Consider the following 115,343-nt stretch of genomic DNA (forward strand, 5'->3'; position numbering starts at 1 on the left):
ACCTTGTCAGGATTTGGCCGTGAATAAAGCGGTCATCAATTCTTGCTAACACAATGTTCATCATAATTCATCCTCTCTTGTATCTTGATTGGCTGTTTTTACTTTTTCTAAATGTTCACTGCACACTTGAAAGCTTTGCTGACTCATTGCTTTTAAGTTGTTCAGCAAATCTTTGAGAGCCAGATGTTCTCTCAGGCTTAATACCTCCAGCAGAATCGGCAGGTTTACGCCGGCAGCCATATCCATTCTTTGATCCTCAGCAATAAAGGAAGCTGCCGCGTTATATGGCGTCCCTCCAAAAATATCGACTAAAAAAAGCACTTCATGTTCTTCCGGGATATCCTTGAGCGCCTGATGATATTTTTCTTGCAGCGTTTGTATTCCTTCCCCTTTGAAAAACGGCACTGCAATCAGGTTATTTTCTTCACCGAATATCATCCCTGAAGACTCTTTTAATGCTATGGGAAAATCTCCATGACCGCTGATAATAACTGAAATCATATCTATTGCTCCTTTCCTGTTTTGTACATCCATATATAATGCAAGGATCGTGCCAACACAGTTGTGTTAAGCGTTTTCATTGTTATTTCAGCCAATAGCAATTTGTTGTTGAAACACTTAAAACGAAAAAAATAAACCTGTATTAAAATGGTGTTCCATTTAATACAGGTTCATATGAAAAAACTGTTTTTAAAACAGCTGGCCATGCACTTCTTCAGCAAATATGGCGGCTATAAATAATTTTTCATCATCACTTATGCGAAGTCCGAGCTTTTCTTCATAAGGGGCTAATGTTCGCTCTGTCACGTACACCATTTCCTTCAGCTGATCATTGATCTCTTCTTCCTCTGAGAAAGCGATCGGATTCTGCTTAATTACCCTTTCAAAGGCGAAAGCCGTGTGCATAATGACTTTGATCAAAACCGCATTATTGAAAATGACCCCCAGCTCATCCTGAACGGTTTGCAGCCACTCCAATAACATGTCGATCACATGGTGGGGATTCAAGAAGACAAGGTATTTTTTCAGGCTATCCTCGCAAAGCTCCCTGACAATAATATTTGCTTCGTTCAATCCATTGCTCAAGGAGATGCTTCCTTTTGTAATCGCCTGTTGAATCAGCTTCTCTCCCTCCCCTTCAATTAACACTTCTAAAGATACATGCGGAGCATTGATTTTAGGGTCTTTCGTTCCGACTGTCGCAAGGATTTCATACTCTTTTTCGATTTCTTTTATGCTGTTGGCCAGCTTAATCGATGATACGGTCAATATGTGAATGGGGGTATCGGAGGCCTTGTTTACGATCGTGGTTAGAATGTCTTCCAGCTTTTTGGCCGTTCCGCTACCCGTCGTGCAGATGGATACCAATGCCTTCTTTTTGCCGGATGCCGCTGGCTGACGCTCCCACAACTCGATAAAATCCTTCGTGACCGATTGATAGATCGCATGCAAATTTAAATTCAAATAGTTGACCTTTCTGACAGCATCCAGCACCATTGAAGTCGTAACATTGCTGATCGTTTTAATAGAAATGCCTGTCTTTTCCTCCAGCCTGCTTTCCAGCATTGCAAGCGACCCCATATCTACCAGCATTAAAACACCTTCACCTTCATCAACCTGTTTCATTTTTTCTGCTACGCATTCAAGAATGTCCGAAGGTGAAACAGTAAGCGGCATGTCAACTGCTGCAATCGGCGTACTCCCTAGCAGTTCTGTCGCGACTTCAACCATTGAACTCGCCGTGCTGTTTCCATGAGCTGCCACGATAATACCGACTCTTTTGTTCTCCTTTAACGATTTGATGGAATGAATTAACATCGTTAAGTAGATGACTTCTATTTCAGGAATAGCCACTTTAAAATATTCCTGAATTTTATCTTTAAAAATCATCGCCACCCGATATTCTTTCACATGGGTATCACGAATTTCATCTGTCTCCTGTGTATTCAAAACATCAATTTGCTTTCCTCGCTTTAAAAATGCGTCAATATGCATACTCAAGAAATAAATAAACTTACGGTCAAATGTGCAATCCAGCTCATGTTCAGCTATTTCTTTTAACTGTTTTGTCATTTGAATCACATCGTCTTCAACGAATGTCAGCAGGTTGTCTTTTTGAAAAGCTTGATGATGAAAAAAACTTCTGACATGCAAATGGACATCAGTCAAGATGTACTGGTTAATATCCTTTTTGGATAAACCTTCTTTCATAAGCGTTTTCACTTTTTCCTCAATCAAATGATATAAGTTAAATGAGAGGTCTTCGTCAATTTTTGTTGTTTCATCTTCTACAATCGGAGAGATAATCGTTGTAATATTGACATATTCAGAAATGGCTTTGCTTCTTTGCATGTTTTTGCTGCTGGACATCCATTCTTGCTTGATTTCATCAGGCAGATCGCGAACAGTCAGTTCAATAACTTCATTTCTGTCAAGGTTATGCAAAAATCCGTGTGCGCAAACTAACTGAACATTTGATTTCAGCTGTCCGACATTCCCAAATTTCGCAGAGTGAATAAGCGCATTATAGACATCGATATGCACACTCAGATTCTTCTTAATTCGCTCTGCTTCTTTCCCTAATAAAAACGTCGTCAGATCCACTCTTTCATTAAGCGATCGTTCTTCAAGCGAAGGAATATGAATGGTCATTGGGATTCTTCGCAAAAACGTTTTCAATAGTGCAGAACTCGGATTTTCTGTAGTCGCACAAATAAACAATACGTTCGATGTTCGTTTATGTTCAGATTCTCCAAGCCTGTTATAAGAACCGCTGTCAATAAAATAAAACAGCATTTCTTGTCCCTCGGGAGGGAGACGGTGGATTTCATCCATAAAAAGAATGCCCCCATTGGCCTGTTCGACTAAACCCGCCTTATCCTCGGCAGCACCTGTAAATGAACCTTTTTTGTGTCCGAATAATTGAGAAAGCAATAATTGAGGGTTGTTGTAGTAGTCTGCACAGTTAAATGTAATAAATGGTGCGCCGGCCTTCAATATGTCAGAGTAAATGGCAAACTGGTAAATTCGGTTCGCAAAAAGGGATTTACCGGAACCAGTCGGCCCTAGGAGGAGCATATGCAGACCGTTCGGCGGATAAAAGACAGCTGCTTTTGCCTGGGAGATCGCTTTCTTCAAACTCCCTTTTGCCCCTATCATAAGCTCTAGGGGATTCGTGGAAATGTGTTGATGATTTTGCTTTGAATTTCCGGAAAACGCCTGAAGGTCTTTCACTTCCATCATCTCTGTATCCCATTTCTTGTTGAATAATTTTTCTGCTATCTCGACTGGGATGTATCTTACAGGAAATGTTTTAATTTTGATGACCTTTTTGGACCGGACGAGATTGTTCAATTCAAAGCTGACATTGGACCGCTCCATTTTCAGCTGCTCGGCAATCTCCTTTGCTGAATTCCCTTGTATTTTTAAAAGATGATCTAAGGTTGAATCATGAAAATTATGCTTGAGCTGATGGTATATTTTATCTATTCTTCTCACGTCTATCATCCTTTGTCCTTATTAGATAAGCCATTAACAAGAATATTTCGAAACTTTATAGTCCGCGTTGAGATTTACACGTTTAAAAAGGTCTCTATAGCAGATTGACAAAGCTGGCTTTTATGCGTATATGTTTACATGTTGAATCATTTGCACCTCATATTAGTATGATAGATGCTCAGTTCTGGAGGGCCAGTCCCCTTCAAAAGTAATAATCAGTAAACAGTTTATCATTCTCGGGGAATGTAATGATGTCAAAATAATCAATGACAAAAAATGAATCTTATAGATCATGACAAATTACCCAAATATAACCCCTTAAGTTCGTTCACAACTAAAAAGACGGACACTCTATGTGACCGCCACAGTATTACAATTTGCAAAACTTCGTCATTTTTGCAATCCACATTGGAGGTTAAGGAATCTGTAAGCTTAAAAACTTTATCTCCGATCCTATCGATTTGATCCCCCTGCCGGCCTCAATCATAGTGGGTATGCAATTATACAAATCGTTACCGATTAAAACTAGCCTGTCAGATTGTCCAAATGACTTTCCTGTTTTACTCTGCTATTCAGGTAGAATCACGAGTGAAAAATAGAGCCACAAGACATGTAACAGCACTTAAAATAGTTTTAAAATTTAAAAATAAAAGTATCTATTCTTTTAAATGTTATAATATCCGATAAAACTTTACTCATCTTTTTATTACTGGAGGAAAATAAAATTGATAGGCAATTCTAGCAAAGACAATTTTGGCCAGCAACAGAAATTGTCTAGAGGCCTTAAAAACAGGCATATACAATTAATGGCGATTGGAGGTGCAATCGGTACAGGTTTATTTTTAGGTTCAGGTAAATCCATCCATTTTGCAGGACCATCCATTTTATTTGCTTACTTGATCACCGGCGTATTTTGCTTTTTCATTATGCGTTCGCTCGGAGAACTGCTCTTATCAAATGCGGGATACCACTCTTTTGTTGATTTTGTAAGGGACTATTTAGGAAACATGGCAGCATTTATCACTGGGTGGACCTACTGGTTCTGTTGGATTTCCCTCGCGATGGCTGATTTAACGGCGGTCGGCATTTATACGCAATATTGGCTTCCCGATGTGCCTCAATGGCTGCCGGGTCTTCTTGCGCTTATTATCCTGCTGATCATGAACCTTGCCACCGTTAAACTTTTCGGAGAATTAGAATTTTGGTTTGCATTGATCAAAGTCATTGCCATACTGGCTCTGATCGTAACTGGTATTCTCCTGATTGCGAAAGGTTTTTCCGCAGCTTCCGGCCCTGCCAGCCTCAACAACCTTTGGAGCCACGGCGGCATGTTCCCAAATGGATGGCATGGGTTTATCCTATCTTTCCAAATGGTCGTCTTCGCTTTCGTGGGTATTGAACTTGTTGGACTGACAGCAGGTGAAACAGAAAATCCCCAAAAAGTGATCCCTAAAGCCATCAATCAAATTCCTGTCCGGATTTTACTTTTTTATGTTGGCGCACTTTTCGTGATTATGTGTATCTATCCTTGGAATGTGTTGAATCCAAACGAAAGCCCATTTGTTCAGGTCTTCTCTGCAGTAGGCATCGTTGTGGCTGCCAGTTTGATCAATTTTGTTGTATTAACATCAGCCGCATCAGCTGCAAATAGCGCTTTATTCAGCACAAGCCGAATGGTCTATTCACTTGCAAAGGATCATCACGCACCTGGACTATTAAAGAAATTAACTTCTTCTAACGTGCCAAGCAATGCGCTGTTCTTTTCATCCATCGCCATTCTGATTGGCGTTAGTCTGAATTATTTAATGCCCGAGCAAGTCTTCACGCTGATTACAAGTGTTTCAACAATATGCTTCATTTTTATTTGGGGCATCACGGTGATTTGCCATTTGAAATATCGAAAAACAAGGCAGCATGAAGCGAAAGCAAACAAATTTAAAATGCCTTTTTACCCATTATCCAACTATTTAACACTTGCATTTCTCGCGTTCATTCTTGTCATATTGGCACTGGCGAATGATACACGTATTGCTTTGTTTGTCACCCCGGTCTGGTTTGTTTTATTGATTATTTTGTATAAGGTGCAAACCCGCAGAGGACATAAGGTGAAATAAAAAAAAGACAAGGGATACTCACTCCCTTGTCTTTTTATATGTGTCAAACACTAAATTAAACTTTGGTTTCAAATTTCATTCACTTCATTTAAGTGTTAACTCAAACCAGTTTTGATGCCGAAACCTACTAATATTATTCCGGTAATTTTTTGAAACACTTTCTGGAACTTCGAGTTTTTCATCCATTTTTTTGCGTAATCAATAATATAAACAAGAAACAGGAACCACAACACCGCTAATAAGGTTAGGATTGAAGCTAAAATGATGAGCTGCTGGTTTATATTTCCGTTCAAATTGATAAATTGGGGCATGATTGTAACATACACCAAAACAGTTTTAGGATTGAGAATGTTACTGAGTGATCCCTGCATAAAGGAAGTTTTATAATAACGTTTCGGAGAACTTGCCATATTTTTTGCTTGGGATTGCATGTCATCTAACGAAAACATACTTTTAGCAAAAAAACTTTTTACACCTAAATAAATTAAGTATGCCGCTCCCAAATATTTGATCGTTGTGAAAAGAATCACTGACTTTGCGATTACCACTGATAATCCTAAAATGGCAATCACCGTCCAAAAGGAAAGTCCTGTCGCCAATCCGAGAATGTTATAACGGCCGGCTTTCGGACCATACCTAAGCGTATTTTTCATCACAAGCATCGTATCTGCCCCCGGTATGATAACCATCATGGCAGCGATCGGTATGTATGCGAGTAAGCTGTGCATTGTTCTCTCCCCCTTTAAAAATCCCCTCAATCATATAGTGACTACAAAAGTAACTACTTATAAAAGTGTATCAATGCGTTTGGAATAAATCAATATGATTTGTTAAAATAGCGATTACTAAGGCAGCGATTGCTCTTTATATTGGAGGATATATGAAAGAAAATATGTTAGACATTTTAAAAAACCTCAATTTTACAGAATATGAATCGAAAGCGTATTTAGCATTATTGCAAGAATCACCTTTAACAGGCTATGCCGTTGCCAAAAAATCCGGAGTGCCCCGTTCTAAAATTTATGAAGTATTGGAAAGTCTTGTCATAAGGGGAGATGTTTTTGTCAGTCATGGAAATACGCCTCAGTATGTTCCAGTCCCCGCAAAAGAACTGATTAAAAACCGCCGGCTCAAAGCGGAAGAGCATTTTGATCAGGCTGAGAAATATTTTGAAAAGTTCGAGCAGACCGCAAATGACCGGGAAAACATCTGGAATATCACCGGCCGCAGTGAAATTCTTGAAAAGGTGAAGGCTTGTATCTTATCTGCCAAAAAAAGAATCCTCTTAGAAATATGGAAAGAGGATTTTAAGGAGATAGAAGCAGAGCTCAAACAGGCGGCAGAACAAGGCGTTATTGTCACCATTATTGCGTACGGAGACATCGTATCTGATTTTGCCAATGTTTACCTTCATGATATGAGCAGTGAAATTACAGAAGAGTATGACGGACGGTGGCTTGTCTATAGCGGAGATGATTCAGAAGTAGTAGCGGGCATTGTCTCACTTGGCAACGACAGCCGTGCTGCATGGACGATGCATGTAGGGTTAGTCATGCCTATTACTGAAGTGATCATTCATGATCTGTACCTCATGGAAATTCTGAAAAAGCATAGAGAGCTTTTAGAAGAGAGCTTCGGGAAAAATCTCATCCAGTTGCGCCGTAAATTTTCTATTCACTCAGATTTCAAAAAACATTATTTGGAATAATGTTTGTCATCTCTTACCCCAAAAACAAGGCTTGTACAAAACAAGCCTTGTTTTTTTATGCATAAACCCCCCATGCTGATTTACTTCTCTCTTTTAAAAAATGTGATTCTGCGCAAACTATTTTTCAGCCTGCCGCGTCTATCCTAGGTAACAGCCTACGATATACGTATATTCAAAAAGGAGCCCTTTATTGCAATGAAGAAAAAACAAACAACAAAAGCGTTGCTTGTCACATGCATAACTGACCATAAGCAAGATTTCTACAGGTTGGCTTTCAGTTATGTGAAAAATCAAGATGACGCATTAGATATTGTTCAGGAATCTATAAAAAAAGCGCTGAGCTCAGTTGAAACGGTCAGGAACCCTGAGACGATAAAAAGCTGGTTTTATAAAATTTTAGTACGGACAGCCATTGACTTTTTGCGCAAACAAAAAAAGATAAGAGTGATGGACGACGAAACGATAGAATTTTTAAGCAAAGGAAAGGAAGACCATTACAAGGATACTGATCTCCATGAAGCGCTTGACGAATTGCCGTACCGCTATAAAACCATTATTATTTTACGTTTTTTTGAAGACCTCAAATTAGAAGAAATTGCGGAAATTACAGGAGAAAACACGAATACCGTCAAAACGCGCCTATACAGAGCATTGAAGCTGATGCGCATTCAGTTGACGAAGGAGGATCTTTCTTAATGGATAAGAGATTACAGCAATTAAGAGAAGAATATAAAAATGTTCAGATTCCTAAAGAATTGGATATCATTGTTGAAAAAGCCCTTCAGCAAGAACCAAAAAAGAAAAGAATCGTTATGTGGCCGACATCAGCAGCAATCGCTGCAGCTATTTTATTCACTGCGCTTGTTAATATCAACCCGGACGCCGCTCAGGCTATGTCAAAGATCCCTGTCATCGGCAAAATCGTCAAAGCGATCACCTTTATTGAAATCAAAGAGGAAAAAGACCAATCAAGCATTGATGTCAAAACACCTGCTTTGTCCGGGCTTTCTAATAAAGAGCTTGAAAACAGCATTAACGAGAAATACTTGAAAGAAAGCCAGCAGCTGTATAAAGAGTTTATACAGTCCACATCCAAAAACAAAAAAGGGCATCTCAGCATCTACAGTGATTACGAGACGGTCACAGACACGCCAGATTTACTCTCTATCCGGCGCAATATTGAAACAACACAAGCATCTTCCTACACACAAAGCCGTTATATTACAATTGACAAAAAGAATGATATTTTACTTACATTAAAAAGCTTATTCAAAGATGAGCGCTATATCAAAGTCATCAGTCAAAACATCAAAGAACAAATGAAACAGCAAATGAAGGAAGATCCAAATAAAATATATTGGCTCACTGACGAAGATGCAGAACCGTTCAAAACGATTCTTCCTGATCAGACGTTTTACATTACTGAAGACCATAAACTTGTGATCTCATTTGACGAATATGAAGTCGCCCCCGGCTATATGGGCGTTACAGAGTTTACAATTCCAACCGGCGTCATTTCAAACTTGCTCGTGGGAGAACGTTATATTCGATAAAATAAAAACATCCATCTAAGATTATGGATGTTTTCTCTCTTCTCTATTCGAGGTCGTAACCCCGCTATCAAAAACAACGAGAATATTTGCATACTATTGGAGGAATACCCATGTATCACAAGACACAGCATCATCGATACATTCCTGGACTTGATGGCCTTCGGGCTTTCGCCGTCCTGTCAGTTATCACTTATCACCTAAATTTCAATTGGGCTAACGGTGGTTTTATCGGGGTTGATATCTTTTTTGTTTTATCCGGATATTTGATTACATCTATTCTATTACCGGCATATGGAAATGATATCAATCTTGATTTTCGGGATTTTTGGGTGCGCCGCATTCGGCGGCTTCTCCCGGCAGCGTACCTTATGATCTTTTCCACTGTTGTGTGGGTCGTATTGTTTGATCGAGAACTATTGCACACTGTACGTGGAGATGCGATCTCTTCTCTCTTTTATATGAGCAATTGGTGGTTTATTTTTCACAAGCTATCATATTTTGATAGTTTCGGTTCCCCATCACCTCTAAAAAACCTTTGGTCGCTGGCGATTGAAGAACAATTTTATATCATATGGCCGATGTTTTTAGTTGTTGGAATGTACATAATGAAAAGCCGCGCCAGATTGGCTGCGGTGATATCATTGCTTGTGCTTTGTTCAGCCGTGATGATGAGCGTACTGTATGAACCTGGCGGAGATCCGAGCCGCGTTTACTATGGCACAGACACTCGTTCGTTTGAACTTCTCATCGGATGTGCCTTGGCTTTGGTATGGCCGATGAAAAGGCTGTCTTCCAACAGGCTGCCAAGCAAACTGAAGCACACTTTGCACGCCACTGAATTTTTGGCATTTTGTATTTTAGTGTTGTGTGTCTATTTCACAGATGAATACGAGCCTTTTCTTTACAGAGGCGGAATGCTATTCATTAGCGTGACTGCCGCAATCCTTATTGCATGTGTTTGCCATCCGAGCAGCTTTTTAGGCAATCTGCTTTCATGGAGGCCGCTTCGGTGGCTTGGAACGAGGTCTTACGGAATTTATCTTTGGCACTACCCTGTTATTGTGTTAAGCACGCCAGTTCAAGAAATCGGAAACCCTGTTTTTTGGCATATCGTGCTAAAGGTCATTGTGACATGTATACTTGCCGAGCTCTCCTACCATTTTATTGAGAAGCCGATACGGACACAGGGATTTAGGTCATTTTCCCGCCGTGTTTTTATACATAGAATCAAGGAATGGAAAACGACATCTGTCATCAGCAAAATGTCAATTGGTTTCATTATTTTCGCTATACTTATTTTTGCAGGCGGGCTGTCAGGGCTAGCCGGCGAGCAAAAGCACCCTACCAAATGGACCTATAGCTCACAAGAAACAAATGCTGACACCAGCCAGGCTTCTGGGGATAAAAAGAACGCTGCAGCAGATAAAAAACACAATCCTGAACAAAAGACAACAGATTCCAATCAGGGTCAAAAGGAAAACAAAGATAGTGGGCAAGAGACTCATAAAAAGAAAGACACGCAATCCCAACAGTTGAAAAAACCAGCAGACACTGCGAAAGAAGTTTTAGCTATAGGAGATTCCGTCATGCTTGATATTTCTTCACACCTGCGTCAGTCATTTTCAAATGTGACGATTGATGGAAAGGTAGGGAGACAAATGTCTCAAGCTTTGGAACTCGCAAGGGAATACAAGTCTTTTAATCAGCCGAACAAGGCTGTCATCATTGAGCTTGGAACCAATGGCTATTTTACAAACAGCCAAATCGAACAACTGCTTCAATCTTTCTCAAAAGCTCATATTTATCTTGTCAATACACGGGTTCCCCGCCAATGGGAAAGCAAGGTAAATGAATCTTTGCAGCAACAGGCCCACGCACATCAAAATGTTACGTTAGTTGACTGGCATACAGAAGCTCTTCAGCATCCGGAATATTTTACCCCTGATGGTGTTCACTTGGTTCCTAAAGGGGCAAAAACTTTGACTGCTCTTATTGTTCAGGCGATGAAATCGTAAAAAAGAGATCCTATACAGATCACTTTTTTACTTTAGTTTCTGATCGTTGATTATGTCTTCTTTCAGCAAGGCAGCCCTTATGTTTACATGCCGTTTACGTAAGGGTAAGCCAAAATTGAATGGAGGGATGATAATGAAAGGAAATGAAGAACATGACATCCAAAAAGAGTTGAAACGATATGAGCTTTTTTTCAAAAAACGATATAAGGTTCTTTATACAGTAAACGATTTTATCATCGGTGCTATGTTTCTCGTTGGAAGTTTTTTCTTTTTTTATGACCGGTTAATGTCGGCAGGGATATGGCTGTTTGCGATCGGAAGTTTGCTGCTGTTAATCAGGCCGACCATTCGGCTGATTCATGACTTTCATTACCGTAAGCATGTGGAACAGCAATTCAAGCATCAATCTTCAACAGATGACTGATCTTAAGGAATAAGAAAGAACAAAATGCCAAAAGCCTGAGTCGAAAATCAAAAACAAGACTTTCAGACTATTTATTTTTAAAAACAAGGTAAAAAGAACTAAACTTTTGCCTCTGCATGCCGATATGAATAATAAGGCCGGCGCGATACTCCCTATAACATCCTTTTCAGTAGATTTCATTATCGTGCCGGTTTTCTCATATGCAAAGCAATCCCGCCAATCAGATTGGCGGGATTTTATATTTTACATTCCTGTCCAAACGTCTTTCACATAACGTCTTTGATCTTGCAGCTTTTGCAGCCATACAGCTGATTCTTCCTGACTTGCTGCTTTTTCAGCTTCATATGCCAATCGCAAAGTTCTCTCTACATCAGGAGCCATTTGCGATCCATCACCGCATACGTAAATATGAGCCCCTTTTTCAATGAGTGTCATCAATTTCTGCGTATCTTGCTTGAGCAAGTGCTGGACATATCCTTTTGGTTCGTTTTCGACGCGCGAGTAGCATCGGCGGATTGTGACCAAACCGTCCTGTTCCGCTTGATCCAGCTCTTCTCTGTAAAGGTCGTCATGGTCCGGGCGGCGGCAGCCGAAGTATAAAAGTGCTTCACCAAGGGTGCTTCCTTCCTTCTTCAAAACCGATCTTGCCTGAATAAAGCCTCTGAATGGCGCAATTCCTGTGCCCGGCCCGACCATAATCATAGGCGTTTCAGGATCATTCGGCATCTGAAATCCGGACTGCGGCGTACGAATGAAGCAAGCTGCTGCATCACCTGTATTCAATTCTGCTAAATAATTAGAGGCGACACCCCGGTATTCACCTCGGCCGCTCCATGCTGAGGCTTTCACAACTCCTACCGTCATGCTCACGATATTTGCATGAACTTTCGGTGAGCTTGAAATGGAATAGTATCTCGGTTTTAGTGATGGCAAAAGTGCTAAAAACCGTTCAAACGGCATTTCGCAAGCAGGATAATCCTCTAAAAAATCAAGCATGGTAAGACGTTTTGCAAGTACCTGCTCTTTGTAAATGCCATCATCTGAAACGAGCTGTTCCAGCTCTTTTTGATGCGGCGGACAAACTGTATAAGAGGCCAGCTCCCGAAGCTGAAGCCTTGATGCCGGTTCCTGCAGCTCTACATAGGACGACAATAAATCCACTACTTTGATTGGCCGATCCATCGGCAGATGAGCCATATGAGCGCTTCCGCTTACTTTTATCACATGATTGGACTGCAAACCGAATCGGCTGAGAACCCGCTGAACAAGCTCCCTGCTGTTCTTTGGCAGGATTCCGATATGATCGCCTTCTTTATATGTTTTACCAGCCGGAATTTCCAATTCAATATGGCGGGTTGAACGCGTGCTGGCAGCTGTCTGGAGTTCTCGATTCTCTAACACAATCCCTTCAAACGCGCCATATGCTTTAGCAACCGGCGTTTCCGTCGCTTCACTGAGAAAAGTAATCGATAATGAAGGCCTGTCTTCTTTCTGGGCTATTTCGTTAATATCAAATGCGTCCATCGTTTCCTTCCAGAAGCGGTTTTCCCAAGACTCGCGGTGGCTTTCAAAATCATCGGCGGCGTCACCTTCCCCAATCGCTGTTAAACGCGATGCCCCCTTTGCTTTCATCATGTCATCAATCAGGCGGGGAATCCGCTGATACGTGCTGGCCCAGCTCCGGTTTCCGCAGCCGAATACCGCATAGGAAACACCTTTCAATTGGCCTTCCTCAAGCTCTTTCAGCCACTCTACAAATCCGGCAGCATTATCAGGCGGCGCCCCATTATAAGAAGCCGTTACAATGACGACTGCCCCTTCTTCAGGGAGCTTGCCGATATAATCATCAAGCGGAGCCGTTTCAGCTGTAAAGCCCATCTGGCGGCCTTGAGCAGCCAGTTCACCGGCTATTCCCTCAGCTGTCCCAAGATTTGAACCAAAAAGAACAAGTAAAGGTGTGCCGTGTTTAGGTTTGGTTTCTTTTGGCTTTGTTTCTGCTTTGATGTCTGCCTGTTCTTTTCTCTGTACATTGATTGCCGCTGTTTTTCGCGGTTTCACAGTAATTTTAAAATCATCCGGCTTGATCGTTAATGCTTCTTTGATTTTTAGTTCGTAGCCAGTATGGTTTATCAATTCAAAATGCTTTAATACAAGACCGAGAACCATTGTCGCTTCTTGAAGAGCAAACTGCATGCCAATACAAGCGCGCTGTCCGTTTCCAAACGGCTTATACGCATGGTGAGGGATACTTGAAGGATCCTCAAACCGTTCCGGACGGAAATCTTCCGCATCCGGTCCCCAAGCGTTTTGATCCCGGTGCAGTTTTGGAATTAAAACAGTGACTGGCTGCCCTTTGCTGATCGGATATTCCCCGCCTAGAACAGTATCCTCCTTCGCATATAGAGAAAAAGCCGGAGCTGTTGGATACAGTCTGAGGGTTTCATTTAAAACCATCCGAATGTATTTGAGCTGCTGGATTTGTTTATATTCAGGCGTGTCATCCGTTAACACGCGATCCGCTTCCTCCTGAGCTTTTTTCAGTTTTTCCGGATGTGTAAGCAGACAATAAATCGCAAAGGATAGCAACCCGCTTGTTGTCTCATGTCCAGCAATTAAAAATGTGATGATTTGGTATCGAATGTTTTCGTCATCCAGCGTTTCACCCGTTACTGGATCTTTGGCATAAAGCATGAGAGACAAGAGATCCTTAATGTTTTCATCCGGATTCGCCTTTCGCTCCGCTATCATTCTATCAACCAGGGAGTTCATGACTTCTATATCCTTTTGGAACTGCAGCTTCGTTTTCACCATCATTTTATCTTGCAGGCCCAGTCTTTTCGATTGATTCATCGCCTCTTTTAAGGCACGGAGCATACTGGTGATAAACGGATGCTGTGAATCACGGTAAAAGCTGTTGAATCGATAGTTAAACCCGCATAACCCAATCGTATCAAGCGTCAGACGTGTCATATCGTCCGCTACATCAATTTCTTCATTAGGGTTTAACCGGCTCCACTTTTGAATCAGCTGGGTTGCGATATCCAGCATCATAGAATGATAGCCTTTCATCGCTTTTTGACTAAAACTCGGCAGCAAAATGCGGTGGGCTTTTTGCCAGTTCGGTTCGTGCGTCCAGCTTGTAAATAAGCCATCTCCCCCGAACTCACGCACCTTTTGCAAGCCTTTGCCAAGGTTCTTGTCAAAGCGTTTTTCATCACACACTTCAGCCACAAGATTGTGGCCGGACACAAAAACACTGGATACTCCCGGAAAATCAAAACGGAAAATCGGTCCCAATTCATCAGCTATCCGCCATAAGGATTGAGAAAGCTGTTCTTTTTCCAGATGCGGAAGATTTTTTAAAGGTCCGTATGTTTTGGGCTGAGGTATTGCGCTTGCCTGTTTCATTAACATCTCCCTTTCCTATTTTTGTGATGAATGAAGCTTAATGGCGTCCCAGCAGCATTGTTCCAATTCAGTAATTAAATCAGTGTCCATCTCTATATCACCTGTTTGAACGAGCTGATATATCTTGAGAAACGCCCCTAATACAATCGCAATTAACACATTAGAGGGCAGGCTGCGAATCACGCCTTCCGCTTTTCCCTTATTAAAATAGTCATCAAGCATTTGAGTCAGATTTTCTATCATTTTTTTGCTTGTATGATTTAAGTAATGAGCGTCTTTTTTGGTTTCAAGAAAAAAAAGCGCATAGTCGCTCTCTTTCGTAAACTGAACGAGACAGCAAAATACGTGGTGAAAGCCTTCTCTGACAGGCAATTCTGAAACGTCTTGCTTCAGTTTTTCCGTAAATCGCTGGATGCTTTCTTGAAACAGTACGTTAACGAGTGTTTCTTTGCTGTCAAAATAACGATAGATCGTTCCTGTCCCTACATGAGCACGTTCAGCTATCATAGGAATAGTGGTAGCGTCAAAACCCCTTTCCGTAAAAAGTGAGACTGACGCTTTCATAATCATGTCGTATTTACTGCTGGATGCGGATATCATGTAATCTGACAACCTCCGATTCGTTTACGGAATGAATATTCATTCCTTTTGTTCACAAAGAATGTCTGCCCTGTCTGATATCACCTCTTTGTTCTTTCTTCTGTTATAAGTTTATATGAAAAAAACTTTTTTTAATATAAAGTATATGCAAAAAATAAAAAATTAAGAAAATATACCCAAATCCTAATACGAGGATCTTGGATATATTTCCCGAGAAATTTTTTATTTAACAGCCACAATACATAGACAGGAAGCACGCCTGATAACAGAAAGATCCCTGAAATGCTGGTCTTTCAGCAGTTGAATATACGTTTTCTCTTTTTCACCGGTATTTGTGTCAATACTGATATAAAACCGGCCGTCAATTTGAAGCACCCTGTAAATTTCTCTTAATGCAAGCCTAATATCGGTGCAGCTTTGAACCGTATGTAAAGAAAAGACTTTATTAAAGGTACGGTCATCAAAGGGAATGTCCTCTGGATAGCCATGAAAAACCTCCCCGTTCCCCATGTTCTTTCGATTCGCACGTGATATCTGTCTTACCTTTCGTTTTGAAGGATCAATGCTTTTTAGGCTACCCTTTTTTAGTTTCTTGGTTATGCTTTTAAAGACAGTGCCGTTTCCAATTCCAATTTCTAAAATTCTGTCATTTTCTTGTATATCTATAGAGTCAATCATCATATGCTCAATTGTTTTGGTTAGCTTATATTTCCGAGAAAATAATTTCCAAAAATCCGATCGTTTATAGAGTCTATTTTCTAGCATTTTAAACACCTGCTTTTGGTTTCCTATGTTTATTTATTATCTTAAAAAAATAAACATCATCTTCATTTCTAAAAGTGAAGGAAGGTACCAACTAGACGGCAATGTATTGAAAAATGTTTCAATAGAACTAAACTTTTTCATTTTTTTCCGAAAAAAAAGCAGAAAACATAATGTTTTCTGCCCTCTTTCTAATGCCAATGATAAGGGAATACATACAGCCTTTGCTGCTGCATTGCCATCAGCCTCTGCTGTCGGAATGGATTTCCATAACCATGTTTGAAGGAATGCGGCATGGACGCATAACCATGGCCAATCGACGGCAGTCTTTTTTGATAATCGTTCATCATGCCATCACCTGCCTCACAATAACGTTGATTTACTATATGCAGGCGCGCATTTTCTTGACAGCTATTTCGCTAAACTTGGTCCTTCTCCATTGTATAATGCATCAATAGTTCCATTCTAAGCATATGCCATTCCCCCTTCAGTTTTTTTCGTTGCTTTTAGCGCCAGTTTGTTAAATAAAGATGCTTTAACTGAGACTCTTTCATTTCATCATAAATTTGTTCAATCTGCTGTTCTCGTTCGAATTCTTCCAGGCTTTTAAACCGTTTTTTAATCGTTAACGTTAAAAAGAATAGGTTAATCGTCATATCGCTCACCCCCTTTCAAAGTCCGCATCAAGCGAAATAACCCGCGGCACAACCCTTCTGCCGCGGGCAAATAAAAACCGCAGACAAAAGAAGACACCAATGCCTCTACTGCCTGCGGGGAGTTGCGTATGTCCGACTATTCCGAATTTAATGCGTGCGATAAGCATCGGTTAAGGAAGGACACGAACTCTTCCACAGGCTGAATAAACCATGAACTTTTACATGTGTATCACGTACAGGTTGACGTCGTTGTCTCATTGTCATTTTGGTTCAGCCTCCTTTGCTTTTTTCTTACTTTGTAAGTATATCCACCAAATTCCATTTTGTAAACATCTTTTTCTAAAAATGGACGGAAATTGTGCAAATCATCGAATGGATTTGCCCGTTGGTCATGACACCTGCTTCATTTCTTTTCTGGAGCGGTCTTTCTTATGATATGCAATAAAATAAATGAGACCGACAAATACAGCTCCGCCGATGACATTACCGATAAAAGCCGGAATGATGTTTCCGATGAACTGCCCCCACGTGAATGAGCCTGCAAAAATGGCAGCAGGAATCACAAACATGTTGGCGACAACGTGCTGAAATCCGATAGCCACAAAAGCCATGATTGGGAACCAGATGCCAAGGATTTTTCCTGCTGCGTCTTGGGCGCCGAAAGAAAGCCACACTGCAAGACATACAAGCCAGTTACAGCCGATGGCGGAAATGAGAACCTTGCCAAAGCTCATATCAAGCTTTCCTTGGGCAACGGCAATCGTTTTTTCTAAATAAGGACCTGTTTCAGTCAATCCAACCAAATGCCCGAAAAAGTAAGCAACAAACAATGCGCCGATTAAGTTCATAATTGTGACGATTCCCCAGTTAATCGCTAACTCTTTTACTGATATTTTTCTCGAAAATAACGCCATCGCAACTGACATCATATTGCCTGTGATCAGTTCAGCGCCAGCGAGAACGACAAGGATCAGGCCGACTGGAAATACTGCTGCACCAATCAAACTGGACAGGCTCCCCCATTCTTTCGGAAGATCGCCAATTACCCTGATATCAAGCAAATACCCAAGCGCGATAAATGCACCGCCTAAAAACCCCAGCACAAGCAGTGACGGCAGCGGGAGCTTTATTTTTTTCATCCCTGCTTCAATTGCTGCTTCCGCTATTTCATCCGGTTTTCGAAAAGCCATAATAAAACGCCTCCATTACTTCTTCTTTTCTCACAGTTATGCAAGAAAGGCAATAAAAAAGGCAGCACTCAAATAACCTGTGTCAAACCAGGCGTTTGAATGCTGCCTAACTTGTATGCATACCCATACAACAATATCAAGCAGTATATAAGATATTGAAAGAGAATATATACAGTTCGTGCATACATTCCATTGCTTTAGCCTTCTATAACTGTAGCAACATCATATCAAATGTGACAAATTTGTGTCAATGACAAATATACTAGCTTTGCAGAGCTTCTTTTTGCTCATCTATTTTTCGGTCAAAAACAAATACAGATACAGCGATGTTTTCCTCAATTTTAATATCAGAAAACAAATGGACTAGCTTAGCTCCCATAAGTTCCTCCATTCCTTCCGGTGTTTGTTTGGAATAAAGGTCTTGAATTAGGCTTGTCCGGGCCGCATGTACCATCTCTCTTCCTTCAGGCGTGCGGGCAATAAACTGCTCGCTTGCACTCAGATTTCCGTATAGTGTTGAAACTGCCATGTTTTCTACAAATACAGTATGAATTCTCTCAGGCCCTTTTCCGAACAATTCTTTGCGAAGTTTTCGAATAATATCATTGAATTCATGAATTTTTTTAGACATGCTGATTACCCCTTCCGATATTGCCTTATAAAGGCTTTTCCCGGTTCCCCTCAGGACATTTCACTTGGTTAAAATTTTCCTGCCATATTGTATTATAATAAATATCACATTATAATAAAAGCAGTGTTGATGGATTTGTAATAGGATCTTGTTATGAGTCTATCGTTTTATAAAAATCAAGGATTGGTCTGTTAGTAAGACTTGCTAGTGAACTATTCCGCCATGTGTGTTTACACCTTCTTAGAATTAAGGGCAGGTGTATCTATACATGGCTTTTTTTGACTTCTTGAAAGAAAGATGGAGGGGAATATGAATATGATGGACGTTAAGTCGATCAGTGTCCGTGTAGACGGAACAGAAATTCAAGCACGAGCAGGGGCCACAATTTTAGATATTTTAAATGAAAACGGAATTGAGTACCCGCAGATTTGCCACGTACCAGAGGTTGACCCGATTCAAACTTGTGATACTTGCATAGTAGAGGCAAACGGCAAGCTGGTTCGTTCATGCGCGACGGTTGCAGAAAACGGGATGTCTATTGATCTTTCAGGAAATCGAGTGAAAGAAGCGCAAACCGAAGCGATGGACCGCCTTCTTGAAAATCATTTGCTGTATTGTACAGTTTGCGATAACAACAATGGAAACTGTACGCTGCATAATACAGCGGAAATGATGGGGATCGAGCATCAAAAATACCCATACACGCCAAAAGAAGATCCTTCTTGCGCGGTTGATATGTCTCATCCTTTTTACCGCTATGATCCAAACCAATGTATTGCCTGCGGCCAGTGTGTTGAGGTCTGTCAAAACCTTCAGGTAAATGAAACACTCTCAATCGACTGGGAACGCGAACGCCCTCGCGTCATTTGGGATGAGGGAGTTCCGATCAATGAATCTTCCTGTGTCAGCTGCGGTCAGTGTGTAACAGTATGTCCATGTAATGCACTGATGGAAAAATCAATGCTCGGGCAGGCTGGTTTTATGACAGGCATTAAAGAGGACGTCATGGAACCGATGATTGATCTCGTGAAAAATGTTGAACCGGGGTATGGCAGCATTTTTGCCATTTCTGAAGTCGAAGCGGCAATGCGTGAAACGAGAACGAAAAAAACGAAAACTGTATGTACGTTCTGCGGTGTCGGATGTTCATTTGAAGTATGGACAAAAGGACGGGATATTTTAAAGATCCAGCCTGTTTCTGATGCTCCGGTTAACGCAATTTCCACATGTGTCAAAGGGAAATTCGGCTGGGATTTTGTCAATTCAAAAGAGCGGATCACAAAGCCTTTAATCCGTAAAAACGGAGCCTTTGTGGAATCTTCTTGGGAAGAAGCCCTCGATCTTGTCGCAAGCAGATTAGGATCAATTAAAGAGCAGTACGGTAAAGGCTCTGTAGGGTTTATTTCTTCTTCTAAAATTACGAATGAAGAAAACTACGTCATTCAAAAACTAGCGCGTCAGGTATTTGAAACAAACAACGTCGATAACTGCTCACGCTACTGCCAGTCTCCTGCTACAGACGGATTGTTCCGCACTGTCGGCATGGGCGGTGACGCCGGCACGATTAAAGATATTGCCAAAGCAGGCCTGGTCATCATTGTCGGTGCCAATCCGGCGGAAGGACACCCAGTGCTCGCAACACGCGTCAAACGGGCACACAAGCTCCACGGTCAAAAACTGATTGTTGCTGACCTGCGTAAAAATGAGATGGCTGAGCGATCTGATCTGTTCATCAGCCCTAAACAAGGCACAGACCAAGTTTGGCTGATGGCTGTTACGAAATATATGATCGACCAAGGCTGGCACGATCAGGCGTTTATTGATGAGAACGTCAATTACTTTGAAGATTATAAAGAAACCCTTAAAACGTATACGCTTGATTATGCAGAACGCATCACAGGCCTTTCAAAAGAAAACATCATTCAAATTGCTGAAATGATTCGTGATGCTGACGGCACTTGTGTCCTTTGGGGAATGGGTGTCACACAAAATACAGGCGGTTCTGATACATCAGCAGCCATTTCAAACCTGCTTCTCGCTACGGGCAACTATCGCCGTCCAGGTGCCGGCGCTTATCCTCTGCGCGGACACAATAACGTGCAAGGCGCATGTGATATGGGAACATTGCCTGGCTGGCTGCCGGGATATCAGCATATTACAGATGACAAAGCACGCGCTAAATTTGAAGAGGCATATGGTGTCGAGATTGATGGAAAGCCTGGTTTAGATAATATTCAAATGCTTCATGCCATTGAAGAAGGAAAAATGAAAGCTATGTATCTTGTCGGTGAGGATATGGCACTGGTCGATTCAAACGCGAACCATGTGCATGATATTTTATCAAGCCTTGATTTCTTCGTGGTACAGGACATCTTCCTGTCAAGAACAGCTCAATATGCTGATGTCGTCTTGCCGGCCACTCCTTCACTTGAAAAAGACGGAACATTTACCAACACAGAACGCCGTGTCCAGCGATTGTATCAGGCGCTTCCGACGCTTGGTGACGCAAAACCGGACTGGTGGATTATTCAAGAGGTGGCAAACCGTTTAGGAGCGAATTGGAATTACAGCCATCCAAGTGACATTTTCTCTGAAATGGCGAGTCTTTCTCCTCTGTTTGCCAAAGCAAGCTATGAGGTGCTTGAAGGCTGGAACAGCTTCCTATGGGGCAGCTTCACAGGTGAAAGCACACCGCTTCTGTATGAAGACGGATTTAATTTCCCTGACAAAAAAGCCCGCTTTGCCCTTTCTGATTGGACCGAGCCAGCGGCATTTCCGGAGGAATATGACCTTCATATCAATAACGGCCGGATGCTGGAGCATTTCCACGAAGGAAACATGACAAATAAATCGAAAGGCATCCAAGCGAAAGTGCCGAATGTATTCGTTGAGATCTCACCTGAGCTTGCACAAGAGCGAGGTGTTTGTGACGGTTCGCTTGTACGGCTCGTTTCTCCGTTCGGAGCAGTCAAATTGAACGCGCTGATCACAGACCGGGTACGGAAAAATGAACTCTATTTGCCAATGAACTCGACAGACAAGGAGTCAGCGATTAACTTCTTGACGGGCCCTGCAGCTGATAAACGGACGAACACGCCTGCTTATAAACAGACAAAGGTCCGCATGGAAGTGCTTGGCGGCTGTGAAACAGCGCCGCTTCCAAAAACAAATCCGCGCAACAAAAAACGGCATCCGCAAAACGGAGTCGAAGCAGAAAGAAAATGGAACCGCCCTGGCTATGTACATCTGACTGATTAAACGATAGGAGGAAAACGAATGGCCACTCCGATTACGACGATCAAAAAAGAAACAAAAACAGCTGAGCAAATTAAGCTTGAAAAAATAGAAGAACTGAAAGAGCTGCTGGCGGAAAATGAGGACGCCGTCTCTAAAACGATGACGTTAATGAATGAACTCAATGATCTTGGAATTTTTGATGCGGCAACAAGCATGCTCAGAGCGAAGGAAGACATTGCCAAGATTGCGCTTGGCCAAGTTTCCCGCGAGCCTGTCACCAACCTCATCAACACGATGATGGCCGCCGGAGGCGCATTGACAAAAGCCGATCCTGAGTTTACAGCAAAGCTTTTAGAAAGCGTAATGGCTGGGACTGAACAGGCACAAAGCTTTTTAAAAGAAGACAAGAAAGTCGGGATTCTCGACCTGTTAAAAGCAATGAACGATCCTGACATCAACAGAGCCGTCGGGTTCGGCCTTCAGTTTTTAAAAGGCATGGGAAAAGAACTTCGAGAACAATAACAGAAAAACAGCCATCTCTGATGATGGCTGTTTTTTTATTCGTCGGCTTCTTCCAGACGCTTCTTGTAAATAAGTGAACGGTCAGCGCAAAAGAAGGCACCGGCTAAAAATACGCAATCCGCTAAAAACATCGTCGATTTCTGGCCTAATGTTAAGCCTTGATCAGGGAGAACTGCGCCTATATATAAAAAAGTGCTGACTGCAAGCAATGTAAAAGCAAAATGCTTGTAGTCTTCTTTTAAAGATTTCATTCTATTTTTGTTCAAAAGAATCACCTGCCAGATTCATAGTATACGACTATTATAATATAATCCGGCGGCTTACAGAGAAAGTAATTCTATCCATTTGTTATATATTTTCAAGCGCTTGGCCGATATCTTCCAACAAGTCTTCCGCATCTTCAATTCCTACAGAAATTCTGATCAAGCCGTCCGTAATGCCGAGCTCAAGCCGGCGTTCTCTCGGAATAGAGGCATGTGTCATTCTTGCAGGAACAGAAATTAAGCTTTCAACCGCCCCCAGGCTTTCAGCAATGGTAAACAGTTTCAGATTTCCTAAAAACGCATCAACCCGTTCTTCACTGCCAATATCAAAGGAGATCATGCCGCCGAAGCCCGCTCCTTGCGTTTTTGCAAGCTCATGTCCGGGATGATTTGAAGAACCAGGGTAATATAACGTTTGGACAGCAGGGTGATTCTCAAGAAAGCTTGCGATTTTCCGCGCATTTTGATCGATCGCTTCCATTCTGAGTCCCAACGTTTTGATTCCTCTCATTAACAGCCAGGAATCTTGAGGGCCGAGCACGCCGCCTGTGGAGTTTTGCACAAAATGCAGCTCTTCTCCAAGCTCTTTCGAAGCTGTCACAACTAAACCTCCGACGACATCACTGTGTCCGCCAAGATATTTTGTCGCACTGTGCAGTACGATATCAGCGCCTAAAGTAAGCGGCTGTTGAAAATAAGGAGTATTAAAGGTATTGTCTACGATAAGCAGAACACCCGCTTTTTTTGCGATATCAGCCATGAGCGTCAGGTCGGTGATTTTGAGCAACGGGTTTGTCGGTGTTTCAATATAAATTGCTTTTGTATTAGGGCGAATCGCTTTTTCAACTTCTTCCCTGCTGCTCGTATCAACAAATGTTGATTCAATGCCAAGACGGTTAAGCACCTTTGTCATCACGCGATATGTTCCGCCGTACACATCATCAGTCAACACGACATGATCTCCGCTGTTAAACAGCATCATAACCGCTGTAATGGCAGCCATTCCTGAGCTGAACGCATAGCCTGCTTCCCCGCTTTCCAGTTCTGTCACAAGTGCTTCGAGAGCGGTTCGAGTCGGATTGGCCGTTCTTGAATACTCGTAGCCTGTATGCTGCCCTGCTTTCGGCTGCTTGTACGTGCTTACTTGATAAATCGGCACGGAAACTGCGCCTGTTTTCTCATCACCTGTGATTCCGCCATGTATCATCAATGTTTTTTTCTTCATATCAGATGCCTCCTTCGTATATTTGTTTGCTGATATATCGATCGCTGCTGTCAGGAAATACTGTGACAATGTTAGTTCCAGCGGATGCTTTTTTCGCTTCCTCCAATGCCGCATAAAGCGCTGCACCTGAAGAGCTTCCGATCAGCAGGCCTTCTTTTTCTGCCGCTTCTTTCACAAGTCTAAACGCATTCTCATCTGTTACGGTGTAGATCTCGTCAAAATGGCTCTTATCCATATAATCGGGGATAAACTCCATGCCGATGCCCTCTGTTTTATGAGCGTGGGGCTCTCCTCCGTTTAAAATCGAGCCCACCGGTTCAACAATCACCGTTTTGACTGCTGGATTTTTTTCTTTTAAGAAGGAAGCTGTCCCTGCGAATGTGCCTCCTGATCCTGCCCCTGCGACAAATGTATGAATATTCCCGTCAAGCGCTTCCCACATTTCAGGTCCAAGCGTCTTATAGTAAGTCGATGGATTTACTCGGTTTTTAAATTGCAAAACGCAATAAGAATTTTCAATTTCAGTCTCCAGCTGAATGGCTTTTTGAATGGCTCCCTGCATTCCGTCTTGACGCGGTGTATGAATGATTGATGCGCCAAGCGCTTGCATAATTTGCTGTTTCTCTCTGCTGAAATGTTCAGGGACACAGAAAATCGCTTTCAGCCCATATTTTCTGGCACTTAACGCAAGGCCGATCCCTGTATTGCCTGCCGTAGCTTCTATAATCACTCCGCCGGGTTTCACTTTGCCTGAATCGAGCGCGTCACGAATCAGCATATCTCCCAGTCTGTCTTTGATGCTTCCCCCTGGATTCATCATTTCAAGCTTGGCATACACCGCGACTCCTTCTGGAACATCAAAGTTCTTCAAGCGGAGAAGCGGTGTATTCCCAATCAGCTCGGTAATGTCCGTAATCACTGTCATATATGTCCTCCTCCTTAATAGAGGTTGTTTTTAGAGAAAAACGGAGGAGAACGTTCTCCCCGTTTTAATGAATTCGTTTGATCACCTTTAACACAAGCTCTGTTGAATGAACAGCCGCCTGCTCTAAAAATTGGTCAAATGAAACATGTGATTCTTTGCCTGCGATATCTGATAACGCTCTGATGACGACAAACGGCGTTTTAAATTGATGGCATACTTGAGCCACTGCCGCAGCCTCCATTTCAACCGCGTACAGATCAGAAAATCTCGCACGCACCTCTTCAACCCGCTTCGGATCGTTCATGAAAGAATCGCCTGTTGCAATCGTTCCTTTTGCAACCTGAATGCCGTCGAGTTCAGATACCGCTTCTTCAGTGATGCTGATCAGCTTTTCATCCGCCGCATAAGCAGCCGGAAGACCCGGCACTTGGCCGTATTCATAGTCAAAAGCCGTTACGTCTACATCATGGTGGCGAACGTCAGTGGAAATGACGACATCCCCTACATTCAATGTATGATGAAATCCGCCGGCTGAGCCTGTGTTAATGACATAATCAGGCTTGTAACGGTCAAGCAGAAGCGTCGTGCTGATAGCAGCATTTACTTTTCCAATTCCTGATTTTAAAAGAATCACTTCAGTTCCTTCATATTCGCCTGTTGTAAATTCACAGTGTGCGATCGTTTCTGTTTTTGCATTTTCAAGTTTGTTTCTTAAGATGGTAACTTCCTCTTCCATTGCTCCGATGACTGCTAGTCTCATCTATTCACATTCCCTTCACTTTACCGTTTGATCGCCTCCATTATCCACACGAAGTCGTTTTGCTGAGTGAATCGGACTGCAAAACCTTCAGCTGTAAACATTTCTTTCAACGCATCCAATGTAGGATAATGCTCTGTCTCTAAATCATTTGCAAGCTGATAAAAGCCTTGAGAACGGGCTTTATCGATAGCCTGTTGATACGCTTGCGCATTTTCAAAGACGGTATCGGCAAACACTATTTTATCATGCAAGTGAAGGTATTTGCCATATTGCTTTATGGCAGCCCGCTTTTCTTCGTCAGTCAAATGATGAAAAGCATATGAACTGACAATCGTATCAGCCTGAAATGGCGGCTCAGGGAATGTCAGGAAGTCTCCATCAACGATTTCCGTCCTGCCTGAGAGCTTGTCAGAAGCCAGTTTACGCATTGCTGGAGAAGGTTCGATTCCAAATACAGTTTTGCCTGCATCGAGCAGCTTAGCTGTCAAATTCCCGGTCCCCGGGCCAAATTCTAACACATGCGTTCCAGATTTTCTGACGATGGCATCAAGGATATGATCGTAGCCTCTGAACGCTTCTTTATACTGAATATCTAAACCTTGTACTGTTTGATCATAAGTTGCTGCCCAATCTTCAAAGAGAGGGATAAATTCACGGCCCATATTTGTCACACTCCATATTTAATAATTCCTATAAGTATACTATGGATTAATGATGGAACAGTTCCTATAATACCACATCTTCTGAAAAGCAGGTACTAAAACACTTTGTGTATTTTATGCCATCTCATATTGCGCATTGACCGCAAAAAAGCTTATACTTCATATGACTTGTGAAAGCTGGAGGGTCAAGACATGAATTTTCAATTAGATCTGATTAAAGACAAAGTGGAATTTTTTGAAGCGGCTTCATTGCAGGAGCTTGAAAAGAAAATCAATACACAAATTGAAAACAATAAAGCCATCATGCTCCGGGTGAAATCTGTTTCACACCAAACTGCTGTGGCAGAAGGAAGAATATTGTACAGCGCGGTGGTTCATTTCTCAGCTGAAGCCTAAAACAAAAGCAGCCGGTTTTAACCCGGCTGCTTTTGTTTATTTTAGCTTTTCTACTTTTGTCGGCTTCCAGCCTTTTTCATCGACCCATGTAATCGTGACTTGATATTTATTCCCAGTCGCCTTGTCCAAAATCTTGCCTTTGGCATCCTGAGGGCTGCCGTTATTTCCAAGCCAGAGCACCGTCATGTTATCTGTTGAGACACCAGTTGCGTACGAAATGGCTTTCAGCATCTCAGCCCAGTCTTGTGAGCTTGAATCATAAGTAGCGGCATGCTCGCCAGTCTGCTCAGTTCCGACTGCTTTCCAGTCAGGATTTTCATACGTTTTTTCCACATCGCTCGATGAGCCGCCTTCTGTTACTTTTGCATCTTTAAGCCCGTCACCGGCTGAATCTGAGCTTGAATCTGAATCAGAGTCATCTTTTTTAGAAGAAGAATCATCTTTTTTGGAATCAGAGTCAGAAGACTTCTCAGAATCCTTTTCGCTGTCAGATGTATCTTTCTTGCTGTCTTTTATATCCTCATCCGATTTCTTTTCCGTCTTTCCTGAAGCCGGAGATTCCTGTTTTTGCGCCGTTTCAGAATCCTTGCTGACATCTTTGCTAGAAGGACTGTTAATGAAGAGATTCGCTGCTACTACGACAATTAGTATGGATACGATTGCGATTAAAATGTTAAGCACTAAATTGGCTTTTCTGCGTTTATCACGATTTTCATAACGAGATTGATTATTGCTCAATAATTCTGCACTCCTTTATCCCTCTTGGCTCAGCATATATTTTAACATGTGCTGAGAAGTTGTTCTATTTCTGATTGATTTCAATTTCGTGTACTTTTTTAACAATATCATAAAACACCGAATTTGTCAGAGCCTTATCTCCCGGTGTATCCATGTGTAAAACAACTAGAGCGTATTTCGGCTTATCCGCGGGAAAATATCCGGCAAACCATTTTTCGTAGAGCGTTTCCTTCTCTTTTGAAAGCTTGCCTGTCTGGGCTGTGCCCGACTTCCCTGCTACAGTATACGGAAGATCTTGAAACCTTCTGCCCGTTCCGGAAGGAGATTCTACTACCCGCCGCAGTATTTTTTGAAGCTGCTGTGACGTATATTTGTCTATCGTTTCCCCTTTGAGCTTCTGATCTTTAAACGTAACGAGCGTTGTGCCGTTCTTATACTCAATTTGTTCGGCAATTTTCACCTGCCGTTTTTCTCCGCCGCGGGCGATTGTCGCCATCATATTGGCTACCTCCAGCGGCGTTACCTTTACATTTTTCTGCCCGATTGCTGTTTGCGCAATGGCTTTTTTGACTGATTTGTCTTTTTCATCCCCCCAAATCACGCCGCTTTTTTCGTTATACAGCTGGCGGAAATCGGTTTCGTGGTACAGTTTTCCCTCCCAGCCTGCCCGATCAGTGAGAGCCAGCTTCTCGGACATATCTTCAATAACCGAGCTGTCTTTTTTCATTAATTGTTCTGCAAGACTCGTAAATGTGTAATTACAGCTTTGGGCAAAACTTTCATCAAAAGACAAGGTGCCTTTGTCGTCCCCCGGTTCCCCGTACAGGTTTAAATTGCAATTAAAGGTTTGACTAGGCTTCACCATATTATTTTCGATTGCAGCTGCGGCAATGACTGTTTTAAAAACTGATCCGGGATAGATTGGCGTCAGCATATAATTTTGAAGTGTGTTTTGCCGGGACACGTCTGCATCTGGTTTGCTTACAATTCCCAGAACACTGCTATTTTCGATGTCCAGCAGCACAGCTCCTCCCTTTTTCAGCCCCTGTTCATCCAATACCTCCTCCATCGCTTTTTGAATGCTTTGATCGATCGTTGTTTTGATCTGGAGCGGATAAAATGTATTGGCTTCAGCTGTATATTTGACGTCCATGCCAAACAAAGGGTTTCCTTTTCCGTCCACATGATATAAAAGCTTTGTGTCTTGTTCCGGAAGCAAAAACTCGTCAAATGTCCGTTCTAAACCGGTTGTTCCGATTTCTGTTGTAATCGGAAGGCTCTCCTTGTCAGGATATTTCTTGCGAAGCAGCGCCGGATCTTGGTTCGTGCTCCCTATCGTATGTGAAGCAAGGCTGGGCTTGTCTTCATTCTCCATATATACGCCGTAAATGCCGGGATATTTCAAAGAATTGATTTTTGTGATAGATTGTTTTGAAAGTGTTTTGATTTTCTTTTGCTGCAAAATGACCGGTTTTTTTGCCTGACCTAGTGTCTGGCGCAAATCATCTTCAGACATGCCGAGGATGTCCGCAACTTTTTTGATCGGCCAATCCTGCGTCAGCAGAAAAGGGAACAAAACAACCGCAGGCTCGCTTTGTCCTGTCAGCGCCCGCCCGTTTCGATCTAAAAAAGAGCCTCTTCCATCTGAAATGAGCACTTCCTCCGTCCGCTGTTTCACACTTTCTTGAATCAAATTAATTTTCTTTTTAGAAAATGATTCTGTGAAAAACAGCTGGATTTCTGCAAGTCTCAGCAGAAGCAGAAAAAATACAATCAAAAAAGCGATGACTGCCAGCTTCATTCGTTTCGATATCTTCATAAAAAAACACCTCACCCACATTGTGGACGAGGTGTTTCGCTGCTAAACAGATATTATGAAATTTTCACAATTTTCACGAGCATTTCTCCGCCCGGTGTTTGTACTGTGACTTCTTCATCTACTTTTTTGCCCAAGAGGCTTTTTGCGATCGGTGAATCGTTTGAGATTTTCCCTTCAAACGGGTCAGCTTCCGCGCTTCCGACGATCGTATATGATTCTTCATCACCGTCAGGCAGTTCGACGAAAGTGACGGTTTTACCCAAACCGACAACGTTAGAGCCGCCGTCATCTTCAATGATTTTCGCATTGCGAATCATATTTTCAAGAGTCGTCACGCGGCCCTCTACAAATGCCTGCTCTTCTTTCGCTGAATCGTATTCAGAGTTCTCGGAAAGGTCTCCGAAGCTTCTCGCAATTTTGATTCGCTCTACTACTTCTTTTCGTTTAACCGTTTTCAAATATTCTAATTCTTGTTCAAGTTTTTGTTTTCCTTCTGCAGTCATAGGAAAAACTTTCTCTTGTGCCATGTCCCTTCACTCCTTCTGGTTGTCCCTCAACATCTTCGATTATGTATGAGAGCATAAACTAAAAAATACAAGAATGAGAACACAGGGCAGTCCTCGTTCTTCTCTCCCATATAGGTACTGTTTATCTTAAACTGAATCGTGTCGTTCTGCAAATATTTCGCGTTTATAAACAGGGAAAGAAGGGAATTCGCACATTCCCTTCCTGCCTATACATAATATGGTCAGAGTTATTTATGTCTATGCTATGGTATTACAAAATCGCGTTTTGTTCAAGAATGGTTTGAATTTTTGTGACCATCAGATCAATTGCGACGTGATTCTGACCGCCTTCCGGGATAATAATATCAGCGTATCGTTTCGTCGGCTCGACGAATTGGTTATGCATCGGACGGACCACTGACACATATTGTTCAATGACAGAATCAATAGAGCGTCCGCGCTCATTAATATCTCTCATAATCCGTCTGATGATACGCAAGTCAGCGTCCGTATCAACATAAAGCTTGATATCCATCAGATCACGAAGCCTTTTGTCTTCAAGAACAAGAATGCCTTCAAGGATAATAACATCCTTTGGCTCTACGTGAACCGTTTCTTCTGAACGTGTGTGAAGCTTATAGTCATAAATCGGCTTTTCAATCGGGCGGTAATTCAATAGATCTTGAATATGCTCGATTAAATAGTCATTATCAAACGCAAGCGGATGATCATAGTTTGTGTTCAGCCTTTCTTCAAACGGAAGATGGCTTTGGTCTTTATAATAAAGGTCCTGCTGGATCATTAAAATTGAGTGTCCTTTAAACTGTTCATAAATGGACCGTGTGACACTCGTTTTTCCTGAACCGGAACCTCCTGCGATTCCAATGACTACTGGATTCTTACCCATGGGCTGTTACTTCCCCTTTCTCATCATGTTGCTCGGATAAATCTTTTTGTCTAGTTTGAATTTGACAATTTGCAGGGGATGGCGGGCAGCATCTAGCTCATTTCCGTCTTCGTCCCAAATGGTTTCAATCGTATGTGTAAAGTTTTCGATTTCTGGACCGAAAAATTCCACTTCGTCGCCTTTTTTGAAGAAATTGCGCTGCTGAAGCGTGACCATTTGTGTATCTTCATCATAATTCAGCACTAAGCCGACAAAATCATATGTCGTTTTCTTGGCGTGTTCGCCGAACATTTGCTCTTCATAGCCTGGCGTTCCTTCAAAGAAAGCTGTCGCAGTGTCCCTGTTGGCGCACTTATCAAGCTCTTCAAGCCATTCTTTTTGAATCACAAAGTTTTCTGGATCAGCGCAATAAGCATCGATTACTTTGCGGTATACGCTGACAACAGTTGCTACATAGTGAATGGATTTCATGCGGCCTTCAATCTTTAAGCTGTCGATCCCCATTTCAATCATTTTTGGAATGGATTCAATCAGCTTCAAATCTTTCGGGCTCATCGCAAATGGTGCATCTTCTTCACCATACAAAGCAACGGCGTTGGCACCGTCTGTTTGGTAGAGATCATAATCCCAGCGGCATGACTGGCAGCAGCCTCCGCGGTTGGAATCCCGCGCTGTCATGTGATTGCTCAGCACGCAGCGGCCGGAATATGCAATACACATTGCGCCATGAATGAAGGATTCGATTTCGATATCTACCTTTTCTTTCATTTCTCTGATTTCAAGAGCGCTAGTTTCACGTGCCAGCACGACGCGGTCGAGACCTTCTTCCTTCCAGAACTGGACAGCCTTCCAGTTTGAAAGAGACTGCTGTGTGCTCAAGTGAACCTCAACATTCGGCGCCACTCTGCGGCATGTTTCAATAATAAGCGGATCTGCCACAATAATACCGGCAACGTTGGCGTCTCCAAGCGCTTTTAAATAGTCTTCAAGCCCGTCCATGTTTTCATTATGAGCGAAAATATTCGTTGTTACGTAGATCTTCGCGCCATATTTCTTTGCGAATTCAACGCCTTCTGCAATTTCTTCGATCGTAAAGTTATCGGCATTCGAGCGAAGCCCGTATTCCTGTCCCCCGATAAAGACCGCGTCCGCTCCGTAATGAACAGCGATTTTCAGCTTTTCAAGATTACCCGCAGGTGCGAGAAGCTCCGGCTTTTTCGTAATCACACGCTTTCCATTAACGATTGTGGATATTTTATCATTTACGGCAGTCATAGCTTAACCTCCTTTTGATTAATAAACCGTTTCCTTGAAGAAGAATCCGGTATCAATTTTTCTGTTTACTGGCTGGATGCTTTCAATGCGTTCGATCCAGTCTTCTTTTTTCGCTTCGTATTCGTCACGGTTTTCCACGCACAAATCAATTGCTTCTCTGTACATTTTGGTGACTTCTATTAGGTATTCAGGCATTTTCAAAACACCATCGATTTTGAAAGAATCAATTCCGGCATCTATCAATTCCTCGAGCTCATCAATGATGCACACATCGTTCGGGCTCATGATGTGAGTGCCGTTTTCATCTTCGAAAATCGGATATTTATTATCGCGTTCTTTATCGTGTAAAAACATGCCTGATTCTTTTTTCTTTCTTTCAATGTCCATGACTTTGCCCTGATATTCAAAATAGTTTCCAATCAAAGAACGCTTCGATTGGAACATGCACGTCATTCCATGCACCTGGATTTCAATTTCGACTTCAGCATTTTCTTTAATCTCAACAATGCTGTCCATGTTTAATTCTCTGGCAAGCACAGAACGCGCCGCACCCTTGCGTCCCCAGTAGTTGCATGTATAATAGTTGGTGCCTGTCGTTTCTGTGCTCCAATGAAGCTTCAGATCAGGCGCAGATTCACGGGCAGCCATCAGCACGGCAGGATCGCCGAATACCGCTGCATCGACACCGGCTTCTGCTAAGAAAGCCAGATATTCGCCAAGCTCACCCACTTTATCATTATGGAAAATTGCATTTACAGCAACGTATACTTTTGCCCCTTCTTTGTGAGCAATCTCTACGGCTTTTGTTACATCTTCACGAGAAAATTCTCCGGCTAATCTCAAGCCGTATCTCTGTTCCCCAACTAAAAACGCAGTTGCCCCAGCCTGTATGAGCGGCAAAATGTCCGCTGTACTCGTCGGCGTCACTAAGAGCTCTGGTTTTTTCATGACGTTCACCTCTTCTTTTTACTAATCGCAAGTCCGTCCCCGACAGGAATAATCGCAGTTTGATAATCCGGATGATTCATCAGCCAATGATTATATTCATCAATTTTGGCTACAAGCCTGCGCCTTCTCTTCGGTTCTATTTTGCTGTAATCCTCTGCCACCAGACCTTTAAACAGCACGTTGTCTGTTATAATCACCCCGTCCGGTGAAAGCATCGGTTCATATAAATGAAAAAAGTTTTGATACTGACCTTTTGCAGCGTCAATAAAAATGACATCGTAAGGCGCGGTTACATGAACGGCGTCGGCTAATTCAAGCGCATCTCCGTAAAAAACATGAATCCGGTCATCAAGCTGAAATTCCTTGATATTGTTTACCGCTTCTTCATGCCGTTTCTCATTGCGTTCAATTGTATATATTTCAGCAGACGGCAGTTCCAGAGCCATTCGAATGGCTGAATAACCAATGGCCGTTCCGATTTCTAGTATTTTTTTCGGCTGTTTCACAGACAAAATTTGAAGCAGCACCTCCATGCCCGCTTTTTCCATAATCGGGACATGATGTTCTTCTGCATATGCTTCAAGTCTCTTCACGTTATCCGGCCGAGGCTTTAATAATGCTTCTATATAGTCATTTATTTGTTCATACCGGTCAGTCACTACAAACAGCCTCCCGTTCTAAAAAGGAGTGCCCCAGTCTTATGCGCAGGACACTCTCTGAATACATCATGATACATCGGTAAACAACCCGATATATTTTATCATAAAACCTTGCGGAAAGCGAACAAAAGGAGAGCTTTTTGCTCTCCTTTTATTTCTCATTTTTTGAGGAAATGTATTTTTCTTTTGCTTTATTATGCTCTTTTAGCGTTTTTGTAAATACGACCTCACCATTTGATTTGGCCAAGAAATACAGATAGTCCGTTTTATCCGGATGCAGCGCTGCTTCCCATGATGACATGCCGGCATTGGCAATCGGCCCTGGCGTCAGCCCTGTGTTTTTATACGTATTGTATGGTGAATCGATTTCCAGATCCTTATAAAGAACCCGATCTTTATGCTTGCCTGCCGCGTACAGGACGGTCGGATCTGTTTGGAGCGGCATTTTCTTTTTCAGGCGGTTATAAAAGACGCTCGCAATTTTATGGCGGTCGGCTTTTTCAGTCGCTTCTTCTTCTATCAAAGAAGCCATTGTCAGCAGCTTATGCACAGAAACTTTGTTTTTCTTCATTTCTGATTTATATGTTTCCACATAAGAATTTGTCTGCTTAATCATTGCCTTGATAATGTCTTCAAGTGATGTGTCCGGATCGTTAAAAGGGTATGTAGCCGGGAATAGGTACCCTTCAAGCGGGTGCTTAATGTTTTTATTGAAAACATCATTTGTCACAGTGTCCGGGAATTCTTTCTTCAGCTGATTGATAAATGTTTCATCGTCCAGCTTCGCTATGACTTGTTTTTTAGAGTATTTTGTTTCATCAGCAATAGCAGCCGCGATTTGGGTCAGCTGTGCTCCCTCAGTCACTGTGATTTGAAAAGCGTAACCTGTAGCCCCGCTTGTCAGCTTCTGAATAATGGCATCTAAATCCATACCTTTATTCAGATGGTAGAATCCGGCCTGAAACCCGGAAGCACCTTTATATTTCACATAGTACTGAAACGCCTTCTCGCTTTTTATGACATCATTTTTCTTTAATATCGATGCGATGGCTGAAACAGACGAACCGCTCGGAATGTTAATATTAACTGTCGTTTTACTGTCTTTTTCAACAGGTTCAAGCAATGATTTCCCATATAAAAATGCCCCGCCAATGATGAGAAACAGCACAACAATGGAAGACAGTATGATTCTTTTTTTATTAAAAAACGATTTTTTTTGCTGATTGATATACATTAGGTCTCCTCCCATCAGCTCTTATACTACATGATTCATTGTATTTCGGCAATTTATTACAAAAAGAGGCCTGCATAAAGCAGAAAAAAGCCGGAGCAGTATAGCTCCGGCTTTGGTTTGGCGCGATGTTTTACTCTTCGTCTTCGTCCGCTAAGAATGTGTTTAGTGTTTCTTCGATCATATCCCATTCTTCGTCAGTTTCAATCGGGAATAGCTCACCGTTTTCACCGTCTTCGTTTGGCGTGAAGCTGGAAGCAAGAATTTCTACTTCTTCGTCATCTTTTGATTCGATTGGATAGTACAAGACATAAGATTTGCCAAACTCTTCATTTTCAAATGTAAACAGCACTTCACAAAGCTGTTCATTTCCTTGATCGTCAACAATTGTAATATTTTTTTCGCCGTGTTCCATTTTCTTCACCTCTGGCTTTAATTTAAGCTGTCAAGATATCCTTGTAAAATCATAACAGCCGCCATTTTATCAATGACTTTTTTTCGTTTTTGCCTGCTGACGTCAGCTGCAATCAGCATTTTTTCAGCCGCCATTGTGGTAAGACGCTCGTCCCACAGCACAACAGGAACATTGTACGTTGTTTCAAGCACTTTCGCAAATGTTTGGCTGGCTTCGCCTCTCGGGCCGACTGTTCCGTTCATGTTCTTAGGAAAGCCGAGCACGATTTTATCTATAGTATAGTCCTTTATCAGTTCAGATAAACGGGATAAACCATAATCGCCTTCTGCTTCATTTATCTTTATGGTCTCAATGCCTTGAGCAGTCCAGCCCATTTCATCGCTCAGAGCTACACCGAGTGTTTTGGTTCCTAAATCGAGTCCTAATATTCTCATTCTTTATTTACGCCTCTTTATGCTGTTCTAAATAAGACTTTACCAATTCCTCGATTAATTCGTCTCTTTCAAGTTTGCGAATTAAATTGCGAGCGTCACGATGCCTAGGAATATAAGCGGGATCACCTGACAGCAAGTATCCGACAATCTGGTTGATTGGATTGTAGCCCTTTTCCTGAAGCGCGTCATACACTGTAATCAGCACCTCATTTACGTTAGTCTCAGCAGAATCATCGGAGAAATTAAATTTCATCGTTTTATCAAACGAGCTCACCGTTTTGCACCTCTTTCCCAAATTCGCAGGCAAAGTTCAGCCTGGGGTCCTAATCTTACCATCATTCTACACTACATGGGCGAATTATAAAACGGATTTCACCCAATCTTCTACAGAAGCCAAAGCTTCTTCTAATTTTTCCGGCTGTTTACCGCCTGCCTGCGCCATGTCCGGACGGCCTCCGCCGCCTCCGCCGCAAACTTCCGCAGCTTGTTTAACCAGCTTGCCGGCGTGAAGTCCTTTCTCAATGAGGTCCTTTGTGACTCCGGCAGAGATATTAACTTTATCGTTTTGTACCGCACCAAGCACGATCACCGCAGAGCCAAGCTTTGCTTTGAGTTCATCGACCATAGTGCGGAGATGATTCATGTCTTTTGCATTTACTTTTGCCGCAAGCACGTTTACGCCGTCAACTTCTTTTACTTTCGACAGGATTGCTCCTGCTTCCACGTTGCCTAGTTTTGCAAGAAGAGATTCATTTTCTCTTTGTGCATCCTTCAGTTCAGCCTGCAGAGCCGCGACCCGTTTCGGCACTTCTTTGATATTTGTTTTCAGCTCGTCAGCGGTCTGCTTCAATACAGAAATCTGGCTGTTCATTTCGACGTAAGCGCCTTGTCCCGTTACAGCTTCAATCCGTCTTGTGCCTGCTCCGATTCCGGATTCAGAAACGATTTTAAACAAGCCGATTTCTGCTGTATTTCTGACGTGGCAGCCGCCGCACAGCTCTAAGCTGTAATCTCCAACTTGAACGACACGGACAATATCGCCATATTTTTCGCCGAACAGTGCCATCGCACCCATTTCTTTTGCTTCAGCGATCGGTTTCAAATCAATGCTGACCGGGATGCTCGCCCAGATCTTTTCGTTTACGATTCTTTCAATTTGTTCGAGCTCTTCTTTTGTCACTTGGCCAAAGTGCGAGAAGTCAAAACGAAGGCGGTTTTCCGTTACAAGAGAGCCCGCCTGATTGACATGAGTTCCAAGAACATCTTTTAGAGCCTGATGCAATAAATGCGTTGCCGTGTGGTTTTTAATGACGCCGCTTCTCATATGGTCTTCAACTTCAGCCGTAACATGCAGGCCTTTTTGAACAGTACCGCTCTCCACAACACCTTCATGCACATGCTGGCCGTTCGGCGCTTTTTGAACATCTTTAATTCTTACAACTGCCTGCTCGCTTCGGAGATAGCCTTTGTCGCCGATTTGGCCGCCGCTTTCTGCATAGAACGGTGTTTCATCAAGAATGATTTGAACGCTTTCTCCTTCATGAGCCTCTTCGATTAATTGGCCGTCCTGAAGAAGCACAATGATATTGGCATCAGCTTTGGTTTGAGAGTAGCCGACAAATGTGCTTTCAACTGTCACGTCGCGCAGTGCGCCGCCCTGCACCTGCATGCTGCCGACATCCTGGCGGGCGTTTCTTGCCCGTTCACGCTGCTGGTTCATTTCCTCCTCAAAGCCCTCATGGTCAACCGTCATGTTCTCGTCTTCTGCGTATTCTTCAGTCAATTCAACCGGGAATCCATACGTATCATACAGTTTAAACACATCAGCACCTGAGATAACGCTGCTGCCCTTGTCTTTTTCTTTTTTGATCATTTCTGACAGGATCGCAAGCCCTTCATTAAGGGTCTCATGGAAGCGTTCTTCCTCGGTTTTAATGACTTTTGCGATGAAATCCGCTTTCTCTTTCACTTCAGGATAGAAATCAGCCATGATTTCTGCGACAACCGGCACTAAATCAAACATGAACGGACGATGGATGTTGATCGTTTTGGCATAACGCACGGCACGGCGTAATAAGCGTCTTAATACATAGCCGCGGCCTTCATTTGACGGCAGCGCACCGTCACTGACAGCAAAGGCAACCGTTCTGATATGGTCAGCAATCACTTTAAACGCAGTGTCTTTCACATTGTCTTTGCCATATGTTTCACCAGAAATCGATTCTGTTGCTTTAATGATCGGAACAAACAAATCGGTGTCAAAGTTTGTCGGAACATTCTGGATGACAGACACCATTCTTTCAAGACCCATGCCTGTATCAATATTTTTCTTTGGAAGCGGTGTGTACGTGCCGTCAGGGTTATGGTTGAACTCTGAGAACACAAGGTTCCATACTTCCAGGTAACGGTCGTTTTCCCCGCCTGGGTAAAGCTCCGGATCTTCTGGATCATTACCGTATGCTTCACCGCGGTCGTAAAAGATTTCCGTATTCGGTCCGCTCGGCCCTTCACCGATATCCCAGAAGTTCCCTTCCAGACGGATAATTCTTTCTTCAGGAATACCGATTTTTTTCGCCCAAAACTCATATGCCTCTTCATCTTCAGGATGAACCGTAACAGAGAGAAGCTCTTTGTCGAAGCCAATCCACTTGTCGCTCGTTAAAAACTCCCAAGCCCATGTAATGGCTTCTTCTTTGAAATAATCGCCGATGGAAAAGTTTCCGAGCATTTCAAAGAAAGTGTGATGGCGCGCAGTTTTACCTACATTTTCTATATCGTTTGTTCTGATCGCTTTTTGAGCGTTTACGATTCTTGGATTTTCCGGCACGACACGGCCGTCAAAATATTTTTTCAGCGTCGCAACACCGCTGTTGATCCAAAGCAGTGAAGGATCCTCATGAGGCACTAATGACGCGCTTGGCTCTACCGCATGTCCTTTTTCTTTAAAGAAATCCAAAAACATTTGACGCACTTCCGCAGAAGTTAAGTGTTTCATTGTATTTCCTCCTCTATAAAAATCGAAATTCTCTTCAGTGACAGCAAAAAAGCCCTCCCCCTATGCAAACCAACGTTTACACAGGGACGAGAGCTGTCTCGCGGTACCACCCTGATTACGGGCATTCATGCGCCCGTCACCTTTAACCCTGTAACGCAGGATAAGCGGCAGTGATTAACTGCACTCAGGATTAGCTTCCTCCGATCTTCTGATAAAGCTCCTTTCAGCTTATGGAGCTTCTCTCTTTAACAGGGCTTCGGCGTACTCAGATCCGTCACTCGAGATTCGTATGTATTCTACGAGAAATTATAGACAAGCGGCACGCCGATGTCAATGCTCCGTCCTCATCCGCAAAAAATGGATCATCATTACTTTTAAAACAGCCGTCGCAGGAACAGCCAGAATCATCCCGACGATACCCGCAAGCTCCCCTCCGGCAAGGAGTGCAAGCATGATAACGACCGGATGCATTTTAAGGCTTCTGCCGACAATGAACGGACTGAGGATATTTCCTTCCATAAACTGCAGAATAAACACCGTAATCACCACAACAAGAACCGCCTTGACTGAGATCGTCATCGCAATTAACAACGCAGGAACAGCTCCGATGAAAGGGCCAAAATACGGGATGACATTCGTTACCCCAGAGATAAGGCCAAGTATCAGCGGATACGGAAGCCCAAATACCCAGAACGAAATGCCTGCAATCACGCCAAGAATCAAGCAGACCAAAAGCTGGCCGCGGATATAATCGCCAAGCGAATCATCCACATCCCGCAAAAAGGCGCTGCCCCGCTTTCTCCACGACTTCGGAGTCAAGTACCATACTGTCTTTTTCATTAACTCAATGTCCTTCACCATATAAAACACGAGAAAAGGGATTGTTGCAGCAATTAAGAAGTAATCAAGCACATTGCGGATCCCGCTGATCGCACCCTCGATCGTTCCCGCAAAAAACGCCTCCGTCTGGCGGATCATTTTATCTATACGGTGATGCATACCATCAGGCCAGTCATCCGTATGGTTATGCACATGAAGAAGAAGCCCGTTATACGTTTCGGCAAACATGGGTATATTTTCTGACAAATCCGTCAGCTGCACGATTAAAACAGGCACCCCTTTATACAACGCCCAGCCAATCCCGCCAAAAAAAAGAACATAAATGACCAAGATGCTCAAAGTCCTAGGCAATCCTTTGCCATGCAGCCATTCTGTGACCGGAAGCAATAAATAAGATATAAAAATAGAAATGATCAAGGGAATAAAGATCGTTTTTATGACGAGCCAAAAGGGTGACCATAACATATCAAGCATAAAAAAGACATAGACTGTTAACAGAACCAGCAAACAAATAGCCACCCACAACAAAAGCTGCACCGGTTTTTGGAGCATCTGCTTTCACCTCACCTATATCTTTTGAGGTTTACAAGGAATTATTCTTTATGTTTCTTTAGTCAGTCAGAAGTCATGGACATTTTTTCACTTTTAATTTTCAGAAAAGTTTGATCATTTACTTTTTGGTCAAATTTTCTGATAGGAGGATTGCGATGATCACATTTCAAAATGTAAACAAGCATTACGGAGATTTTCACGTGTTAAAACAAATTAATCTTCAAATCGAAAAAGGTGAAGTCGTTGTTATCATCGGCCCATCCGGTTCCGGTAAAAGCACATTGCTCAGATGCATCAACAGACTTGAGTCGATCAATGAGGGAGTGCTTACAGTAAACGGCACCGCCATTAACGACAGAAAAACTGATATCAATCAAGTGCGGCAAAATATCGGGATGGTGTTTCAGCACTTTCATTTATATCCGCATAAAACAGTGCTGCAGAACATCATGCTGGCTCCGGTAAAAGTGCTTAGACAATCACCTGAACAAGCAAAGGAAACGGCGCGGTACTATCTTGAAAAAGTCGGCATCCCAGACAAGGCTGACGCCTATCCTTCCCAGCTTTCCGGCGGGCAGCAGCAGCGTGTTGCCATCGCAAGAGGACTGGCGATGAAGCCGGAGGTCATGCTGTTTGACGAGCCGACATCAGCACTTGATCCTGAAATGATCGGTGAGGTGCTAGATGTCATGAAAACACTCGCCAAAGAAGGCATGACAATGGTTGTCGTGACACACGAAATGGGGTTTGCCAAAGAAGTTGCCGACCGGATTGTCTTCATTGACGAAGGAAAAATTTTAGAAGAAGCAGTGCCGGCTGAATTTTACGCGAACCCGAAGGAAGAACGGGCCCGCTTATTCTTAAGCCGTATTTTAAATCATTAAAACAGAAATGGGGGAGCTTGTATGAAAAAGATTTTTTCTTTAGCATTGATTTCTTTATTCGCTGTCATCTTGCTTGCCGCTTGCGGCAGCAAGGGATCAAACGGAGAAGCCTCAAAGGAGAGCAAAAAAGATACGCTAGCCGCCATTAAAGACAATGACAAAATTGTCTTCGGCGTAAAAACGGACACTCGACTGTTCGGTCTTAAAAATCCAAGCTCAGGTGAGATTGAGGGTTTTGATATTGATATTGCTAAACAAATCGCTAAAGACATTTTAGGTGATGAGAAAAAAGCTCAATTTAAAGAGGTCACCTCAAAAACAAGGATTCCTATGCTGCAAAACGGGGATATCGACGCCATTGTCGCCACAATGACGATCACTGAAGAACGAAAAAAGGAAGTTGACTTTTCTGATGTCTATTTCGAGGCCGGGCAATCGCTTCTCGTGAAAAAAGGCAGCAAAATCAAGAGTGTCGAGAATCTTGGCAAAGGCTCAAAAGTTCTTGCAGTAAAAGGCTCCACCTCCTCTCAAAACATTCGTGAAAAGGCGCCTGAAGCATCTGTTTTAGAATTTGAAAACTACGCAGAAGCCTTTACAGCCCTTAAATCGGGGCAAGGCGATGCCCTCACCACAGATAATGCAATTTTATATGGAATGGCTGATGAAAATAAAAATTATCAATTAACAGGAAAGCCTTTTACAGATGAGCCTTACGGGATCGCCGTGAAAAAAGGGCAATCTGCTCTCGCGAAAGAAATCAACGCTTCACTTAAAAAGATGAAGTCGGATGGCAGATACGATGAAATTTATAAAAAATGGATCAAAGAAGACCCAGCTGAATAACAACCATCCCGGGATGAGCAGGCGATGCTCATCCCAATTTGATAAGGAGTGAATAGGCAGATGAATGTGTCAATTCTTTTCGATAACTTCAGCATGTATATGGACGGTTTTTACCATACCTTGCTCGCAAGTGTTATCGCGCTGGCCGGCAGTTTTGTCCTCGGCGTTGCTGTAGCGGTTATGAGAATAACAGTCTTTAAGCCGCTGCAATGGCTCGGGACCGCATATGTAGAATTCATCCGCAACATCCCTCTTCTTTTAATTACCTTTGTTTTCTATTTCGGACTTCCAAACGCAGGCCTGAGGCTTGACGGTTTTCAAGCGGGAACGGTTGCTCTCACCATTTATACCTCTGCGTTTATCGCTGAAGCCATCAGAGCAGGCATCCAGTCTGTTTCAAAAGGGCAGATGGAAGCGGCACGCTCGTCAGGCTTTACCTACAGCCAAGCCATGCTCCATATCATTTTGCCGCAGGCAATCAAAATCGTCATTCCGCCTTTAGGCAATCAATTTTTAAACTTAGTCAAAAACTCTTCGATTCTTGGGGTTGTGGCCGGATTGGATCTTATGTACCAAGCCGATTTAGTTTCGTCGAGCACACTCGTTGTATTTGATGTTTATATTTTTGTGGCGCTTTTTTACTTAGTGCTGACGATTCCGCTTAGCATCGGTGTTAACTATCTGGAAAAACGGCTGGAAAAAAGCTATTGATAAGGAGTGAGTTACATTGGATTTCATCGGTGCTTATTCACAGGAGCATTTAGCGTTTTTATGGGATGGCTTTCTCGTCACCTTGTACGTTGCTTTCATCTCCATCATTCTGAGCTTTTTCTTCGGTTTAATCGCAGGCACCCTGCGTTATGCGAAAGTTCCCGTTCTTTCTCAATTGATTGCAGTTCTCGTTGAAACGATCAGAAACCTCCCCTTGCTGTTAATTATTTTCTTTACGTTTTTTGCCCTTCCGGAAATTGGGATTAAGCTTGAAATTACAGCTGCTGCAATTACAGCACTAACGATTTTTGAATCCGCTATGCTATCTGAAATTATCCGAAGCGGACTGAAATCAATTGACAAAGGACAAATTGAAGCGGCGCGCTCCTCCGGGCTGAGCTATACACAGACCCTGTTCTTTATCGTTATGCCGCAAGCGCTTCGCCGCATGGTTCCGCCCATCGTAAGCCAGTTTATTTCTTTATTAAAAGATACATCGCTCGCTGTTGTGATCGCCCTGCCTGAACTGATTCACAACGCGCAAATTATTAACGGCCAAAGCGCTGACGGCAGTTATTTTTTCCCGATCTTTTTACTTGCGGCCCTTATGTATTTCGCAGTCAACTACAGCCTTTCACTCGCAGCAAGACGCCTCGAGGTCCGGCAAACATAGAAAAGGATACTCTTTGGAGAGTATCCTTTTTGCATTAAAACATTTTCGTAATTCTTCTTCTCATCCGCTTCATGCTTCGATTATTCAGCATGTCAGATTGAGTCGCCATTCGGTACACGAGAGCTCCGGCTCCCATTGCCAAAAGAGAAGTCATCGTCCGATTCATCCTGCGCATCTCCTTTCATGATTAAAAATTGATGCTGCGTTCATCCTCAGAAAACAAATCATCCAAGCTGCTTAACGTTCCGTCTTCTTCCACCTGATGAGTTGCAATCTTCCCTTTCGCCACTGTCAGTTCAATAAAACAGCCCCAGCAATAATATTGGTTCACGCCGATTTTGCCGATATCCTTACTTTTGCAATTCGGGCATATAAGCATACCTCACACCTCTATCCGTTCAGAACGATCTCGTCTTTCCGCACCTCGACAAGCGAATCCGCTCTTTGGATCTGGCGCTTGCTTCCCGCCAGGTCAGAAAAGAAACCGTCCGAGAGTTCATATGCTACGATTATGCCCCTGTCCAAACAAAAGTATACATCTTCCAGCATCCCCAATATATCCCCCTCTTGCGATTTCACAAGCTTCATCTTCATCTGCTCGTATGTGAAGCATGATTTCGGAAGAGGCAAAAGCTGTTCTGAACTGACCGAAGCCAATATGCGGTCATCAAAAATGGAAGAGATATCACACGCCCGTAATAGCGCATGATGATGATGCAAAAAGCGTTTTTGTGCAAGAATAAACCCAAGACAATCTCCTTTCAGAGAAAAACAAATATCGGAAATTGTCCCGAGATAACTAGAAGTTCGTTCTGAGTATACTGGGAATCCTTCTACTTCATGGCATGTTCTCAAAGTGTGATCAACCACCTTTTGTTGAACAGGCTTAGGTTTTGCTTTGCGCCTTAGACTCATACGATGAAATCAATTCCACTGCAAATGAAAAAAAACTCCCGCTTGCACGGGAGCATTTTATTGCTGTTCTTCTTTCATAAAATCGAATGGTGTAATGCCTTCCATGCCAATGTTGGCGTCGTGTACGCTGAACGGGAGCTCTTTTTGCAAAGCTTCAAGCTCGGCATCCATTTCCTCAACCTGTACGGACAGCCTGTTTTTCAAGGAGGTCTGTCTGACAGTTGCATCATTATTTTTCACGCCCCACTCCAGCGCCTCCTCTTCCCCGCATAAAATGAGAAATTTCTTCGCTCTTGTAATCGCGGTATAAAGAAGGTTTCTTCTGAGCATTCTATAATAGCCTTTCACAACAGGCAAAACCACAATCGGAAATTCACTTCCCTGCGATTTATGAATAGAACAGCAATACGCATGGGTAAATTGATTAAAATCTTTTTTCGTAAATGTCATTTCATTGCCGTCAAAAGAAACGACGGCCATGTCTTCTTTTTCTGTATTTTCCTTTGCATAAAATATCGACGTGATTTCGCCAATATCTCCGTTGAACACATTGTTTTCCGGCTGATTGACAAGCTGCAAAATTTTATCTCCGGTTCTGTAGACAACATCCCCGAACTTCAATTCTCTCCGTTTTTCTTTAGGAGGATTTAAAATGTCCTGCAGCATCACATTCAATTCATTAATGCCGGCTTTTCCTCTGTACATCGGAGCGAGGACCTGAATGTCCTTTGCTGTATAGCCTTTTTTCAATGCATTGGCGACAACCTTCTCAACTACTTCTTTGATTTGCGACCCGCCGCAGCGAATAAAGGAACGGTCCTTTGTCGGGGCAGTCAAATTGTTCGGCAGCAATCCATTTTTCATCTGGTGGGCAAGCTCGACGATTGATGACCCTTCTGCCTGGCGATAGATGTCTGTCAGTCTCACAGTCGGAATCACCTGGGATGCCAGCAGGTCTCTGAGCACTTGTCCCGGACCGACGGAAGGCAGCTGGTCTTCGTCTCCGACAATGATGATTTGTATATGATCAGGGATCGCCTTGAACAAATGATTCGCCAGCCATATATCAAGCATACTGGCTTCATCGATAATTAACAGCTTCCCTTCGATCGGCTGATCCTCTGTATGAGTAAAGCCTTCAGCGCCGTTCCAGCCAAGCAGCCTGTGTATCGTAACTGCAGGGAGTCCCGTTGATTCACTCATCCGTTTTGCTGCTCTCCCTGTCGGAGCGGCCAAAACAATCGGAAAAGCTTCATCCTTTTTATAAGCTGACGGGTCTAGTGACACACCGTGAAGCTCTCCGTAGAGCTCGACAATCCCTCTGATTACCGTCGTTTTTCCTGTTCCCGGGCCGCCTGTTAAAAGAAGCATCGGCGAGGAAAGGGCTTTTTGAATCGCTTCCTTCTGGCTGGGGGCATACTGAACGTCCATCCGTTCTTCCAGTTCTCCCAACGCGAGCAAAAACTCTGATTCGGGAAACTGGTTCTCATATTCGGTTTGGCTAGCGATATGTTTCACACGCTTTGCAACGTTTTGTTCTGCGTAAAACAGCGAAGGAAAATAACAGCGGCCATCTTCTATGACAATGTCTTTATTTTCTCCAAGGGCAATAATTGCGTTAGCGGCATCCATTTCTGTAATGCGCTGCCCTTCCCTTGCTGACTGGTTTAACAGTGATTGAGTGTCGATGATCAGCTGTTCCGTTTCTATGTACGTGTGCCCCTCTGACAGACAAGTCGTTTCAAGCGTGTACAAAATAGCAGCTTTTACCCGCTCAGGATGATTACCCGAAAGACCCATTCTGCTGCCCAGCTCATCCGCTTTTCCAAACCCGATGCCTTCTACATCCTTCACAAGCTGATAAGGATTTTCCTGAATCTTTTCAAGCGTCTCGGATTCATAGGCTTGATAGATTTTCATAGACAGCTGCGGGCCAAAGCCAAACTGATTCAAGGAAATCATGATTTGCTCCAGTCCCTGATGCCGCTGCAATGCGCCAGCCAGCGTGTCTGCTTTCTTTTTTGAGAGTCTGGGAACATCATAAAGCACTGAAGCATCAGCCAATATTTTATTAATGGCGCTGTCGCCCAGCTTTTTCACAATTTCTTCAGCTGTTTTTTTGCCGATCCCCTCGAATAAATCACTCGATAAATATTGAATGATGCCTTCCTTAGTCGTTGGAATCTCCTTTTTGAAATGCTCCGCCTGAAATTGGAGCCCGAATTTTGGATGGGTTACGATCTTTCCGTAAAACGTGTAGGTCTCTTCTTCTTGAAGCGCAGGGAAGTAGCCCGTCACGGATACGGCTTTATCTTCAATGGCTTCGGAGGTCTCTGTGACTTTCACTTTCAGAACCGTATATAAATTGGTGTCATTATGATAGATGACTGTGTTGACTGTCCCTTTTAAATAGGGCTCTTCCTCCAGTTTAAGCTGATCCGGATGCTGCTGCACGAGCTGTCCCTCCTCCTGTGCCTGTTATGATGGATCAATCAGTTTTTTAGCATGAAGCGCAAGCATATGATCTGGCTGGATATCGATTGCCTTGTCCAGCATTTCCAGCGCTTTTTCTCGGTTTTCTTTATAAGCATAAGTGACACCGGCATTATAAAATGCATCTGCATGCCCCGGGTCTTGCTCTGTCACAGCTGCGAATTGGCTGAGCGCTTCGTCCAGCATGCCCTCGTTGGCTAAGCACATCCCGAATTGAAAACGCGCTTCCGTATCGTTTTCATTCAGTTCGACTGCTCTTTGTAAATATGGCAGTGCAAGCTTAGGCTGTTCGAGCTTGACAAGTACCGTTCCGAGCATGTAAAACAGGTCGCCGTTTTCCATCCCCGCACGTAGCGCTTTTTCAAACATGTCTTTCGCTTCTTTGTACATTTCTTTTACAACATAGACATTTCCTGCTCCATAATAAGCAGTGGCTGCGCTACTGTCTAATTCAAGCGCTTTATCATAAAACGCAAGCGCACGTTCCAGCTCGTTTACGGATGAAAGAAGGTTGGCAAAATTGATATACGGAATCGCGTCTTCTTTATTTTCTTCAATCGCTTTTGTAAATGCCTCTGCCGCTTTCTCGTAATCGCCTTCCTGCATCGCCTCTATACCGAGTTGATTATAATCCACCGATCATCTTCCTTTCATTAAAAAACCCCAACTCAGTGTTGAGGTTTTTCATCTTTTATACGTACCACAATTTTGTTCCGTCTTTGTACACATCATCAATTGTCCCGCCGCCAAGGCATTCTTCGCCGTCATAGAAGACAACGGCTTGTCCCGGCGTTACAGCGCGGACTTGTTCATCAAAGATGACTTCCGCTTCACCTTCGCCAGTCATGCGCACTGTTACTTTATGATCCTCTTGGCGGTAACGGAATTTAGCCGTGCAGGAAATCTCTTCGCCCTTCATGATATCCGAACGTACCCAGCTGATATTTGTTGCTGTGATTTTGTCGGAATATAAAAGCGGGTTATGGAACCCTTGATCTACGTAGAGGATGTTCTTTTCAAGATCTTTGCCTACCGCAAACCACGGCTCGCCGCTTCCGCCGATGCCAAGGCCGTGACGCTGTCCGATCGTATAGTACATCAACCCGTCGTGGCGGCCTTTTACTTCGCCGTCCATCGTCATCATATCGCCCGGCTGTGCAGGGAGATATTGGCTGAGAAACGTTTTGAAGTTGCGTTCGCCGATAAAGCAGATGCCTGTACTGTCTTTTTTCGTCGCTGTTGCAAGTTCTGCTTCTTTGGCAATTTCACGCACACGGCTTTTTTGAAGTTCGCCGATCGGGAACATGACTTTGCTCAGCGTATCTTCTGTCAGCTGATTCAGGAAGTACGTTTGATCCTTGTTTTCATCAATGCCGCGCAGCATTCTGACTTTTCCGCCGCTTCTGTCTACTCTTGCATAGTGGCCAGTCGCTAAATAGTCGGCGCCAAGTGACAATGCATGCTCCAAAAAGGCCTTGAATTTAATTTCTTTGTTGCACAATACATCCGGGTTTGGTGTTCTGCCTGCTTTATATTCATCAAGGAAGTATTGAAATACCTTCTCATAATATTGCTTTTCAAAGTTTACGGCATAATACGGAATTCCGATTTGGTTGCAGACGCGGATCACATCTTCATAATCCTCTGTCGCCGTGCAAAAACCGTTTTCGTCCGTATCATCCCAGTTTTTCATAAAGATTCCGATTACATCATAGCCCTGTTCTTTTAACAGCAGGGCCGCCACAGATGAGTCTACTCCGCCGGACATGCCGACGACGACTCTTGTATCCTCCGGCCGTTTTTCCATTTCATTCACTCCAATTACTACGCCGCCTTATTATGTCAGCCGTTTGACAACGTCGGCCACATGTTTGGCAGCAGTTTTCACTTGCTCAGCCGTATTGCCGAGGCCGAAGCTGATTCGAATAGAGGACGTCAGCCGGTCACTCTCTTCGCCGAACATAGCAGTCAGAACATGTGACGGCAGGACTGAACCGGCCGTGCACGCTGAACCGCTGGAGACAGCGACACCAGCCATATCAAGATTAACCAGCAGCGCTTCCACTGACACACCGGGGAAATAAAGATTCAGAACATGCGGCAGACTATGCTCTTTGTCCCCGTTGACCTCGAATGCCACACCTGCATCTCTAAGCGTGTCGGCAAAGATTGCTTTAAACGATTGATACTTCTCGTTTTTTTCGTCACGTTCTTCACTTGACAGCTTGATCGCTTCTTTCAGCCCGACAATGCCTGGAACATTTTCCGTTCCGGCACGGCGTTTTCTTTCTTGCTCTCCTCCGAATAAAAGGGGTGAAAGCTTCACATCTTTACTAGCATATAAAAAGCCTGTCCCTTTTGGCCCGTTGAGCTTGTGCCCGGAAACAGACAGAAGGTCAATATGGCTGTTTTTCACATCAATTGGCAGCAACCCGAATGCCTGAACAGCATCGGTATGAAAATAAGCTTTGTGTTCCTTTAACAGCTCACCGATTTCTTCGATCGGCTGCACTGTTCCGACTTCATTATTTCCATACATCACTGTCACAAGGATTGTATCATCACGCAGTGCTTCTTTCACCTGTTTTGCACTGACTCTTCCATTTTGGTCAACGTCCAGATACGTTATGTCAAATCCGTCTCCCTCAAGTTTTTCACATGTGTGAAGCACGGCGTGATGCTCAATTTTTGTTGTGATGATATGTCTGCCAAGATCTTTTCTTGCAAGTGCGGTTCCCATGATCGCCAAGTTATCAGCTTCCGTTCCCCCGCTTGTAAAAATGATCTCCTGCTCTGCCGCTCCGATTTCTGCTGCGATCTGCGCTCTTGCTTCATCCACCCATTTTCGAGATTCTCTGCCAAATGAATGAATACTGGAGGGATTACCGAAACTGCCGGAGAAGTGCGGTATCATTTGTTCCAGCACGCGCTCATCCATCGGAGACGTTGCGGCATGATCTAAATAAATCCGTTCCATTATGTTTACACCTCTGATCTAAATATAGAACATATAAGCTTCTTGCTCTCCGTCTGTATAGCTGGCAAGATCCTCTAATGTTGTACTGTCTAAAACCTCTTTTACAGCATCCCGGATGCGAATCCAGAGCTCACGCTTGGCAGGCTCCTCATCTTCCAGCACTTCAACAGGGCTGATCGGCCCCTCAAGCACACGGATAATATCTCCCGCAGTAATGGCATCCGGCTCACTGCCTAATACATATCCGCCATATGCGCCTCTGATGCTTTTCACTAAACCGGCATTTCTGAGCGGCGATACCAGCTGCTCCAAATAATGCTCGGACAAATTATTCGTCTGTGCGATGCTTTTTAATGAAGTCGGGCCTTCACCGTGCTTTTTTGCAAGCTCGATCATAATGGTGAGCCCGTATCTTCCCTTAGTTGATATTTTCAACATGAACACCTCTGTTATTTCATGATTTTCCACATTTATAATGGTAATTTCTATATGTTTCGTCCGTTTATTATCTTATAGACCAACTGTTATTATAACATACCTTCAGCGAATTTTCATTGAGGCAGAAGGAAAGGGGCCTTTACCCTTTTCTAATGTACGGTTTTCCGTTACCCTGTAATTAAGTAAGGAGAGATGATAGATGAAGCCATTGGCATATCGGATGCGTCCGACAAAAATAGAGGATATTATCGGCCAGCAGCATCTGGTGGCTGAAGATAAAATTATTGGCAGAATGGTCCAGGCAAAACATTTGTCATCCATGATTTTGTACGGGCCGCCCGGAATTGGAAAAACATCAATCGCAACAGCAATCGCCGGTTCAACAAGTATTGCTTTTCGAAAGCTGAATGCTGTCATTAACAATAAAAAAGATATGGAAATCGTAGCTCAGGAAGCCAAGATGTCCGGCCAAGTGATTTTGATTCTGGATGAAGTCCACAGGCTGGATAAAGGAAAACAGGATTTTCTATTACCCTATTTAGAAAACGGAATGATCATTTTGATCGGAGCAACGACGGCTAACCCGTATCATGCCATTAATCCGGCGATCAGAAGCCGGACCCAGATTTTTGAGCTTGAACCGTTAACACCTGAACTGATTAAACAGGCACTGGAACGTGCGCTCCATGATGAGCATCGGGGCCTTGGCACCTATTCTGTATCCATTGATGATCAGGCGATGGAGCATTTTGCCCACGGATGCGGAGGAGATGTCCGCTCCGCTTTAAATGCGCTTGAGCTTGCCGTGTTGTCAACGAAGGAGTCAGCAGACGGTGAAATTCACATTACATTAGAAACCGCGGAAGAATGCTTGCAGAAAAAAAGCTTTTCTCACGATAAAGATGGTGACGCGCATTATGATGTACTGTCCGCTTTTCAAAAATCAATCCGCGGCTCTGATGCCAACGCTGCTCTTCACTATTTGGCTAGATTAATTGAAGCCGGTGATCTGGAGAGCATCGCAAGACGATTGCTTGTTATCGCCTATGAGGATATCGGTTTAGCAAGCCCGCAAGCCGGCCCTAGAGTGCTGAACGCTATTCAGACCGCTGAGCGAGTCGGGTTTCCTGAAGCGCGAATCCCGCTGGCCAACGCAGTTATTGAGCTTTGCCTCTCACCGAAATCAAACTCTGCCATTCTGGCAATCGATGAGGCCCTGGCAGATATCAGAGCCGGAAAAATTGGGGATGTCCCGAAGCATTTAAAAGACGCGCATTATAAAGGAGCTCAGGAATTAGGAAGAGGAATCGACTATAAATACCCGCACAATTACGACAACGGTTGGGTCGAACAACAATACCTCCCTGATCCTCTGAAAAATAAGCAATACTATAAGCCGAAACAGACTGGAAAGTTCGAATCTGCCTTAAAGCAGGTGTACGATAAATTAATGAAAAGAAAATAAAACAAAAAAACAGCCTTGATCATCAAGGCTGTTTTTATGCATTATTTATCCTTCACACGTTTGATTTCAATGTCTTTCAAAAGATCCATGACAACATGTCCGCCCATAATCAAACCTGCAACTGACGGCACAAAAGCATTAGAGGAAGGCGGCATTTTTGCTTTACGTATTTTCGCTTCGTCATTCCCCACTTCTTTTCTGACATCTTCCCGAATAACAATCGGGCTTTCATCAGAGAAAATCACTTGAACGCCTTTTTTGATACCCTCCTTGCGTAATTTCGTACGAACGACCTTCGCAATTGGATCAGTGTGCGTTTTTGAGATATCAGCGATTTGGAAGCGTGTCGGATCCGTTTTATTTGCAGCACCCATGCTGGAGATGAGCGGAATATCCCGTTTTAGACATTCTTTCATTAAATGAATTTTATAACAAATGGTGTCTGACGCATCAATGACATAGTCAAGATCATAGTCAAAAAACTGCTCATACGTTTCCTCCGTATAGAACATTTTTAACGCGATCACTTCACACTCCGGGTTAATGTCTGCGATCCGCGCCTTCATTAAATCAACTTTCGGCTGTCCGACAGTTGAAAGCAGCGCGTGAAGCTGACGATTTACATTTGTAATGTCGACATCATCTTTGTCGACAAGCAGAATGCGGCCGACGCCTGACCGCGCGAGAGCTTCCGCCGCGAACGACCCGACTCCCCCGACTCCAAGCACAGCAACTGTGCTGTTTTTCAGCGTTTCAAGGCCTTCTTTTCCGATAGCTAATTCATTGCGTGAAAACTGGTGTAACAAGAACCTCACTCCACATTCGTATTCTGGTTTCATCTATAAAATGGCTGATCCATGAGCAGCCGTTTTTTCTGCGCACAAAAAATAAAGTCCCAATAGTGCCGTTGCAGCTTTCCTTTGTTTTGAACCCGCTCTCAGCAGGTGGGTGCCCTCTTTTAAATCTTGTAAGTCCTCTTTACCGAATGAAAAGAGGCATGTACGCCATTTAAAAATGCGGGCTCCCAAATCAAAAAAATGTTCGGTCAAAACTAGGTGTACAACTAACACATCAGGACTTTATTTAACTTGTCAAAATCATATCACAGACGATTTTGATTTTCAAGAATCGAACTGCAAATTCAGTTCTTAACTTTTTTCTTGATAGAAAGATGAAGCTCGTCAAGCTGGGCGTCGCTTACTTCGCCTGGCGCTTCTGTCATCAGGCAGCTTGCACTTGCCGTTTTCGGGAATGCAATCGTATCTCTCAGGTTCGTACGTCCAGCGAGAAGCATAACGAGACGGTCTAAGCCGAGTGCGATTCCGCCGTGCGGAGGAGCGCCGTATTCAAATGCTTCCAGCAGGAATCCGAACTGTTCAGCCGCTTCTTCTGGTGAGAAGCCGAGAAGCGCAAACATTTTTTCCTGAATATCCTTTTCGAAAATACGGATTGAACCGCCGCCAAGCTCATAGCCGTTTAAGACGAGGTCATAAGCTTGCGCTTTCATGTCTTCAGGCGCTGTTTCAATCAGCTCAAGGTCTTCTCGGACAGGCATTGTGAACGGATGGTGCGCTGCGTAAAAACGGCCTTCTTCCGGATCATGCTCTAATAGCGGCCAGTCGATGACCCATAAGAAATTGAACAATTTTTCGTCAATCAGTCCGCGTTCTTTCCCAAGCTTTAAGCGCAGGGCGCCGAGTGATGCGGCCACAACTTCGAATTGATCCGCTCCGAACAGCAGCAAATCACCTTCAGCAGCATCAAGTGCTTCAATCAGCTTAGACTGCTTTTCTTCATCAAAGAATTTAGCGATCGGGCCTTTCACTCCGTCTGCCTCAACCTTCACCCAGGCAAGCCCTTTTGCCCCGTAGTTTGCAGCAAAAGCGCCAAGAGCGTCGATGTCTTTTCTGGAGTAATCGCCGGCACCGCCTTTTACATTGATGGCTTTGACCACGCCGCCGTTTGCTACAGCTGATGAGAACACTTTAAATTCCGTATCCTTTACAATGTCAGACACATCCGTCAAAAGCATGTCAAAACGCGTATCCGGTTTATCAGACCCGTACTTGTTCATTGCTTCGTCATACGTCATTCGAGGAAGAGGAAGCTGAAGTTCCTCACCTTTTGTTTCACGCATAACCTTTGCCATCATCTCCTCAGCCAATGACATAATGTCTTCCTGGCTCATAAAGGACATTTCAATATCAATTTGCGTAAACTCAGGCTGACGGTCCGCACGCAAGTCTTCATCGCGGAAACAGCGGGCAATTTGATAATATCGTTCAATGCCTGATACCATCAGAAGCTGTTTAAATAGCTGCGGAGACTGCGGCAGCGCGTAGAACTCACCTTCGTGCACACGGCTCGGCACCAAGTAGTCACGTGCGCCTTCAGGCGTGCTTCCTGTTAAAATCGGCGTTTCAATATCAAGAAACCCATTTTCATCTAAAAAGCTGCGAACAGCTTTCGTCACGTTATGGCGCAGCTGCATCGTCTGGAACATAGCCGGTCTGCGCAAATCTAAGTAACGGTGTTTTAAACGAACGTCCTCTGACACTTCTTCAGCTTGATCAGAAATCGCAAATGGAGGTGTCTTTGCAGCATTTAATACGTTCACTCCATCAGCATGTATTTCGATCGCGCCTGTTTTCAAATTCGGATTAACTGTTCCCTCTTCACGCGCCACCACTTTTCCTTGAATATCAAGCACGTATTCATTTCTGATGCCTTCCGCAATAGCAAGCGCTTCTTTTGACACATCAGGGTTAAAAACGACTTGAACAATGCCCGTACGGTCACGCAAGTCAATAAAAATCAATCCGCCGAGGTCTCGTCTTTTTTGGACCCAGCCTTTCAGCGTTACAGATTCGCCAATTGCTTTTTCAGTTATATCACCGCAATAATATGTTCTTCCAAACAATGCGTTTCACTCCTTATCCCTTTTGGTTTGCCTTCATCACATGTATAAATTCATCAAGTGCCACTTCAATCTGTTCGCCCGTCTGTGCATCCTTTACATTGATTTTGTTTTGGGCAAGCTCATCTTCACCCAAAATCGCAATAAATCTGGCCTTTAAGCGATCAGCTGTTTTAAACTGGCCTTTCATTTTCTTATTTTCATAATCGATTTCACTGGAAATGCCTGCTTCTCTCAGTTTGTACACCAATGAAACAGAATAATCCTTTGCTTTTTCGCCGAGTGTGACGATATAGCAGTCGATTCCCTTATCAACAGGCAGCTCTCTTTTTTCAGCATCAATTGCGGCAAGCAAGCGTTCGATGCTCATCGCAAATCCGATGCCCGGTGCTTCAGGTCCGCCGATCTGTTCGACAAGCCCGTCGTAGCGTCCGCCGCCGGCAAGTGTCGTAATCGCGCCAAAGCCCTCCGCATTGCTCATAATTTCAAATGCGGTGTGGTTGTAATAATCCAGCCCTCTCACAAGGTTCGGATCGATTTCATACGAAATGCCAAGATCATTTAAGTATTGTTTCACTTTTTCAAAATAAGCGGCTGATTCTTCATTTAAATATGTCAAAATCGAAGGTGCCGATTTCATCAGCTCATGATCACGGTCTTTTTTGCAGTCCAAAATTCTAAGCGGGTTCGTGTGCAGCCGGGACTGGCAGTCTGAACAAAATTCTTCGATGCGAGGCTCGAAGTGTTTCACGAGCGCTTCTCTGTAGCTTTTGCGGCTATCTTGATCGCCGAGACTGTTTATGACAAGCTTAACGTTTTCTAAACCTGCTTTTTCATAAATACTCATCGCAAGCGCCATTACTTCAGCGTCGATTGCAGGGTCTTTCGAACCAATCGCTTCAATTCCAAACTGATAAAACTGGCGGTAACGGCCCGTCTGAGGACGTTCATAACGGAACATCGGCCCGACATAATAAAGCTTTGTCGGCTGTACAGGATTTGCGAACAGCTTGTTTTCATTAAAAGCGCGAACCGCAGCAGCTGTTCCCTCCGGACGAAGCGTCAGGCTTCTGCCTTTGCGGTCCTCGAAGGTATACATTTCTTTTTGTACGATATCCGTTGATTCTCCGACGCCTCTGGCAAACAGTTCTGTATGCTCAAAAATCGGTGTGCGGATTTCTTTATATTGATAAGTGCGGCAAGTGTCTCTCATAATTTGTTCAACAAACTGCCAGCGATCTGATTCTCCAGGCAGAATATCCTGTGTTCCTCTCGGAATGTTATATCCCATAGGTAGACCTCCTTATGTATTCCTTATAAAATATCCAATGATCGTTAATGATGAAAATGAAAAAAACTCCCGCCCCTACTATACATGATAGTAGGGACGAGAGTTATACCCGTGGTGCCACCCTAGTTGGAATACGTTCATATTCCCGCTCGATCCTTTAACGCAGGTTCACGTTCACTGCCTAATGGCGTTATTCACGCGTTCAGCAGGAAACCTCCGGAGTGTTGTTTCGAGAAAGACGCAATGGGATCCGCTTTCAGCCTGGGGCGGGTTCCTCTCTAATCATGCAATCTGACCTACTCTTCTCCATTATTGGTTCAAATCTTTCATCATTTGCTATGTACTCAATTTCTATTATAATAATGGGATTGGGGTTCTCTGTCAAGCTTTATTCCGGTTGTTTTTCCTCAGCGCTGCTTCTTTGGACATAAGACCAAATTCAGATGCTGTTTCCGTAAGATAACCAGTCGTATCGGGATCTGCGTGATCGCTGTAATGCAGATTCGCTTCACCGTCGTGAAATGCACGTCCCATTTTTGGATGATATTTCATGATTTGCACACCTTTTTGATTGTATTTACGCTTAGTATAAACAAATCATTTTATTTTTATTTAAAAATCAGAAAGGACTTTACGATATTAAACAAGAATGCTTTTTTAATGATCATCAGAAAGGAGGACACAATGAACAAGAAATACTTTGTCCTTATTGTATGTATTATTTTCACCTCAGCGCTATTCCCGACCTTTTCATCCGTTACAGCTGCTCAAGGAGAAGCGGTCATCGCAACAGATGAAATGAACGTCAGAAGCGGCCCAGGGCTTAGCTACGGCATTACAGCGGAAGTAAAAAAGGGAGAACGCTATCCAATTTTAAAGGAAGATGGAGACTGGGTGCAGATACAGCTTGGTTCTGGAGAAAAGGGCTGGGTAGTCTCCTGGCTTATTACAAAGGAAGACCAGGCCAGCACAAGCTCCTCAGGAAGCAGTGACACTGTGACATCAACAGACCCCGATCTGCGGATGAGAAGCGGCCCGGGCACTTCCTACGAAGTCATCGGCAAATTCCCGCAAGGCAGCCAAGCATCTGTCATTGATAAAGATTCGGGCTGGATCAAGATATCCTATCACAGTGCCACCGGATGGGTATCATCTGAATATGTCACATCAGGAGGCAGCAGTTCAGCGTCTGATGAGAGTGACCAAACCGAGGATTCCGGTGCGTCAACGACGGGCACAGTCGGTGTTTCTTCGCTAAATGTAAGAGCCTCCGCCTCACATGACGCGGCAATTATAACAAAACTTGATCGCGGAACGAAACTGACGGTTCTCAACGAGAAAAATGGCTGGGCTCACATTGAGGTGAACGGGCTAAAAGGCTGGGTTGCAAGCCATTACCTTTTGACTAGTTCTGTTCCAGCTGATGATTCAGCAAATGCCGGCAGTTCATCCTCCGCTAAAAAAGCCTATATCATGTACGGAGGAACGAATCTAAGAAGTGATGCGTCAACATCAGCTTCGATCGTTGAGCGCGCTGCCAAAGGAGATTCATACACCATTACCGGTTCAAAGGGAAGCTGGTATGAAATAAAGCTTGATAACGGGCAGACTGCTTATGTAGCCAATTGGGTGGTCCAAACGTCTAAAAGCGCAGAAGAAGCAGGTGAACCGCCAGTCTCTGATTCCCCGTCTGGAAACGGCTCTCTAAACAATAAAACGATTATTGTTGACCCGGGACATGGAGGAAAAGACAGCGGAACGATCGGGTATTCGGGGAAATTCGAGAAAAACCTGACGATCAAAACGGCAAAACTGCTCGCCAGCAAACTTAGATCGGCTGGAGCGGATGTATATGTGACACGCCAGGATGATACCTTTGTCAGCCTGCAGTCACGGGTCTCTACCTCTCACTACCGTAACGCTGACGCCTTTATCAGCATTCATTATGACAGCTATGCGGATACCTCTACAAGAGGCAGTACAGCATATTACTACAGTCCTGCCAAAGATCAGGAACTCGCATCAGATGTCCACTCAGAAGTGGTGAAGCGTTCTTCCATTCCAGACCGCGGCGTATTATTCGGAGATTATTATGTGCTCCGGGAAAACAGACAGCCCGCTATGCTGTACGAGCTGGGATATGTAAGCCATCCGCAGGAAGAAGCCATTGTACATAGCAATTCATACCAAGAAAAAGTAACAGATGGGATCGAAAGCGGATTAGAGAAATACTTCCAATAAAAAAAGCTGCCTTTTGGCAGCTTTTTTTATTTTGAATCCATAATGAGCGTGACCGGTCCGGAGTTTGTAAGCTGAACATCCATCATTGCTCCAAACGTTCCGGTCTCCACTTTGATTCCTTTTTCACGAAGCAGGTCATTCCATTTTTCATAAAGACCTAAAGCTTTATCAGGTTTGGCCGCGTTCATGTAGTTCGGCCGGCGCCCTTTTTTCGTATCTCCATAAAGCGTAAACTGTGAGACGGATAAAATCTCTCCTCCTATATCTACAAGAGACAGATTCATTTTCCCTTCACTGTCATCGAAAATACGGAGATTGACAACTTTATCGGCTAAATAAGCTGCATCATCTTCTGTATCATCGTGAGTGATGCCGACCAGCACCATAAGGCCTTGTCCAATTTGGCCGACGACCTCTTCGTCCACTGTAACGCTTGCTTCTGTTACTCGCTGAACAACTAATCTCATTTTCTAACCCCTTTAGTTCATGACGCGGCGCACAGAATAGATATCTCTAATCTGTTTAATACGCTCGACGACTTTATGCAAGTGATTGATATTCTGGATAAAAATCGCCATATGGATGGTTGCCACTTTATTGCGATCCGATTTGCCAGAGACAGATGAAATATTGGTTTTCGTTTCATTCACTGCCTGGAGTACCTCGTTCAGCAATCCGCGGCGGTCATACCCAAGAATCTCTATCTCAACATTGTATTCCTTGCGCTTTTGAACTTGTGACTCATGTTCCCACTCTACCGGGATCAGCCGCTCTTGGGCTTCATTCGTTTTGACATTCGGACAGTCTTCGCGATGGACCGAAACCCCTCTGCCTTTTGTGATAAAGCCGACAATATCATCACCTGGCACAGGATTGCAGCATTTTGATAAACGGACAAGGAGGTTGTCAATGCCCTTGACACGAACGCCAGCTTCCCGTTTTCTTCCTTGCGGGTATGGCTTAGGTTCCCCAGTGACTTCCTGAACGATCTTTTCCTGTTCTTCCTGGTCGCGCTGCTTTCTCTCTTTTTCTGTTAGGCGGTTCGCCACCTGCAGAGCTGTGATGCCGTTGTAACCGACCGCCGCGTACATATCCTCTTCATTTGAGAAATTAAATTTGTCAGCAACCTTTTGAATATTCTCCGGCGTTAAAACATCCTTCAATTCAAAATCCAAGTTTTTAATTTCTTTTTCGACCAGCTCACGGCCTTTTTCGACATTTTCTTCACGCCGCTGTTTCTTAAAGAATTGACGGATTTTATGCTTCGCTTGGGATGTTTGGGCAAGCTTCACCCAATCCTGGCTCGGACCGTAGGAATGCTTAGAGGTGAGAATTTCAACGATATCACCTGTCCGAAGCTTATGGTCAAGCGTAACCATTTTTCCGTTTACTTTGGCACCGATTGTTTTATTGCCGATTTCAGAGTGAATCCGGTAAGAAAAGTCAATCGGAACAGAACCGGACGGAAGCTCGATTACATCTCCTTTTGGCGTAAAGACATACACCATGTCAGAGAACAAATCAATTTTGAGCGATTCCATAAATTCTTCTGCATCTGTCGATTCATTTTGAAATTCTAAAATTTCACGGAACCAAGAAAGCTTTTTCTCAAAGGTTGCACCTTCATTGGCTGCTTTCCCTTCTTTATAAGCCCAGTGAGCCGCAACCCCGTATTCCGCTATTTCATGCATTTCAAAGGTGCGGATCTGCACTTCAAGCGGATCGCCTTTAGGCCCAATAACCGTTGTATGAAGCGATTGATACATATTCGGCTTCGGCATTGCGATATAATCTTTGAATCTGCCTGGCATCGGTTTCCAGCATGTGTGAATGATGCCAAGCACCGCGTAGCAGTCCTTTATGCTATTCACAAGAATACGGACAGCCAACAAATCGTAAATTTCATTGAATTGCTTATTTTGCAGCACCATTTTTCGATAAATGCTGTAAATATGTTTCGGGCGTCCCGAGAAGTCAGCCTTGATATTTACTTCTTCGACACGTTTCTTCACTTCATTGACAACCTCATCGACATAAAGCTCTCGTTCTGCACGTTTCTTCTTCATGAGGTTGACAATTCTGTAATATTGCTGAGGGTTCAAATAACGGAGCGCCGTATCTTCCAATTCCCACTTAATTTTTGAAATCCCGAGACGATGCGCCAAAGGAGCAAAAATTTCCAGCGTTTCATTGGAGATTCTCCGCTGTTTTTCCTGAGGCAGATGTTTCAGTGTCCGCATATTGTGAAGACGATCCGCCAGCTTGATCAATATGACCCTGATATCTTGAGCCATAGCGACAAACATTTTGCGATGATTTTCCGCCTGCTGTTCCTCTTGAGATTTATATTTAATTTTGCCGAGTTTCGTTACGCCGTCTACAAGCATTGCCACTTCTTCGGAAAATGCTTCTTTCAGGTCATCGAGCGTCACATCTGTATCTTCCACGACATCGTGCAAAAATCCGCCCGCGATTGTGGAAGGGTCCATTTCAAGATCAACGAGTATCCCCGCAACCTGAATCGGATGAATAATATATGGCTCGCCCGATTTGCGGTATTGCTCGCGATGAGCATCTTCAGCGTACAGATATGCTTTTTCGACAAATGCGATATGCTCATCAGATAGATAGCTGCGTGCTTTATCTATAACTTGCTCGGCAGTCAATACTTGTTCGTTCGCCATGGAATCACCTTTTTTAAAATGTAAACTGTATTGTAGTTTATTATCAAGAAAAAAACGAAAGATGTAAAGAGCAGAAGTTCAAATAGCCAAATATTATATAAAATAAATGCAAAACAATAGGAAAAAAGCACCCTGACATGGAGTGCTTTTTCGTTATGCGGTTATCCTTAGTATTTCATCAATGTTAAGATGTCGTAATCTTCGAGCTTATTTCTGCCGTCAAGGTAAGAAAGCTCGATTAAGAAAGCGATACCAGCAACAACGCCGCCAAGTTCTTCAACAAGTTTGATTGTCGCTTCAATTGTGCCGCCTGTCGCAAGCAGGTCATCTGTAATAAGCACACGCTGACCAGGCTTAATCGCATCTTTGTGGATCGTTAATACGTCTTTTCCGTATTCCAAGCCATAATCCACTTTGATTACTTCACGAGGCAACTTGCCTTCTTTGCGGACCGGCGCAAAACCTACGCCAAGCGCGTAAGCAACGGGACAGCCGATAATAAAGCCGCGCGCTTCAGGGCCAACGACCAAATCAATTTGCTTTTCTTTCGCATATTCAACAATTTGATCTGTGGCATAGCGGTATACATCGCCTTTATCCATCAGTGTCGTAATATCTTTAAATTGCACGCCCTCTTTCGGGTAATCCGGTACAATTGTTACGTATTGTTTTAAATCCATCTGTTTTATGTCCTCCTCGTACTTTCATAAGCCTCTGAATCTTGTTTCATCAGCTTATTCAGCCATTCCTTCAGCTCTTCAGCAGAAGAATAATTCAGCTTTTGATCCAGTTCCATCAGCTGCTGTTTCGCCTGATATGTTTGTGAGTCTGTTAAGTCGCGTTTCTTTGCTCCGCTCACAACAGACAGCACACCATTCTCTATTTTAACAAAACCGAGATCAAAAAACACCTTTGTCATGAAATTGATTGTTTCAACGGACCAGCCTTTATGTTTTGCAAGCTCTGAACCGTGTTTTTTCACGTCAAAAGCGCCTCTTTTCAGCAAGAACGCATAATACCATTTAAAGTGGTCTCTTGCGGGAAAAGTTGATAAAAAGTGGTCCTCATGATTGAGAAAAATAAAATATATCCGCTCGGGCGCCTTTCCTTCCAGCAAACGTGCGAGCATGTCCAGCGAAGGCGGCGGATCCAGTAATACAATATATGCACCATCGAGGTCAAACGCCTTTGCTTGATCTTTAGAACTGATGACGTGCACTTCTCGGCGAAGGTCTTCAGTTTGAAGTAATGTTGTTGAGTCTTCTTTGAAAGAGACAATGGCCCGTTTAGCAGATGGAAGGGCGGAAACTGTGTCTTCCCACGTCCGTTTTCCCCTTAAATCAAACAGCTGCCATTCAGAAACAGCGGCATCCTTTATCATAAGCTGCGGCTTTTTTCGATTGTTCCATTCGTTGATTGACATCTCACCGACAATGGAAATTCTTGAACCCGGTACGATGCCTTCTTGAAGCTCGCCTTTATTAAAACCGACGCAATCAAGCTGGGACGACTCGTTTCTGATCGTCATTTTGACATGAGTTTTATTTGCCCCTATCTTGCGGACATCTTCCAGTACTGCATTTTCTACGAGAACGTGCGGTTTCGGGTTCAGCATGCCAAAAGGAGACAGCATGTTCATTTCTGCGATGCTTTCAACTGTAATGTCTTCGACGCCGCAGACAAGGTCGACTTCCTGTACGGGAATAAAATCCTCTTCCGTAAGCGTATTGTCCGCTATTTCATTCAGCCTGCTTCGCAAATCCGGCACATCTTCGGCTTTCAGCGTCATCCCCGCAGCCATTGGATGGCCGCCGAAATGAGGAAGAATATCTCTGCATTCAGAAAGGCTCTCAAATAAATTAAATCCTCTGATGCTTCGGGCCGAACCTTTAGCGATTCCCTTTTCTTCATCAATACCAAGAACAATGGCCGGTCGGTAGAAACGGTCCACAAGCTTTGAAGCCACAATCCCGACGACTCCCGGGTTCCATCCGGCTTTGGCCACGACAATTGCAGTTTGATCGAGCCCTTGCTGTTCAACCATTTCAATCGCTTCATCCGTCATTTTGCTGACCATTTTTTGGCGCTCTTTGTTCAGCTGGTCAATTTCTGCGGCAAGCTCTTCCGCTTCAAACGAATCCTCTGACATAAGCAAATGAACAGCGGGATCCGCCTGTTCGATTCTTCCGACGGCATTCAGCCTTGGTGCGAGCTGAAATCCGACTGTTTCTTCGTTCGCTTCTCCGATGTCTCCGCCTGACAGCTTAATCAGCTCTTTTAAGCCGAGCCGATTTGTCCGTCGAAGCCTTTCAAGTCCTAGTGTTGCTATTAATCTGTTTTCGTCATGCAGCGGGACTAGATCGGCAATGGTGCCGATAGCCGCCAGGTCAAGCAGTTCATCAGGAAGTTCACCCAATAAAGCGTGGGCAAGCTTAAACGCGACTCCAACCCCGGCAAGCTCTTTAAACGGGTAAGTGCAGCCAGGCTGCTTCGGGTGGACGATCGCACGGACATCCGGAAGCTCCGGTCCCGGTTCATGATGATCGGTAATGATGACATCCAGTCCGAGTTCCTTTGCCACCTTCGCTTCATGCACAGCGGCAATTCCTGTATCAACCGTAATGATCAAAGAGAAGCCCCGTTCTTTAATCGAACGAAACGCCTGTTCATTAGGTCCATATCCTTCTTTAAAACGGTCAGGTATATAAAAATCAACTTGAGCCGACAGTTTTTGCAGCGTGTGAAGCATCACTGACGTACTTGTAACCCCATCGGCGTCATAATCGCCATATATCATAATCTTTTCTTGTTGTGAAATCGCCTGTTTTATTCGATCTGCCGCTTCTTTCATGCCTTTCATTTCAAAAGGATCATAAAAATCGGCATCCTTTGTATGTAAAAACAGCCTAGCGCTTTCTGCCGTATCAAAGCCTCTTTTTACAAGCAGGGACGCAACAAGAGGTGTTATATGCAATTGTTCTGTGAGTGATTTGACCTTATCCTGATCTGGTCGCTGGATTTCCCATCGCATTTTTGACGCTAACATAAATTCACCCCTCAACCACCCTATTATACTAGAGCAGGCTGAGGGGTTTCAAATAATATTCGAAAACTAGTCTTTTTTCTCAATCATGGCTGATGCATCCTGTGTGTCAGTCTGATCAGCAAGATGAGTATCCTCTTGTTTATGTATTGCTGTTCTATTTTCTTTCCGCAAGGTTTTTATTTCCCGCTTCAATTTCATTACCTGAAAAATGCCGACAGAAAATACGATCAGTGCTCCCATTAAAACTGAGCCCAAAATAACAAGAATGAGCGGCCATTCTGATCTTCCAAACAGGTAATCAACTTCTACGGATCGAACATTAATGACTGCGAAAATAGCGACAATTAAGGTGAAAATAAGTGCGAAAATAATGGTCCATTGTTTATTCATTCTCTTTTCCCCCAAACTTCTTATTGAGGTAACTTTCCCAATCAAGACTGGTTTTAAACATGGCTTAACACTAGGTTAAGCTCCCTTTGCTGTTAATTTTTCCCGGATCAGCCTCTTCAGTCCGGTTCCCTCACCGGAAATCACAAGTGTATCGCCTTCGTCAATGACTGTTTCAGAGCTCGGATTCAGTTGTTTATCCTGATTCTTTTTAACAATTGCAATGACCGTCACATGATATTCCTGACCCACATTCAAATCACCAATCGTCTGATGAATGGCAGGCGCTCCCGCCTCTGCTTTACACCACTCTATAATCAAATCATCAAGGGCTGACTCGACCTGTTCTAATGCTTTCGGTTTATATGCCATTCCGCCAAGAATTGCAGACATTTGCCTTGCTTCAGCGTCATCAAACTGCACGGAGGCAACACATTCCTCATGGTCGTTTTCGTCAAAATAGTAAAGCTCTCTCCGTCCGTCATGATGAATGATAATTGAAATTTTATCACGGTTTCTAGTAATCATTTCAACTTTTTGTCCTATGCCCGGCAGCTCTGATTCGCGAACCCTCATATATAAACCCTCCTACATATCTGAAAACCAGCCATAAACACTTTTAACACCATATATATGTTTAAATGTAAGCGTATGTCATTATAGCAAATGTCTATTTTAAGTTCAATGAAACTTCAAAAAACAGGCTGCCCTGCAGAGGACAGCCTGATATTTTTTATTGCGCCGAATCTTTTTTCAGTTCTCTTCCTTTCCATGCAAGCCAAATTTGTGCGGCAATGTATAGAGAAGAATAAACGCCTGTTAACAGCCCGACCAATAAAGCAATTGAGAAGTTAGTAATAGAAGATGCTCCAAAGATCAGCAATGTCACAACAACAATCACAACGGTTAATACAGTGTTAATTGAACGTGTAAAGGTTTGCTGCAGGCTCAGGTTTACAATATGGTTCAGATCGGCAAAGGTTTTCGGCTTACGCTTTTTCATATGCTCGCGGACCCTGTCAAATGTAACGATTGTATCGTTAATGGAATACCCGATTATCGTCAAGATGGCCGCGATGAATGTAACATCTACCTCAAGCCTTGTAATACTGAAGAACGTGACGATAAAGAATGCGTCATATAGCAATGAGGCGATGGCAGCAATCGCCATTTTGTATTCGAATCGGATTGAAACGTAAATAATGATGCCAATAGAAGCTATAGCAACTGCGTACAGCGCATTTCTCGCCAGCTCCTTACCGACTGTCGGTGAAACTGTGCTGACATTTGGATCAGATCCGTATTTGTCTTTAAAATACGTTTTTACTTTTGCAATGGTTTCTTTATCTGGCACCCCGACAAAACGGGCAACACCGATATTGCTCTTTTCGCCTGACAGAACTACAGTATCAGGGTCCATACCCAGAGATTCAAAATCCTTCTCAACTTGCTCTGTCGTCAGCTTATGGTCGCTTTGCACTTCAATCCGTGCACCGCTTGCAAAGTCAATGCCAAGATTCAGCCTGAACACAAGCAGGATAATAATCCCGGCAACCGTGACCGCACTGGAGAAAATAAAGAAGTATTTGCGTTTGCTCGTGAAATCCCATTTTTGGAATGGCGTATGCGGCTCTGTATTTTCATCCGTATCCTGAATATCCATGATATGTTTCTTATTGACACCAAACCAGCCTTTTTTCCGATCAAGCCATCTGCTTTCCACAAGGAGAGCGAGGAGAAATCTCGATAAGAAAACGGCAGTGATAAAGCTTGTCAAAATCGATAGGATCAGCATTGTCGCAAACCCTTTAACAGAGCTTGTCCCAAAGATAAAGAGCACAACCGCTGCAATAATGGTTGTAATATTCGCGTCAAAAATCGTCGCAAATGACCGTCTGTTTCCTGAACGGAAGGCAGAGCGGACTGACTTTCCTAGCTTGAGCTCTTCTTTAATCCGCTCATAGGTAATAATGTTGGCGTCAACAGCCATCCCGACACCTAAAATGAGAGCGGCAATTCCCGGAAGCGTGAGTACGGCATTCATCCAGTCAAAGATCTGGAGTGTAATGTAGATATAAACAGACAGCGTAATCACCGCGATTAATCCCGGCAGACGGTAATAGAAAAGCATAAATAAGAAAATAATTGCGATACCGACAATACCGGCAAACACCGTATCATGGAGAGCCTGCTGGCCGAATTGCGCGCCTACTGATGTCGAATACTTTTCAGTCAGTTTCACAGGAAGTGCGCCTGCGTTTAAAATGCTGGCTAAATCTTTCGCTTCTTGAGCTGTGAAATGACCTTCAATTTTTACATCAGTTGTATTTAGTTCCTGACTTACATTTGGAGCGGATACAAATTTAGGATGCTCTTTTTGAACTTCTTTCTTAAAGGAATCACCTTTATCATAATCCAACCAAATGACAAGCTGGTTGTTTGGCGCCATTTTCATGACCTTCTTGGTCACTTCACCAAATTTATCAGCGTCTTTCAGCTTAATCGTGACAATTGGCTCATTTGTTGTGCTATCATAAGTTTGTTTAGCGCCGTTTTCGACTAGATCAGCACCGTTTAACAGTTCCTTATCATTTGCATCTCTGAAAGAAAGCTGCGCTTCAGTCGCCAAAATTTCACGCGCTCTGTTTTGGTTTGTCACGCCAGCGAGCTGAACGCGAATCCGGTTATTCCCTTCAATTTGGATGTTCGGTTCGCTGACACCGAGAACATTGGCCCGGCGGTTCAGTGCCTCTACTGTGCTGACCAGAACGTCTTTTGTGATTTTGTCACCTTTTTTTACAGGCTGTACATCATACAGCACCTCAAATCCGCCTTGCAAATCCAATCCTAACGTAATATTGTTAGCGGCAGGCTTCGTAAAGTAGCCCAAGCCCGTGCCGATCAATAGAACGAAAAGGAAAAACGCAATCAAGCGTCCTTTTTTCATTATGTATATCCTCCCTTAAACCTGTGCGAATCAACCTGCTATCTCAGCAGTTCTTCCAATGCTTCCTGGCCCTCTTCACTGCCCAGCCAATTAGACGTTTTAAATGACTCAACGGTTGCATAGTTCATAAATTCGCCAATTTTCACTGATAAAATATCACTCGCCAGTTCATAAATGCTCAGTTCCGTTTTCTTTTTCCACTTCTTATCTGTTAAGTATGACCACAAACTTTCGAGTTCAACATCATCATACCCGAGAATCTTAAACTCTTCCAGTTTGCTGTAAAGAAACGGCCTGACGTGGTCTTTATATAGATCGGCTGGATGCTTCTCCACGAATTCCACGCTCCTTTTTTATTGTTTTTCAAGAAGACTTGTCATGCTTGGACGACATATACGCATATCTTTATTGTATATGATTCCAGGTAGTTTGAGAAGGCAGGGGGTAAAAATGGCGAAACAGACGTTTTTAAAGGGCACTCTTATCCTTATCGCAGCAGGAATGGTTACAAGAATGCTCGGGTTTGTCAACCGGGTGGTTATCGCCCGTTTTATCGGTGAAGAAGGAGTCGGGCTTTACATGATGGCAGCGCCTACTTTCTTCTTGGCCACTACATTAACTCAATTCGGTCTGCCGGTCGCGATCAGCAAGCTAGTCGCTGAAGCCAGTGCGCGCGGAGATCATCAAAAAACGAAAAATATTTTAGTCATGTCTCTGACCATTACGGGAGTGCTCAGCCTCATCTTTACACCGCTGTTTCTGTTTTTCGCCCCTGTTATGGCTGAAACGATGCTGACAGATAAGCGAACACTGTATCCGCTCTTGGCCATTACGCCTGTTGTGCCGATTATTGCTATATCGAGTGTGCTGAGGGGATACTTTCAAGGAAAACAGAATATGAACCCGCTTGCTATGTCACAAGTCCTTGAACAGGTTGTCCGCATTTCACTCGTGGCTGTCTGCACAACGATTTTTCTCCCTTACGGAATTGAATATGCTGCAGCGGGGGCAATGCTATCCTCAGTGGCAGGGGAGCTGGCATCACTTCTTTATTTATTCGTTTGCTTTAAGTATAAAAAGACAATTAAAATCAGAAAGCATTTTTTACAGTCAATTAAAAACGGAAAACAAACCTTTACCCAATTAATGAGCGTGTCCCTTCCAACAACCGGGAGCCGCTTTATCGGAAACCTCTCTTGGTTTTTCGAGCCAATCGTCGTCGCTCAAAGCCTTGCCATCGCCGGTGTGGCAACAGTTGCCGCAACAAAGCAATACGGGGAACTAACCGGCTTTGCCATGACGCTGCTGACTCTGCCCAGCTTTATTACATATTCTTTGTCGACCGCGCTTGTTCCTGCGATCAGTGAAGGAATGGAGCAGAAAAAATTGCAGGTGGTGGAATACCGCTTAGAACAGGCGATGCGTCTCTGTCTGCTCAGCGGAGGCATTTCAGTTGTTATTTTATTTGTATTTGCGGATGAGCTGATGAGAGTGATGTACGGTTCCTCAGGCGCAGCTGTATTTATAAAAGTGATGGCCCCGTTTTTTCTGCTTTATTATTTCCAAGGCCCGCTTCAAGCTGTGCTGCAGGCGCTTAATTTGGCAGGAGCTGCGATGATGAACAGCTTAATCGGAGCGCTTGTCAAAACAGGCCTTATTTTTGTCCTTGCCACAAGGCCTTCTCTTGGCATTATGGGCGCGGCATTAGCCATTGTGACAGGCATGGTGCTCGTCACGCTATTGCACGCAGCAACCGTAAGCAAAGTGCTGCCGATCAGCATCAAAATCAAGGAGTACGCGCTCAGCTTCGCTGTTATTGTAATTTGCGGATTCATCAGCTCCGCCATCAAACAATATATAAGCTTTGGAGCATCTGAGGCTGTCAATCTAGCCGGATGGATTGCGGCGAGCGCCGCCATTTATATGATCCTCCTGCTCGTTTTCCGTTTAATTAAAAAAGATGAGCTTCGCCGCATTCCCATTATCGGACGGTTGATCATCCGATAATGGTCACGTGCGGTGCCCATCTTTTTCATCAATATATATTTCTCCGTCTGTAAACGAGCAAAATGAAATATCTGAAGGGTTTGTGTATCCGTGTTTTTGCAAACTTTCAAGCAGCCATTTTCTATCTTTACTGATTCTGGACAGGTTTTCTGTTTGAATGAAGCCGTCTATAATGAGCGGCATTTCGAGCTGCCGATGCTCTCCGCTGTTTTCTTTCTTAACAATAGTCAGTTTGCCCGACGGCTCTAAAATAGCAAATGATACGTCAGCTACTCTGTCGATGCTATTTTCTCTGAGCTGAACCATTAAATCATCAAAATTATAACGCTGTGATTTCATGGCTTCTTCGTCAATTTTTCCATATTTGATAATTATGGTCGGCTTACCGTCAAGAAGCTGGCGGACTTTTCGGTTTTTTAAAGAAAAGTATGCCAAAGTCACTTGAATGATCATTAATACAAGCATTGGCAAAATGGTATGAAATAGATGATCGTCTACGTTTTCTATGGCTAAAACGGCAATTTCAGCCATCATGATAAAGACAACGAGATCTAAAATACTAAGCTCTCCGATCTCCCGTTTGCCCATGAAACGAAAAATGACCAATATCACAAAATACAATACGACTGTGCGAAACGCAATAGTGAGAAGCTCTTCCATTATGCACCTCCAACTCATTATAGGTTGCAACAAAATGATCAATTTATGTAAGAAAAACCGATTGCATTTCACAAAGCTTTTACGTCTAATTCATGGGATAAGGGAATACATTTTTACAAAGACGAGCCATCAGCATGTCTGACGGTTTTGAACAAAAAGAACAGAAGCCTTTTAATACAGGCAGAGAGGAGACAATCATGGAGGAAACGAAACAAGTTGGAAAAGGCATTCTTTACGGCTTAATCGCCATATTTTCAGCCATGCTCCTGACAAGTTTAGCGGTTTCACTTTTATTGACCGCAACCTCGCTGGAAGAATCATCATTTAACTGGCTGATCACCGCTATCTCATTTCTCTCTTTATTTATCGGCGGGTTCATTTCAGGCGGGAAAGGCAAGGAAAGAGGCTGGATGATTGGCGCATTGACCGCCTTAAGTTTTTCTCTGATTATCTTATTGTTTCAGTATTTAGGATTCGGAAAGACATTTACAGCAGAACAGCTGATCTTCCATCTGGGATTTTTAGGGGTGTGCATGCTGGGCGGGATTTTCGGCGTGAACATGAGGGGAAACAGGTCTTCCACATAAAAAAGAGCGGGCTCACTTGCCCGCTCTTTTTTGTTTGCTATGTATAGCTCCTGCTGTTATTCAGCAGCAGAAACTTCTCTGATCGCGCGGCGGTCGAACGTAAGACGTGTGTTATCACCAGTCTTAATTACGACTTTGCTTTCGTCGATAGAGTCAACAGTACCGTGCAATCCCCCGATTGTCACTACTGAATCGCCTTTTTTCAGTTCCTCTTGCATTTGGCGTACAGCCTTTTGCTGCTTTTGCTGAGGACGAATCAGCAAGAAGTAAAGGACCGCAAACATTAAAATAATAGGAACCAATGTACCTAAAGTGCCAGTCATCATTTTCACCCCTTTCTGTAAGCCTGTTATGTTTATTTAGAAGCTTTTCGCATTTGGCTTGTTATAGCCGTAACGCTCAAAGAACTCTTCTCTGAAATCACCCAGACGATCCTCGCGAATAGCCTGTCTTACCTGCTCCATTAAGTGTAACAGAAAATGAAGGTTATGGTAAGTTGTTAATCGAAGGCCGAATGTTTCATTGCAGCGAATCAAGTGCCTAATGTACGCGCGAGTGTAGTTTTTACATGTATAGCAATCACACTCTTCATCAATCGGACGGAAGTCTCTTTCAAATTTCGCATTTTTCATATTGAGTCGTCCTTCAGCAGTAAACACTGTGCCGTTTCTTGCAATCCGTGTAGGCAGCACACAGTCAAACATATCGACCCCGCGGATCGCTCCGTCGATCAGTGCGTCCGGAGAACCTACTCCCATCAGATATCTCGGTTTATCCTTCGGCAAGAGCGGTGTTGTGAATTCGAGTACACGGTTCATGACATCCTTCGGTTCACCTACAGACAATCCGCCTATAGCATATCCCGGAAAATCAAGCGAAATCAAGTCCTTCGCACTTTGTGTCCGCAGATCTTCATATTCTCCGCCTTGTACAATACCAAACAGCCCTTGTTCATCCTGACGATTGTGGGCATTCAGGCAGCGTTCCGCCCAGCGGCTTGTCCGTTCAACTGACCTCTTCATGTAGTCGTACTCCGCCGGGTATGGCGGGCATTCGTCAAACGCCATCATAATATCAGAGCCGAGTGCGTTTTGGATCTCCATCGCTTTTTCCGGAGATAAAAACAGCTTGTCTCCATTTAGATGATTGCGGAAATGGACACCCTCTTCCTCTATATTACGAAACTTGCTTAAAGAAAAGACCTGAAAACCGCCTGAATCTGTTAAAATTGCGCGGTCCCAGTTCATAAATTTATGGAGCCCGCCCGCTTCTTTGACAATGTCTTGGCCCGGACGAAGCCATAGATGATAAGTGTTGCTCAAAATGATGCCTGCATCCATTGCTTTCAGCTCTTCAGGCGACATTGTTTTGACTGTCGCCAGTGTGCCGACCGGCATAAAAACCGGCGTTTCGAAGGAGCCGTGAGGCGTATGCACTTTGCCCAGCCGCGCTCCTGTTTGTTTGCATTCTTTTATAAATTCATAGCGTATTGGTTGTTCAGCCACTTTTGATGAGGCCTCCTGTTCTCAAATTATATAATCAGCATCGCGTCTCCGAAGCTGAAGAAACGGTATTCCTCTTCCACTGCATGGTTATAGGCACGCAGAATGTTTTCTCTTCCAGCAAGCGCGCTGACCAGCATAATCAATGACGATTTCGGCAAATGGAAGTTTGTAATCATTCCGTCAATGGCTTTAAATTCATAGCCCGGATAAATAAAAATAGATGTCCAGCCGCTTGATGCTTTAAATTGCCCGTCATGTTCTCCGGCAATCGTCTCAAGCGTGCGTGTCGAGGTCGTGCCGACAGAAATGATCCGACCGCCATTTTCTCTTACTTTGTTTAAGGCTGCAGCCGTTTCTTCTGACATTTGATAAAACTCTGCATGCATATTATGCTCTTCCACTTCATCGGCACTCACAGGGCGAAACGTTCCAAGGCCTACGTGCAGTGTGATGAACTCAATTTGCACGCCTTTGTCTTTCAGCTGCTGTAAGATTTCTTCCGTGAAGTGAAGGCCAGCTGTAGGCGCAGCAGCAGAGCCAATTTCTTTTGAATACACTGTCTGGTAGCGCTCTTTGTCATCAAGCTGTTCTTTGATATATGGAGGGAGCGGCATCTCTCCAAGGGATTCAAGCACCTCGTAGAAAATACCGTCATATTGAAATTCCATCTTTCTGCCGCCGTGCTCAAGCTCTTCCGTGCAGATTGCCTTCAATCTTCCGTCTCCAAATGTGACAACAGTTCCTTTTTTCACCCGTTTCGCCGGTTTGGCAAGTGTTTCCCATTTATCACCGGTTTCCTGTTTCAACAAAAGAAGTTCCACTTTCGCGCCGGTATCCTCTTTTGTGCCGAATAACCGCGCAGGCAGTACCCGGGTATTGTTCAGGACTAGACAATCGCCTTCGTTAAAGAAGCTGATAATGTGTTTAAACGAGCTGTCAGTAAGCTCTCCTGTATGTTTATCGAGCACCATCAGCCTTGAAGCATCACGCTGCTCCAACGGTACTTGTGCAATTAAACGTTCTGGTAGTTCAAAATCAAATAAATCGACTTTCATGATGATTTCACCTTTATTCTAGTCTTTTGTTATTTCATTCTGCCAAAAAGATTAAGCAAAATTGATAATACCACACTTATAATAATACAAGTGACAACCGGGAAGAAAAACGTAACATTTCCTTTTTTTACAAAAATATCTCCCGGCATCTTGCCGACAAAATGCAAAACTGCTCCGATAATAAGCAAAACAGCACCAAGAATCATAATGATCTTAGGAAATTCAGTCATATCGGGGAGCCTCCATTTGGAAATGATGATAAACGGCCGGTGTCACGATCCTTCCACGCGGCGTTCTTTGTATAAATCCAATTTGCAGCAGATATGGTTCATATACGTCTTCAATCGTATGCGATTCCTCGCCGATGGTAGCTGAAATCGTATCAAGGCCTACTGGGCCGCCGTTGAATTTTTCGATCATGCCCATCAGCAGCTTATGATCAATATGATCCAAACCGAGGCGGTCAACCTGAAGCCGCTCCAGCGCATTCTGAGAAATGTCTTCCGTAATCCTGCTGTCACCCAGCACTTGGGCGAAATCGCGCACCCTTCTCAGCAGGCGGTTCGCCACGCGGGGCGTCCCTCTCGATCTTCTTGCAATTTCAAGAGCCGACGGTTTATCAATCTCAACCTCGAATACATCAGCGGTTCTTGTGACAATATCCGCCAGTTCTTCTTGTGTATAGTACTCAAGGCGAGACATTACGCCGAATCTGTCTCTTAAAGGAGCCGTCAAAAGCCCCACCCTCGTCGTGGCTCCCACCAGCGTAAAAGGCGGAAGGTCGAGGCGAACCGAGCGGGCAGATGGGCCTTTGCCAATCACAATGTCCAGGCAAAAGTCTTCCATTGCAGGATAAAGCACCTCTTCGATCGATCTGTGCAGCCTATGTATTTCATCAATAAATAATACATCTCCCGGTTCCAGCGCCGTTAATATAGCAGCCAAATCACCAGGCCTTTCAATCGCAGGCCCTGATGTCGTCCGCAATTCCACTCCCATTTCATTAGCAACAATCGAAGCAAGCGTTGTTTTTCCGAGTCCGGGCGGCCCGTACAGAAGAACATGATCCAGCGTCTCCTGTCTCATTTTCGCCGCATCTATAAACACGCGCAAATTTTCTTTTACCTTATGCTGCCCGATATACTGTGCCAGATTTTGCGGCCTCAGGCTTTGCTCTATCACTGATTCATGGTTGTCTGCTTCACTTGAGACGAGCCGTTCATCCATGAACATCACCTTACTTTAATAGTTTTTGTAATGCTTTTTTCACATATTGGTCTGTTGTCAGCCCAATTTCTTCTTTAAGGTGAGGAAGCACCTTTTTGATTTCTTTTTCAGCATATCCGAGAACCCTGAGGGCTTCAAGTGCTTCTTCAAGAGCCGTTTCCGCTGTTTGCTTTTCAAGCCTTTCTTCATGATTAAACAGATTTTCAATCATTTCAGGCACAACATCTGCCAGCTTTCCTTTTAAATCTAGAATAATCTGGCGTGCGGTTTTCTTTCCTACTCCAGGAAACTTGACCAAAAAAGCTTCATCTTCATTTTCAATTGCTTGGATGACCGCTCCGGGATCACCCGAGCCCAAGATGGCAAGTGCTCCTTTCGGGCCAATTCCGGTCACGTTTAACAGCTTTGTAAAGAGCGCCTTCTCCTCTCTTGTTGAAAAACCATAAAGCGAAAAAGCATCCTCTCTGATATGATGGTATGTAAAAATCGTTTCTTGGCTTCTCTCCTTATATATAAACGGATTCGGCGTGAAAATCTGATAGCCGATGCCGCCGTTCTCTATGACAATATATTGGGGAGATACATAATCAATCGTCCCTTTAACAAATTCAATCACGCAAATTCACCTCTTTGACTGTTCTTCATTGTACCATAAAAACAGCCAAAGTCTTATAGAAAAGTTAACATATGTTCGCTTCTCTCTCATTCTTTCACGAAAAAAAAGACATGAATACATGTCTTCAATCAGCGGACGCTACCCGCTGTATGTCTTCATATGTTCGATGACATCCTCAAACTCCGCTTTTGTCCGAAATGGAATGCCTTTCAGCAGATTTTTTTGCATATGGCTTTCCAGCCTTTCTAAATCAATTTGAAAAAAAGACTGAATTGGTTCGGAAGCTGGCTCAGGCCGCCCATGAAAAGTGGAAATCACTCCATTATCCGATACACCGATATACCCGTTGACCTTGCTGAGCGGAGAAATATCGTCCATTTGCTTCCGGAAGAGCACATATCCCTTTTTTTGTTCCACTAGCGTCCATCCGGCATAAGCTGCCCAAAAATCATCCATAGAAAACACTTTTTCATGCTTATGCTCAATGCTGACATCGCCGTCCAAATACACCTTTTCAAGCTGCACATGCACCTGCAGCGGCTCATAGTGCTCCACTTCCGCGCCAAGTGCGCGGGAAGGAGCTCCTATTAAAAATACTGCCGCTGAGCAAAGAATGCCCAGCAAAAGATACGCCGTGCTGAATCGTTTCACCCTCTACACCTCTTTGCACACGTTTATGATTAGTTTGACCAAAGAGGCTACTGCTTAACCGTTTTATCAAAATTTGTCTGCACATTTTCCCTGACAAACCGTTCCTCCGTATACACATCTGTGCTTTGCTCAGAAATTGTCAAGAATCGCGTCAGAAAGGCACTGAAAAAATACAATGCCGCAAAGATCCAAATCACGCCACCTGCACCGAGCGGCCCAATGAAAAGACTCACGATGCCCGGCGCGATAAACGCACATAAACCAGATCCCAAATTCAACACTGACATGGCAGCACCTTTATTATCAGGTGCAAGCGTCGGCAAAAGCGCGCTTAATGGGACGTACCCTGCTAAAGCCGCGCCGTAGCAGCAGGCGATAATCATGAGCACCCAATACTGATGCCCGATCAGCTGAGGCGTGTAATACAGCGCCAGCGTAAAAATACCGCATCCGACACCGCCAAACCACATGACCGTATTGCGCCAGCCTAGTTTATCTCCGACTGCACCGAAAATGATATTAAACACAATATTCACAAAAAACAGCGTCCCCCATATTTGCAGCCATTCCGAAACCGAATACCCGTATCGTGCTAAATAAGTAGGAAGAAAGATGGCAAATCCAAATTGTCCTATCGCATTAATCGTCTTGACCACTCCGCCGATGCCTACCTTAGGGTTTTCAAACATAATCGTAAATGCCTTCGACAGTTCTTTCCATTTCGGCTGATCTTGTTTTTGTATCGGAGTAAATTTATCTTTGTTAAAAAATAAGGCAAGAATTCCGCCTGCCGCCACAAACAGTAAAGCGCTCCAAAGCGTATTGATTTCTCCAAAGGCCGGAACTGCATAGCTGGAATAGAACGGACCGAGCACGTTAAGGCCGCACGTAAACATAAACCAAAACCAGCCGACGGCTTTTCCAAGAATATTTTGAGAGGTGCTGTATGACACCCATACGAGAAAAGAGTATGCAAACAGCGGATATCCCAAGCCTCTAAGAGCATAGCTGCCCAAGAGAGCCGGATAATACATATGAGGAATCGCCCAGCCGATAAAAGCGGCCGAACCGAGGATAAATGCAAGCAATCCGACAGTCATCGTTTTTCTCGGCCCCCAAGTTTGGACAAACGTTCCTGAAAGCCAAGCTGAGATGGTGACAGCAATGCCGTACATGGTAAATAACGATGCGGATTGCTGCATACTGAGACCATGATCAACGAGAAAAGGAGACAGCCAGCCTTGTTCGAGGCCGTCTCCAACCATAAAGATGACAACGCCAATATAACCCCAAACCATGTGAGAAGGAATTCCGATTTTGTTCAAAACATTTCCTTTAGCATGTACTGTATTCATTTTCTCCACCGCCTACTTAAAGTATCAATGGAGTATATACCCAAGCTTGCTGAATTGTAATCCTGTTAGATTAAAAAGCGATTTTTTCAGTGTGCTCAATGCTAACAGGCATGCCAAAAGCAAGCGATTGCTGTGCTGCTCTGGCGATCCTCCCGGCCTGTAAACCGTCATTGCCGGTGCAGGGAGTCTCCTGGTTTGTGCCGATCGCTTCTGCAAAACGGAGAATCTCCTCCTCATATGAATCCTTATAGCGTTCAAGGAAAAAGAAATGCGGTTTATCCTTCATCACAAAATCAGCTGTTGACACCTCAACCGTTGTCGGCCTGCTATTGTCAGCCGCTGCAGAGCCTTTCGTCCCGAAAACCTCAACCCGCTGGTCATATCCGTACACAGCTTGGCGGCTGTTATCAATCACAGCCATGGCACCGTTTTCAAAAGTCAGTGTAATAACAGCTGTATCAATATCACCCAGCTCCGCAAAAGAAGGATTCACCAAAGCCGCCCCTTTGGCATACACTTCCGTCACTTCGCTTCCCATAATATATCTGGCCATATCAAAATCATGGATCGACATATCCATAAACAATCCGCCTGACGTACGGACATAATCTATATTCGGGGGTTCTGGGTCCCGGGACGTGATTTTTAATAAATGAGGTGTACCGATTTCACCATTTTCAACAATCGTTTTGATTTTCTTAAAATGAGGATCAAAGCGGCGGTTAAATCCGACTTGAAGTGTTACCCCGTGTTTCCGGACAGCCGCAAGCGCTTCACTCGTTTCGTCCAGAGAGAAACTAACGGGCTTCTCACAAAATATATGCTTTTTCGCCTCGGCTGCTTCTTTGATCATCTGTGCATGTACGGCTGTAGGAGAGCAAATAAAAATAGCATCAATATCAGGATCATGTAATAAATCACGATAATCAGAGGTTATGTATTCAATCTGATGACTGTCGGCCCAGCTTTTTATACGGCTCGCCTGAATGTCAGAGATTGCTTTTATTTTCATGTGAGGAATCCGGCTTATATTTTGAACATGAAGTTTGCCGATGCGGCCTGCACCGATAATCCCTGTCACAATCTGTTTTGTCATGGCTTCTTCCCCCTTGATCATTCACGAAAGCGCTTTATTTAAAATTAATACTATCCCATTTGTAAGCGCTTTTCAAGAATGGAAATTAAACGTTCTATGTCTCTTTTATCACAATTCATGCTTATAAGTAGCCTTCTTCTTCAAGACCAGATACACTAGAATTAGGCTCTTTTTCCTGAACAGTTTATGATTTTCCTATAAACAGCTGCATAAAATAGAGCAAAGAAGGTGAATGAAATGCTGACAAAAGCAGAGGCACTGGCCCATACCGTCATATACCGCAAGAACAGCAGATTTGATAAAGTCAAAGAGAAATCCGAGGAATTAACACTAATCGGCAAGGGAAGAAGCGCCTATGTGTTTGCCTTAACAGAAGGCGGTCGAAAAATGGCGCTGAAAGTATTTTTTCCGGAATATCAAGCGACAGCAGTCAAAGAAGCAGCGATCTATGAAAAATTAGCCGGGTCCGCATTCTATCCTGACATTTACGAAACTGGCGATTCATTTATTCTCATGGAATATATTAAAGGTGAAACCTTTTATAACTGTCTGAAGAAAGGCATTGCAATCAGTGATGACATGATTCAGCAGGTTGAAGAAGCGCTTTCTGACGCCCGGGCAGCCGGACTGAACCCGTCAGATATTCATTTGCGGAATCTGATATTGACAGAAACCGGGGCGGTGCGGGTGATTGATGTTGCGAGATTTGAGCAGACAAAAACATGCACGCAGTGGGACGACTTAAAATCCGCATATCATGCACTCTACAAAAAACCGATATTCCCCAAAAAGATTCCGGGTTTTTGGCTGGAGATCATCGCATTTTTATATAAGAAAGATTGGTTTCAAAAGCATTTCGCACAGCGGAAAAGAAAATATTCTTAAATCAAAAAGGCAGCCGCACAAGCGGCTGCCTTTATCATGTATTTTTTACTTTCTGACGGCAGAAATCAGTTTCATTTGTTCAGGCGACAGCTTAATTCGATAGCCTCTCACAGTTAAGTAGACCGCTTCTGGGTCCTTCTCGCCGGAATGACAATACGTTTTTTCCATTTCTGTCTCCCCTCACCCTTTATTGGCTTTATTTCATCTTATCATTGCTTTATTGAGGTAATTTTAAAGAAATGTAAAGATTATATGAATCCGATATATAGTAAAATGAGAGAAAAAAAGGGAGAGAGTCACATTAAGACCGAAAACACCTTGAGCTTAGATGCAGCCAGAGGTGAACTTGTAAATGAAAAAACACTTGTCAAGAGAACAATCTACTGGAATTACCCGGACAGCCGCCCAGCAGTGACGTGGATCAATCACAATACAGTGAAAATCGGCAATCAGACTTTACATCTTGATACTGATGAAACGTATGATTGGCGAAAAGATGATCATTGGATCCGTGAAGAACCGCCGCAGGCGTCAGTGAGGTGATGAAACATGAATAAGATGAACGGAACAAATGATGAAAAGCATTTCAATCATTTTGTGATTGCTTTATCCTTTATATACGGTTTGACTGAACTAGGCTATTTGTTGCTGAAGGATTTTATAACAATTGCCATAAGTTTGCCTCTGTAGAAAAACGCAGCGTAGTCGATACGCCGCGTTTTTTCTTTTTCCCTTCCTCTTCTTATTGATAATTACAGGTCATATAATGTGACAAATCGATTGTAGAAATAGTTCGATTAGACCAAAATCCTTTTTATACATGTATTCGAATTTGAAGTGAGGGGGAAGCTTGATGGCAGATTTTGTTGCTAGTTTGAATGCGGTCTTATGGAGTACGCCCGTCATTTATATTTTATTGGGAATTGGATTCGCCTTTTCAATTATGACCCGTTTTTTACAAGTCCGACATTTAAAAGAAATGATTGTTCAGATGTTCAAAGGCAAGAGCTCTGAAGCCGGCGTTTCATCTTTCCAAGCGTTATCGATTGCGCTGTCCGGCCGTGTGGGCACAGGAAACATCGCGGGAGTGGCGACAGCAATTGCATTCGGCGGACCCGGTGCAGTGTTCTGGATGTGGGCGATTGCCTTTATCGGGGCGGCGAGTGCCTTTGTAGAATCAACGCTTGCTCAAATTTACAAAGTGAAACAAGACGGTCAATATCGGGGCGGCCCTGCTTATTATATAGAAAAAGGCTTAGGCATTAAGTGGTTTGCCGTCTTATTTGCCGCTGCTGCCCTTATTGCAATGGCCTTTCTAATGCCGGGCGTACAGTCCAACTCCATTGCGGCTGGGATCCAAAATGCATTCGGCATCTCTCCTTTCGTCACAGGGTGCGGTCTGGTTTTATTATTAGGGTTCATTATTTTTGGCGGCGTCAAACGAATTGCCAATGCGGCGCAAATGATTGTTCCATTTATGGCCATTGGATATATCCTGCTGTCTTTGATTATTATTGTCATGAATGTGTCTGAATTGCCTGCTGTGATCTCATTAATATTCAAAAGCGCCTTCGCATTGGATTCCGCTTTTGGCGGCTTGATCGGTATGGCGATTTCCTGGGGCGTTAAACGTGGCATTTACTCAAACGAAGCCGGCCAGGGAACAGGCCCGCATCCGGCAGCTGCTGCAGAGGTTTCTCATCCGGTCAAGCAGGGACTGGTTCAGGCATTTTCTGTTTATATTGACACCTTGTTTGTATGTTCCGCTACAGCTTTCATGATCTTGTTTACCGGCATGTACAATACCCAGGCTGCAGATGGTTCCTTTATCGTTCACCAGCTTAAAGGCGTAGAAGCAGGACCTGGTTTCACACAAGCGGCAATTGACAGTGTTCTTCCCGGATTCGGTGCAGGCTTTGTTGCCATCGCTTTATTCTTCTTCGCTTTTACAACAATTATGGCGTATTACTACATCGCAGAAACAAATATCGCCTATTTAGCACGAGGCAGAGAAAGCAAATGGGCGATGCTTGGCTTAAAACTGATTATTTTAGCCGCCACGTTCTATGGTACTGTGAAAACAGCTTCACTTGCTTGGGCATTAGGGGATGCAGGGCTTGGCATTATGGTATGGCTGAACGTCATTGCCATTGTGCTGCTTGCCAAGCCGGCGCTCCTTGCTTTAAAGGATTATGAGCGCCAAAAGAAGCAGGGCTTAGACCCGATCTTTGATCCAAAAGCGCTGGGTATCAAAAACGCTGATTTCTGGGAGAAAGAATACACTCATGAAAGTGAACGTGTCTCCTGAACATACTAAAACCGGCCCGATATGACCTCGTGCCGGTTTTTTATGAACGATAGTTTGTATACACTTCTTGAACATCATCGTCATCTTCAAGGACGTCTATTAATGTTTCCAGCTTCTCAACAGCCTGATCATCGGCTTCTGCATAGGTATTGGGAAGCATGGTCACCTCCGCCGAAGAAATTAGATATTTCGATTCGAGGGCTGTTTTCACCTCTTCAAAATGCTCAGGCTCTGTGAAAACCTCATATAGGTCTTCTTCAATTCGCAGCTCTTCTCCTCCTGCTTCAAGCACATCAAGCATGAGCTCATCTTCTTCTATTTGCCGTTCAGTACGGTCTATCGTAATGAACCCCTTTCGTTCAAATAAAAAGGCTACACATCCGCTTTCTCCCAGACTTCCGCCATTTTTATTAAAGGCTGTCCGCACATTTGACGCCGTTCGGTTTTTATTATCTGTTACGCATTCAACCATGACGGCAATCCCTGAAGGGCCGTAGCCTTCATAGGTGATTTCTTCATAGCTGCTTCCGTCTTGGCCTCCCGCAGCTTTTTTAATGGCCCGATCTATATTTTCATTCGGCATATTGGCGCCTTTTGCTTTTTCGATGACAAGACGCAATGCTGAATTTGCTTCTGGATCCGCTCCGCCTTCTTTCGCTGCCACATAGATTTCTTTTGCCAGCTTCATAAATATTTTCCCGCGCTTTGCATCCTGTGCATTTTTTCTTTTTTGAATGTTTTTCCACTTGGAATGGCCTGCCATGTTTTCACCTTCTTTTACATTTTCTATGTACACTTTAATGGGAAATGTTCGCTGATGCAAAGAAAAAGGCTGCCGAATATCACTTCCGGCAGCCCTTCCTTCCTAGCGGTTGTTCATTTTATGAAGTTTTCTGAACAGCCCTTTATCTGTTGATACTTGGACGTCACGGCCATTTGCATAGTTGCGCGCTGCTTTTACAACATTATCTCTGTCAGACTTTGTGAACTCTCTGTGGCTTTTGACTGCGATAACTACTCGGTCATCCGATACCATAACTTGTGTGTCATTGACGTTTTTCACTTGTTTCACACGGTTGGCAATTTTTGCAGCCAGTCTTCTGTTTTCTTGGTTGTCATACCCGTTGTTCGCTGCATTCCGATTCATGTTTCGGTTATTCGTGTTGTTATATGTTCCGTCAGTTGCCAAAGGAACACGATCGTCAGCAGTAACACGGTCACGGTTATTTACATTCGTGGTGTTTCGGTTACCGTCGTTCTGATCCTCCATTAATTCAGAAACAGGACCATCGTGGTCGATTCCGTCTCCCTGTCTATCGGCGTCATTTTCATTTGTATAATATCCGATTGGACGGGTATTGCCGTTATTGCGCGTATCATTCATAGCATTATCGTTTGCTCCGCATGCTGTTAAGCCGGCTGTCATTAGAATCAGGCTAGCGATCGTCATTTTTTTACCCAATGGAAAAACCCCCCGTGGACGAATTGAGCATGTTTGCTCGCTTTTATCATGTGCGTATGGGGGGCATGTTAAGCGTGTCAGTTCTCTCCATTTGGCAGTGATCTGCTTGAAAACAAAAAAAGGAACGATTTACATCGTTCCGAACGATCACTCATTTTCTTCTTCCGGACGGCCAAACATTTGGTTTACAGAAGGCTGGTTCGTCATTGGCATAGAAACTCCTGCCGAATATGGGTTTGGATTTGGGTTAGCTGTGCCATATGGCATATTAGGGCTTCCATAAGCTCCCATTCCCGAATGGCCAGGTGCAGAGAAATATGGCTGATGATCACCGTCACAGCCGCAGTCGTCATGATCTTTGTATGGCATGTAACCATGAGCCGCAGCAGGCTGGTATGCTCCCATTACTTGGGGAGTGCCGTAATAAGGGCCATACGGCATATGTCCATACGGAGATCCATAAGCCGGAGATGCGTATTGCGGCGCACCGTATGAACCGTAATGTCCGTGATGGCTGTTTTCATGATGCTGGTTTTCATAACCCGGGTCATACTGAGGCGATACAAAGCCTGGCTGGTATCCATGCATCGGATGCATTGGATAAGCTTGTGCCGGATAGTACGGATAGCATAATCCTGATCCTGGAAGAATTGGCGAAACAGGCACCGGACACGGTACGAAATGAGCCGGATAATGATAATAAGGCTGAACAGCCGGCATCGGCATATTCGGAACTGTGTGATGAACGTTTTCCTCTTCTATACCGCCTACCTCTGGCGCCTTTGGCATATTAGGCATATTCGGATAATTTGCATTTTCCATATTACTCATAGCCTCCTGTTGTGGAAATTGGTCTTGCATATGATACATATGATCCATATTTCCGTCATGATGTTTTTTCGGCTCCTCCGGTTTAGGAGGCGACCAAGGCTGGAAAAGCTGTTTCATATCATAATAATCGTTCACATCAGCTTCAGGGTACACATTTTCCTGCAAATTAGGCATCGGCGGGACATACGGCATGGACTTCTTTTCTTTCGGCTTTGTGTCTTCTACATCGACAACGGATTTAGGCTTCTCTTTCGCATATGGATGTTCTTGCTTCACACTCCCGGCCGCAGGACTTTTGCCCGCTTTTGGCTCTTTTCTGACCGGGACTCCTTCTGACGGCACTTTTATTTTCATTCCAGGCATGATTAAGTCTGGATTGCTAAGCTGTGTATTGAGTTTTTTCACTTCCTCAACATCGACTCCGTACTTTTCAGCTATTTTCCAGAGCGAATCGCCTTTTTGAACGATATGGATTTTCAACGTTTTCCCCTCCTATGCAAAACGTGAACAGTTCAGCTGTGATTACAATATGTTTCTTCACAACATATGCCTGAACAAAAGAAGTTATGAGTAAAGGAAGGGAAAATATTTCTGATCTACGTGATCGAAAGCATTCGATTCAGGGCAAGGAGTGCATCTTCCTGAATGGCTTTTGGCACCTTGATGACGCCTGAAGGTTCTCCTTTTTCAATTTGTTCCAGCGACCACAACAAATGCGGCAAATCAATTCGGTTCATTGTCAGGCAAGGGCACATGTCAGGGTTGAGTGATTCGATTTGTTTATCTGGATGCTCGTGAATGATCCGCTGAACAAGATTCATTTCTGTCCCGATTGCCCACTTGCTTCCCGCCGGAGCCTGGTTGATTGTGTCGATAATATATTTCGTTGATCCGTTATCATCGCTTAGTGTCACGACTTCGTGTGAACATTCCGGGTGCACAATGATCTGAATGTCGGGGTCTCGCTCTCTCATATCATGGATATTTTTAGTGGTGAATTTCTCGTGAACAGAGCAATGCCCTTTCCACAAAATCACTTTCACATTCGTATGCCCGGATTCAGCTACTAATTCATCTTTCATCGGATCCCACACAGCCATATCTTCAAGCGCAATGCCCAGATCATAAGCCGTATTTCTCCCTAAATGCTGATCAGGCAAAAATAAAATTCTTTTTTTCTGTGTAAACGCCCATTCAAGCACTTTTTTCGCATTCGAAGAAGTTACAGTTGCTCCGCCATGCTTTCCGACGAATGCCTTGATCTCCGCAGTGGAGTTCACATAAGTTAAAGGTATGATCGTATCTCCAAATATATGCTGAAGCTTCTTCCATGCCCTATTGGTCTGCTGCATGTCAGCCATGTCAGCCATAGAACATCCAGCTCTCATATCTGGCAGGACGACCGTTTGCTGCTCGCTTGTCAGCATATCGGCGGTTTCTGCCATAAAGTGAACGCCGCAAAATACGATATAATCCGCTTCTTTGTTTTTTTCCGCTACTTGGGCCAATTGCAGGGAGTCGCCTGTTTGGTCAGCAAATTGTATCACTTCATCCTTTTGATAATGATGGCCTGGTATAAAGAGCCTGCTGCCGAACTTTTTCTTAATGGCGGCAACGCGCGTTTCCATATCCTTTCTCGATAGTTCTTTATAACTTTCGGGCATCATATCATTCGATTGTTTGATCACATCAAGAATTGACATAACAGCATTCCTCCACAGATTCATTTGATAACGTAACATCCATGCTGATATCTAAACTTTTGACGGAATGAGTCAGAAATCCTAATGAAATATAATTCACACCCGTCCCTTTAAAAGCAGGCAAAGATTCTAACGTAATCCCGCCAGAGGCTTCAGTTTTTATATTAGCCGGTGTGAGCTTTGCAAAATGACGGACCGTATCAGGCGGACAGTTGTCAAACATAATAACATCCGCTCCAGCTGCAATTGCTTCCCGCAGCTGTTCCTCCGTTTCAATTTCCACCTCGATATTTACCATGTGCCCTGCGGCCTGACGGGCTTTTTTGCACGCCTCTAAAATAGAGCCGCATGCTGCGATATGATTATCTTTAATCATGATGCCGTCATACAAACCGAATCGATGATTATACCCGCCGCCGGCTCTGACAGCATATTTCTCCAGCATTCTGAGCCCCGGTGTTGTTTTTCTCGTGTCACAAATTTTAATCTGTTCATCATCCAGACACCGAACAGCCTCTCTTGTCATTGTCGCAATTCCTGACAGCCTCTGAATAAGATTTAATACGACCCGCTCTCCTGAAAGGAGCGCAGCTGCGGGACCGTGTAACTCGGCAATCACTTCACCTTTATGCAACATGTCCCCATCTTTTTTGTGTAAAATGCTTTGAACATTTTCGTCCAATAACGAAAAGCCTTCTTTTATGATCGCTGCTCCTGCAAAAATACCCTCTGACTTTGCAACAATCTCCGCTTCACAGCTCTGTTCTCCAAAAATAGACTGCGATGTAAGATCCCCTGTCCCAATATCCTCAAGAAAAAAGTGATTCAGTAATTTTTTCAGCTGTAAATGATTCATTGTTCCAAATCCCCTCGTTTTTTCTGATCTTCGTTCCTTTTTTTGTATGGACAATTTGTCTTCCTTGCCAGCTCACCTCAGCATGAGGAAAATCGGTGCGGAAGTGAGCCCCTCTGCTTTCCTCCCGCAAAAGCGCAGAAAACGTCATCAGCTTTGCAGTTTGCCATAGATGAGAAAGTTCCATCTGCCGAATTGTGATATCCTTCACATTTACTTCCTGAAAAGGCAGCGTATGAAGCCAGATGCTAAGCTCAATCAAACTGCTTTGTTCCCGCAGAATAGACATGTGGCTTGTCATTTTGCTTTGCAGTTCATGCCCCTCTATATCCGGCACCTCGTAGAAGACACTGGTTTCTAGCCCTGATTGATATTGCCTGTTATAAACCGGTTTTTGGATAATATGCTCTGCTGCCCTTTTTCCAAATACCAGCGCTTCCAATAAAGAATTGCTTGCAAGCCGGTTTGCTCCATGTAAACCGGAGCATGCTGTCTCGCCAATCGCATAAAGCCCCGGCACTGTCGTTTCTCCCCAGCGATTAACTGAAACACCTCCCATTAAGAAATGCATTCCCGGAGCAACAGGAATTTTTCCGCTGTGGATATCAATCCCTGCTTTTTCACAAATAGCGGTGATGGTAGGGAAACGCGTTTCAAAATCAGAAATCGCACTGAAGTCTATATAAACGCGATTTCCTTTTGCCATTTCTTCGTGAATAACCCGTGAGACAATATCTCTTGGAGCCAGGTCACCTAAAGGATGCCGTTCAGCCATAATCCTGCGGCCGTTTTCGTCTACTAAACATCCGCCTTCCCCTCTGACAGCTTCTGAAACAAGCCCGTAGGAAACACCATTTTTCACAAGCAGTGTCGGGTGAAACTGAGTAAACTCCAAATCCGTTAATTCCGCCCCGGCCCGGTAAGCCAGAGAAAGACCGTCACCTGTGACAGTGAGATCATTCGTATGGTGAAGAAACAGGTTTCCACAGCCGCCGGCAGCCAGCACAACTTCGTCTGCGTGCCTTACCTTGAGCCGCCCTTTGCTGTCTTTTGTCATGACGCCGATACATCGTCCGTCCTCTATAAGCAAATCTGCTGCCGTTTCATTCTCGATTAACTTGATTTTGCTGTTGATCCGTTTGAGCAAATAATCGATAAGCAGCCTGCCTGTTGCGTCTCCGCCTGCATGAAATATGCGGTTGTATGAGTGGGCCCCTTCTCTTCCAAGACAAACACCGCCTCGTTCATTGCGGTCGAATGGAAATCCACGCTCCAATAGGCTTTGAACCATCATTTTTCCATCATGTAATACGTCTGCTACAATAGCTAGATTATTATGGCCGCACCCTGCGTATAACGTATCCTCCAGATGGGCTTCAATCGAGTCATCTTTTGCATAGGCCGCAGCAATCCCGCCTTGTGCATAGACAGAATTGCTGTTTTTGACGCTTTTTTTTGTGATAACAGTCACTTCGTATGAGGGCGGGAAAGCTGCAGCTAAGGAAAGTGCCGCCGCCCCTGAACCGATGACTGCAATCGTCTTTTTAGACATATGCCATCCTCCTGTTGTTTACACCTGTCTTGACACCTATATTTACACAAGGATAAAATAAACTCAAGAGTTTTTTATGGAGAACGGATGGAGGAAGACCGGATGATTTATTTAGATTATGCAGCGACAACGCCTATTTGTGAGGAAGCCCTTACTGTATATCAGAAGCTTAGTATGGATATGTACGGAAATGCCAGCAGCCTGCATGATGCAGGAGGAAAAGCAAAGCACATACTGGAGTACTGCCGTGAAAAAATCGCCAACATCATTGGCGGAGAAGCAAGCGGCATCTATTTTACAAGCGGCGGCACTGAATCCAATTTTCTGGCCATTCAATCATTGTTAAACGGCCTGCCAAAAACGAAAAGACATTTTATTACGACTGCCATGGAGCATCAGTCCATTCATAATTGCGCTGCTTTTTTGGAACAGCAGGGATATGATGTAACAGTCATTGAACCGAATGAATACGGGCTTATTACCGAGGAAATATTACTAACCCATATCCGGCCGGAAACAGGCCTTGTATCTATTCAGCATGCAAATTCTGAAACCGGGATCATTCAGCCCATTCAACACCTGTCTTCATACCTGCACAATAAGGGGATTCTTCTTCATTGCGACGCTGTTCAAACGTTTGGAAAGATCCCGATCAATACAAAAAATCTGGGAGTAGATGCACTCTCAATGTCCAGCCATAAAATCCACGGTCCTAAAGGAGTAGGGGCGGTCTATATCCGGCCGGATGTCCCTTGGAAACCCGTTTATCCTCTGACTACTCACGAATACGGATTCAGAGCCGGCACCGTAAATGTTCCCGGGATCGGTGCCTTCACTGCCGCTGCAGAATTGATCGTAAGCGAAATGGAAAAACAGATATCCCGCAATGAGGCATTAAGAACATACTTTCTAGACCAAATCCGTATTCGGTCTCTCCCTGTAACCCTTGCAGCAGACACTTCGAAAGCAGAATGTCTTCCGCATATTATAGGGTGTTTTTTTCACTCATTTGAAGGACAATATGTTATGTTAGAATGTAATCGGAGTAATATTTGCATTTCAACCGGCAGCGCTTGTTCTGCAGGTTACCACGGTCCGTCTGAAACAATGAAAGCATTAAGAAAAACCGAACAAGAAGCTCTGCAATTTATCCGCATCTCTTTTGGCAGGCATACAACAGCTGAACAGCTGGAACAGTTATTACATACGTTTACAGTGCTTTGGGAACAAAAGAAAGGAGAATTTGATATTGACCGAAGAATTAAAGCTAATGGGCGCCAACAGGCGTGACCAGCTTCTTCTGTGGCTGAAGGAATCTAAATCACCGCTGACAGGAGGAGAACTCGCAAAAAAAGCGAACGTCTCAAGACAGGTTATTGTACAGGATATATCGCTCTTGAAAGCGAAAAATGTACCGATTATCGCCACAAGCCAAGGATATGTATACATGGATGCAGCCGCTCAGCAGCACCAGCAGGCAGAAAGAATCATAGCATGTCTGCACGGTCCTGAACGGACAGAAGAGGAACTGCAGCTCATCGTCGACGAAGGCGTTACAGTAAAAGACGTAAAAATCGAGCATCCCGTATACGGAGATTTAACTGCAGCCATCCAAGTAGGCACCCGGAAAGAAGTTAGCCATTTCATCAAAAAAATCAATTCTACGAATGCTGCCTACTTATCACAGCTGACCGACGGCGTGCACCTGCATACACTGACAGCACCTGATGAACATCGCATCGATCAAGCCTGCCAAGCCCTCGAAGAAGCCGGCATTTTAATTAAAGACTAAAAAAAGCCCTCTAGTGGGCTTTTTTTATAATTGGTAAGACTGGTATGCACCCAGAAGCCTCACTTTGCAGCCGAGTGCTTCAAGCTCCTGCATGGCCCCTGGAATCAATACATCATCAAACGCTTTCTCAATATCAATAATAAAGAAATAATGGCCTAATCCGGTTTTAGTCGGACGTGACTCAATTTTTGACAGGTTTAAATTTCTCCAAGAAAATGCAGACAGCACTCTATGCAGCGCCCCGGACTGATCATCCTGCGGCAGCATGACCATTAAGGTCGTTTTGGGCCTAGAGCTCAATTTTGAATTCACTTCAAAAGATATGTTTTCATCGGGAGACAGGATAACAAATCTTGTATGATTGTCCCTATAATCCTGTATATCCCGTTTCACGATTTTTAATTCGTATGTAGAAGCTGCCATATCATTGGCAATGACCCCGATATTCAGCTCGGGATGGTCACTGACAAACTTTGCTGCCGCCCCGGTAGAATTGGCGTATTCATATGGAACGGAAGGAAAATGTCGATGAAGAAATTTATGGCATTGCGCAATCGCGTGTGAATGTGAGTAAATTTTGTCGAGCTCTTTCCATGCATTCTCTCTTGAGGGATGGACGAGCAAGTGCTGGTGAATCGGCAACGTCATTTCACCCACGATTGGCAAAGGCTGTTCATGTATTAAATAGTCTATTGTTAGATTAACAGATCCTTCTAAAGCATTTTCCAAAGGAACAAAAGCAAAATCAACTTCGCCTGCAACGGCTGCATCTATACACTCCGGAATGGTGCGGTAAGCAACATGTTCGGCGCCGTTTTGAAAACAAGAACTGACTGCTAGATGTGTAAATGTAGCTGCTGGACCTAAATAACCGACTTTCATGACGATTTTCTCTCCCTTATGCACCTGAACCTAATATTTCAACCTTTTCTACAAAATCAAACTTCCTGAGCTTATTCATTAATGTATGAATGTCTTCTTCCATTGCCGACGTACTGATAGACAGTGTCACATTTGCTCTGCCTTGAAGCGGAATGGTCTGGTGAATGGAAAGAACGTTGCTTCCAGAATCAGCTACCGCCTGAAGAAGCTGAGATAACGCACCTGACCTATCCTCCAAATGAAAGAAAAGTGTGATAATTTGTTCTTTTACCATGGTGTAGAATGGAAAAACAGCATCCCTGTATTTATAAAACGCACTTCTACTTAAATCGACCTTTTGAACGGCATCTGCTACTGAATCTGCTTTTTTTCGATCAAGCAGCTTTTTGACTTCTAATGTTTTTCTCATTGCATCGGGCAATACATCTTCACGGACAAGATAAAATGTCTCCTCTTTCATTTGCATCCCCCCTTTAAAATAGAGAGCCTGGCACCAGGCTCTCTTTTCAGCCAACATTGATTAATCAATAAATTCAAATTCAAATTCCAGAAGCCTGATTATATCTCCATCCTTGGCTCCGCGTTCTCTGAGTGCTTCATCAACACCCATTCCGCGCATCTGTCTTGCAAACCGTTTAACCGATTCATCACGTGAGAAATCAGTCATCTTGAATAACCGCTCAAGGCTGTCTCCTGAAAGCACAAATACACCGTCTGGATCGCGTGTAATGTTAAATGGCACTTCTTCATTTTCCATCGTGTACATGACACGGTTTTGTGTAAGCTCTTCCTCGTCATACAGCGGGAATTCCGGTGTGTTCTCAAGCTGATTGGCAACCTCAAACAGAAGCTCACGCAGACCTTCTCTTGTCACCGCACTGATCGGGAATACCGGATAATCATCCGTCAGCTTTTCTTTAAAGGCTTCGAGATTTTCCGCAGCCTCCGGCATGTCCATTTTATTTGCAACGATAATTTGCGGACGCTCAGTGAGACGCAGATTGTACTCGCTCAGCTCCTGGTTAATCGTAAGATAATCATCATATGGATCACGGCCTTCTAAGCCTGACATGTCAATGACATGAACAATAACCCTCGTCCGTTCAATATGGCGCAAAAACTGGTGGCCCAGTCCGACGCCTTGGTGTGCGCCTTCAATCAGCCCTGGCAAATCAGCCATGACAAAGCTGCGTCCGTCATCCGTTTCAACCATGCCGAGATTCGGGACAAGCGTTGTAAAGTGATAGTCCGCAATTTTCGGTTTTGCAGATGAGACAACAGACAGCAAAGTAGATTTTCCCACACTCGGGAACCCGACAAGTCCGACATCTGCAAGCACTTTTAATTCAAGAACAATGTAGCGTTCTTTTCCCGGCTCGCCGTTTTCTGAAAGCTGAGGCGCGGGATTAGCCGGTGTAGCAAAGCGGCTATTTCCTCTTCCGCCTCTTCCGCCTCTTGCAATGACAGCCCGCTGTCCGTGCTCTGTTAAATCAGCGATGACCTGTTTTGTATCATCGTCTGTCACAACGGTGCCCGGCGGAACTTTAATGACCATATCATCAGCATTTCGCCCGTGCTGGTTTTTGGACATGCCATGCTCGCCGCGAATCGCTTTAAAGTGTTTTTTGTATCTAAAATCCATCAGGGTGCGGAGACCTTCATCTACTTCAAAAACGACGTCTCCTCCCTTTCCTCCGTCACCGCCGGCAGGGCCGCCTTTCGGCACATATTTTTCACGGCGAAACGCAACCATACCGTTGCCGCCGTCGCCGCCTTTTACATATACTTTGACCTGATCTACAAACATAATGTCCTCCGTTCTAAACCGTTAAAAACTCCGCTAGTCCAACCCAATTTCAATCAGACATTCGTGACTCGTGATTTCAAAACGCATGATATCAACGTCCTCATATCCATTCTGCCGAATATCATCAAAAGCAGATGGATCGGCAAAGGCGCCGTGAAAATCAAGGTACAGAATCAGCTGTCTGTCAGGATGATCCGTTTGAAGCGAAACCGTTAAATGATTTTCACTCTCTCTGCTGACTGCTTGATCAAACAGATGAAACAGCTTTCTCATCAGTTTCGCCAGCTTTTGATCATAAGCCGACAAATCCTTAATTTCTCCGAGAACTTCATATTCAAGCGTCATATAATGGGTTTTCCAATTAAACGTAAGAAAATCAAACGCCAAATGCGGTGTTTTCAGGTTTGAGAGCTTTGATTCGTGCTTTGCGTCTATAACCATTTCTTCAATCATTTCAAAGACACGGTCATACTTCTGTAAGCTTAAGTTTCCTTTAATCAGCTGCAGCTTATTCATCCAATCATGCCGGGAATGGCCAAGCAGATGAATCAGTTCGTTTGTTAATGCCGTGTCGCTTATATTTTCTTCTTGATTTTTTGAAACATCCTTCATTTTCGCACTCCCAATCATTTAATTTCTTATTTAGGAGTCTGTATAAGTGTGTATTATGAATTATAACAGAGAAGGCTTTGTTAGAAAAACAATTGTTTTTCCCAGAAATATCATGTTCCTTTTTTCTGGCTTTGGTTGATTTGCAGCCAGGCAGAACATTTTATGTATTACTGCTTGGGGAACATATCCAGTGGGTTTGAGATGTTTATTCTCATTCTTGGCGGGGTCTGCTCGCACATACTCTGCATTTCATTCTAGGTGTTTACTCCGCATATTGCAAAAAAAACTCCAGTCATCATCGACCGGAGTTTTTTGAATCATTATTGAGCTACAGGATATACGCTCACTTTTTTGCGGTCACGGCCGAAACGTTCGAATTTAACAGTTCCGTCGATTTTCGCAAATAGAGTGTCATCTCCGCCGCGGCCCACGTTTTCACCTGGGTAAATTTTTGTTCCGCGTTGACGGTAAAGGATAGAACCGCCTGTTACGAATTGACCGTCAGCACGTTTAGCACCTAAACGTTTAGCCTCAGAGTCACGTCCGTTCTTTGTAGAACCTACTCCTTTTTTAGAAGCGAAAAACTGAAGATCTAATCTAAGCATGTAGCTCACCTCCTATATTATGTTTGTGGTCACACGCAAGTTGTCTTTGTAATCCCGTTCGATTGTCTCCAGCGAAACAATCATGCCTTCAATCAGCAGCTGAGCTTTTTGGCGTGCCTCTGGATCAAGAGATTCAGGGAATTCAAAATAAAAATAACCCCCGTCCTCTCCTATATCAAGAAGCGGCTCGAAGCCCGCGAGCACAATGACCGCGTTAACGGCCCCAAACACAACGGCTGTCACTCCGGCACAAACAAGATCTTGTCCATGTTCAGCAAAATTCGCATGGCCCGTCATTTCAAAAGACAATATGCCTTTATCATGAGACCTTCTGATTGTTGCCTGAATCATGCTTACGCGTTGATTTTTTCGATCGTCACTTTAGTGTAAGGCTGACGATGACCTTGTTTTTTATGAACGTTTTTCTTTGGTTTGTATCTGAAAACAGTGATTTTTTTCGCGCGGCCTTGTTTTTCAACTTTAGCCGTTACTGTTGCGCCTTCAACTGTAGGGTTGCCGACTTTCACGTTGTCTCCGCCAACAAACAAAACGTCTTCAAAAGTAACTGTTTCACCTGCTTCAGCAGCAAGTTTTTCGATGTAAACAGTTTGGCCTTCTTCAACTTTGATTTGTTTACCGCCTGTTTTAATGATTGCGTACATTCTCTGCACCTCCTATTAGACTAAGACTCGCCAGATACCAGGGGGCTGTAAAAGCTCTTAACACCTGTACTGAGCGGTTGTAGCAATGGTGCTACATCCATAACATTAAAAAATATACCAAAATACAAGGCGTTTGTCAATCAGTTTTAGTAGGGCAGAAGCAGTTCCTCCATGGAAGAATTCGTCCGCTTATCGGCAAAGTAAGCGTGCAGCACTTCATTCTCGTCAAGCTGGCTGAGCTTTTGGCCTGATTTTTCTATAATAATCGGATGCTTACAGCCACGTTTGAACTCGGCCATCACATGATAGACTTTATCCTCCGCCTTTACTGTCAGCGGCAGAAGTTTCTCAAGCTCCCTGTTTTTTCCGTAATACCTTTCGAGGAGAAATCTCACATGGATATAGTGCCTTTGCCGATATTCCTCAAACAAGGAAACAGCCAGAAAGACAAACAAAACCCATGCGCTGATTTGCAGAGGAATCACGAATAAAACCCAGCACCCGAGCAGCAGGCAGAAGCAGAGCGACGTTTTTAGATTAAGCCGGTGAGCCTTTTGAAAAGGCAGCTGTTTGGAAAACAACAAAAATAACAGTTTTCCTCCATCCAGCGGCCAGATCGGCAGTAAATTGACAAATAAGATAGAAAGATTATAAAAGGTGAAGAGTTCAAAGGTATGCTGATGAATCACTGAGACTTCTGCAAGCATCCAGGCGGCAAACTGAAGCCAGATGTGCTGAAGAGGTCCGGCAATAATGACCGCAAACTCTTCCTTTAACGGCCGATTCCCGTGCTCTTCCACTTCGACCGTTCCGCCAAACGGCAGCAAAAAAACACGCTTGATTCTCCAAGAAAAAAACACAGCCAGAGCAGCATGCCCCAGCTCATGAATCAATACAATCAGGAGCAGACATAATAATGCTTTCATATGGCCTGTGAGCAAGCCCAGCGCCGCAATAATCCAAAGAAAAGGATGCACATGGATCTTTAAGATAAGGTCGAGCCATTTATTCAAATGAAATCACCTGAATCGGATCAATAAATTTATCGCCGTCTTTCATGGCAAAATAATAGACCCCTTTATTATGATCATCAAGCTTAATCGAACCGAGCTTTTTGCCTTTATCCACAAAATCATATAAAGCAACATCCACATCTTTGAGCTCGCCATAGATACTATAGGTGTTGTCAGCATGCTGCACCTTAACCGTCAGTCCCGTTTGGCTGTCTTTGCTGACTTCAACCACATAGCCTTCTTTTACGCTATCAATCTTATCACTGCTTGTTTCGACTTTAATTCCTTCCCCATTGTCCTGAAAATCCTGCTGTACTTTCCCGGATGCAGGCGCGATCAGATCTTTGCCTACTTCAATCTGCTGTTCCTTATTTTTGTGTTCAGGAGCCAGGAAAGCAAGCGGATTTCCGAATTTGGTTTCGAACCAATGGCTTGCTGAAGCAAATTGAAATTCAGTTTCAAAGGTTTTGGCTACGGCGGGTTTAATCTGACTGACGGGTCCAATGTTTGTTTTATAGGCTATAGCTGAAACGAGAACAAGGCAGGCCGACAGAAGACATTTCAGGATAATTGAATCTGTTTTCACCAATGGGTGTTTTCCGTTGAATGTTGGCATGTTATCTTCGTAGACCGGAAGTGTTCCATGCTTTTCCTGATCCGTTACCATCACCCAGGACGGGGGTTTCTGCTTTTCAGAAACTGTCTGAGTAGAGAAACGTTTTGAGCCGGAAAGCTGCTTTCTTCTTTTCTCTAATCGTTTTCTGATTTCATCTGCTCTGTGACTCATTGCCATCATCCTTTGCATTCGTTGGGTTTGTACATCATATGTCTTGTCCATGGCAAATATTCGGTTTAGTCAAGAACAAAGCAGGCAAAAACAAAAAAAACCTGACACAGCATATGCTTTGTCAGATTCTTCTCTTTGATTCTATCACATTAAGATCTTACTCCGAAAAATGACTTAATCTTAGCCATCATTCCTTTGTTTTGCTCTTCAAGCACCTGTAAAGGAACAGATTCACCTAAGATGCGGCGGGCAATATTGCGATATGCAATGGAAGCGCGGTTTTTAGGGTCCATCGCAATCGGTTCGCCATGATTGGAAGCTTTAATGACTTCATCATCATCAGCCACGATTCCGAGCAAATCGATCGACAGATGCTGTACGATTTCGTCGATATCCATCGTGTCACCGTTTTTCATCAGGTGATTTCTGATTCTGTTAACAACGAGCCGCGGCGGTTCAATATTTTCCTCTTGCTCCAGCAGTCCTATAATACGGTCAGCATCACGAACAGCTGAGATTTCAGGCGTAGTGACCACAATCGCTTTATCAGCTCCGGAAACGGCATTTTTGTACCCTTGCTCGATTCCGGCAGGACAGTCTATGATGACATAGTCAAATTCCTGTTTGAGCTCTTGGACCATGTTTTTAATTTGTTCAGGAGCAACAGCTGTCTTATCGCTCGTTTGAGCAGCGGGCATTAAATAGAGCAGATCATCGAAACGTTTGTCTTTTACGAGCGCCTGATGCATTTTGCATCTGCCCTCTACAACGTCTACCAGATCGTAAATAATTCTATTTTCAAGACCCATTACAACATCAAGGTTGCGCAGTCCTATATCAGTATCTACTAAGCATACGCGCTTCCCTAAAATGGCTAAGGCGGTACCGAGGTTCGCAGATGTTGTTGTCTTACCTACTCCGCCTTTTCCCGAAGTTATTACGATAGCCTCACCCAATTCACATTCCTCCCTCAAGCCTTGTTAGATCAGGTCTTAAATGAGCCAAATGTTGAAGGCGTTCAATGACCATATTTCCGTCTGTATCTAAATAAGCACATTCCATTTCGTTCCCTTTTTGAATGTGGTCTGGGGAGCGATTTAACACATGATTGATTCTTAATTGTGTCGGAAGCATTTCAGAGGCGGCGATGACCGCTTGATTATTTCCATTGAATCCAGCATGCGCAATTCCTTTCAGTGAGCCCAGAACAAAAATGTTCCCTCCGGCCCTGACTGTTCCGCCGGGATTCACGTCACCGATCAGGAGCAAGTCGCCTTTTACCTGCAGCACTTGGCCTGAACGGACAATTTTTGAAACAGAAATAATTTCGGCTTCCTCTCTTATCTGCTGTGCTTCTTTTTTAGTAATGACTTCACTGTCAATAGAATGAACAAACAAATCTTTCTTTGACGCAATCAATTCGGTTAGCTGTTCCTCTTGCTCCTTATATAAAAAGCGATTTCCCAGCTTAACATGAACGCTGATTTTCTGGCCTTTTCCATCGGTATATTGTTCAATTGACAGCATATTCTGAAGACCATCGAGAAGCTCATCAAAAGAACACGCATCATCCAGATGCAATGTTAGTCCATTCTTTGTTCCTTTTATTGTTACATATTGCTGCTTTTTGGTCTTCACAATATTCACCTCAACAACATACTCATTTCGTCAAAAAAAGATAAAATCCTTTTTACTCATCTCTCAATTCTTTCTTTAGACTCATAAAAAACAATCTAAATGGCAGAACAAGAATAAGAGCTGCTGCAATATTTAATAAAATTGTCGGTATAAACCGGTCAAGCACAAATCCGTTAAACGTCATAATGTCTTTATGAATCAAAGACTGAATGCCGAATACGTAAAATTCGAGCAGACAGACAGCCAGAACTGCTATCAATATCACTACAAATGCGTTTGTATGCAACACTTTAAACGCTTTTGAAGCCAAATAGCATAGCCCTGCAAAACCAAACATGTAAACGCCTAATAGACTTGTATAGTTCATGTCATATAGAAAGCCAAAAATAAATCCGTAAATCATCGCGTGTTTTTGGTTGATAAAAGCCGACATGAATATCAATACAAGCATCAAAAAACGCGGGGCGAGCACTTGGTCATCTGTAACGAAAGGAAAATGCACCAAATCTGTAAAAATGCTTTCCGCAGAAAAAACAAGCATCATAACGAAAGGGAGAAGGAAACGTTTCACGATCCTTCCTCCTCTGTATCGACAGTCGGCACGTCACGGTTAACAACGATCACATTATTTAAATCTGTAAGGTCAGCCGCAGGTTTTACATAAGCAACCTTCGTTAATCCATAGGAATCTGACTCGATATCAGTCACTTCACCGATTGTCAGCCCTTCTGGGAAAACACCGCCTGTCCCTGATGTTTCAATAAGATCGCCTTTTTTCACGTCTTGTTTATCCTTACGCTCAATAATTGTCATCTTAAGACGTTTTTTCTCTTTGTCATATCCTTCGATCAAGCCGTAGCCTTTGCTGCCTTTTTTTCCGGAAATTTTTGTCGCGACTCTGTTATTGCGGTCAGTATCGCTTAAAAGCTGAACAGCAGACGTAAAATTGTTAAGTCCGGAGCTTTTGATCTTGCCGATTAATGCGCCTTTTTCGTTTGTAACGGCCATATCTTTCGCTACGTTTTGCTGAGTCCCCTTGTTAATGGTGACCTGTTTCGCCCAATTATCAGGGCTTCTGGCGATGACCGTTGCTAAAATCGGCTTGTAATCTTTAATCGATTTGACATGGCCAAGCTCGTCACGCAAGGATTTGTTTTCTTCTTCAAGCTCTTGAAGCTTGGCTTCATATTGTGTCTGTCCGTCAAGTTTTTCTCTTAGACGCTCGTTTTCTTTGTATGTGTTTTTTAAATCATTGATGTTCTCAAATATTCCTGCAAAAAATTCGGCAGGCGTATGAAAAATATTTTGAAATACTCCCGTCGTATCGCCGATCACTTTCTCAGGCCAGGTGGTATTGCGGCCGCCCTTCAGCGAAAATCCAATCATAGCCACCAATATGATAATACACAGAAGTAATAGCATTAACCGCTTATTCGGCATCGTGTTACACCTCTTCTATTGAACTCCCGATTATCTAGTTTTCCCTTTGAAAAGATGGATGTGCTCCAGTGCTTTCCCTGTTCCGATCGCTACACAATCAAGCGGATCTTCGGCGATAAGGACCGGCATTTTTGTTTCTTCGCTGATGACTTTGTCCAAATTGCGCAAAAGCGCTCCGCCGCCGGTTAACACTATACCTCTGTCCATGATATCTGCTGCAAGCTCAGGCGGTGTTTTTTCGAGTGTGCTCTTCACTGCTTCGACAATTGTAGATACAGTGTCGCGTAGAGCGTTAGAAATCTCTTTTCCTGTAATTTCAATTGTTTTCGGCAAACCTGTGAGCAAATCGCGGCCGCGGATTTCCATGTTGTCGGATTCTTCAGGAGCTTCTGCAGATCCGATTTCCATTTTAATCGCTTCAGCCGTACGGTCACCGATCATCAGATTGTACGTTTTTCTGATGTAGTTGATAATCGCGTCATCCATCTCATCACCGGCTACACGGATTGACTGAGACGTTACGATGCCTCCGAGGGAAATAATCGCAACTTCTGTCGTACCGCCCCCGATATCAACAACCATGCTTCCAGTCGGTTCCCAAACTGGCAGATTGGCTCCGATTGCTGCGGCAAAAGGCTCTTCAATCGGATACGCGTCACGCGCTCCCGCCTGTCTTGTCGCATCGATAACAGCGCGTTCTTCAACAGCTGTAATGCCTGATGGGACACATACCATTACATATGGTTTTCTGGCAAACATGCCTTTATTTTTTATGGCCTGATTGATGTAATATTTCATCATCGTCGCCGTTGTTTCATAATCAGCGATAACGCCGTCTTTCATCGGGCGAAGAGCCACCACGTTGCCCGGTGTCCGTCCAATCATATTTTTCGCATCATTTCCGACAGCGACAATCGATTTCGTATCCGTCTGCAAAGCGACAACTGACGGCTCTCTCACAACAATTCCTTTTCCTTTTACAAAAACAAGCGTATTCGCAGTTCCAAGATCTATACCAAGGTCTCTAGCACCAATTCCAAACATATGTATGTATCTTCCTTTCTTAAAGCAAAAATACCCTAAAGGGAAAAACTCATAAACTCTATTATAGCTTAATTCGACGAAAAAAAAAGTGTTACAAATATCCTTTTTCCTTTAAACTCACAAATTTTTTATCCCCGATCACCAAATGGTCAAGCAGCTCGATGCCAATCAGGTTTCCGCATTCAAACAGCCGTCTTGTCACTTCAATATCTTCCCTGCTCGGCGTCGGATCTCCAGAAGGATGATTATGAACACAGATAAAGGAAGCGGCAGATCGTTTAAACGCTTCTTTAAACACCTCTCGCGGGTGGACAATAGATGAATTCAGGCTTCCGATAAATACGGTGCGTTTATGGATGACTTGATTTTTTGTATTTAAGTATAAACATGTAAAATAGACATAAATACAGAAAATATCTAAGGATACGTATGTTAGACGCACAGCTGCACGAAATGTTTCAATAAAATTTTTCTGATTTAAAAAAAGGTTTATAATTTAAGTAGAAATAACCAGGGAGGCACTTATGAACATTAATAAAATAAGATCAGCGCTCTACAAGTCGGCAAAAATTTTAGGGGATGTTAATGCTGCTAAGAACGGCACACTTGGGAAACGTATTGCCCGCCGTGCAGCCGGTAAAGCAACAAATAAACTGTTACGGAATCTATTTAAATAATAAAAAGACCTTTCGTTAGAAGAGAGGCCTTTTATCTATTGATGGACTCGGCAGCCGCACTCACAATGAAAATGGACATGCCTGTTACCGTACCAATCGCAAACATAATTAGTCGATTCTTTACGGCATGATGGGCAAGTGATAGCCGGCTTTTCTGCTGGCTCTCCTTCGTGCTGCTCGTATATCTCTATAACTTCATTAATTAGGAAGGTAGTTCTTTCAAGTTCTTCAAGTAGCTCTTTTGGTAGCTCTTTCACACCAATCACCTCAAAAAGAAGATAACAGAACATACGTTCTCGATCAATTAAAAAACTCCTTTTATCGAGAAAAAGGAGGAAAGTACTAGTGAGTTGCACTTTGCAGGGGTGAAATTGATTCTAAAAATGTTTTTATATTGTCTGATTAAAAAATAGTGATCACCCACTTTTCTGGATAATTATTCTTGAGAATCCAACTTATACAGTATATTATTGATATCATAATATACCCATTATTTAATTTGGAGGAATTTCTTTGAAACCACATGTAACTACATTTGCATTTTCTGAAGACACTCAAGATGTACCTAATCAATTTGGAAACGGCTCAACAAAGCATATAATTAACCCCAAAAATTTAATTCGCCCTCCTTTTCTACCGGCAACTCCTAGTTTTTCTGTTTCTGTTGGGGTAGCAAGTATAGACCCGAATAGTGAAAACACATTTAGTTTCAAAATTTTAGGGCCGAATCAACAACTCGTATTAGATACTAATGATTTTTCATTACCTAAAAATCCTCAACACGATAAATCTTTGCCTGATGAAGCAAATGGTTTCTTTTTTAATTTTAATTTACGGGATGTACCATTAAAAGTTAAAGGAAAGTACACAGCTGAGATTTACATAAACAAAGAAAAAATCGGGGAATTTGCTCTTTATGTTTTTCCTCAGGGGGAATGATATAAATGAATTTTGTAGACGGGGTTGCCAAAGAAAGTATTAACTCTAATGGTATCACAGGTAATTTAACAGTTACAGTTAGTATTGCATTTGCAGCAGCTTCAATGGTATTTAGCCCTACATCCATATCCAACATTCAAAGCATTCAAAAAAATTCAACGAGCATTGATATTATAGAAAACTCAAAAGGCCTGAATACTTTCAACCAAGTAAGCTCTGAATTTAGAATACCTATTACAGTTAATCAAGTTAGACAAGAAAATTTGTCAGAAACTCAAGTAATAAGTCAAACGATAAATGCACAAACCGGAGACTCTTTTGGTATAATAAGTAAAGAAATTGTCGCTAAGGAGGAACCCACTGTGCTTGATAAATTAATCTCTAAGCGAGATAAAGCCGAAAAATCTTTTAGTTTATTTGGTTATATTTCAAGCGCTTTAATTTTAACTCCATCAATATTCGGAGGCATTCACTGGGCTGTAACCATTCCACCAGCACTTATTATTTTATCATTACCAATTTCAATAAAACTAAGACAAAAAATGAGGGAAGTTATCAATGATTCCTGAAACACAGATCCCATCTCAATTAACTAAGAGCAAAGTAGCTTTGGTTTTAGTTGAAAAATTAACGACACCGATGGCTTTTTCATTAATTATGATATTGATCCTGGGTTTTTTCGGTAAGTCTTGGGCAGCTGAGTTAGGACCAACTTCATTTGCTTGGGCATTCTGGCTATGGTTTATTGTCACATTGTCGATAAATGTAGTAGGTGTATATTTATTGGTTCAAGATGCAAAAATAACCTTTATGAAGCTTCGGCAAAACAGCAATTAGAAACCTCCATAATTACTATGGAGGTCTTTTTATTATAGTAAACCTTCGAGTTTCGCCTTAGTTTTCGGACCGTAGATACCGTCAGGTGTCAATCCGTTCATCTTTTGGAATCTTTCTACTGCATTTGCTGTTTTCGGGCCATATACGCCATCAATGCCGTTATTTTTCGCCCCTTTATCCGGGTAGAAATAAAGAGCAGCCAGAGCATTTTGAACTTGTCTGACATTCGTTCCTTTCGTCATCGGACTTGTCAATTTAATAACTCCGGAAGGCAGCGCATAGGACGTTTTTTTGCTACTTGGTTTAGCGTTAGAAGAGCTTGATCCAGTCAGCTTTAATACTTGGCCGACCTTGATCAAGTTTGGGTTCTTAATACCGTTCAAGCTTTGCAGGGTTGCCACACTCACCCCATGTTCTTTTGCAATTACGGAAAGAGTATCGCCTTTTTTGACTGTGTAAGTGCCCCCAGAAGCTTTAGGCGCAGATGATGACGGTTTAGAAGTTGTTTTCCCGCCCAAAGCCTTCAATTCTGCTTCAATGGCAGCTTTAACCTCGTCCCATCTTCCCTCTGACAAAATACGGTGCGGGCAATACTTGCCGTTCCAGTCTTGATGCTTGCGGACACGATCAATACCCCAGCCGCGCTCTTTGAGCAGCTGCGCCACAAACTTGATTGCCAACTTTTCCGCCGCCTTATATTTAGGTCCCCCTGACTTGCTGTAGCAGATTTCAACACCGATAGATTTACGGTTCCCGGTGCCGTTTGTGCCGTCTCCTGTGTGCCATGCGTTACGATTTAACGGAAGCCCTTGAATAACCTCTTTGTCATCGACTGCAAAATGAAAGCTTGTCGAGCTAGTATTTCCGATCATGTAGCTGATCTCATTGGCAGCTGACGCATCATTCGCTGTATTGTGGATGGTGATGTATTCAGCGTCCATGTGATTAGGGCATTTCAAAGTGTATTTAGCTTCTGATACAAGATTCTTTTTCACTGTGATTGTCATAAGTGTTGTTCTCTCCTTTATTTTTGATATAAAAAAAGCCGCCGGGTTATCCAGCAGCCTGTTCATCCTTTTCATTTGTTTGTTCGTTGTCATTTTCGATTACGTGAAGCCGGTCAGTAATGGCAGCCGGAATCTTAACGCCGATCTGTGCAAGGTTCTCCGTAATGGAAAGCCCCTCATTGGCGATATAAAAAAGAACGGTTCCAAATGTCAGGACCCCGTTCAGATTAAGAATTGTATCTACGATGTTTGCCACGATGACCACCAGAAAACTGAGCATCTTACGCACATAACCGAACCAAGCGCTCCGACTCCGGAGCTTTTTGAATTTCCAAGCCTTGATCACGCCCGTTATTACGTCGAGAATACTGAGAACTAGCAGTAAATCAAGGTACTTCACACCCCCAAACAGGTAAACTCTCGCTAAATCCAATGTTTCAAAATTAATAAACACCGTTGTCTCCTCCATTTCTTGTTATCACCTCCTTAGAGGCAAAATAAAAAACCCGTCAATTTGACGAGTTTATTAGTCTCTTTGTATAAGCAGGGTTATTGGAAAATAATCCATCCACCCTTAAATTAATCATTTTCATTGTTTGTTTTTTCTCATTCTCCGCATCGAAAAAGACATGAATCTTTAAATTCGCAGCATGAACTTTTTCAACTGTGGATTTATCAACTAATTTGGCATTAGGGCCTACTGCATAAGCGTAACGTTTTATCTGCTTTAGCTTATCGCTAGTTAAGACCTTCACTTCATCATCACCAAGTAAGCGTACCAGCGGTATCTCTTTATTAATAGAATGTATCTTCTTTAAACTCTTTTCACTGAATGATTGTAATACCACTTTGTGTTCAGCTAAAAGATTGTATTTATTTAGAATGTCAATGAGTTTTTGTTCCATTACTAGGTTTCCGTTATTATCTTCTCTCGTTTCTATATAATACTTTGTTGAAAGACCAAATTCTTTTATTATCTCTTCTATTGTCAATATTTTTTGACTCTTACCTGCATTGATTTTTTTTAATTGAGACAGAGTAAGATCCTGAATCTTTCCTTTTCCGTTTGTTGTTCTTTCAACATCCTTATCATGAATAGCGACCAACTCATGATCCTTTGTTTGCCTTAAATCAATTTCAATAAAATCCGCTTTATCTTTTATGGCACGCTTATATGAGAGTAATGTATGTTCCGGCTCTAACGCTGAAGCGCCCCTATGTGCGATGATTAATGGATGATAGTCAGGTGTTTTTGACGAAGAACCTTTAACAGCAGCTGTGCCGCTATATGTTGAACACCCACTTAATATAATAAAAGCAATAAAAAGTAAATAGATAGTATTTTTCATAGATTTAAATTATCATATTTAATCTACAGTAACAATATCTTCCTTAACTATTTCTTCATATTGACTTTCGGTTATTTTATTGAAAGAGACAAAAGCTTTAACGTCATCCTTTGAATAACATCCCCATTTATAACAGGTAAGTATGCTTTTATACCAGTCCATTTAAACAACCCCTTTTTGTGCAAGTGATAGTATTAAATCGGCGTACATTTTAGCCTGTTGCTGAGCCATCGATTGAGTTTCAGCCAATTGTGAGATAAGTAAAGCATTTTGCTGTTTTAGTAATTCCATATCTGAAGGTTCTCTGGTGGGCTTTAGGCTTATAATATATTCTTCAGTTGCTGCCTCCCCCCATTCGTTCAATTCGGGGTTGAATTTAGGCTTATACATCCCATCAGGCGGTGCAATCTTTGTGCAATTATTAGGGAGACTTTTTCCACCGTTAGCGTCTATTCCATCGACTATTACAGGTGTTTCAAATATAAAATCGTCATTATATTTATATACTTGTATCATTTATATACTCTCCTTAAACAGCCTTAAAACTAAACCCTAAACTAATATAATCATTAGGCTTAACTGTATTTGAACAATTTTCTATAATAACTTTCCCATCAATATCTACAAGCAACCTATGTGTCTGTGGAACGCCTGACATACCACCTTGAGAAGCTACTCCAACCCACTGGATGGCTCTAGCTGGTCTGTATCCCTCCGGTAAAATAAAGGCAGGAACCCCAAATCCTATTATTCCTTTTGAAATAGCACCTTCTACAAATACTGTACCTGTTACATCCTTGGCATATCGTACTTTATATTTTGTTTGGTCTGTTGCGTTTGAATCAGTGTAATTCACCCAACTATTTTGTAACGTCGGGGAGAACCATGTTAAATCTGTTAGTTTTTTTTCAAGGTTATCAGTGTATGACCTGGCATTGTGCTCTGTTTCTAATTTAGACCAGCCAGTCCACCCTTGATTTAAGTTCAGATAATTTGTAAAGACGTTATTTTTATAATCAATTGCAACTACATAACCAAATGTGCCCTTTCCATCACTATCCGTTGACGTAAAGTGAAAAAATCCTCTAGTTGATAATGAAGAAGGACCATTTGTTGACTTTCCTGACGAATAAAAGGTACCGAATTGCTTTCCAGCTTCAACAATTTCACTCAGAAAATCATCCGTATCTCCTATTGATATAAGAACTCCGCCTGCATCATTTGTAATTTTAAAAAGTTGAGCACTATTCCATTTCGCACGCTCAGCTGCAGTAATGTGCTTAACAGTGTCCGCAGCATGTTCATCTGTGTAGGCTTTTGCGTCAACTAACGCTTTATCAGCTTTACTTTTCGATCCCAATGTCGTTTCCTTTGCGTTCCAGCTTGTTCGCTCGTCTGCCGTAATGTGGATCGTTTTATTATTCGCGTGCACATCCGTGTAAGCTTTTGCGTTCGCTTCGGCCTTGTCTGCTTTTTCTTGGGCGCCAACTTTCGTTTCAATGTTTTCAAATTCATCGAACTTCGCTTTTATCTCATCGAGAGTTTGGCTGATCTCGTCCCGTAACATCTCAAAATCATCAATGTAATATTCTGCTACCGGGACAATGTTCTGATCCTCCAATGTCTTTGATATCGTAAACGTAAAAAAGGAAGTAGCCAGAGCCTGACCATTTGTGTAGTAAAGCTTTAATTCTGCTTTCACAATACCGGGATGTTTTAATTCTGCATCAGACAAAATATACTCTGCTTTTCCGTTCACTTTGTCTACGAGAGTGAGACTCCTTTTATAGAAAGAGCCGTCCGGATAAAGCAAAACAATTTTTGCATCGACCGCAGACAATGGAAGTGGAACGCCGTCTTTTGTAAAAGAAAAAGACAGCTTGGCGCTGCCCGTGTCTTGCGTCATAAATTGAATGTTTGTTGCTCTCCCGTCTGATCTGCGGGAATTGATATCATAAGTCACGTTTGCGTCTTTATAAATCAAGGTTCAGCCTCCTTAATGCTGCGGTGTAACGATCATCTTTGCTACTCCGTAGCCTTTTTCTTCGTCATATGGCATTTCAATTTTCATTACAGTGCCGTAGCCATTGGACTCAGCTTTTGTCGCTATCCCCTTAATAGCAGATACGCTATCACCTACCCGCACCGTGGAGTCAATACGAACAAACACCTGACCAATAAGACCGATAACATGCCACTCGTCTCGTTCTTCACGAGGCTTATATTCCTCAGAAGGATCGTAGTCTGGATTTTCCGCCGGGACCGTTATAACCCGTTCACCGTCGTAAACCTCCCGATAAATAATGCCGCCAAATTCATCTCTCAAATACCGGTCCTTCCAATCGAAAGCAGCACCACCAAGGACAAGCCCGGCCGTCTTTGATACGACACCGAGAATTTTATCGCCAGCGTCGGCTTTCCGAATCTTTTCGCCTTCCAAAGCTACAAGATAGGAGGCTTCAATTTTCTGTCCGTCAGCTGACTCAAAGTATTCCGCGAAGTCTTTAAGGTCAGAGACGCTTTCCACACGGTTTGTAGCGCGTACATTACCGCCCATTGCGTCTAACTCGATCTTTTTGTTTCCTTCTGATGGACTACCGTCGCCATGCCCTAAAGCGATGCTGTATTCTTTGGTATTGATTACATTTTTTGAAACCATAACAACCGAAGAACCACTGTCTCCTTTTGTATGAGAATCCCATGAGAAAAGCACACCATTGCGCGAGCCTTCTGTGGACGCCCCGCCGGCATTCCCGGCAATAAGATTTCGCTCACCTTTTGCAATTGCTGAGCCGCTATTGGCAATAATAGCGCTTGTGTTGGTTAAGGGTGTTCCGGTCGTGGTAGCCGCACGAAAGCCGCCTTTCATATTGTTTGGGACAGTTTTATATTTTTGCCCGGCTAAGTTGGCAGCGTCCGTATAGCCAACTGCACGAACAGCAATGATCTCTGTCTGGTTGTTTGGCGATGTGATACCAGCTGTTCCGCCCCTTGTATGGGCAATGCCATTCATTAACGTAACGTTATAAACGCCACCCCCGATACCAATTCCAACGGGTGCCGAGTCATGAATGGTAAAACCTGAGATATGAACATCATCCGTTTTTTGATCTCCACCATAAATATGGATGTCTGAGCCCGCTGTGGCAAAACCTGAAATCTTGAGGCCGCTAACATCAATTTTTCGGCTTTTGTATTGAAAAGTGATGATATTTGTCCCCTTATAGTCATATGCGGGGTCTCCTATAGCCGTAAACCCAATGATATTAACTCGCTGATAAGCAGAGACAGCAAGCGCCTTTGGCTCTAAACCTGCATAAAGATCATTGAAAACTGGCTCTTTTGCTGTACAGTTCACTAAAGTAACGTCCCGCGCTGTTTCACTCCAAGGCTCGTCAGCTAAATGATGCCCGATGTGCCGAAGATCGTAAGACCGCACGTCTCGGAAAGATTCATGCCCTTGAATATGAATGTTTGATGGTGCCGGCCACTGTGCATGAGCTTTCACTTCAACCCCGCGAATATTACCCTCAGTGTAGTTATTTAAGAGCCACACATTTTTTGAGCCGTCATCAACTTCAATTCCATTTGAATTGGCTTTACCCAGGGCGTGGGCCGTTCCTGATGGATTTAAACAGACATTGTTTGTGATGAATATATTCTCGCTGTAATGAGTTGTGATTCCGTCGTCTCCGTATCCTTCGCAGATACAATGATCTATCCACACTAAGTTACTTCCGTTTTTAGTGTAGTCGCTATCTGAAATATCGTAAGTTGGTGCAGAAATATCAATCCCATGTAAGGCCGGGTTTACGGTCCGTACTCTTTGCACCCAAGCATTTGTAACATGAGCTAATAACAAGCAGCTGGATTTAACTCCGCCCATCGCCCTCATCGTTCCATTTTGTCGGTTTCGGTTCCAATCAAGGGTCATGTCACGAATCACAATATTTTGGTTTCCCCCCTGATGATCAGCATTCGTAAGCACCCATTCATCAGACGGTGTATCTTCATGAAGTATAAGGGTCGTGATGTCCAATCCGTCACCTTCAAAAATGATATTATCCTTTAGTTTTACGCCGCGAACAACGTAGACGCCCGGGCCCAGCTTAATTTTTACTTTACCGTTACCAATGGCTTTCGCGATTGCATCGGAACTGTCTGTCACTCCATCGGCAACGGCTCCGTAATCATCCACATGAACGACACGTTTTATACGCTTATTCAGCCTCATGTAATCCCGGTCAAGCCGTTCTTTTAATAAGGGCGCAATATTACCGTCAGCATCAACACGAGCATCGACGACCTCTTTTACATTTGTTCCGTCAGCATTAAGAATCAGATTTCGCATCCGGTTATAGAGACTTTCAATATATGTGCGTAAAGAAAAACCGCCATGGTCGATTTGATCCGACGTATGGGCGGTTTGTGATTTTTCATGATATTTTAATTTATCTTCTAAGAGATTGACCTCATGTTCTGTGGCCTTTGCATTTTCATCAAGTTGGCTAAATAATTTTGTGTTTGGGGCATCACCATGCCTTTTGTTTAAATAAAGCGTCATAAAGTCACCTCTATTTTTGTCCTACTATGAGGATTTTTACTTTCGATCCGTCTGGAACTCCAAGAGGATCACTGAGTTTACCATCTTTATATAGGGTTATATTAATCTTGTTTACGTCAACATCATCAACATAAAGTGAGTAGCCCGCCTCTTTCATAATAAAATTAGCATCACCGGTCACATACTGGATGGTGTAATCATCGTCTGTATTCAAAGAAAGGATGCCAGATTCCAAGGAAGCAAAGCCTTCGCCATAAGACACAGACCATTCACCATTTAAGAATTGAATAGAGAAAGTATATGTGGTCTGTTGAGACGGTTGTGCAGTAGCCAAGCTCTGCTTAATTTGAGTGATTTCAGCCAGTCCAGTGGCTAATTGATTTTGATAATTCTTGATGGCCTGTTCCTGGTTCTTTGCGCGCTTTTTCTCTTCTATTTCCACGTCTACCCGGCTTTTTCGTTTCCCGTCAATTGTCAGGTCAGAGGGCTGTTCTGGTCTCAATGGGTTATATGAAGCCCCTGTTGCTCTCAGCTTCCCATCAAAAGTGACCCCGTTCAAAGGCGTATCCGCATATACACGAATTGTATCGCCTGCCATAACCGGCTCTTCTATATCAGCCAAGGCCTGATCTAACAATTCCACATAGTCGGCATCATAAGACACCTCTGCGTAAGGATTGACTTTGGTTTTAAGTAGCTTAATCATGTCATCCTTTGTCTTGATTGAATCATCCGTGACCGGTTCTGCCCAGGATGGCTGCCCGTTAATCAGAAACTTTTTTTCTTCTGGATGGACATAGGTTACTGGGGGAAAGACATACTTTTCATCCTCATTCTTGAAAGTTCTGTACACCCCGATAATGTTGCCGCGCAGGAGATACATGACCGGGTCAGCTTTCTTTGTGCCTTTGGTATTTGGGTTATTGCTGTCCCTGCCTTTAAAGGTAGCTACTACCTTATAAGTCTTGCTGTCCAGGCCCCGAATGATATCAAACTCTTTTTCTGTCGGGTCTGAATCTTTATAGACAGATATGATTTTCGTCTGATCGCCTATCTTAAATTCCCATTTACCGCCCAGCTTCGACACAAGGGTTTTGAATTTAAAGCCTGTCCCTGTGAAAGAGAAAGAAAACGAGGCTCCTATTTTCTTCGTGTAATCTGCTTTTAATGAACTATCATATGCCCAGGTGCCTGTTTTGGAATCGTAGGATATCGACTGATCGCCCAGGATGTCTTTATCTTCCTTGAGCTTCCCGTATCCTTTCACCCGTGTTGTCGTGTTATCTTCACTTGTTGTAATCTGTAAAGACGTGAGATTTGAAAGGTTATCCAGCCTTTTTACAATCTCTTTGCCGGCTTTTTTATAAATGTATAAATGAGTGTTATCCGGGATGATTTCAACACCATAGGTAGAAATGATTTCATCCATCAGCTCGGAGGTCTTTTTATTGCCGAAACCCTCCAGCTTTTTAGCCTCGATCTCCTTCGCATCAGGCATAATTGTAAATGTGATTTCACTGTCTTTTACTGCGTGCTTAAGTGCTTCATTGAGAGTTTTTGTACCTTCAATAGTTTCATGAACAACATGCTTGATCGCCCTAAAGGAATAGATATGCGTAGCTGTTATGTCTTTTGTCAGCAAGGCCCCTTCTTGTTTAATAGTGGGCGTGTTAATAAAATACTGCTGCTTTTTATACCGCACCTCGTCGATAATAATAAAATTCCTTCCGACTAAAGCATTGAAAGGAATCTGATTGTATTCAGTTAAAGTAATTGAGAAAGACAAATCCTTTTTCCCAGTGATATCATCGTTCACTTTGGGCTCAACGTGAATGAGTTCATGCTGTTGACCGGTTTTAATGTCATGTACAAACATCTGATTCAAAGAGCATCACCCCCTATTTATAATAAAAGTGTGTAATGAATCGGATATCGCTGTAGGTAGCGCCGGCAATCCTAAATTGATTCTGGCCGGCTGCAAGAGTCGGGAACCGCCCACTTCTATCGGAAATAGGCGCAGAGTTCTTCAAAATGTGATGCTTCAAAAGCGTTATCTTATCCGTTTTTGAAAATTTACCGTTCAGCATCAGGGTTTCGTTTGTTGTGATATTAGTGATTGAAATATCAGTACCCTGCAGGTACATTTCGACGTTGTAATTGTAATTAATCGGGTCCAATTTTACGTCCCCTATGTTATCCACTATAAAAGAGTTTTTATTTTGAAAGCGAAACACAGGGGTCGAGTCCCGCCGGATATTCATGCCCAAGTGAAACTTTTCGTCCTTCAATTCCATAGATACTGTGCTGTCATATAGTGACTCAGCAAGCCCCTGAATGGCTGTTAATGCAATATCCACTTCCTGATACTTTTTTCCGTTTTCTTGATAGATAGAAAATGCGTCATCACACGTAACAAGCCATCGTTTATAGGGTTGCTGTGTGTTGATCACATAGTAAGGGTCCTCTTTTACAAAAAGGTTGTAAACGGCGTCCCTTTTGATCTGGAACTGATAAGAACTGTTTGCCTCCACAAGCACTTTTATGTTGATTTTTCTTTCTGTGTAACGCCCAGTGTTCCCCCGCTTAAGCATCATCGTCCCATTAATGAGCGCGTTTGTCCCTGCCGTCTGCCTTTCGAACACTGGCGCCTCCGGCCTAAATGAAGAAAGCGAGACACCTGGAAGAGTCTCGCTTAAATACTTGCCGTCTATTATTAGATCATAGTTTATCAACCTACCACTCTCCTAAGAGAAGCTTACATTGTTCAGCAATCCCTTTTGGTTTCTTTCCTTGTTGTATGCTTCGTCTTGAATTTTATTTAATTCTTGAACGCTTAGTATTACATTTGGGTCTTTCGCTACAAGCTGCGTTAATAGTCTTACCGTTTGGCTTAACAGATTAATTTCGGCTTGCTGATTGCTGTTTTGTTGCTGCAGCAGAGTCACCATGGTTTTTAATGCGTTTGCATCGCTTGAGTTTGACCGGCTTTCCGGCTCATACCCAACCATTTTACCCGCCTGGCTGAGAACCTTATGAGCTTGGCTGCGCCTAAATTGACGCAACGGCAGCAGCATTTCCCCTTTATGCACCTCCGCCATATGATCACGCGTAATCAATCCGCCTGTATCGTAACCGATGTAACGGCCGCCGCGCGCCATTGACTTTAAGCCAGGATGATTCAAAATGCCGCCATATCGACTATTGAGATAGTTGATTGAGGCTAGAATTTGGTGTACTGGGTTTTTGATATTCCCATATCCAGGCTCCTTATTGGCGTTAAAGGTGCTTGGTATGAACTGCATAAGCCCCTGGGAAGGGTGTCCTGCTTTCCAGTTTGAATCCCATCTGTTTACGACATTCGGATTGCCGCCCGATTCCTTCATCGCTATTGTCTCAAGTGCTGAGGCATACTCTGAACCCAGCCCTTTTATCTTTAAGGCTTGAGCAACCCACTTTTTGACGGCTGCAGTGCCGCCTTCACCGAAGTTGCTTGATTCTCCAAACTTATCTTTAATGAAATTAACAAAATTCTTTTTGATAAGGGAGAAGGAGCCCTTTAGGACATCGCCGGTAATGCCTTTTACCTTGGGCAGTTTCAATCCCAGCTTTTCAATGACCTTTTTGACAAGTTTTGACGGGTTGCTGATATAGTCAAATACATCTAAGGCAAGGTCCTTCACTCTTCCAACGGCTGCCTTTGCTCCATTCCACATCTTTGAAATAAAGCCTTCTTTCTTCTTCGTTCCGTTTGCATAAGCCGGAACCCCTGAAAGAAAAGCTTTAGTGTCAATTGCTGACAAGACTTGTGTTCCTTGAGGAAGGTTCATAAGCGTATCAGTCGCAGGGCTCAGCCCCATGTGGCCCGAAGGGGTTATAAAAGCTTCTGGTCCAGCATTTGAGCCCTTACCATCACCAAGAATGGCTGGGCCTCCTGGGTGTCCGCCTGTACCATTTGCATACTGCGGCACTTCCCATTTAGGGATTTTAGTATCAACCCCGATTTTTCCTAGAATCCAGTTAATGCCCTGCTGAGTAAAGCCGTTAATGATTTTACCGAATCCGCGAAGCGTTCTGTTTCCAAACGCTTTTATTCCGTCCCAGGCTTTGCCTGCCATGCTCTTAATTCCGTCACCCATTTTCTTAGGCAGCGCCTTTGCCCCGTCTACAATGTCAGTGAATTTTTTAGAAATACTAGTTTTCATGTCAGTGACAATTTTCAGGGCTTTATCTTTCAAGTAGCTAAACATTTTCCCGGCATTTGTGGCTCCATCTTTAAATAAACTTTTGATCCACCCCCACATTTTTGGGAAAATGCCCTTTAAGCCAGCGCCGAGAGCCTTGGCACCGCCGAGAATCTTGCCGAAAAATGAAAGTTGGATTGCATTCCAGACAACTTTTATCGCGCCAGAAAATATTTTCTTAATTCCTTCCCACATTTTTGAAAAATTCCCGGTTAGTAACCCAGAAAAAACGAGGATAACGCCCTGGATAATTGAAATAGCGCCAGTGATGACGCCCTTTATATTCCCCCAAACAGAACGTATGATCGCAAGTACAGCCGGCATGACAAATTGGACAACGGACCACACATTTTGGAGGGCTTGAGAGATCACGGAACCGTTTTGCTCCCAGAAAGACTTCCATTGTCCAGTGAGTTGACCAATAAACGACATCACGCCGCCTAGTGCCTGTTTGACCAGAGGACCAAGAGTTCCAAAAACTTGGGATGCAATAGTGCCGAGAGCCGAAAAGGTCGGCTTCATGGCGTCAAAACTTGCCTTCATGTTGGATATGATGGGCTGTGCCTGCTGCTTAAAGCCCGAAAAAGCTGTCTTGATATTGTTTATCCCGTCGATAATGGTTTGGACCGTTAACACCGGGAAAAAGTCCATCAGTTTATCGGCACCTTTTGACGTATCACCATTGAAAACGTCCATAATGCCAGAGAAAATAGTCTTTAGATTTTTTCCGGCATTCGCGATATTGTTAAAAGTCGGTTCAAGGCTTTTCATGCCAGACTCTAAGCCAGCCATGACCGGTTCAAGTAAGCTTAGGACCCCATTTCCAATAGGCTCTAACGACGCCAAGGCAGAACGGCCAATTTTTTTAAGTCTTGTCCCAAAATTATCTTGTAGGGCCTGGCCTGCTTTTTTGGTTGCTCCGCTTGTATTTGAAAAGCTATTCTCTATGTTAGCCAGGGCAGAGACGCCTTTTTGTCCTAAATCCTCGAACTGCGTACCCATAATTTGCTGCCCTATCTTATAGGCATCGCTTTTGTTTTTCATGCCGTCAATATCTTTCATAACGGCCGAGAAAACCAGGTCGCCGCCCTTCCCAGTCTTTTTAAACTGAGCGTATAAATCTTGGGTGTGTTTTGATAGTGACTGCATGGCTTCGTCTGCTGTTCCGTCTGATAAACGAATGTTCATTTCTTTGATCAGATCGCCAACCTTATCCAGCTGGAACGCTCCTGATTCAGCACCCGCCTGAAAGACTGAAAACATTCTTTGTGTGGAGAATCCTGCAGCTGCAAACTGATTGGAATATTCGTTAATCGAATCTAAGAACTCTCCGGAATAATCAAGGCCCTTCTGAAAACCACTGGTGATCATGTCCATTGCTGCATCAGTGGAAAGTCCATCAAATGAATTTTGCATTGCGTTGATTGACTTTGTAATGTCATTCCCGTCTTGGTCAAAAGCTTTAGCGATGGTCATGGTGCCCTTCGTGACTTCTTTTACCGTGTCATCGGTTGCACCTTTTAGCGATTTCACGTTTTGTTTTACGTTGACGAGTGCGTTTTTAGCCTCCCCAACGCTGTCACCGAAACCATCAGCCCACAAGCTTTTTGCTGAACTTGCAACCTTCTGAGCCTCTTTTTCCGTAAGCCCTAATTGAGCCCGAATTTCTCCCTGGGCCGCCTGCGTATCCAGTGCCATTTTGGCACCAAGCCCGCCGATTGCAGCTGTTAGGGCACCGACACTGGCAACGCCTGCAGTCAACGCACCGACCAGGCCGACTTTTATAAAAGAACTGAATTTGGATACTTTCCCGCCGGCGTCACCACTTGCGTCACCGATCTCTCTTTGGCTGTCCGTCAACTCATCAGCGCTTTCACTTGCTTGGCTTTGGGCTTGCTCCAATCGTTGGTATTGCATCTGTGCGCGCCGCAGAGACCCTTCCAGAGAATGATACGATTGAATCTGCGTATTGAGCCGCTGGGCGTATTTCTGGGCCTGCTGTGAGCCTTCGCCGTATAGCTCAACCTGTTTCTCGTAAGATTTCCGGTATTCTTCCACAATCCTCTCTTGAATGGAAAGCTCATTTGATAAACCTTCAACCTGCTTTTTGCTGGCCGTGAGTTCATCACCCATCGCTTTAAACTCTTGAACAGTCGCTTTTGTTGCTGTCCGTGCTGTTTTGAGGTTATTTCTAAGACCGGTTATCCCTCTGTTTACACCGGCATCGTTTAGCGTGGTATTAATGACTAAATTTCCTATCGGTCTGCCTTCCGTCGCCAAATAGTTACCTCCCTTCTACCGTTTTTTTAAAATA

General features: G+C 43.5%; 119 protein-coding genes, 1 other RNA gene, 1 pseudogene and 2 other annotated features (1 of these 123 running past the window's edge). Of the genes and pseudogenes, 29 read left to right on the forward strand and 92 right to left on the reverse strand.

Annotated elements, in window-relative coordinates; translation table 11 throughout:
* The 3 genes from levE to levR form a co-directional block, all read right to left on the reverse strand.
* Positions 1 to 61: the 5' end (the start) of a PTS fructose transporter subunit IIB gene (levE, locus tag NST22_RS13815; RefSeq protein ID WP_004399158.1), read on the reverse strand. 428 nt of this gene lie to the left of the window's left edge; the window shows 61 of its 489 coding nt (coding positions 1-61); the start codon lies at positions 59 to 61; the stop codon falls past the left edge of the window.
* The gene (gene levD, locus NST22_RS13820) at positions 61 to 501 is read right to left on the reverse strand and encodes a PTS fructose transporter subunit IIA (RefSeq protein WP_003246144.1); all 441 of its coding nucleotides are present in this window, start codon (positions 499 to 501) and stop codon (positions 61 to 63) included. Before levD ends, levE begins: the two co-directional genes overlap by 1 nt.
* Before the next feature lie 189 nt (positions 502 to 690).
* The gene (gene levR / locus NST22_RS13825) at positions 691 to 3,498 is read right to left on the reverse strand and encodes a transcriptional regulator LevR (RefSeq protein ID WP_003229830.1); all 2,808 of its coding nucleotides are present in this window, start codon (positions 3,496 to 3,498) and stop codon (positions 691 to 693) included.
* Between the two features lie 546 nt (positions 3,499 to 4,044).
* Between levR and NST22_RS13830 the strand changes: the two genes are divergently transcribed.
* The gene (locus NST22_RS13830; RefSeq protein ID WP_119123073.1) at positions 4,045 to 4,185 is read left to right on the forward strand and encodes a hypothetical protein; all 141 of its coding nucleotides are present in this window, start codon (positions 4,045 to 4,047) and stop codon (positions 4,183 to 4,185) included.
* 38 nt (positions 4,186 to 4,223) lie between these two features.
* Positions 4,224 to 5,612 carry an amino acid permease gene (locus tag NST22_RS13835; protein WP_010886581.1) on the forward strand — a complete coding sequence of 463 codons (1,389 nt, stop codon included), beginning with the start codon at positions 4,224 to 4,226 and terminating at the stop codon, positions 5,610 to 5,612.
* A gap of 95 nt (positions 5,613 to 5,707) precedes the next feature.
* On the opposite strand, the gene NST22_RS13840 is transcribed toward NST22_RS13835, so the two are convergent.
* Positions 5,708 to 6,340 (reverse strand): LysE family transporter, encoded by a 633-nt coding sequence (locus NST22_RS13840; RefSeq protein WP_003229828.1) that lies wholly within the window; start codon positions 6,338 to 6,340, stop codon positions 5,708 to 5,710.
* Between the two features lie 152 nt (positions 6,341 to 6,492).
* On the opposite strand from NST22_RS13840, the gene NST22_RS13845 reads away from it, so the two are divergent.
* From NST22_RS13845 to NST22_RS13865, 5 genes are all read left to right on the forward strand, one after another.
* The gene (locus NST22_RS13845; protein WP_004398526.1) at positions 6,493 to 7,320 is read left to right on the forward strand and encodes a TrmB family transcriptional regulator; all 828 of its coding nucleotides are present in this window, start codon (positions 6,493 to 6,495) and stop codon (positions 7,318 to 7,320) included.
* Positions 7,321 to 7,515: 195 nt separating this feature from the next.
* Positions 7,516 to 8,016, forward strand: coding sequence for an RNA polymerase sigma factor SigV (gene sigV, locus NST22_RS13850; protein WP_004398891.1), 501 nt, complete (start codon positions 7,516 to 7,518; stop codon positions 8,014 to 8,016).
* Positions 8,016 to 8,873 carry an anti-sigma-V factor RsiV gene (gene rsiV, locus NST22_RS13855; RefSeq protein WP_004398482.1) on the forward strand — a complete coding sequence of 286 codons (858 nt, stop codon included), beginning with the start codon at positions 8,016 to 8,018 and terminating at the stop codon, positions 8,871 to 8,873. The genes sigV and rsiV overlap by 1 nt, the downstream gene beginning before the upstream one ends.
* Before the next feature lie 110 nt (positions 8,874 to 8,983).
* Positions 8,984 to 10,888, forward strand: coding sequence for a peptidoglycan O-acetyltransferase OatA (gene oatA / locus NST22_RS13860; protein ID WP_004398729.1), 1,905 nt, complete (start codon positions 8,984 to 8,986; stop codon positions 10,886 to 10,888).
* 133 nt (positions 10,889 to 11,021) lie between these two features.
* Positions 11,022 to 11,312: a YrhK family protein gene (locus NST22_RS13865; protein WP_004398584.1), complete on the forward strand. Its 291-nt coding sequence runs from the start codon at positions 11,022 to 11,024 to the stop codon at positions 11,310 to 11,312.
* A 243-nt stretch (positions 11,313 to 11,555) separates the two neighbouring features.
* On the opposite strand, the gene cypB is transcribed toward NST22_RS13865, so the two are convergent.
* The 7 genes from cypB to NST22_RS13900 form a co-directional block, all read right to left on the reverse strand.
* Positions 11,556 to 14,720 (reverse strand): bifunctional cytochrome P450/NADPH--P450 reductase CypB, encoded by a 3,165-nt coding sequence (gene cypB, locus NST22_RS13870; protein WP_003246174.1) that lies wholly within the window; start codon positions 14,718 to 14,720, stop codon positions 11,556 to 11,558.
* Positions 14,721 to 14,735: 15 nt separating this feature from the next.
* Positions 14,736 to 15,320, reverse strand: a complete 585-nt coding sequence (gene fatR, locus NST22_RS13875; RefSeq protein ID WP_009967878.1) for a transcriptional regulator FatR — start codon at positions 15,318 to 15,320, stop codon at positions 14,736 to 14,738.
* Between the two features lie 222 nt (positions 15,321 to 15,542).
* The gene (locus tag NST22_RS13880) at positions 15,543 to 16,085 is read right to left on the reverse strand and encodes a class I SAM-dependent methyltransferase (protein ID WP_004398716.1); all 543 of its coding nucleotides are present in this window, start codon (positions 16,083 to 16,085) and stop codon (positions 15,543 to 15,545) included.
* Between the two features lie 188 nt (positions 16,086 to 16,273).
* Complete coding sequence (locus NST22_RS13885; protein ID WP_003229817.1) at positions 16,274 to 16,432, reverse strand: hypothetical protein; 159 nt, start codon at positions 16,430 to 16,432, stop codon at positions 16,274 to 16,276.
* Positions 16,433 to 16,588: 156 nt separating this feature from the next.
* Complete coding sequence (locus NST22_RS13890) at positions 16,589 to 16,738, reverse strand: YrzI family small protein (protein WP_004399102.1); 150 nt, start codon at positions 16,736 to 16,738, stop codon at positions 16,589 to 16,591.
* 389 nt (positions 16,739 to 17,127) lie between these two features.
* Complete coding sequence (locus NST22_RS13895) at positions 17,128 to 17,928, reverse strand: formate/nitrite transporter family protein (RefSeq protein WP_003229815.1); 801 nt, start codon at positions 17,926 to 17,928, stop codon at positions 17,128 to 17,130.
* A gap of 262 nt (positions 17,929 to 18,190) precedes the next feature.
* Positions 18,191 to 18,559, reverse strand: coding sequence for a DUF2294 domain-containing protein (locus NST22_RS13900; protein ID WP_004398508.1), 369 nt, complete (start codon positions 18,557 to 18,559; stop codon positions 18,191 to 18,193).
* Between the two features lie 315 nt (positions 18,560 to 18,874).
* Between NST22_RS13900 and fdhF the strand changes: the two genes are divergently transcribed.
* Positions 18,875 to 21,817, forward strand: a complete 2,943-nt coding sequence (fdhF, locus tag NST22_RS13905) for a formate dehydrogenase subunit alpha (RefSeq protein WP_010886582.1) — start codon at positions 18,875 to 18,877, stop codon at positions 21,815 to 21,817.
* Positions 21,818 to 21,835: 18 nt separating this feature from the next.
* Positions 21,836 to 22,318, forward strand: a complete 483-nt coding sequence (locus NST22_RS13910) for a DUF1641 domain-containing protein (protein ID WP_003246168.1) — start codon at positions 21,836 to 21,838, stop codon at positions 22,316 to 22,318.
* 35 nt (positions 22,319 to 22,353) lie between these two features.
* On the opposite strand, the gene NST22_RS13915 is transcribed toward NST22_RS13910, so the two are convergent.
* The 5 genes from NST22_RS13915 to NST22_RS13935 all read right to left on the reverse strand — a co-directional run bounded on the left by NST22_RS13915 (position 22,354) and on the right by NST22_RS13935 (position 26,153).
* Entirely contained in the window at positions 22,354 to 22,584 is a 231-nt protein-coding gene (locus NST22_RS13915; protein ID WP_003237358.1) for a YrhC family protein, read from the reverse strand.
* A gap of 82 nt (positions 22,585 to 22,666) precedes the next feature.
* On the reverse strand, positions 22,667 to 23,806 hold the full coding sequence (locus NST22_RS13920; RefSeq protein WP_003229810.1) for a bifunctional cystathionine gamma-lyase/homocysteine desulfhydrase: 1,140 nt from the start codon (positions 23,804 to 23,806) through the stop codon (positions 22,667 to 22,669).
* 1 nt (position 23,807) lies between these two features.
* Positions 23,808 to 24,731: an O-acetylserine dependent cystathionine beta-synthase gene (locus NST22_RS13925; RefSeq protein WP_003229809.1), complete on the reverse strand. Its 924-nt coding sequence runs from the start codon at positions 24,729 to 24,731 to the stop codon at positions 23,808 to 23,810.
* Between the two features lie 64 nt (positions 24,732 to 24,795).
* Positions 24,796 to 25,491: a 5'-methylthioadenosine/S-adenosylhomocysteine nucleosidase gene (gene mtnN, locus NST22_RS13930; RefSeq protein WP_009967881.1), complete on the reverse strand. Its 696-nt coding sequence runs from the start codon at positions 25,489 to 25,491 to the stop codon at positions 24,796 to 24,798.
* Positions 25,492 to 25,511: 20 nt separating this feature from the next.
* A complete protein-coding gene (locus NST22_RS13935) occupies positions 25,512 to 26,153 on the reverse strand; it encodes a class I SAM-dependent methyltransferase (protein WP_003229807.1) in 642 nt (213 codons plus the stop codon).
* A 192-nt stretch (positions 26,154 to 26,345) separates the two neighbouring features.
* Here NST22_RS13935 and NST22_RS13940 point away from each other — a divergent pair, with 192 nt between their 5' ends.
* Positions 26,346 to 26,549 (forward strand): YrzA family protein, encoded by a 204-nt coding sequence (locus NST22_RS13940; RefSeq protein WP_003229806.1) that lies wholly within the window; start codon positions 26,346 to 26,348, stop codon positions 26,547 to 26,549.
* A gap of 36 nt (positions 26,550 to 26,585) precedes the next feature.
* Here NST22_RS13940 and NST22_RS13945 read toward each other — a convergent pair whose 3' ends face one another.
* The 13 genes from NST22_RS13945 to NST22_RS14005 form a co-directional block, all read right to left on the reverse strand.
* The gene (locus NST22_RS13945) at positions 26,586 to 27,287 is read right to left on the reverse strand and encodes a YrrS family protein (RefSeq protein WP_003246156.1); all 702 of its coding nucleotides are present in this window, start codon (positions 27,285 to 27,287) and stop codon (positions 26,586 to 26,588) included.
* A gap of 64 nt (positions 27,288 to 27,351) precedes the next feature.
* A complete protein-coding gene (locus NST22_RS13950; RefSeq protein WP_004398903.1) occupies positions 27,352 to 29,106 on the reverse strand; it encodes a penicillin-binding protein 2 in 1,755 nt (584 codons plus the stop codon).
* Between the two features lie 53 nt (positions 29,107 to 29,159).
* Positions 29,160 to 29,633: a transcription elongation factor GreA gene (gene greA, locus NST22_RS13955; protein WP_004399078.1), complete on the reverse strand. Its 474-nt coding sequence runs from the start codon at positions 29,631 to 29,633 to the stop codon at positions 29,160 to 29,162.
* A 250-nt stretch (positions 29,634 to 29,883) separates the two neighbouring features.
* Positions 29,884 to 30,519 (reverse strand): uridine kinase, encoded by a 636-nt coding sequence (gene udk / locus NST22_RS13960; protein WP_003225916.1) that lies wholly within the window; start codon positions 30,517 to 30,519, stop codon positions 29,884 to 29,886.
* A 6-nt stretch (positions 30,520 to 30,525) separates the two neighbouring features.
* Positions 30,526 to 31,794 (reverse strand): U32 family peptidase, encoded by a 1,269-nt coding sequence (locus NST22_RS13965; protein ID WP_003229802.1) that lies wholly within the window; start codon positions 31,792 to 31,794, stop codon positions 30,526 to 30,528.
* An 18-nt stretch (positions 31,795 to 31,812) separates the two neighbouring features.
* Positions 31,813 to 32,742, reverse strand: a complete 930-nt coding sequence (locus NST22_RS13970; RefSeq protein WP_004399094.1) for a peptidase U32 family protein — start codon at positions 32,740 to 32,742, stop codon at positions 31,813 to 31,815.
* Between the two features lie 5 nt (positions 32,743 to 32,747).
* Entirely contained in the window at positions 32,748 to 33,401 is a 654-nt protein-coding gene (locus NST22_RS13975) for an O-methyltransferase (RefSeq protein ID WP_003229800.1), read from the reverse strand.
* 151 nt (positions 33,402 to 33,552) lie between these two features.
* Positions 33,553 to 34,635 carry an endolytic transglycosylase MltG gene (gene mltG / locus NST22_RS13980; protein WP_003229799.1) on the reverse strand — a complete coding sequence of 361 codons (1,083 nt, stop codon included), beginning with the start codon at positions 34,633 to 34,635 and terminating at the stop codon, positions 33,553 to 33,555.
* Positions 34,636 to 34,765: 130 nt separating this feature from the next.
* Positions 34,766 to 35,047, reverse strand: a complete 282-nt coding sequence (locus NST22_RS13985; protein ID WP_003246199.1) for a DUF1292 domain-containing protein — start codon at positions 35,045 to 35,047, stop codon at positions 34,766 to 34,768.
* A gap of 17 nt (positions 35,048 to 35,064) precedes the next feature.
* The gene (gene ruvX / locus NST22_RS13990; RefSeq protein ID WP_003229795.1) at positions 35,065 to 35,481 is read right to left on the reverse strand and encodes a Holliday junction resolvase RuvX; all 417 of its coding nucleotides are present in this window, start codon (positions 35,479 to 35,481) and stop codon (positions 35,065 to 35,067) included.
* 7 nt (positions 35,482 to 35,488) lie between these two features.
* The gene (locus NST22_RS13995; RefSeq protein ID WP_003225903.1) at positions 35,489 to 35,755 is read right to left on the reverse strand and encodes an IreB family regulatory phosphoprotein; all 267 of its coding nucleotides are present in this window, start codon (positions 35,753 to 35,755) and stop codon (positions 35,489 to 35,491) included.
* Between the two features lie 84 nt (positions 35,756 to 35,839).
* Entirely contained in the window at positions 35,840 to 38,476 is a 2,637-nt protein-coding gene (gene alaS / locus NST22_RS14000) for an alanine--tRNA ligase (protein WP_003246158.1), read from the reverse strand.
* A 330-nt stretch (positions 38,477 to 38,806) separates the two neighbouring features.
* Positions 38,807 to 39,868 carry an AI-2E family transporter gene (locus NST22_RS14005; protein WP_009967889.1) on the reverse strand — a complete coding sequence of 354 codons (1,062 nt, stop codon included), beginning with the start codon at positions 39,866 to 39,868 and terminating at the stop codon, positions 38,807 to 38,809.
* 155 nt (positions 39,869 to 40,023) lie between these two features.
* Between NST22_RS14005 and NST22_RS14010 the strand changes: the two genes are divergently transcribed.
* Genes NST22_RS14010 through NST22_RS14025 form a run of 4 tightly spaced genes read left to right on the forward strand, consistent with a single transcriptional unit; the run spans position 40,024 to position 42,979 of the window.
* Positions 40,024 to 40,752 (forward strand): amino acid ABC transporter ATP-binding protein, encoded by a 729-nt coding sequence (locus tag NST22_RS14010; protein ID WP_003246180.1) that lies wholly within the window; start codon positions 40,024 to 40,026, stop codon positions 40,750 to 40,752.
* Positions 40,753 to 40,773: 21 nt separating this feature from the next.
* Positions 40,774 to 41,595: a glutamine ABC transporter substrate-binding protein GlnH gene (gene glnH, locus NST22_RS14015; RefSeq protein WP_003245954.1), complete on the forward strand. Its 822-nt coding sequence runs from the start codon at positions 40,774 to 40,776 to the stop codon at positions 41,593 to 41,595.
* Positions 41,596 to 41,655: 60 nt separating this feature from the next.
* Positions 41,656 to 42,306, forward strand: a complete 651-nt coding sequence (locus tag NST22_RS14020) for an amino acid ABC transporter permease (RefSeq protein ID WP_004398664.1) — start codon at positions 41,656 to 41,658, stop codon at positions 42,304 to 42,306.
* Positions 42,307 to 42,322: 16 nt separating this feature from the next.
* Positions 42,323 to 42,979, forward strand: a complete 657-nt coding sequence (locus NST22_RS14025) for an amino acid ABC transporter permease (protein ID WP_003229784.1) — start codon at positions 42,323 to 42,325, stop codon at positions 42,977 to 42,979.
* Between the two features lie 34 nt (positions 42,980 to 43,013).
* Here NST22_RS14025 and NST22_RS14030 read toward each other — a convergent pair whose 3' ends face one another.
* The 8 genes from NST22_RS14030 to cymR form a co-directional block, all read right to left on the reverse strand.
* Entirely contained in the window at positions 43,014 to 43,145 is a 132-nt protein-coding gene (locus NST22_RS14030) for a YrzQ family protein (protein ID WP_003229780.1), read from the reverse strand.
* Positions 43,146 to 43,166: 21 nt separating this feature from the next.
* A complete protein-coding gene (locus tag NST22_RS14035; RefSeq protein ID WP_003225893.1) occupies positions 43,167 to 43,358 on the reverse strand; it encodes a hypothetical protein in 192 nt (63 codons plus the stop codon).
* Between the two features lie 11 nt (positions 43,359 to 43,369).
* Positions 43,370 to 43,894, reverse strand: coding sequence for a PRC-barrel domain-containing protein (locus NST22_RS14040; RefSeq protein ID WP_010886583.1), 525 nt, complete (start codon positions 43,892 to 43,894; stop codon positions 43,370 to 43,372).
* Between the two features lie 57 nt (positions 43,895 to 43,951).
* The gene (locus NST22_RS14045) at positions 43,952 to 46,348 is read right to left on the reverse strand and encodes an ATP-dependent RecD-like DNA helicase (protein ID WP_004398511.1); all 2,397 of its coding nucleotides are present in this window, start codon (positions 46,346 to 46,348) and stop codon (positions 43,952 to 43,954) included.
* A 24-nt stretch (positions 46,349 to 46,372) separates the two neighbouring features.
* The gene (locus NST22_RS14050) at positions 46,373 to 46,993 is read right to left on the reverse strand and encodes a tetratricopeptide repeat protein (protein ID WP_010886584.1); all 621 of its coding nucleotides are present in this window, start codon (positions 46,991 to 46,993) and stop codon (positions 46,373 to 46,375) included.
* An 85-nt stretch (positions 46,994 to 47,078) separates the two neighbouring features.
* The gene (gene mnmA / locus NST22_RS14055; protein WP_004398509.1) at positions 47,079 to 48,194 is read right to left on the reverse strand and encodes a tRNA 2-thiouridine(34) synthase MnmA; all 1,116 of its coding nucleotides are present in this window, start codon (positions 48,192 to 48,194) and stop codon (positions 47,079 to 47,081) included.
* 30 nt (positions 48,195 to 48,224) lie between these two features.
* The gene (locus tag NST22_RS14060) at positions 48,225 to 49,364 is read right to left on the reverse strand and encodes a cysteine desulfurase family protein (RefSeq protein WP_003246057.1); all 1,140 of its coding nucleotides are present in this window, start codon (positions 49,362 to 49,364) and stop codon (positions 48,225 to 48,227) included.
* 18 nt (positions 49,365 to 49,382) lie between these two features.
* Positions 49,383 to 49,799: a cysteine metabolism transcriptional regulator CymR gene (cymR, locus tag NST22_RS14065; RefSeq protein ID WP_003225879.1), complete on the reverse strand. Its 417-nt coding sequence runs from the start codon at positions 49,797 to 49,799 to the stop codon at positions 49,383 to 49,385.
* Between the two features lie 202 nt (positions 49,800 to 50,001).
* On the opposite strand from cymR, the gene NST22_RS14070 reads away from it, so the two are divergent.
* Entirely contained in the window at positions 50,002 to 51,267 is a 1,266-nt protein-coding gene (locus tag NST22_RS14070; protein ID WP_004398500.1) for a replication-associated recombination protein A, read from the forward strand.
* A 41-nt stretch (positions 51,268 to 51,308) separates the two neighbouring features.
* On the opposite strand, the gene NST22_RS14075 is transcribed toward NST22_RS14070, so the two are convergent.
* The 5 genes from NST22_RS14075 to NST22_RS14095 all read right to left on the reverse strand — a co-directional run bounded on the left by NST22_RS14075 (position 51,309) and on the right by NST22_RS14095 (position 56,027).
* Positions 51,309 to 52,073, reverse strand: coding sequence for a tRNA threonylcarbamoyladenosine dehydratase (locus NST22_RS14075; protein ID WP_003229763.1), 765 nt, complete (start codon positions 52,071 to 52,073; stop codon positions 51,309 to 51,311).
* A gap of 82 nt (positions 52,074 to 52,155) precedes the next feature.
* Positions 52,156 to 52,348, reverse strand: a non-coding RNA gene (gene ssrS, locus NST22_RS14080) — 6S RNA.
* Between the two features lie 60 nt (positions 52,349 to 52,408).
* Positions 52,409 to 54,187: an aspartate--tRNA ligase gene (aspS, locus tag NST22_RS14085; protein WP_003229758.1), complete on the reverse strand. Its 1,779-nt coding sequence runs from the start codon at positions 54,185 to 54,187 to the stop codon at positions 52,409 to 52,411.
* 13 nt (positions 54,188 to 54,200) lie between these two features.
* Entirely contained in the window at positions 54,201 to 55,475 is a 1,275-nt protein-coding gene (gene hisS, locus NST22_RS14090) for a histidine--tRNA ligase (protein WP_003229755.1), read from the reverse strand.
* A gap of 89 nt (positions 55,476 to 55,564) precedes the next feature.
* Positions 55,565 to 55,797, reverse strand: a binding site (T-box leader).
* A gap of 59 nt (positions 55,798 to 55,856) precedes the next feature.
* Complete coding sequence (locus tag NST22_RS14095; RefSeq protein ID WP_004399157.1) at positions 55,857 to 56,027, reverse strand: YrzK family protein; 171 nt, start codon at positions 56,025 to 56,027, stop codon at positions 55,857 to 55,859.
* A gap of 132 nt (positions 56,028 to 56,159) precedes the next feature.
* Here NST22_RS14095 and NST22_RS14100 point away from each other — a divergent pair, with 132 nt between their 5' ends.
* On the forward strand, positions 56,160 to 57,716 hold the full coding sequence (locus tag NST22_RS14100; protein ID WP_004399040.1) for an SH3 domain-containing protein: 1,557 nt from the start codon (positions 56,160 to 56,162) through the stop codon (positions 57,714 to 57,716).
* Positions 57,717 to 57,742: 26 nt separating this feature from the next.
* Here NST22_RS14100 and dtd read toward each other — a convergent pair whose 3' ends face one another.
* The 8 genes from dtd to comN form a co-directional block, all read right to left on the reverse strand.
* The gene (dtd, locus tag NST22_RS14105) at positions 57,743 to 58,183 is read right to left on the reverse strand and encodes a D-aminoacyl-tRNA deacylase (RefSeq protein ID WP_004398689.1); all 441 of its coding nucleotides are present in this window, start codon (positions 58,181 to 58,183) and stop codon (positions 57,743 to 57,745) included.
* 12 nt (positions 58,184 to 58,195) lie between these two features.
* Positions 58,196 to 60,400, reverse strand: coding sequence for a GTP diphosphokinase (gene relA / locus NST22_RS14110; RefSeq protein WP_003229747.1), 2,205 nt, complete (start codon positions 60,398 to 60,400; stop codon positions 58,196 to 58,198).
* Positions 60,401 to 60,567: 167 nt separating this feature from the next.
* A complete protein-coding gene (locus NST22_RS14115) occupies positions 60,568 to 61,080 on the reverse strand; it encodes an adenine phosphoribosyltransferase (RefSeq protein WP_003229745.1) in 513 nt (170 codons plus the stop codon).
* A 5-nt stretch (positions 61,081 to 61,085) separates the two neighbouring features.
* Complete coding sequence (recJ, locus tag NST22_RS14120; protein ID WP_003246110.1) at positions 61,086 to 63,446, reverse strand: single-stranded-DNA-specific exonuclease RecJ; 2,361 nt, start codon at positions 63,444 to 63,446, stop codon at positions 61,086 to 61,088.
* Between the two features lie 66 nt (positions 63,447 to 63,512).
* A complete protein-coding gene (locus NST22_RS14125) occupies positions 63,513 to 63,836 on the reverse strand; it encodes a lipopolysaccharide assembly LapA domain-containing protein (RefSeq protein WP_003229740.1) in 324 nt (107 codons plus the stop codon).
* A 75-nt stretch (positions 63,837 to 63,911) separates the two neighbouring features.
* Positions 63,912 to 64,409: a cation:proton antiporter regulatory subunit gene (locus NST22_RS14130; protein ID WP_003229739.1), complete on the reverse strand. Its 498-nt coding sequence runs from the start codon at positions 64,407 to 64,409 to the stop codon at positions 63,912 to 63,914.
* Positions 64,410 to 64,566: 157 nt separating this feature from the next.
* The gene (gene secDF, locus NST22_RS14135; RefSeq protein WP_003245970.1) at positions 64,567 to 66,780 is read right to left on the reverse strand and encodes a protein translocase subunit SecDF; all 2,214 of its coding nucleotides are present in this window, start codon (positions 66,778 to 66,780) and stop codon (positions 64,567 to 64,569) included.
* Between the two features lie 38 nt (positions 66,781 to 66,818).
* On the reverse strand, positions 66,819 to 67,115 hold the full coding sequence (gene comN, locus NST22_RS14140; protein WP_004398498.1) for a post-transcriptional regulator ComN: 297 nt from the start codon (positions 67,113 to 67,115) through the stop codon (positions 66,819 to 66,821).
* A gap of 115 nt (positions 67,116 to 67,230) precedes the next feature.
* On the opposite strand from comN, the gene spoVB reads away from it, so the two are divergent.
* Positions 67,231 to 68,787: a stage V sporulation protein B gene (gene spoVB / locus NST22_RS14145; protein WP_004398529.1), complete on the forward strand. Its 1,557-nt coding sequence runs from the start codon at positions 67,231 to 67,233 to the stop codon at positions 68,785 to 68,787.
* Positions 68,788 to 68,790: 3 nt separating this feature from the next.
* Here spoVB and NST22_RS14150 read toward each other — a convergent pair whose 3' ends face one another.
* The gene (locus NST22_RS14150; RefSeq protein WP_004398801.1) at positions 68,791 to 69,447 is read right to left on the reverse strand and encodes a DUF421 domain-containing protein; all 657 of its coding nucleotides are present in this window, start codon (positions 69,445 to 69,447) and stop codon (positions 68,791 to 68,793) included.
* Between the two features lie 197 nt (positions 69,448 to 69,644).
* Between NST22_RS14150 and NST22_RS14155 the strand changes: the two genes are divergently transcribed.
* On the forward strand, positions 69,645 to 70,034 hold the full coding sequence (locus NST22_RS14155; RefSeq protein WP_004398667.1) for a TIGR04086 family membrane protein: 390 nt from the start codon (positions 69,645 to 69,647) through the stop codon (positions 70,032 to 70,034).
* A 56-nt stretch (positions 70,035 to 70,090) separates the two neighbouring features.
* Here the strand turns inward: NST22_RS14155 and yajC are convergent, their stop codons facing one another.
* The 9 genes from yajC to iolG form a co-directional block, all read right to left on the reverse strand.
* Positions 70,091 to 70,357, reverse strand: coding sequence for a preprotein translocase subunit YajC (gene yajC, locus NST22_RS14160; RefSeq protein WP_004398708.1), 267 nt, complete (start codon positions 70,355 to 70,357; stop codon positions 70,091 to 70,093).
* A 36-nt stretch (positions 70,358 to 70,393) separates the two neighbouring features.
* The gene (gene tgt / locus NST22_RS14165; protein ID WP_003229725.1) at positions 70,394 to 71,539 is read right to left on the reverse strand and encodes a tRNA guanosine(34) transglycosylase Tgt; all 1,146 of its coding nucleotides are present in this window, start codon (positions 71,537 to 71,539) and stop codon (positions 70,394 to 70,396) included.
* 26 nt (positions 71,540 to 71,565) lie between these two features.
* Positions 71,566 to 72,594 (reverse strand): tRNA preQ1(34) S-adenosylmethionine ribosyltransferase-isomerase QueA, encoded by a 1,029-nt coding sequence (queA, locus tag NST22_RS14170; protein ID WP_003229723.1) that lies wholly within the window; start codon positions 72,592 to 72,594, stop codon positions 71,566 to 71,568.
* A 29-nt stretch (positions 72,595 to 72,623) separates the two neighbouring features.
* Positions 72,624 to 72,824 carry a DUF2905 domain-containing protein gene (locus NST22_RS14175; RefSeq protein WP_003222669.1) on the reverse strand — a complete coding sequence of 67 codons (201 nt, stop codon included), beginning with the start codon at positions 72,822 to 72,824 and terminating at the stop codon, positions 72,624 to 72,626.
* Positions 72,817 to 73,821 (reverse strand): Holliday junction branch migration DNA helicase RuvB, encoded by a 1,005-nt coding sequence (gene ruvB, locus NST22_RS14180; RefSeq protein ID WP_003229718.1) that lies wholly within the window; start codon positions 73,819 to 73,821, stop codon positions 72,817 to 72,819. The genes NST22_RS14175 and ruvB overlap by 8 nt, the downstream gene beginning before the upstream one ends.
* A 10-nt stretch (positions 73,822 to 73,831) precedes the next feature.
* Positions 73,832 to 74,437, reverse strand: coding sequence for a Holliday junction branch migration protein RuvA (ruvA, locus tag NST22_RS14185; RefSeq protein WP_003229717.1), 606 nt, complete (start codon positions 74,435 to 74,437; stop codon positions 73,832 to 73,834).
* A gap of 138 nt (positions 74,438 to 74,575) precedes the next feature.
* Entirely contained in the window at positions 74,576 to 75,088 is a 513-nt protein-coding gene (bofC, locus tag NST22_RS14190) for a sporulation cell-cell signaling protein BofC (RefSeq protein ID WP_003229715.1), read from the reverse strand.
* Between the two features lie 47 nt (positions 75,089 to 75,135).
* Positions 75,136 to 76,443, reverse strand: coding sequence for an MFS transporter (locus tag NST22_RS14195; RefSeq protein WP_003246197.1), 1,308 nt, complete (start codon positions 76,441 to 76,443; stop codon positions 75,136 to 75,138).
* A 70-nt stretch (positions 76,444 to 76,513) separates the two neighbouring features.
* Positions 76,514 to 77,539 carry an inositol 2-dehydrogenase gene (iolG, locus tag NST22_RS14200; protein WP_004398990.1) on the reverse strand — a complete coding sequence of 342 codons (1,026 nt, stop codon included), beginning with the start codon at positions 77,537 to 77,539 and terminating at the stop codon, positions 76,514 to 76,516.
* A 237-nt stretch (positions 77,540 to 77,776) separates the two neighbouring features.
* Here iolG and NST22_RS14205 point away from each other — a divergent pair, with 237 nt between their 5' ends.
* Positions 77,777 to 78,424 carry a phosphotransferase gene (locus tag NST22_RS14205; RefSeq protein WP_003246159.1) on the forward strand — a complete coding sequence of 216 codons (648 nt, stop codon included), beginning with the start codon at positions 77,777 to 77,779 and terminating at the stop codon, positions 78,422 to 78,424.
* 45 nt (positions 78,425 to 78,469) lie between these two features.
* Here NST22_RS14205 and NST22_RS14210 read toward each other — a convergent pair whose 3' ends face one another.
* A complete protein-coding gene (locus NST22_RS14210; RefSeq protein ID WP_003229707.1) occupies positions 78,470 to 78,592 on the reverse strand; it encodes a hypothetical protein in 123 nt (40 codons plus the stop codon).
* 84 nt (positions 78,593 to 78,676) lie between these two features.
* Between NST22_RS14210 and NST22_RS14215 the strand changes: the two genes are divergently transcribed.
* The 3 genes from NST22_RS14215 to NST22_RS14225 all read left to right on the forward strand — a co-directional run bounded on the left by NST22_RS14215 (position 78,677) and on the right by NST22_RS14225 (position 80,732).
* The gene (locus NST22_RS14215) at positions 78,677 to 78,967 is read left to right on the forward strand and encodes a DUF5412 family protein (RefSeq protein WP_003246047.1); all 291 of its coding nucleotides are present in this window, start codon (positions 78,677 to 78,679) and stop codon (positions 78,965 to 78,967) included.
* 6 nt (positions 78,968 to 78,973) lie between these two features.
* The gene (locus NST22_RS14220) at positions 78,974 to 79,114 is read left to right on the forward strand and encodes a hypothetical protein (RefSeq protein WP_004398683.1); all 141 of its coding nucleotides are present in this window, start codon (positions 78,974 to 78,976) and stop codon (positions 79,112 to 79,114) included.
* Between the two features lie 163 nt (positions 79,115 to 79,277).
* Complete coding sequence (locus NST22_RS14225; RefSeq protein ID WP_004398698.1) at positions 79,278 to 80,732, forward strand: alanine/glycine:cation symporter family protein; 1,455 nt, start codon at positions 79,278 to 79,280, stop codon at positions 80,730 to 80,732.
* A 40-nt stretch (positions 80,733 to 80,772) separates the two neighbouring features.
* On the opposite strand, the gene NST22_RS14230 is transcribed toward NST22_RS14225, so the two are convergent.
* The 6 genes from NST22_RS14230 to nadB form a co-directional block, all read right to left on the reverse strand.
* Complete coding sequence (locus tag NST22_RS14230) at positions 80,773 to 81,495, reverse strand: YebC/PmpR family DNA-binding transcriptional regulator (RefSeq protein ID WP_004398802.1); 723 nt, start codon at positions 81,493 to 81,495, stop codon at positions 80,773 to 80,775.
* A 102-nt stretch (positions 81,496 to 81,597) separates the two neighbouring features.
* Positions 81,598 to 82,194, reverse strand: coding sequence for a spore germination protein SgpA (sgpA, locus tag NST22_RS14235; RefSeq protein WP_003245996.1), 597 nt, complete (start codon positions 82,192 to 82,194; stop codon positions 81,598 to 81,600).
* 147 nt (positions 82,195 to 82,341) lie between these two features.
* Positions 82,342 to 83,505, reverse strand: coding sequence for a spore coat assembly protein SafA (safA, locus tag NST22_RS14240; RefSeq protein ID WP_003229695.1), 1,164 nt, complete (start codon positions 83,503 to 83,505; stop codon positions 82,342 to 82,344).
* Between the two features lie 116 nt (positions 83,506 to 83,621).
* Positions 83,622 to 84,728 (reverse strand): quinolinate synthase NadA, encoded by a 1,107-nt coding sequence (gene nadA, locus NST22_RS14245; RefSeq protein ID WP_003229691.1) that lies wholly within the window; start codon positions 84,726 to 84,728, stop codon positions 83,622 to 83,624.
* The gene (gene nadC, locus NST22_RS14250) at positions 84,715 to 85,584 is read right to left on the reverse strand and encodes a carboxylating nicotinate-nucleotide diphosphorylase (protein ID WP_003229689.1); all 870 of its coding nucleotides are present in this window, start codon (positions 85,582 to 85,584) and stop codon (positions 84,715 to 84,717) included. The genes nadA and nadC overlap by 14 nt, the downstream gene beginning before the upstream one ends.
* Positions 85,538 to 87,133, reverse strand: coding sequence for an L-aspartate oxidase (nadB, locus tag NST22_RS14255; RefSeq protein ID WP_003229687.1), 1,596 nt, complete (start codon positions 87,131 to 87,133; stop codon positions 85,538 to 85,540). The genes nadC and nadB overlap by 47 nt, the downstream gene beginning before the upstream one ends.
* A 102-nt stretch (positions 87,134 to 87,235) precedes the next feature.
* Between nadB and nifS the strand changes: the two genes are divergently transcribed.
* Together nifS and NST22_RS14265 are read left to right on the forward strand one after the other, a co-directional pair.
* A complete protein-coding gene (gene nifS, locus NST22_RS14260; protein WP_004398844.1) occupies positions 87,236 to 88,423 on the forward strand; it encodes a cysteine desulfurase NifS in 1,188 nt (395 codons plus the stop codon).
* On the forward strand, positions 88,383 to 88,925 hold the full coding sequence (locus tag NST22_RS14265; RefSeq protein ID WP_004398582.1) for a transcription repressor NadR: 543 nt from the start codon (positions 88,383 to 88,385) through the stop codon (positions 88,923 to 88,925). Before nifS ends, NST22_RS14265 begins: the two co-directional genes overlap by 41 nt.
* Positions 88,926 to 88,949: 24 nt before the next feature.
* On the opposite strand, the gene pheA is transcribed toward NST22_RS14265, so the two are convergent.
* The 4 genes from pheA to spo0B are packed head-to-tail and all read right to left on the reverse strand — an operon-like array spanning position 88,950 to position 92,226.
* Positions 88,950 to 89,807, reverse strand: coding sequence for a prephenate dehydratase (gene pheA, locus NST22_RS14270; RefSeq protein WP_004398512.1), 858 nt, complete (start codon positions 89,805 to 89,807; stop codon positions 88,950 to 88,952).
* 16 nt (positions 89,808 to 89,823) lie between these two features.
* Complete coding sequence (gene thrR, locus NST22_RS14275; RefSeq protein WP_003222630.1) at positions 89,824 to 90,267, reverse strand: transcriptional regulator ThrR; 444 nt, start codon at positions 90,265 to 90,267, stop codon at positions 89,824 to 89,826.
* Positions 90,268 to 90,327: 60 nt separating this feature from the next.
* On the reverse strand, positions 90,328 to 91,614 hold the full coding sequence (gene obgE, locus NST22_RS14280) for a GTPase ObgE (protein ID WP_003246161.1): 1,287 nt from the start codon (positions 91,612 to 91,614) through the stop codon (positions 90,328 to 90,330).
* 33 nt (positions 91,615 to 91,647) lie between these two features.
* Positions 91,648 to 92,226 carry a sporulation initiation phosphotransferase Sop0B gene (spo0B, locus tag NST22_RS14285; RefSeq protein ID WP_004399131.1) on the reverse strand — a complete coding sequence of 193 codons (579 nt, stop codon included), beginning with the start codon at positions 92,224 to 92,226 and terminating at the stop codon, positions 91,648 to 91,650.
* A 77-nt stretch (positions 92,227 to 92,303) separates the two neighbouring features.
* On the opposite strand from spo0B, the gene NST22_RS14290 reads away from it, so the two are divergent.
* Positions 92,304 to 92,426 (forward strand): hypothetical protein, encoded by a 123-nt coding sequence (locus NST22_RS14290; RefSeq protein WP_003229671.1) that lies wholly within the window; start codon positions 92,304 to 92,306, stop codon positions 92,424 to 92,426.
* A gap of 120 nt (positions 92,427 to 92,546) precedes the next feature.
* Here the strand turns inward: NST22_RS14290 and rpmA are convergent, their stop codons facing one another.
* The 11 genes and pseudogenes from rpmA to radC form a co-directional block, all read right to left on the reverse strand.
* Positions 92,547 to 92,831, reverse strand: a complete 285-nt coding sequence (rpmA, locus tag NST22_RS14295; RefSeq protein ID WP_003222623.1) for a 50S ribosomal protein L27 — start codon at positions 92,829 to 92,831, stop codon at positions 92,547 to 92,549.
* A gap of 12 nt (positions 92,832 to 92,843) precedes the next feature.
* Positions 92,844 to 93,182 carry a ribosomal-processing cysteine protease Prp gene (locus NST22_RS14300; RefSeq protein WP_003229669.1) on the reverse strand — a complete coding sequence of 113 codons (339 nt, stop codon included), beginning with the start codon at positions 93,180 to 93,182 and terminating at the stop codon, positions 92,844 to 92,846.
* Positions 93,183 to 93,184: 2 nt separating this feature from the next.
* Positions 93,185 to 93,493: a 50S ribosomal protein L21 gene (rplU, locus tag NST22_RS14305; protein ID WP_003229668.1), complete on the reverse strand. Its 309-nt coding sequence runs from the start codon at positions 93,491 to 93,493 to the stop codon at positions 93,185 to 93,187.
* A gap of 13 nt (positions 93,494 to 93,506) precedes the next feature.
* Positions 93,507 to 93,582: a sequence feature (ribosomal protein L21 leader region), on the reverse strand.
* 57 nt (positions 93,583 to 93,639) lie between these two features.
* Positions 93,640 to 94,506, reverse strand: coding sequence for a stage IV sporulation intramembrane metalloprotease SpoIVFB (gene spoIVFB / locus NST22_RS14310; protein WP_004398649.1), 867 nt, complete (start codon positions 94,504 to 94,506; stop codon positions 93,640 to 93,642).
* Positions 94,499 to 95,293 carry a stage IV sporulation protein SpoIVFA gene (gene spoIVFA, locus NST22_RS14315; RefSeq protein WP_004398684.1) on the reverse strand — a complete coding sequence of 265 codons (795 nt, stop codon included), beginning with the start codon at positions 95,291 to 95,293 and terminating at the stop codon, positions 94,499 to 94,501. The genes spoIVFB and spoIVFA overlap by 8 nt, the downstream gene beginning before the upstream one ends.
* Positions 95,294 to 95,442: 149 nt before the next feature.
* On the reverse strand, positions 95,443 to 96,249 hold the full coding sequence (minD, locus tag NST22_RS14320; RefSeq protein ID WP_004398624.1) for a septum site-determining protein MinD: 807 nt from the start codon (positions 96,247 to 96,249) through the stop codon (positions 95,443 to 95,445).
* Position 96,250: 1 nt separating this feature from the next.
* Positions 96,251 to 96,931: a septum site-determining protein MinC gene (gene minC, locus NST22_RS14325; RefSeq protein WP_004398901.1), complete on the reverse strand. Its 681-nt coding sequence runs from the start codon at positions 96,929 to 96,931 to the stop codon at positions 96,251 to 96,253.
* A gap of 52 nt (positions 96,932 to 96,983) precedes the next feature.
* Entirely contained in the window at positions 96,984 to 97,502 is a 519-nt protein-coding gene (gene mreD / locus NST22_RS14330; RefSeq protein ID WP_004398811.1) for a rod shape-determining protein MreD, read from the reverse strand.
* Entirely contained in the window at positions 97,499 to 98,371 is an 873-nt protein-coding gene (gene mreC, locus NST22_RS14335; protein WP_009967915.1) for a rod shape-determining protein MreC, read from the reverse strand. Before mreC ends, mreD begins: the two co-directional genes overlap by 4 nt.
* Positions 98,372 to 98,401: 30 nt before the next feature.
* On the reverse strand, positions 98,402 to 99,415 hold the full coding sequence (mreB, locus tag NST22_RS14340; RefSeq protein ID WP_003229650.1) for a cell shape-determining protein MreB: 1,014 nt from the start codon (positions 99,413 to 99,415) through the stop codon (positions 98,402 to 98,404).
* Between the two features lie 91 nt (positions 99,416 to 99,506).
* Positions 99,507 to 99,812 (reverse strand): annotated as a pseudogene (radC, locus tag NST22_RS14345) (DNA repair protein RadC); the annotation flags it as partial.
* 127 nt (positions 99,813 to 99,939) lie between these two features.
* Between radC and NST22_RS14350 the strand changes: the two are divergent.
* The 4 genes from NST22_RS14350 (at position 99,940) to NST22_RS14365 (ending at position 101,868) form a co-directional block, all read left to right on the forward strand.
* A complete protein-coding gene (locus NST22_RS14350) occupies positions 99,940 to 100,092 on the forward strand; it encodes a hypothetical protein (protein WP_042975112.1) in 153 nt (50 codons plus the stop codon).
* A 513-nt stretch (positions 100,093 to 100,605) separates the two neighbouring features.
* A complete protein-coding gene (locus tag NST22_RS14355) occupies positions 100,606 to 101,031 on the forward strand; it encodes a hypothetical protein (protein ID WP_195727788.1) in 426 nt (141 codons plus the stop codon).
* A gap of 5 nt (positions 101,032 to 101,036) precedes the next feature.
* Positions 101,037 to 101,600 (forward strand): hypothetical protein, encoded by a 564-nt coding sequence (locus NST22_RS14360; protein WP_327826484.1) that lies wholly within the window; start codon positions 101,037 to 101,039, stop codon positions 101,598 to 101,600.
* Positions 101,590 to 101,868 carry a hypothetical protein gene (locus tag NST22_RS14365; protein WP_195727786.1) on the forward strand — a complete coding sequence of 93 codons (279 nt, stop codon included), beginning with the start codon at positions 101,590 to 101,592 and terminating at the stop codon, positions 101,866 to 101,868. The genes NST22_RS14360 and NST22_RS14365 overlap by 11 nt, the downstream gene beginning before the upstream one ends.
* 32 nt (positions 101,869 to 101,900) lie before the next feature.
* Here NST22_RS14365 and NST22_RS14370 read toward each other — a convergent pair whose 3' ends face one another.
* Genes NST22_RS14370 through NST22_RS14415 form a run of 10 tightly spaced genes read right to left on the reverse strand, consistent with a single transcriptional unit; the run spans position 101,901 to position 115,309 of the window.
* Positions 101,901 to 102,875 carry an N-acetylmuramoyl-L-alanine amidase gene (locus NST22_RS14370; RefSeq protein WP_195727785.1) on the reverse strand — a complete coding sequence of 325 codons (975 nt, stop codon included), beginning with the start codon at positions 102,873 to 102,875 and terminating at the stop codon, positions 101,901 to 101,903.
* A gap of 46 nt (positions 102,876 to 102,921) precedes the next feature.
* Positions 102,922 to 103,344: a holin family protein gene (locus NST22_RS14375; protein WP_041345135.1), complete on the reverse strand. Its 423-nt coding sequence runs from the start codon at positions 103,342 to 103,344 to the stop codon at positions 102,922 to 102,924.
* 40 nt (positions 103,345 to 103,384) lie between these two features.
* Positions 103,385 to 104,224: a glycerophosphodiester phosphodiesterase family protein gene (locus NST22_RS14380; protein WP_195727784.1), complete on the reverse strand. Its 840-nt coding sequence runs from the start codon at positions 104,222 to 104,224 to the stop codon at positions 103,385 to 103,387.
* 18 nt (positions 104,225 to 104,242) lie between these two features.
* Positions 104,243 to 104,386 (reverse strand): XkdX family protein, encoded by a 144-nt coding sequence (locus NST22_RS14385; RefSeq protein WP_144481587.1) that lies wholly within the window; start codon positions 104,384 to 104,386, stop codon positions 104,243 to 104,245.
* Positions 104,387 to 104,740, reverse strand: a complete 354-nt coding sequence (locus NST22_RS14390) for a hypothetical protein (protein WP_195727783.1) — start codon at positions 104,738 to 104,740, stop codon at positions 104,387 to 104,389. It lies immediately after the preceding gene.
* Positions 104,741 to 104,753: 13 nt separating this feature from the next.
* Positions 104,754 to 106,208, reverse strand: a complete 1,455-nt coding sequence (locus tag NST22_RS14395) for a phage baseplate upper protein (protein ID WP_250620422.1) — start codon at positions 106,206 to 106,208, stop codon at positions 104,754 to 104,756.
* A 12-nt stretch (positions 106,209 to 106,220) separates the two neighbouring features.
* Complete coding sequence (locus NST22_RS14400) at positions 106,221 to 108,788, reverse strand: peptidase G2 autoproteolytic cleavage domain-containing protein (RefSeq protein WP_195727782.1); 2,568 nt, start codon at positions 108,786 to 108,788, stop codon at positions 106,221 to 106,223.
* A 10-nt stretch (positions 108,789 to 108,798) separates the two neighbouring features.
* Positions 108,799 to 110,664 carry a prophage endopeptidase tail family protein gene (locus NST22_RS14405; RefSeq protein WP_250620431.1) on the reverse strand — a complete coding sequence of 622 codons (1,866 nt, stop codon included), beginning with the start codon at positions 110,662 to 110,664 and terminating at the stop codon, positions 108,799 to 108,801.
* Between the two features lie 22 nt (positions 110,665 to 110,686).
* Positions 110,687 to 111,520 (reverse strand): phage tail domain-containing protein, encoded by an 834-nt coding sequence (locus NST22_RS14410; RefSeq protein ID WP_195727780.1) that lies wholly within the window; start codon positions 111,518 to 111,520, stop codon positions 110,687 to 110,689.
* Positions 111,521 to 111,532: 12 nt separating this feature from the next.
* Positions 111,533 to 115,309 carry a phage tail tape measure protein gene (locus tag NST22_RS14415; protein WP_195727779.1) on the reverse strand — a complete coding sequence of 1,259 codons (3,777 nt, stop codon included), beginning with the start codon at positions 115,307 to 115,309 and terminating at the stop codon, positions 111,533 to 111,535.
* Positions 115,310 to 115,343: the final 34 nt, after the last annotated feature.

This window comes from Bacillus sp. PS237, from assembly GCF_037963345.1.
Classification (GTDB): Bacteria; Bacillota; Bacilli; order Bacillales; family Bacillaceae; genus Bacillus; species Bacillus subtilis.

Coding starts and splice junctions, on each gene's coding strand:
- levD (WP_003246144.1), bottom strand. CDS start 501: ATGATTTCAGTTATTATCAGCGGTCATGGAGATTTTCCCATAGCATTA.
- NST22_RS13830 (WP_119123073.1), top strand. CDS start 4,045: ATGACTTTCCTGTTTTACTCTGCTATTCAGGTAGAATCACGAGTGAAA.
- NST22_RS13840 (WP_003229828.1), bottom strand. CDS start 6,340: ATGCACAGCTTACTCGCATACATACCGATCGCTGCCATGATGGTTATC.
- NST22_RS13845 (WP_004398526.1), top strand. CDS start 6,493: ATGAAAGAAAATATGTTAGACATTTTAAAAAACCTCAATTTTACAGAA.
- sigV (WP_004398891.1), top strand. CDS start 7,516: ATGAAGAAAAAACAAACAACAAAAGCGTTGCTTGTCACATGCATAACT.
- rsiV (WP_004398482.1), top strand. CDS start 8,016: ATGGATAAGAGATTACAGCAATTAAGAGAAGAATATAAAAATGTTCAG.
- oatA (WP_004398729.1), top strand. CDS start 8,984: ATGTATCACAAGACACAGCATCATCGATACATTCCTGGACTTGATGGC.
- NST22_RS13865 (WP_004398584.1), top strand. CDS start 11,022: ATGAAAGGAAATGAAGAACATGACATCCAAAAAGAGTTGAAACGATAT.
- cypB (WP_003246174.1), bottom strand. CDS start 14,720: ATGAAACAGGCAAGCGCAATACCTCAGCCCAAAACATACGGACCTTTA.
- fatR (WP_009967878.1), bottom strand. CDS start 15,320: ATGATATCCGCATCCAGCAGTAAATACGACATGATTATGAAAGCGTCA.
- NST22_RS13880 (WP_004398716.1), bottom strand. CDS start 16,085: ATGCTAGAAAATAGACTCTATAAACGATCGGATTTTTGGAAATTATTT.
- NST22_RS13885 (WP_003229817.1), bottom strand. CDS start 16,432: ATGATGAACGATTATCAAAAAAGACTGCCGTCGATTGGCCATGGTTAT.
- NST22_RS13890 (WP_004399102.1), bottom strand. CDS start 16,738: ATGACGATTAACCTATTCTTTTTAACGTTAACGATTAAAAAACGGTTT.
- NST22_RS13895 (WP_003229815.1), bottom strand. CDS start 17,928: ATGGCTTTTCGAAAACCGGATGAAATAGCGGAAGCAGCAATTGAAGCA.
- NST22_RS13900 (WP_004398508.1), bottom strand. CDS start 18,559: ATGTCTAAAAAAATTCATGAATTCAATGATATTATTCGAAAACTTCGC.
- fdhF (WP_010886582.1), top strand. CDS start 18,875: ATGATGGACGTTAAGTCGATCAGTGTCCGTGTAGACGGAACAGAAATT.
- NST22_RS13910 (WP_003246168.1), top strand. CDS start 21,836: ATGGCCACTCCGATTACGACGATCAAAAAAGAAACAAAAACAGCTGAG.
- NST22_RS13920 (WP_003229810.1), bottom strand. CDS start 23,806: ATGAAGAAAAAAACATTGATGATACATGGCGGAATCACAGGTGATGAG.
- NST22_RS13925 (WP_003229809.1), bottom strand. CDS start 24,731: ATGACAGTGATTACGGACATTACCGAGCTGATTGGGAATACACCGCTT.
- mtnN (WP_009967881.1), bottom strand. CDS start 25,491: ATGAGACTAGCAGTCATCGGAGCAATGGAAGAGGAAGTTACCATCTTA.
- NST22_RS13935 (WP_003229807.1), bottom strand. CDS start 26,153: ATGGGCCGTGAATTTATCCCTCTCTTTGAAGATTGGGCAGCAACTTAT.
- NST22_RS13940 (WP_003229806.1), top strand. CDS start 26,346: ATGAATTTTCAATTAGATCTGATTAAAGACAAAGTGGAATTTTTTGAA.
- NST22_RS13950 (WP_004398903.1), bottom strand. CDS start 29,106: ATGAAGATATCGAAACGAATGAAGCTGGCAGTCATCGCTTTTTTGATT.
- greA (WP_004399078.1), bottom strand. CDS start 29,633: ATGGCACAAGAGAAAGTTTTTCCTATGACTGCAGAAGGAAAACAAAAA.
- udk (WP_003225916.1), bottom strand. CDS start 30,519: ATGGGTAAGAATCCAGTAGTCATTGGAATCGCAGGAGGTTCCGGTTCA.
- NST22_RS13965 (WP_003229802.1), bottom strand. CDS start 31,794: ATGACTGCCGTAAATGATAAAATATCCACAATCGTTAATGGAAAGCGT.
- NST22_RS13970 (WP_004399094.1), bottom strand. CDS start 32,742: ATGAAAAAACCAGAGCTCTTAGTGACGCCGACGAGTACAGCGGACATT.
- mltG (WP_003229799.1), bottom strand. CDS start 34,635: ATGTATATCAATCAGCAAAAAAAATCGTTTTTTAATAAAAAAAGAATC.
- NST22_RS13985 (WP_003246199.1), bottom strand. CDS start 35,047: ATGGAACACGGCGAAAAAAATATTACAATTGTTGACGATCAAGGAAAT.
- ruvX (WP_003229795.1), bottom strand. CDS start 35,481: ATGAGAATATTAGGACTCGATTTAGGAACCAAAACACTCGGTGTAGCT.
- alaS (WP_003246158.1), bottom strand. CDS start 38,476: ATGAAACACTTAACTTCTGCGGAAGTGCGTCAAATGTTTTTGGATTTC.
- NST22_RS14005 (WP_009967889.1), bottom strand. CDS start 39,868: ATGCTCCAAAAACCGGTGCAGCTTTTGTTGTGGGTGGCTATTTGTTTG.
- NST22_RS14010 (WP_003246180.1), top strand. CDS start 40,024: ATGATCACATTTCAAAATGTAAACAAGCATTACGGAGATTTTCACGTG.
- glnH (WP_003245954.1), top strand. CDS start 40,774: ATGAAAAAGATTTTTTCTTTAGCATTGATTTCTTTATTCGCTGTCATC.
- NST22_RS14020 (WP_004398664.1), top strand. CDS start 41,656: ATGAATGTGTCAATTCTTTTCGATAACTTCAGCATGTATATGGACGGT.
- NST22_RS14030 (WP_003229780.1), bottom strand. CDS start 43,145: ATGAATCGGACGATGACTTCTCTTTTGGCAATGGGAGCCGGAGCTCTC.
- NST22_RS14035 (WP_003225893.1), bottom strand. CDS start 43,358: ATGCTTATATGCCCGAATTGCAAAAGTAAGGATATCGGCAAAATCGGC.
- NST22_RS14040 (WP_010886583.1), bottom strand. CDS start 43,894: ATGAGTCTAAGGCGCAAAGCAAAACCTAAGCCTGTTCAACAAAAGGTG.
- NST22_RS14050 (WP_010886584.1), bottom strand. CDS start 46,993: ATGCAGGAAGGCGATTACGAGAAAGCGGCAGAGGCATTTACAAAAGCG.
- mnmA (WP_004398509.1), bottom strand. CDS start 48,194: ATGGAAAAACGGCCGGAGGATACAAGAGTCGTCGTCGGCATGTCCGGC.
- NST22_RS14060 (WP_003246057.1), bottom strand. CDS start 49,364: ATGGAACGGATTTATTTAGATCATGCCGCAACGTCTCCGATGGATGAG.
- NST22_RS14070 (WP_004398500.1), top strand. CDS start 50,002: ATGAAGCCATTGGCATATCGGATGCGTCCGACAAAAATAGAGGATATT.
- hisS (WP_003229755.1), bottom strand. CDS start 55,475: ATGGGATATAACATTCCGAGAGGAACACAGGATATTCTGCCTGGAGAA.
- NST22_RS14095 (WP_004399157.1), bottom strand. CDS start 56,027: ATGAAATATCATCCAAAAATGGGACGTGCATTTCACGACGGTGAAGCG.
- NST22_RS14100 (WP_004399040.1), top strand. CDS start 56,160: ATGAACAAGAAATACTTTGTCCTTATTGTATGTATTATTTTCACCTCA.
- dtd (WP_004398689.1), bottom strand. CDS start 58,183: ATGAGATTAGTTGTTCAGCGAGTAACAGAAGCAAGCGTTACAGTGGAC.
- relA (WP_003229747.1), bottom strand. CDS start 60,400: ATGGCGAACGAACAAGTATTGACTGCCGAGCAAGTTATAGATAAAGCA.
- NST22_RS14115 (WP_003229745.1), bottom strand. CDS start 61,080: ATGGATTTAAAACAATACGTAACAATTGTACCGGATTACCCGAAAGAG.
- recJ (WP_003246110.1), bottom strand. CDS start 63,446: ATGTTAGCGTCAAAAATGCGATGGGAAATCCAGCGACCAGATCAGGAT.
- NST22_RS14125 (WP_003229740.1), bottom strand. CDS start 63,836: ATGAATAAACAATGGACCATTATTTTCGCACTTATTTTCACCTTAATT.
- NST22_RS14130 (WP_003229739.1), bottom strand. CDS start 64,409: ATGAGGGTTCGCGAATCAGAGCTGCCGGGCATAGGACAAAAAGTTGAA.
- secDF (WP_003245970.1), bottom strand. CDS start 66,780: ATGAAAAAAGGACGCTTGATTGCGTTTTTCCTTTTCGTTCTATTGATC.
- spoVB (WP_004398529.1), top strand. CDS start 67,231: ATGGCGAAACAGACGTTTTTAAAGGGCACTCTTATCCTTATCGCAGCA.
- NST22_RS14150 (WP_004398801.1), bottom strand. CDS start 69,447: ATGGAAGAGCTTCTCACTATTGCGTTTCGCACAGTCGTATTGTATTTT.
- NST22_RS14155 (WP_004398667.1), top strand. CDS start 69,645: ATGGAGGAAACGAAACAAGTTGGAAAAGGCATTCTTTACGGCTTAATC.
- yajC (WP_004398708.1), bottom strand. CDS start 70,357: ATGACTGGCACTTTAGGTACATTGGTTCCTATTATTTTAATGTTTGCG.
- queA (WP_003229723.1), bottom strand. CDS start 72,594: ATGAAAGTCGATTTATTTGATTTTGAACTACCAGAACGTTTAATTGCA.
- NST22_RS14175 (WP_003222669.1), bottom strand. CDS start 72,824: ATGACTGAATTTCCTAAGATCATTATGATTCTTGGTGCTGTTTTGCTT.
- ruvB (WP_003229718.1), bottom strand. CDS start 73,821: ATGGATGAACGGCTCGTCTCAAGTGAAGCAGACAACCATGAATCAGTG.
- NST22_RS14195 (WP_003246197.1), bottom strand. CDS start 76,443: ATGAATACAGTACATGCTAAAGGAAATGTTTTGAACAAAATCGGAATT.
- iolG (WP_004398990.1), bottom strand. CDS start 77,539: ATGACAAAACAGATTGTGACAGGGATTATCGGTGCAGGCCGCATCGGC.
- NST22_RS14205 (WP_003246159.1), top strand. CDS start 77,777: ATGCTGACAAAAGCAGAGGCACTGGCCCATACCGTCATATACCGCAAG.
- NST22_RS14210 (WP_003229707.1), bottom strand. CDS start 78,592: ATGGAAAAAACGTATTGTCATTCCGGCGAGAAGGACCCAGAAGCGGTC.
- NST22_RS14215 (WP_003246047.1), top strand. CDS start 78,677: ATGAATCCGATATATAGTAAAATGAGAGAAAAAAAGGGAGAGAGTCAC.
- NST22_RS14220 (WP_004398683.1), top strand. CDS start 78,974: ATGAATAAGATGAACGGAACAAATGATGAAAAGCATTTCAATCATTTT.
- NST22_RS14225 (WP_004398698.1), top strand. CDS start 79,278: ATGGCAGATTTTGTTGCTAGTTTGAATGCGGTCTTATGGAGTACGCCC.
- NST22_RS14230 (WP_004398802.1), bottom strand. CDS start 81,495: ATGGCAGGCCATTCCAAGTGGAAAAACATTCAAAAAAGAAAAAATGCA.
- nadA (WP_003229691.1), bottom strand. CDS start 84,728: ATGTCAATTCTTGATGTGATCAAACAATCGAATGATATGATGCCCGAA.
- nadC (WP_003229689.1), bottom strand. CDS start 85,584: ATGAATCATTTACAGCTGAAAAAATTACTGAATCACTTTTTTCTTGAG.
- nadB (WP_003229687.1), bottom strand. CDS start 87,133: ATGTCTAAAAAGACGATTGCAGTCATCGGTTCAGGGGCGGCGGCACTT.
- nifS (WP_004398844.1), top strand. CDS start 87,236: ATGATTTATTTAGATTATGCAGCGACAACGCCTATTTGTGAGGAAGCC.
- pheA (WP_004398512.1), bottom strand. CDS start 89,807: ATGAAAGTCGGTTATTTAGGTCCAGCAGCTACATTTACACATCTAGCA.
- thrR (WP_003222630.1), bottom strand. CDS start 90,267: ATGAAAGAGGAGACATTTTATCTTGTCCGTGAAGATGTATTGCCCGAT.
- obgE (WP_003246161.1), bottom strand. CDS start 91,614: ATGTTTGTAGATCAGGTCAAAGTATATGTAAAAGGCGGCGACGGCGGC.
- spo0B (WP_004399131.1), bottom strand. CDS start 92,226: ATGAAGGATGTTTCAAAAAATCAAGAAGAAAATATAAGCGACACGGCA.
- rpmA (WP_003222623.1), bottom strand. CDS start 92,831: ATGCTTAGATTAGATCTTCAGTTTTTCGCTTCTAAAAAAGGAGTAGGT.
- NST22_RS14300 (WP_003229669.1), bottom strand. CDS start 93,182: ATGATTCAGGCAACAATCAGAAGGTCTCATGATAAAGGCATATTGTCT.
- rplU (WP_003229668.1), bottom strand. CDS start 93,493: ATGTACGCAATCATTAAAACAGGCGGTAAACAAATCAAAGTTGAAGAA.
- spoIVFA (WP_004398684.1), bottom strand. CDS start 95,293: ATGAGTCACAGAGCAGATGAAATCAGAAAACGATTAGAGAAAAGAAGA.
- mreC (WP_009967915.1), bottom strand. CDS start 98,371: ATGCCGAATAAGCGGTTAATGCTATTACTTCTGTGTATTATCATATTG.
- mreB (WP_003229650.1), bottom strand. CDS start 99,415: ATGTTTGGAATTGGTGCTAGAGACCTTGGTATAGATCTTGGAACTGCG.
- NST22_RS14350 (WP_042975112.1), top strand. CDS start 99,940: ATGAACATTAATAAAATAAGATCAGCGCTCTACAAGTCGGCAAAAATT.
- NST22_RS14360 (WP_327826484.1), top strand. CDS start 101,037: ATGAATTTTGTAGACGGGGTTGCCAAAGAAAGTATTAACTCTAATGGT.
- NST22_RS14365 (WP_195727786.1), top strand. CDS start 101,590: ATGATTCCTGAAACACAGATCCCATCTCAATTAACTAAGAGCAAAGTA.
- NST22_RS14370 (WP_195727785.1), bottom strand. CDS start 102,875: ATGACAATCACAGTGAAAAAGAATCTTGTATCAGAAGCTAAATACACT.
- NST22_RS14375 (WP_041345135.1), bottom strand. CDS start 103,344: ATGGAGGAGACAACGGTGTTTATTAATTTTGAAACATTGGATTTAGCG.
- NST22_RS14380 (WP_195727784.1), bottom strand. CDS start 104,224: ATGAAAAATACTATCTATTTACTTTTTATTGCTTTTATTATATTAAGT.
- NST22_RS14385 (WP_144481587.1), bottom strand. CDS start 104,386: ATGGACTGGTATAAAAGCATACTTACCTGTTATAAATGGGGATGTTAT.
- NST22_RS14390 (WP_195727783.1), bottom strand. CDS start 104,740: ATGATACAAGTATATAAATATAATGACGATTTTATATTTGAAACACCT.
- NST22_RS14400 (WP_195727782.1), bottom strand. CDS start 108,788: ATGACGCTTTATTTAAACAAAAGGCATGGTGATGCCCCAAACACAAAA.
- NST22_RS14405 (WP_250620431.1), bottom strand. CDS start 110,664: ATGTTTGTACATGACATTAAAACCGGTCAACAGCATGAACTCATTCAC.